Source organism: Photorhabdus laumondii subsp. laumondii (assembly GCF_003343245.1).
In the GTDB taxonomy this organism is placed as follows: domain Bacteria; phylum Pseudomonadota; class Gammaproteobacteria; order Enterobacterales; family Enterobacteriaceae; genus Photorhabdus; species Photorhabdus laumondii.
On sequence record NZ_CP024901.1, the window covers coordinates 2,710,560 to 2,825,902 of the forward strand.

At 43.1% G+C, this 115,343-nt stretch carries 87 protein-coding genes and 3 pseudogenes (2 of these 90 cut by a window edge); 58 read left to right on the forward strand and 32 right to left on the reverse strand.

Annotated features, from left to right (window positions below; all coding sequences use genetic code 11):
• Positions 1 to 299 carry the end of a polyurethane esterase gene (locus PluTT01m_RS11975; RefSeq protein ID WP_011146556.1) on the forward strand. The gene continues 1,555 nt to the left of window position 1, outside the view, so 299 of the gene's 1,854 nt are visible here — the last part of the coding sequence; the start codon falls outside the window, past its left edge; its stop codon occupies positions 297 to 299.
• Positions 300 to 316: 17 nt separating this feature from the next.
• On the opposite strand, the gene PluTT01m_RS11980 is transcribed toward PluTT01m_RS11975, so the two are convergent.
• Together PluTT01m_RS11980 and PluTT01m_RS11985 are read right to left on the reverse strand one after the other, a co-directional pair.
• The gene (locus tag PluTT01m_RS11980; protein ID WP_011146066.1) at positions 317 to 1,342 is read right to left on the reverse strand and encodes an IS630-like element ISPlu3 family transposase; all 1,026 of its coding nucleotides are present in this window, start codon (positions 1,340 to 1,342) and stop codon (positions 317 to 319) included.
• 287 nt (positions 1,343 to 1,629) lie between these two features.
• A complete protein-coding gene (locus PluTT01m_RS11985) occupies positions 1,630 to 2,601 on the reverse strand; it encodes a helix-turn-helix transcriptional regulator (RefSeq protein WP_011146557.1) in 972 nt (323 codons plus the stop codon).
• Positions 2,602 to 2,897: 296 nt separating this feature from the next.
• On the opposite strand from PluTT01m_RS11985, the gene PluTT01m_RS11990 reads away from it, so the two are divergent.
• The 11 genes from PluTT01m_RS11990 (at position 2,898) to PluTT01m_RS12040 (ending at position 35,334) form a co-directional block, all read left to right on the forward strand.
• Positions 2,898 to 4,904: a TonB-dependent receptor gene (locus PluTT01m_RS11990; RefSeq protein WP_011146558.1), complete on the forward strand. Its 2,007-nt coding sequence runs from the start codon at positions 2,898 to 2,900 to the stop codon at positions 4,902 to 4,904.
• On the forward strand, positions 4,901 to 6,145 hold the full coding sequence (locus PluTT01m_RS11995) for an MFS transporter (protein WP_011146559.1): 1,245 nt from the start codon (positions 4,901 to 4,903) through the stop codon (positions 6,143 to 6,145). The genes PluTT01m_RS11990 and PluTT01m_RS11995 overlap by 4 nt, the downstream gene beginning before the upstream one ends.
• The gene (locus PluTT01m_RS12000) at positions 6,138 to 7,937 is read left to right on the forward strand and encodes an ABC transporter ATP-binding protein (RefSeq protein ID WP_041380081.1); all 1,800 of its coding nucleotides are present in this window, start codon (positions 6,138 to 6,140) and stop codon (positions 7,935 to 7,937) included. The genes PluTT01m_RS11995 and PluTT01m_RS12000 overlap by 8 nt, the downstream gene beginning before the upstream one ends.
• Positions 7,840 to 9,684 carry an ABC transporter ATP-binding protein gene (locus PluTT01m_RS12005; RefSeq protein ID WP_228956863.1) on the forward strand — a complete coding sequence of 615 codons (1,845 nt, stop codon included), beginning with the start codon at positions 7,840 to 7,842 and terminating at the stop codon, positions 9,682 to 9,684. Before PluTT01m_RS12000 ends, PluTT01m_RS12005 begins: the two co-directional genes overlap by 98 nt.
• A gap of 42 nt (positions 9,685 to 9,726) precedes the next feature.
• A complete protein-coding gene (locus tag PluTT01m_RS12010; RefSeq protein WP_011146562.1) occupies positions 9,727 to 15,876 on the forward strand; it encodes a non-ribosomal peptide synthetase in 6,150 nt (2,049 codons plus the stop codon).
• Positions 15,876 to 27,602: a hybrid non-ribosomal peptide synthetase/type I polyketide synthase gene (locus PluTT01m_RS12015; RefSeq protein ID WP_011146563.1), complete on the forward strand. Its 11,727-nt coding sequence runs from the start codon at positions 15,876 to 15,878 to the stop codon at positions 27,600 to 27,602. Before PluTT01m_RS12010 ends, PluTT01m_RS12015 begins: the two co-directional genes overlap by 1 nt.
• A complete protein-coding gene (locus tag PluTT01m_RS12020) occupies positions 27,599 to 28,696 on the forward strand; it encodes a Gfo/Idh/MocA family oxidoreductase (protein WP_011146564.1) in 1,098 nt (365 codons plus the stop codon). The genes PluTT01m_RS12015 and PluTT01m_RS12020 overlap by 4 nt, the downstream gene beginning before the upstream one ends.
• 26 nt (positions 28,697 to 28,722) lie before the next feature.
• Positions 28,723 to 29,499, forward strand: coding sequence for a thioesterase II family protein (locus PluTT01m_RS12025; RefSeq protein WP_011146565.1), 777 nt, complete (start codon positions 28,723 to 28,725; stop codon positions 29,497 to 29,499).
• Between the two features lie 35 nt (positions 29,500 to 29,534).
• Positions 29,535 to 32,432: a salicylate synthase gene (locus tag PluTT01m_RS12030; RefSeq protein WP_109791973.1), complete on the forward strand. Its 2,898-nt coding sequence runs from the start codon at positions 29,535 to 29,537 to the stop codon at positions 32,430 to 32,432.
• A gap of 192 nt (positions 32,433 to 32,624) precedes the next feature.
• Positions 32,625 to 33,791, forward strand: a complete 1,167-nt coding sequence (locus PluTT01m_RS12035; protein ID WP_011146567.1) for a cupin domain-containing protein — start codon at positions 32,625 to 32,627, stop codon at positions 33,789 to 33,791.
• Between the two features lie 535 nt (positions 33,792 to 34,326).
• On the forward strand, positions 34,327 to 35,334 hold the full coding sequence (locus PluTT01m_RS12040) for a hypothetical protein (protein WP_011146568.1): 1,008 nt from the start codon (positions 34,327 to 34,329) through the stop codon (positions 35,332 to 35,334).
• Between the two features lie 316 nt (positions 35,335 to 35,650).
• Here PluTT01m_RS12040 and PluTT01m_RS12045 read toward each other — a convergent pair whose 3' ends face one another.
• A complete protein-coding gene (locus PluTT01m_RS12045; protein ID WP_011146569.1) occupies positions 35,651 to 36,694 on the reverse strand; it encodes an acyltransferase in 1,044 nt (347 codons plus the stop codon).
• Between the two features lie 10 nt (positions 36,695 to 36,704).
• Positions 36,705 to 37,361 carry an SGNH/GDSL hydrolase family protein gene (locus PluTT01m_RS12050; RefSeq protein ID WP_011146570.1) on the reverse strand — a complete coding sequence of 219 codons (657 nt, stop codon included), beginning with the start codon at positions 37,359 to 37,361 and terminating at the stop codon, positions 36,705 to 36,707.
• A 1,057-nt stretch (positions 37,362 to 38,418) separates the two neighbouring features.
• On the opposite strand from PluTT01m_RS12050, the gene PluTT01m_RS12055 reads away from it, so the two are divergent.
• The 4 genes from PluTT01m_RS12055 to PluTT01m_RS27900 all read left to right on the forward strand — a co-directional run bounded on the left by PluTT01m_RS12055 (position 38,419) and on the right by PluTT01m_RS27900 (position 40,833).
• Positions 38,419 to 38,673: an antitoxin gene (locus tag PluTT01m_RS12055; protein ID WP_011146571.1), complete on the forward strand. Its 255-nt coding sequence runs from the start codon at positions 38,419 to 38,421 to the stop codon at positions 38,671 to 38,673.
• Positions 38,674 to 39,017: 344 nt separating this feature from the next.
• Positions 39,018 to 39,179: a hypothetical protein gene (locus PluTT01m_RS26905; RefSeq protein WP_157866901.1), complete on the forward strand. Its 162-nt coding sequence runs from the start codon at positions 39,018 to 39,020 to the stop codon at positions 39,177 to 39,179.
• Positions 39,155 to 40,186: a Tc toxin subunit A-related protein gene (locus PluTT01m_RS27895; RefSeq protein WP_125043768.1), complete on the forward strand. Its 1,032-nt coding sequence runs from the start codon at positions 39,155 to 39,157 to the stop codon at positions 40,184 to 40,186. The genes PluTT01m_RS26905 and PluTT01m_RS27895 overlap by 25 nt, the downstream gene beginning before the upstream one ends.
• The gene (locus tag PluTT01m_RS27900; protein ID WP_228957218.1) at positions 40,111 to 40,833 is read left to right on the forward strand and encodes a Tc toxin subunit A-related protein; all 723 of its coding nucleotides are present in this window, start codon (positions 40,111 to 40,113) and stop codon (positions 40,831 to 40,833) included. Before PluTT01m_RS27895 ends, PluTT01m_RS27900 begins: the two co-directional genes overlap by 76 nt.
• Before the next feature lie 261 nt (positions 40,834 to 41,094).
• Here the strand turns inward: PluTT01m_RS27900 and PluTT01m_RS12075 are convergent, their stop codons facing one another.
• Positions 41,095 to 42,858 (reverse strand): acyl-CoA dehydrogenase family protein, encoded by a 1,764-nt coding sequence (locus PluTT01m_RS12075; protein ID WP_011146572.1) that lies wholly within the window; start codon positions 42,856 to 42,858, stop codon positions 41,095 to 41,097.
• Positions 42,859 to 43,382: 524 nt separating this feature from the next.
• Between PluTT01m_RS12075 and PluTT01m_RS12080 the strand changes: the two genes are divergently transcribed.
• The gene (locus PluTT01m_RS12080; protein ID WP_011146573.1) at positions 43,383 to 43,697 is read left to right on the forward strand and encodes a hypothetical protein; all 315 of its coding nucleotides are present in this window, start codon (positions 43,383 to 43,385) and stop codon (positions 43,695 to 43,697) included.
• 160 nt (positions 43,698 to 43,857) lie between these two features.
• Here PluTT01m_RS12080 and PluTT01m_RS12085 read toward each other — a convergent pair whose 3' ends face one another.
• The 5 genes from PluTT01m_RS12085 to PluTT01m_RS12105 form a co-directional block, all read right to left on the reverse strand.
• Complete coding sequence (locus PluTT01m_RS12085; RefSeq protein WP_011146574.1) at positions 43,858 to 44,298, reverse strand: OsmC family protein; 441 nt, start codon at positions 44,296 to 44,298, stop codon at positions 43,858 to 43,860.
• 325 nt (positions 44,299 to 44,623) lie between these two features.
• Positions 44,624 to 45,058: a DUF29 domain-containing protein gene (locus PluTT01m_RS12090; RefSeq protein WP_011146575.1), complete on the reverse strand. Its 435-nt coding sequence runs from the start codon at positions 45,056 to 45,058 to the stop codon at positions 44,624 to 44,626.
• Between the two features lie 113 nt (positions 45,059 to 45,171).
• Positions 45,172 to 46,380, reverse strand: coding sequence for a tyrosine transporter TyrP (gene tyrP / locus PluTT01m_RS12095; protein WP_011146576.1), 1,209 nt, complete (start codon positions 46,378 to 46,380; stop codon positions 45,172 to 45,174).
• 44 nt (positions 46,381 to 46,424) lie between these two features.
• Positions 46,425 to 48,344: a pyridoxal phosphate-dependent decarboxylase family protein gene (locus PluTT01m_RS12100; protein WP_041380082.1), complete on the reverse strand. Its 1,920-nt coding sequence runs from the start codon at positions 48,342 to 48,344 to the stop codon at positions 46,425 to 46,427.
• A gap of 446 nt (positions 48,345 to 48,790) precedes the next feature.
• A complete protein-coding gene (locus PluTT01m_RS12105) occupies positions 48,791 to 49,807 on the reverse strand; it encodes an NAD(P)H-quinone oxidoreductase (RefSeq protein ID WP_011146578.1) in 1,017 nt (338 codons plus the stop codon).
• Between the two features lie 222 nt (positions 49,808 to 50,029).
• Here PluTT01m_RS12105 and PluTT01m_RS12110 point away from each other — a divergent pair, with 222 nt between their 5' ends.
• Entirely contained in the window at positions 50,030 to 50,767 is a 738-nt protein-coding gene (locus tag PluTT01m_RS12110; protein ID WP_011146579.1) for a hypothetical protein, read from the forward strand.
• A gap of 153 nt (positions 50,768 to 50,920) precedes the next feature.
• Here PluTT01m_RS12110 and PluTT01m_RS12115 read toward each other — a convergent pair whose 3' ends face one another.
• The 6 genes from PluTT01m_RS12115 to PluTT01m_RS12140 form a co-directional block, all read right to left on the reverse strand.
• Positions 50,921 to 51,691: an SDR family oxidoreductase gene (locus PluTT01m_RS12115; RefSeq protein WP_011146580.1), complete on the reverse strand. Its 771-nt coding sequence runs from the start codon at positions 51,689 to 51,691 to the stop codon at positions 50,921 to 50,923.
• Between the two features lie 198 nt (positions 51,692 to 51,889).
• The gene (locus tag PluTT01m_RS12120) at positions 51,890 to 53,431 is read right to left on the reverse strand and encodes an NAD(P)/FAD-dependent oxidoreductase (RefSeq protein ID WP_011146581.1); all 1,542 of its coding nucleotides are present in this window, start codon (positions 53,429 to 53,431) and stop codon (positions 51,890 to 51,892) included.
• Positions 53,432 to 53,488: 57 nt separating this feature from the next.
• Positions 53,489 to 53,857, reverse strand: a complete 369-nt coding sequence (locus tag PluTT01m_RS12125) for a DUF805 domain-containing protein (RefSeq protein ID WP_011146582.1) — start codon at positions 53,855 to 53,857, stop codon at positions 53,489 to 53,491.
• Between the two features lie 38 nt (positions 53,858 to 53,895).
• On the reverse strand, positions 53,896 to 55,173 hold the full coding sequence (locus PluTT01m_RS12130; RefSeq protein ID WP_011146583.1) for a 4-aminobutyrate--2-oxoglutarate transaminase: 1,278 nt from the start codon (positions 55,171 to 55,173) through the stop codon (positions 53,896 to 53,898).
• Positions 55,174 to 55,467: 294 nt separating this feature from the next.
• Positions 55,468 to 56,241, reverse strand: coding sequence for a nuclear transport factor 2 family protein (locus PluTT01m_RS12135; RefSeq protein WP_011146584.1), 774 nt, complete (start codon positions 56,239 to 56,241; stop codon positions 55,468 to 55,470).
• A gap of 15 nt (positions 56,242 to 56,256) precedes the next feature.
• Positions 56,257 to 57,687 (reverse strand): gamma-aminobutyraldehyde dehydrogenase, encoded by a 1,431-nt coding sequence (locus tag PluTT01m_RS12140; protein WP_011146585.1) that lies wholly within the window; start codon positions 57,685 to 57,687, stop codon positions 56,257 to 56,259.
• Positions 57,688 to 58,317: 630 nt separating this feature from the next.
• Between PluTT01m_RS12140 and PluTT01m_RS12145 the strand changes: the two genes are divergently transcribed.
• A complete protein-coding gene (locus PluTT01m_RS12145; protein WP_011146586.1) occupies positions 58,318 to 59,928 on the forward strand; it encodes an ABC transporter substrate-binding protein in 1,611 nt (536 codons plus the stop codon).
• 82 nt (positions 59,929 to 60,010) lie between these two features.
• Here PluTT01m_RS12145 and PluTT01m_RS12150 read toward each other — a convergent pair whose 3' ends face one another.
• Positions 60,011 to 60,844 (reverse strand): NmrA family NAD(P)-binding protein, encoded by an 834-nt coding sequence (locus tag PluTT01m_RS12150; RefSeq protein WP_011146587.1) that lies wholly within the window; start codon positions 60,842 to 60,844, stop codon positions 60,011 to 60,013.
• A 192-nt stretch (positions 60,845 to 61,036) separates the two neighbouring features.
• On the opposite strand from PluTT01m_RS12150, the gene PluTT01m_RS12155 reads away from it, so the two are divergent.
• A complete protein-coding gene (locus PluTT01m_RS12155) occupies positions 61,037 to 61,636 on the forward strand; it encodes a lytic polysaccharide monooxygenase (protein WP_011146588.1) in 600 nt (199 codons plus the stop codon).
• A 220-nt stretch (positions 61,637 to 61,856) separates the two neighbouring features.
• On the opposite strand, the gene PluTT01m_RS12160 is transcribed toward PluTT01m_RS12155, so the two are convergent.
• Positions 61,857 to 62,969 (reverse strand): class II histone deacetylase, encoded by a 1,113-nt coding sequence (locus PluTT01m_RS12160; RefSeq protein WP_011146589.1) that lies wholly within the window; start codon positions 62,967 to 62,969, stop codon positions 61,857 to 61,859.
• A gap of 492 nt (positions 62,970 to 63,461) precedes the next feature.
• Entirely contained in the window at positions 63,462 to 63,923 is a 462-nt protein-coding gene (locus PluTT01m_RS12165) for a hypothetical protein (RefSeq protein WP_228956975.1), read from the reverse strand.
• 820 nt (positions 63,924 to 64,743) lie between these two features.
• On the opposite strand from PluTT01m_RS12165, the gene tus reads away from it, so the two are divergent.
• The 3 genes from tus to res all read left to right on the forward strand — a co-directional run bounded on the left by tus (position 64,744) and on the right by res (position 66,656).
• On the forward strand, positions 64,744 to 65,670 hold the full coding sequence (gene tus / locus PluTT01m_RS12170) for a DNA replication terminus site-binding protein (protein ID WP_011146592.1): 927 nt from the start codon (positions 64,744 to 64,746) through the stop codon (positions 65,668 to 65,670).
• Between the two features lie 72 nt (positions 65,671 to 65,742).
• Positions 65,743 to 66,189, forward strand: a complete 447-nt coding sequence (xre, locus tag PluTT01m_RS12175; RefSeq protein WP_011146593.1) for a type II toxin-antitoxin system antitoxin Xre — start codon at positions 65,743 to 65,745, stop codon at positions 66,187 to 66,189.
• Positions 66,186 to 66,656, forward strand: coding sequence for a type II toxin-antitoxin system NAD+ phosphorylase toxin Res (res, locus tag PluTT01m_RS12180; RefSeq protein ID WP_011146594.1), 471 nt, complete (start codon positions 66,186 to 66,188; stop codon positions 66,654 to 66,656). Before xre ends, res begins: the two co-directional genes overlap by 4 nt.
• A gap of 67 nt (positions 66,657 to 66,723) precedes the next feature.
• Here res and fumC read toward each other — a convergent pair whose 3' ends face one another.
• Positions 66,724 to 68,118: a class II fumarate hydratase gene (fumC, locus tag PluTT01m_RS12185; protein ID WP_011146595.1), complete on the reverse strand. Its 1,395-nt coding sequence runs from the start codon at positions 68,116 to 68,118 to the stop codon at positions 66,724 to 66,726.
• 304 nt (positions 68,119 to 68,422) lie between these two features.
• On the opposite strand from fumC, the gene manA reads away from it, so the two are divergent.
• The 5 genes and pseudogenes from manA (at position 68,423) to PluTT01m_RS27540 (ending at position 73,076) form a co-directional block, all read left to right on the forward strand.
• Positions 68,423 to 69,595: a mannose-6-phosphate isomerase gene (manA, locus tag PluTT01m_RS12190; RefSeq protein ID WP_011146596.1), complete on the forward strand. Its 1,173-nt coding sequence runs from the start codon at positions 68,423 to 68,425 to the stop codon at positions 69,593 to 69,595.
• A 139-nt stretch (positions 69,596 to 69,734) separates the two neighbouring features.
• Positions 69,735 to 71,282: a YdgA family protein gene (locus PluTT01m_RS12195; protein WP_011146597.1), complete on the forward strand. Its 1,548-nt coding sequence runs from the start codon at positions 69,735 to 69,737 to the stop codon at positions 71,280 to 71,282.
• Between the two features lie 77 nt (positions 71,283 to 71,359).
• Positions 71,360 to 72,361 (forward strand): adenosine deaminase, encoded by a 1,002-nt coding sequence (gene add / locus PluTT01m_RS12200; RefSeq protein WP_011146598.1) that lies wholly within the window; start codon positions 71,360 to 71,362, stop codon positions 72,359 to 72,361.
• Between the two features lie 169 nt (positions 72,362 to 72,530).
• Positions 72,531 to 72,797: pseudogene (locus PluTT01m_RS27535) on the forward strand (plasmid pRiA4b ORF-3 family protein); the annotation flags it as partial.
• A gap of 54 nt (positions 72,798 to 72,851) precedes the next feature.
• Positions 72,852 to 73,076, forward strand: a complete 225-nt coding sequence (locus tag PluTT01m_RS27540) for a hypothetical protein (RefSeq protein ID WP_041380083.1) — start codon at positions 72,852 to 72,854, stop codon at positions 73,074 to 73,076.
• Here PluTT01m_RS27540 and PluTT01m_RS27545 read toward each other — a convergent pair.
• The 6 genes from PluTT01m_RS27545 to PluTT01m_RS12225 form a co-directional block, all read right to left on the reverse strand.
• On the reverse strand, positions 73,045 to 73,272 hold the full coding sequence (locus tag PluTT01m_RS27545) for a S24/S26 family peptidase (protein WP_011146600.1): 228 nt from the start codon (positions 73,270 to 73,272) through the stop codon (positions 73,045 to 73,047). The genes PluTT01m_RS27540 and PluTT01m_RS27545 overlap by 32 nt on opposite strands.
• A gap of 89 nt (positions 73,273 to 73,361) precedes the next feature.
• The gene (gene pemK-mt / locus PluTT01m_RS12215; protein ID WP_041380084.1) at positions 73,362 to 73,694 is read right to left on the reverse strand and encodes a type II toxin-antitoxin system toxin endoribonuclease PemK-mt; all 333 of its coding nucleotides are present in this window, start codon (positions 73,692 to 73,694) and stop codon (positions 73,362 to 73,364) included.
• Between the two features lies 1 nt (position 73,695).
• Entirely contained in the window at positions 73,696 to 73,953 is a 258-nt protein-coding gene (gene pemI, locus PluTT01m_RS25935) for a type II toxin-antitoxin system antitoxin PemI (RefSeq protein ID WP_011146602.1), read from the reverse strand.
• A gap of 94 nt (positions 73,954 to 74,047) precedes the next feature.
• Positions 74,048 to 74,176 (reverse strand): hypothetical protein, encoded by a 129-nt coding sequence (locus PluTT01m_RS27905; RefSeq protein WP_255562329.1) that lies wholly within the window; start codon positions 74,174 to 74,176, stop codon positions 74,048 to 74,050.
• Positions 74,177 to 74,579: 403 nt separating this feature from the next.
• A complete protein-coding gene (locus tag PluTT01m_RS12220; protein WP_011146604.1) occupies positions 74,580 to 74,957 on the reverse strand; it encodes a type II toxin-antitoxin system VapC family toxin in 378 nt (125 codons plus the stop codon).
• The gene (locus PluTT01m_RS12225) at positions 74,957 to 75,160 is read right to left on the reverse strand and encodes a type II toxin-antitoxin system VapB family antitoxin (RefSeq protein WP_011146605.1); all 204 of its coding nucleotides are present in this window, start codon (positions 75,158 to 75,160) and stop codon (positions 74,957 to 74,959) included. The genes PluTT01m_RS12220 and PluTT01m_RS12225 overlap by 1 nt, the downstream gene beginning before the upstream one ends.
• A 98-nt stretch (positions 75,161 to 75,258) precedes the next feature.
• On the opposite strand from PluTT01m_RS12225, the pseudogene PluTT01m_RS12230 reads away from it, so the two are divergent.
• The 3 genes and pseudogenes from PluTT01m_RS12230 to PluTT01m_RS12240 form a co-directional block, all read left to right on the forward strand.
• Positions 75,259 to 75,419 (forward strand): annotated as a pseudogene (locus PluTT01m_RS12230) (IS5/IS1182 family transposase); the annotation flags it as partial.
• Positions 75,420 to 75,498: 79 nt separating this feature from the next.
• Entirely contained in the window at positions 75,499 to 75,963 is a 465-nt protein-coding gene (locus tag PluTT01m_RS12235; RefSeq protein WP_011146606.1) for an antitoxin PaaA2 family protein, read from the forward strand.
• Between the two features lie 17 nt (positions 75,964 to 75,980).
• Entirely contained in the window at positions 75,981 to 76,280 is a 300-nt protein-coding gene (locus PluTT01m_RS12240; protein WP_011146607.1) for a type II toxin-antitoxin system RelE/ParE family toxin, read from the forward strand.
• A gap of 516 nt (positions 76,281 to 76,796) precedes the next feature.
• Here the strand turns inward: PluTT01m_RS12240 and PluTT01m_RS12245 are convergent.
• The 3 genes from PluTT01m_RS12245 to PluTT01m_RS12255 all read right to left on the reverse strand — a co-directional run bounded on the left by PluTT01m_RS12245 (position 76,797) and on the right by PluTT01m_RS12255 (position 79,731).
• Entirely contained in the window at positions 76,797 to 77,078 is a 282-nt protein-coding gene (locus PluTT01m_RS12245) for a hypothetical protein (RefSeq protein ID WP_011146608.1), read from the reverse strand.
• A gap of 435 nt (positions 77,079 to 77,513) precedes the next feature.
• Positions 77,514 to 78,485 (reverse strand): bile acid:sodium symporter family protein, encoded by a 972-nt coding sequence (locus tag PluTT01m_RS12250; protein WP_011146609.1) that lies wholly within the window; start codon positions 78,483 to 78,485, stop codon positions 77,514 to 77,516.
• A gap of 208 nt (positions 78,486 to 78,693) precedes the next feature.
• Positions 78,694 to 79,731, reverse strand: a complete 1,038-nt coding sequence (locus PluTT01m_RS12255) for an oxidoreductase (protein ID WP_011146610.1) — start codon at positions 79,729 to 79,731, stop codon at positions 78,694 to 78,696.
• Positions 79,732 to 79,914: 183 nt separating this feature from the next.
• On the opposite strand from PluTT01m_RS12255, the gene PluTT01m_RS12260 reads away from it, so the two are divergent.
• From PluTT01m_RS12260 to PluTT01m_RS12395, 27 genes and pseudogenes are all read left to right on the forward strand, one after another.
• Positions 79,915 to 80,355 (forward strand): DUF2569 domain-containing protein, encoded by a 441-nt coding sequence (locus PluTT01m_RS12260; protein WP_011146611.1) that lies wholly within the window; start codon positions 79,915 to 79,917, stop codon positions 80,353 to 80,355.
• Positions 80,356 to 80,481: 126 nt separating this feature from the next.
• Positions 80,482 to 81,063, forward strand: a complete 582-nt coding sequence (gene rsxA / locus PluTT01m_RS12265) for an electron transport complex subunit RsxA (RefSeq protein WP_011146612.1) — start codon at positions 80,482 to 80,484, stop codon at positions 81,061 to 81,063.
• Positions 81,063 to 81,695: an electron transport complex subunit RsxB gene (gene rsxB / locus PluTT01m_RS12270; RefSeq protein WP_011146613.1), complete on the forward strand. Its 633-nt coding sequence runs from the start codon at positions 81,063 to 81,065 to the stop codon at positions 81,693 to 81,695. Before rsxA ends, rsxB begins: the two co-directional genes overlap by 1 nt.
• On the forward strand, positions 81,688 to 84,246 hold the full coding sequence (rsxC, locus tag PluTT01m_RS12275; protein WP_011146614.1) for an electron transport complex subunit RsxC: 2,559 nt from the start codon (positions 81,688 to 81,690) through the stop codon (positions 84,244 to 84,246). Before rsxB ends, rsxC begins: the two co-directional genes overlap by 8 nt.
• Before the next feature lie 12 nt (positions 84,247 to 84,258).
• Complete coding sequence (gene rsxD / locus PluTT01m_RS12280; protein ID WP_011146615.1) at positions 84,259 to 85,338, forward strand: electron transport complex subunit RsxD; 1,080 nt, start codon at positions 84,259 to 84,261, stop codon at positions 85,336 to 85,338.
• A 9-nt stretch (positions 85,339 to 85,347) separates the two neighbouring features.
• The gene (gene rsxG, locus PluTT01m_RS12285) at positions 85,348 to 85,977 is read left to right on the forward strand and encodes an electron transport complex subunit RsxG (RefSeq protein WP_011146616.1); all 630 of its coding nucleotides are present in this window, start codon (positions 85,348 to 85,350) and stop codon (positions 85,975 to 85,977) included.
• Positions 85,974 to 86,672, forward strand: coding sequence for an electron transport complex subunit E (locus tag PluTT01m_RS12290; RefSeq protein ID WP_011146617.1), 699 nt, complete (start codon positions 85,974 to 85,976; stop codon positions 86,670 to 86,672). The genes rsxG and PluTT01m_RS12290 overlap by 4 nt, the downstream gene beginning before the upstream one ends.
• Position 86,673: 1 nt before the next feature.
• Positions 86,674 to 87,312, forward strand: coding sequence for an endonuclease III (gene nth, locus PluTT01m_RS12295; RefSeq protein WP_011146618.1), 639 nt, complete (start codon positions 86,674 to 86,676; stop codon positions 87,310 to 87,312).
• Between the two features lie 139 nt (positions 87,313 to 87,451).
• Positions 87,452 to 89,395 (forward strand): exoribonuclease II, encoded by a 1,944-nt coding sequence (locus PluTT01m_RS12300; protein WP_011146619.1) that lies wholly within the window; start codon positions 87,452 to 87,454, stop codon positions 89,393 to 89,395.
• Between the two features lie 528 nt (positions 89,396 to 89,923).
• Entirely contained in the window at positions 89,924 to 90,373 is a 450-nt protein-coding gene (locus PluTT01m_RS12305) for a phage tail protein (protein WP_011146620.1), read from the forward strand.
• 73 nt (positions 90,374 to 90,446) lie between these two features.
• On the forward strand, positions 90,447 to 91,523 hold the full coding sequence (locus tag PluTT01m_RS12310; protein WP_011146621.1) for a phage tail sheath family protein: 1,077 nt from the start codon (positions 90,447 to 90,449) through the stop codon (positions 91,521 to 91,523).
• A 57-nt stretch (positions 91,524 to 91,580) separates the two neighbouring features.
• Positions 91,581 to 92,873 carry a phage tail sheath family protein gene (locus tag PluTT01m_RS12315; RefSeq protein WP_011146622.1) on the forward strand — a complete coding sequence of 431 codons (1,293 nt, stop codon included), beginning with the start codon at positions 91,581 to 91,583 and terminating at the stop codon, positions 92,871 to 92,873.
• A gap of 54 nt (positions 92,874 to 92,927) precedes the next feature.
• Entirely contained in the window at positions 92,928 to 94,094 is a 1,167-nt protein-coding gene (locus tag PluTT01m_RS12320; protein ID WP_011146623.1) for a phage tail sheath family protein, read from the forward strand.
• Between the two features lie 18 nt (positions 94,095 to 94,112).
• Positions 94,113 to 94,571 (forward strand): phage tail protein, encoded by a 459-nt coding sequence (locus PluTT01m_RS12325; protein ID WP_011146624.1) that lies wholly within the window; start codon positions 94,113 to 94,115, stop codon positions 94,569 to 94,571.
• Positions 94,568 to 94,747: a DUF5908 family protein gene (locus tag PluTT01m_RS12330; RefSeq protein WP_011146625.1), complete on the forward strand. Its 180-nt coding sequence runs from the start codon at positions 94,568 to 94,570 to the stop codon at positions 94,745 to 94,747. Before PluTT01m_RS12325 ends, PluTT01m_RS12330 begins: the two co-directional genes overlap by 4 nt.
• Positions 94,734 to 95,417 carry a CIS tube protein gene (locus PluTT01m_RS12335; RefSeq protein WP_011146626.1) on the forward strand — a complete coding sequence of 228 codons (684 nt, stop codon included), beginning with the start codon at positions 94,734 to 94,736 and terminating at the stop codon, positions 95,415 to 95,417. Before PluTT01m_RS12330 ends, PluTT01m_RS12335 begins: the two co-directional genes overlap by 14 nt.
• The gene (locus PluTT01m_RS12340; protein ID WP_011146627.1) at positions 95,414 to 97,018 is read left to right on the forward strand and encodes a phage baseplate assembly protein V; all 1,605 of its coding nucleotides are present in this window, start codon (positions 95,414 to 95,416) and stop codon (positions 97,016 to 97,018) included. The genes PluTT01m_RS12335 and PluTT01m_RS12340 overlap by 4 nt, the downstream gene beginning before the upstream one ends.
• 12 nt (positions 97,019 to 97,030) lie before the next feature.
• Positions 97,031 to 97,453 carry a GPW/gp25 family protein gene (locus tag PluTT01m_RS12345; protein ID WP_011146628.1) on the forward strand — a complete coding sequence of 141 codons (423 nt, stop codon included), beginning with the start codon at positions 97,031 to 97,033 and terminating at the stop codon, positions 97,451 to 97,453.
• A complete protein-coding gene (locus PluTT01m_RS12350) occupies positions 97,450 to 97,866 on the forward strand; it encodes a hypothetical protein (RefSeq protein ID WP_011146629.1) in 417 nt (138 codons plus the stop codon). The genes PluTT01m_RS12345 and PluTT01m_RS12350 overlap by 4 nt, the downstream gene beginning before the upstream one ends.
• An 83-nt stretch (positions 97,867 to 97,949) precedes the next feature.
• Entirely contained in the window at positions 97,950 to 102,002 is a 4,053-nt protein-coding gene (locus PluTT01m_RS12355; protein ID WP_011146630.1) for a baseplate J/gp47 family protein, read from the forward strand.
• Positions 102,003 to 102,027: 25 nt separating this feature from the next.
• A complete protein-coding gene (locus PluTT01m_RS12360) occupies positions 102,028 to 105,063 on the forward strand; it encodes a baseplate wedge protein (protein WP_011146631.1) in 3,036 nt (1,011 codons plus the stop codon).
• Between the two features lie 42 nt (positions 105,064 to 105,105).
• Entirely contained in the window at positions 105,106 to 106,536 is a 1,431-nt protein-coding gene (locus PluTT01m_RS12365; protein ID WP_011146632.1) for a contractile injection system tape measure protein, read from the forward strand.
• Between the two features lie 9 nt (positions 106,537 to 106,545).
• Positions 106,546 to 108,627, forward strand: a complete 2,082-nt coding sequence (locus tag PluTT01m_RS12370) for an ATP-binding protein (RefSeq protein ID WP_011146633.1) — start codon at positions 106,546 to 106,548, stop codon at positions 108,625 to 108,627.
• 24 nt (positions 108,628 to 108,651) lie between these two features.
• Positions 108,652 to 109,554 (forward strand): Pvc16 family protein, encoded by a 903-nt coding sequence (locus PluTT01m_RS12375; RefSeq protein WP_011146634.1) that lies wholly within the window; start codon positions 108,652 to 108,654, stop codon positions 109,552 to 109,554.
• A gap of 301 nt (positions 109,555 to 109,855) precedes the next feature.
• Entirely contained in the window at positions 109,856 to 111,475 is a 1,620-nt protein-coding gene (locus tag PluTT01m_RS12385; protein WP_109791580.1) for a membrane-targeted effector domain-containing toxin, read from the forward strand.
• A gap of 276 nt (positions 111,476 to 111,751) precedes the next feature.
• A complete protein-coding gene (locus PluTT01m_RS12390) occupies positions 111,752 to 112,723 on the forward strand; it encodes a YopT-type cysteine protease domain-containing protein (protein ID WP_011146636.1) in 972 nt (323 codons plus the stop codon).
• Between the two features lie 140 nt (positions 112,724 to 112,863).
• Positions 112,864 to 113,076 (forward strand): annotated as a pseudogene (locus PluTT01m_RS12395) (Tn3 family transposase); the annotation flags it as partial.
• Between the two features lie 191 nt (positions 113,077 to 113,267).
• On the opposite strand, the gene PluTT01m_RS12400 reads toward PluTT01m_RS12395, so the two are convergent.
• The 3 genes in view from PluTT01m_RS12400 to PluTT01m_RS12410 are tightly spaced (each overlapping or abutting the next) and all read right to left on the reverse strand, a layout consistent with a single transcriptional unit that may run on beyond the window.
• Positions 113,268 to 113,738 carry a nucleoside-diphosphate kinase gene (locus PluTT01m_RS12400; RefSeq protein WP_011146637.1) on the reverse strand — a complete coding sequence of 157 codons (471 nt, stop codon included), beginning with the start codon at positions 113,736 to 113,738 and terminating at the stop codon, positions 113,268 to 113,270.
• Entirely contained in the window at positions 113,732 to 114,817 is a 1,086-nt protein-coding gene (locus tag PluTT01m_RS12405; protein WP_011146638.1) for a DegT/DnrJ/EryC1/StrS family aminotransferase, read from the reverse strand. The genes PluTT01m_RS12400 and PluTT01m_RS12405 overlap by 7 nt, the downstream gene beginning before the upstream one ends.
• Positions 114,814 to 115,343, reverse strand: the 3' portion of a protein-coding gene (locus PluTT01m_RS12410) for a Fe(II)-2OG oxygenase family protein (protein WP_011146639.1). It continues 235 nt past the right edge of the window; the window shows 530 of its 765 coding nt (coding positions 236-765); its start codon lies off the right edge, out of view; the stop codon is at positions 114,814 to 114,816. The genes PluTT01m_RS12405 and PluTT01m_RS12410 overlap by 4 nt, the downstream gene beginning before the upstream one ends.

Here is a 115,343-nt window from a genome sequence, read left to right on the forward strand (position 1 = left end):
TCGGCTTCGGCAACAATAATGTCTTCGTCGGTGGTGAAGGTAATGATGTTCTGAAAAGTCAGGGTAATAACAATACCTTCCTGTTCAGTGGTGATTTTGGACAAGACATCATCTATGGTTACAACAAGACGGATAAACTGGTGTTCTTGGGTACCGAAGGCAGCAGTGATAAAAGTAATTATCTGGATCATGCTTCTATGGTGGATAATGATCTGGTGTTTACCTTCGGGCAAAACTCAGTCACTCTGGTTGGCGTCAGCATGGATAGCTTATCGGTGGATAACATAATATTGGCATAACATATACCCAAGAAACTTCAAGATGCAGTTTTTAGCACCTGAAAATGGTCGTTAATTCTAGACATCAGCGAGTCCGCTATATCCGGTAGCGTTGTGGTGAAAAATTTGAAGACGTTGTCTCGAAATTCATGTTTATCCGCGAAATAACGGTTATTTCGAACCTGTTCATTCATGACCTTCCATAATCGTTCTATCGGGTTTAAATTTGGACTATAGGGAGGAAGGTAATGTAACTCAATATTGCTAACATAAGCCCACTCCTTCACAAGATGAGCTTTGTTGTAACCCGCTCCATCCACAATAAGGTGAATTTTTTGATGATAGTCAGGATAAGACTTTCTTATTTCATTGAAAAAACAGCAAATGTTGTAGTCGTTGATGGTCTGATATTCCTGGAACACCGTACGACCAATGGCATTCAGGTTGAGGGCACCCAATATATTCAGGCGAGTCCGGCTTCCTGTTGTTTTGACGGTTTTTTTCTCGCCTTTTCGCATCCAGCCATAACTGAGTTTGGTGCCTTGAGTCGGGTGAACAGCATCAAGAAAAAGGATGGGTTCGTCTTTCGCTGTGACTTTAAGATTCTCATAATATTCAATAAATTGTCGCTGTTTTTCTGCGTCGAATTTATGAGGGACGCCACAAGGTTTTTTATAAGAAAAACCCTGACGGTGTAGCCATTTATTCATGCCGGGAATGCTAAAGGTAATATTCCAGAGCTGAGCAACATAGGCCACGATTTCATGGGTGTGATGGAAAAGATGTTGAGATAAGTGATTGATTAAAAAATCAGTTTGTTCTCGGGAAAGCAAACTATCAGACCCTCCATTATCAGATTTAAGTTTACCTTGATTAAGGTAATCACTGATATGGCGGTCAACGGTGGTCTGATGGAGTCGCAATGCCTGGGCTATCATCACAGAACTCCACCCTTCAGAAGCCAGAAGGATCGCTTTTATTCTGTCTCGTACCTGACCATCACGAGTGGTGTCGTGAAGACGTTCAAGTTTGATTTTTTGTTCTGATGTAATAAATATTTTCATAGCGAGGATAATGATCTCCATTTCGGATAAAATCAAGCATCTTCAATGATTACGGGTATATATACCCAATGGATTTCAAGATGGATCGCGACGGCAAGGGAGTGAATCCCCGGGAGCATAGCAAACTATGTGACCGGGGTGAGTGAGCGCAGCCAACAAAGAGGCAACTTGAAAGATGACGGGTATAAATCATGCGATACCCCAATTATATGGGGTGGCCATGTCAAAATGGCCATCTTTTTTTAGAGTCAGCTAAATAGTCAACATGGTAAAACAGAGATTTTCATTTATTTTCCGACCATGATATTTTCTGTTAATAAAGTGTGACTAACGGCATATTTCGCCTGCCATGCTTTAGGATTGATCAAATAATGTTGCCGGAAGCGTTTAGAAAAATGGCTTGGACTGGCGTAACCTACTGCGGTAGAAACATCAATAACACTCATGCCTTTTTTCAATAAATCTTCTGCGGTCGTCATGCGGACGTTTTCCAGATATTGATGGAAAGTGCGAAAAACAACCGCACGAAATCCCTCTTTTAATTTCCGTTCATTTAAACCAACCGCTCTTGATAATGATTTTATTGTCCAAGGGTAATGATAATCACTGTTAATTATTTTTATTGCATTATAAACGGCGCGGCGTTGTAACCCGTTGACCATATTATATTGGCAATCATAAACTTGAGACGCCACACAAGCGAGTATTTCTAACGCTTTTGCCTTTAAATAAACCTTTCTTACATTGCCACTTAATTGGCACTCTTCTATTTGGTTCACTATTTGCATAAATGGTGGGTAGATGGGAGATGCCATCATCAATACATCACTGTAACTGGCGTTCTTTTCAAAACCTGCCGCTAATTGAGTAAAAGGTGGCAATTCCTGAGCTGCAATTTCGTTCAATGAAAAACGAATGTCGAGTATATGCCATGATCCGCAGCCAAAGAAGTTCATGCCTCGCGTCATTTTAGGTGAATAGAAAAATATCATCATTCCCGAATGAATATCTAATTCATCACCGTTTTCAATCGCCATTTTTCCTCTCCCGTTTAAAATAAACGCAATTGACACCGTTGGCGGCCCTTCACAATATTCTGTGACATCTTTGTTGAGTTCAAAGCGTAGCCGGTTTATGTGAATGCCGTCAGATAATTCCTCAATCAGTACAGGTGTACTTTTACTATTTTTATCCTCATGTGAATAATTACAATAATCAGCAGTGAAAACTTCTAATTTTTCACTATAGATTGTCTTCATGAGACCCCCTGTAGAATTAGCATTAGATGCTAGTTAAAAATTGTTTCCGTACTTAAAACAGTATTTTTTACATATTAAAGACATTATATTTTTACTGTGTATATATATTCTGATTGTAAATATAACGCAATTTATCATTAATGAGAATCATTATCAATAGTACGTAATGCGCTACTTTTGTCCCTATTCCGTTAGCCCTGATGGAAGACTATCGATAATCTCCCGTTATGTTTTTTGTTTTACCACACCTAATTTTCGTAAAACATGATTTAAACAGTGCATAACGAGTTATTTATATGAGAAAAAAATACGCTAGGGCGTCTGTCTTATGTTGTTTAATTTCGCCTGTGGTATGGGCAGAACATTCGTCTGGCGCGACAGAAGATGCTTTGATTGTAACGGCCAATAAACGAGAAGAAGCGTTAAATAAAGTGGATGGTAGCGTTCTGGTTAAAACAGGCGAGGAACTTGTACAGGCCGGTATCACTCAAGTACAAGATCTTGAGCGCGCTTTCCCTGGTTTACAAATCCGCTCACGAGGTAATAGAACCTATTCAGCAACCACCATTCGCGGTATTAGTTCACCGGATTTCTACTCGCCTTCTGTTCGAATTTATGTCGATGGTGTTCCTCAGGATCACCAATTCCTAACACAAGAATTAATCAACGTGGAACGTGTCGAACTATTACGTGGCCCGCAAGGGACTTTATATGGCGGAAATGCACAAGCGGGTGTTATTAATATCGTCACCCGTTCGCCGCAAGAAGGCCCTTGGCTTAATCTTTCCGGTAATTACTCCAAGTTGAAACAAGGTGGTTCTTTCAGCGGATCAATACCGCTTATTGAAGATCTCCTTTATGGTAGTACCAGCCTGCGTTGGGTAAAAGAGCCTGGGCAAATTGATGCACCAAATCGTGGCGATAAAAATATTGATTCCAGCAAAACCTGGCTCGGTCGAGGGCAACTGACATTTGCGCCAGAAGATTCTTCGTTCAGTGCTGAACTTAGCTTTGCTCATGAAGATCTCGATTCCCATGAAGAACTCTATTTAAACGACGAACAATTTCGTCGGAAAGAATATGATGGCCCTATCCCTGATTTAACCCGGCGGGTTAACAGTTATGCATTCAAGGCTGAATATGATTTCGGCGACAGTGTGTTAACCAGTGTGACTTCTTATCAGGATCGCGATATTTACCGTGATTTCATTGGTGGTAAATGGAAAGAGAAACATCATGCCACTACGCAAGAGCTGCGTTTGAACTCCAATTTCTCAAATGGGATTACCACTGTTCTCGGTGGCTGGTTCTCAGATGAAAAGAATAAACATCATACCAGTGGTTATCCCGGTTACTATGGCGATGCGGCTAACACAATAAAAGGAAAATCGCTGGCACTGTTTGGTGAGGTGAAATTACCCTTTGCTTCTCAGTGGGATTTGACTCTGGGTGGTCGTTTGTCCCATGAAAAATCGCAGATAGACTATGCGGGCCGTTCTGGCATGGCAGCAATCGAAGCTTTTGATAACCAAGTTTCCAGCAAGGAGTTTACACCTAAGACTGCATTGGGTTGGCAATTGACGCCAGATACCCGTTTCTATCTCTCTGCCACTAAAGGGTACAAACCCGGTGGATTCAATAACATTGTCTCCTCCGCCAATGATAGCAAACCCTACAATACTGAAACCTCAGATAATTATGAGCTCGGCTGGCATACCTCGTTCTTTGATAATGCAGTGACATTAGACAGCGCTGTTTACTACATTCGTTCGAAAGATAAACAAATTTATGTTGGTCCGATCGGTGCACAGTTTATACGCAATGTGGGTAAAGCAGAGAGCAAAGGCATTGAGTTGAGTAGCCAGATTAAGCCAATGAAAGGGCTGAAATTTTCTCTTGGAGGAAGCGTAGGCAAATCAAACTTCACTGATGCAACCGATGCAGAGAATGGCATAAATTATGACAATAAACGTCTGCCTTATGCGCCAGATGTCATGCTTAATGCAAGTTTTGACTACTTGATTGATCAAACATTGTTACCCGGTAACCTCTATTTAAATGCCGGTGCCCGCTACTATTCAAAAAGCTACTTTAATGAAGCGAATACTCTTGAACAGGGGGGATACACCCTCTATGACGCATCATTAAGTTTAGAAATGGCACATGGGGTGAATGTAAAACTCTATGGCGAAAATCTGGGCGATAAAAAGTATCGTGTCTCAAGTTTCACCGTGGGGCCAAATACGCTCAGTATGATCAATAAAGGCTTGAATGTTGGGCTGGATGTGAGTATCTCACTATGACGCATAATATCTCCCATCCCCGCCATATATCGTTGCTATTATTGACTTTGGCAGGGGTTTATACCCTCCAAAGTACGATCGGCATGTTAACGTTACAAAGTATGCCAGCGTTTTTGCGTAGCCACGGCGTAACCCCGGATAAAATCGGCTTGCTCTACTTGTTGATGCTGCCTTGGGCATTCAAATTCCTTTGGGCACCTATTATAGAGCGCTATCGTAAATCGGGTTCGGGGGATACAAATCCCCGTCGTATCATGATTTGCGGTAATCTGTTAATTACCTTGCTTTTTTGTGCAATGTCACTGGCAAAACCTGCCGAACATATGCCGCTGATTATCGTCGGTCTATTTCTAATCACCATTTGCCTGACGGTGGTGGATACCACCACCGATGGTCACGCTATTGACCGGTTATCACCAAAACATCGCCCTTGGTGCAATGTTATGCAAGTTGGCGGCGGTTATTTGGGTTCTATCATTGGCAGCGGTCTGTTTCTATACCTGGTTTCACTGTATGGTTGGCACATTGGTGCCGGGGTATTAGCCATCGTGATTCTATTGATGTCACTGCCTGCCCTATTTTTACGCGAAACACAGGTAGAAAAAGCACCAACGGTTTTAAAAGCCCCGGTTGCCCCTTCTCTCAAAAATGCACTCCGTCGGGCACCGGTTAGACAAGCATTGGTTTTGATATTGCTGTGTATGATCGGTACGCGCCTTTCACTTGGTATGCTTTCGCCGTTTTTGATCGATCGCGGTGTGGATTTAACTCAACTTGGTATCATTGCCGCCAGTGGTGGTGCATTAGCTGGATTATCTGGTGTTCTGCTTGGTGGCATCATTGTACGTAAATTCGGTGCTGTCCAGACTTTACTGTCTGTCATACTGCTTGAATCTATCGTATTAGCCGGTATTTTCTGGCTTGCCCGGCAACCAGAAGCGCCGTTATCCCTGCTTTCAGCCGCATATGTTTTCATCACCTTAATCACTGCCGCCAAATTTGTTGCGCTGTATACCCAGATGATGTCGCTCGCCGCGGGTGCTCAGTCCGGTGTGGATTTTGCATTGATGCAATCCGCAGATATGGGTATTGCAATTATCTGTTCAGTGTTGGGTGGATTGATTGTTACTAAAGCAGGCTATTCTGCCCTTTTCGTTCTTGCACTTCTCTTCACTTTCATTGCCTTGTTCTGGATATTGCGTAAGTTCCATAATTTCCACAAGGAGAGCGTGAATGCGTAATCATGATACTTCTGCTCAGAGTTCGCCGGAGCAGCGTGCGGCTGATGCCGGCGTTATTAAAGAGTTATGGTACATGATGCGCCCATACCGCACGTTGAGTTACGTTGCTATTGCACTTGCCATTCTTTCCGCCGGCCTGCAAATATTGCCGGCGGCGGTTGCCGGGCTCATCACCCAATCTATCTATGACGGGCAATATGACACGCTATTGAATTATGGCGTTATGTTATTGGGATTCACGTTTGCCGCTATGTTGACCTTTAGTGGTTCAACGTTTTTTGCTCATTTGGTTGCTGCCGATGTGCAAGCTGATGTTCGCCGCAATATCAGCAGTAAGTTGAAGTCTGTACCTTTGGGCTTTTTCATGCTGACCGACAGCACTGAAATAAAAAAGATGATGCTAGATGACGTCGAACAGCTTGAAGATGGTATTGCTCATATCATTCCAGAGATGTCTGCTACCTTATTTGGTCCATTGATCGCATTGAGTGTCATGTTAGCCATTGATTGGCGGTTAGCCTTGGCGGCCTTCGCGCCGACTTTGGGTGCCTGCTTGTTATTTGTCTATATTCAGATAAAAGTTCAAACGACAACTCAGCGTTTTTATGCAGCCCAAAACCGTATTGCTTCAACAATGGGTGAAGTTATTAATGCGATTCCTGTGGTCAAAACCTATTCAGGCGGCAAGGTTGCGTTGCAACGCGCTGAGAAAGCGTTTACTGCCCTGACTCGGATTATTGACGTTTGGGTTGAGAAAGTGCAGGTCAAATCCAGCCGGTTTTTCGTGTTATCCAGTGCTAACCTGTTGTTTGTCCTCCCTTTGGCGGTCTGGTTATTGAACCGACAAGAGATCACTTTATTCGAATTGACTTTCTTTATTTTGGCGGCAATGGCATTCGGTAATATTGCCTCATCCATGTTCGCTGTGATGACACGTTTGCAACAGCAAGAGGCGTTGATCACACGTTATCGTTGGTTAATGAATCAACCTGAACTAGCGCCTTGCACCCAAAGCCAAACACCCGCCGATCACAGCGTCGCCCTGCACAATGTCAGTTTCTCCTACCAAGATAAGCAGGGGAATGCATTAAATAACATTTCATTTTCTATACCGGCGGGCAGTTCATTAGCTTTAGTCGGTGCCAGTGGTTCGGGTAAATCTACTGTAGCGAGTCTTATCGCACGTCTTTGGGACCCTCAGCATGGTCAGGTGACTATTGGCGGTGTTGATATCCGTAATATGGATGAACCGACGCTACGCAATAACGTCTCTTTTGTTTTCCAGCGGGTGTTTCTGTTCAACGATACGGTGGCTAATAACATACGATTAGCCCGTCCTAATGCCTCACTGGCCGAAGTTGAAACGGCGGCTACCGCAGCGCAAGCTCATCAATTTATTCAGCAATTACCACAAGGCTACGACACCGTACTGAACGGTGGCGTGAGTTTATCGGTAGGTGAAAAACAGCGTATTGCCGTTGCCGCCGCTATTCTGAAAAACGCCCCAATTCTTGTATTGGACGAAGCTACAGCCTATGCCGATCCAGAATGTGAAAAAGAGATGCAACAGGCACTCAATGCCTTATGCCGCAATAAGACTGTGATTGTCATTGCCCATCGTCTACCGACTATCCGTCATCTTGATCGAATAATGGTTTTAGATAAAGGACAGATTATCGAACAAGGAACCCATGATGAACTGGCCGCACAGCAAGGTGCATACGCCAGACAGTGGGCTGCTTGGCGGGGAGAAAAAACCGGGACAGGAGCAAATTATCATGGGGCTATTTAATCGTCTCCAGCAACATCTATCACCAAAACTACAAAGAGTTTGGTTTAAGGGATTGTTATATAAACAGTTTGATACCGTTGCGATTATGGCTCAACTGGCTATTGCTGCCTGGGCTATTACCCATCTAGGGGAAAGTGACAATCCTATGTTGCCGCTTATCACTTTGGGATTACTGGTTATTTTATTGTTGCTGCGATTTACTTTTATGGCTCGCGCATTACGTAAACTCACCATTGCCGCCTATGGTTTAGGCATAGAAATTCGTCGCTCTCTGCTACAACGCCTTGTCAGTATGTCTGTCGCCACTATTCGGGGATTGAGCGCTGGAAAAATAGCGTTGACGTTATCTGAAGATGTGCAATGGCAGGAAAATCAGTCAGCCTATACCACACCGCAAATCGCTTGTCAGGTGATGATGCTGACTCTCATCTACTTAGCTTTATTCTGGTTCGATTGGGTGGTTGCCGGTAGTGCATTATTAGTGCTGATGGTTGGAATGTTCATCTTGGGAGCTATCCGTAAAAAACTGAATGAAATATTGCGCTTGCGTGCCACTATGATGGCTGAGGTATCCGAAGCTATCGTTGAGTACGCCCAAGGTATGTCCTTTATTCGTGCTGCGGCAGCAACCACGACGGTAGAACAGCGTTTTGACCGCGAAATCGACCAATTACGTGTCGCATTCCGCCGCGGGGTATTCAGAAGTATTCCGCTACTGAGCCTGTTTTACATCATCATTGATACCAGCGTGGTCGTTGGCATTCTGGCTGGTGCTCTGCGTTTTAATTCACCAGAAGCATTAACACTTTCAGAAATACTTATCACTATTCTGTTGTTGTTTGCCACGATTACCCCTCTACGTGGGATCATCCCCTTACTCAATATTACGGCCTTAACGCAAGTAGGTGAAACCCATATTGCAGAGATAGAAGCCGTTGCAACGCAAGCTTCCGGGCCACTAGCTGCGCCAGACAAATATGATGTTGAAGTTAATGACATTTCGTTTAGCTATCCAGGTACCAATCAACCCGCTATCCAAAATGTGTCGTTTTATGCGCCGCAAGGCAGTATGACCGCTATTGTCGGACCCAGTGGCAGTGGGAAATCCACACTGGCTTATCTATTACTCTCTTTCTATCAACTGGATAAGGGAGAAATCCGTCTGGGTGGAAATGATATCCATCATTACCAAACCCAAGCATTGTATGACACCGTGACTATGGTATTTCAGGAAACCGCACTATTTCAGGATACCGTCGCTAACAATCTCCGGTTGGGTGATCCCAATGCAACCCAATTAGAACTGGAACAAGCAGCTCGTCTTGCCAATATTCACGATACGATTTTGGCATTACCACAAGGATACGATACTCCGCTAGGCGTGGATGGCGGTACGCTGTCTGGTGGCGAGCGTCAGCGCCTTGCCATTGCCCGTGCCATTTTAAAGCAATCTCCGGTTTTATTCCTTGACGAAGCGACGGCTTCTCTCGATCCCGAAAACGAACAGTTGATACAACAGGCGTTTGATTCTCTTACCCGGAATAAAACAGTTTTTGTTATCGCTCATCGGCTGAGCACGATAACCCGCGCTGACCAGATATTGGTGATGGATCATGGAACCCTTTGTGATAGCGGCACTCATGACGAATTGTTAGCGCGTTGTTCACTTTATCAATCTCTTTGGGAAAACCATCTCGGCTCAGAAGAGCACTGGCATCTATATCCAAATAAGCCAAATAAGGTGTAACCCCCACCGCTTCGTAACCGTTATTATTTATAGGATATCTTCATGCACAAGGATTTTGTCTCTCCAGATTCACTGCGTCAGATCATATCTGGCCTGTTTACTCAAAAAAATACACTGGTGGATGATAACGATGATTTAATTCGCAAAGGGCTGGACTCAATGCAAATGATGGCATTGTTAAACCAGTTGAGGCGTCAGGGATATCGCGTCACCCTTCGTGAACTGTATCAAAAACCCACACTGTATGCCTGGAGCCAGCTTCTGCAACGTCATGCGCCTGTTACTCATACAGCACTTAAGCCTGATGTGGCGCAGCCATTGATTGCGGATGCTCGTCCGTTCCCGTTGACTGCGGTACAACATGCGTATTTTGTTGGGCGTTCGCCAGAACAGACATTGGGAGGAGTCGGTTGCCATTTATATCAAGAATTTGACGGTATCGGGTTGGAGCCTGAACCACTGGAAGCGGCAATTCATAAGTTGATTCAGCGACATCCGATGTTACGAGTGCGGTTTTTGCCCGATGGTCGCCAGCAAGGGATGGCCGATGCTTATTGGAAAAAATTAACGGTTCATGACCTGCGCAGCTTTACAGCAGAAGAACAGCGACAAGCGCTGAATAATATACGTGAACAACTAAGCCATCGGGTATTACAGGTTGAACAAGGGGAAACGTTCGATATTCAGCTAAGTCTGTTTGGAGAGAATCAGCACCGGTTGCACGCTAATATTGATTTGCTGATCATGGATGCCGCCAGTTTTAGCCTGTTCTTTACTGAACTGGCGGCATTAATTGTTAAACGCAACCTGCCGGTTATTCCTTCTGACTACGATTTTTGCCGCTATTTGGTGCAATATCAGGCGCAATTTGCGCAGGCTCGACAAGAAGCAGAGATATTCTGGCGTAACCGGTTAGATACCCTTCCCCCTGCCCCTCAACTCCCTCTGGCTAAGGAACCTTCCCTAATAAAAAACGTCCGCATTCAGCGCAGATGCTTCCGTTTGGCTCCTGAATATTGGCAACGTTTTAAACAACTTGCTCAACAAAATGGTGTTACGCCAACGATGGCATTGGCAACCGCATTTGCCGGTTTATTATGTCGCTGGAATCATGCTCCCCGTCTGTTGTTTAACCTGACGTTGTTTGACAGAGCGCCATTGCACACGGAAGTTGACAACCTGTTGGCCGACTTTACTAATATTTTGCTGTTAGATATTCCCGCTGATAACTTGCCGTTCTGCCAACTGGCTCAAGACGCGCAAGCAACATTTGCTGAAGCTTACGAACACCGCCATTGGTCTGGTGTAGAAGTTTTACGTGAACTTAAAAAACGCGGTAGTCATCCACATGGTGCGCCAATTGTGTTTACCAGCAATTTAGGTCGACCTTTATATGGTGAAAATACCCGTGATGTTCTGGGAAAACCAAGTTGGGGAATATCACAAACCCCTCAGGTATGGCTGGATTTCGTTGCATTTGAACATGAAAACACGCTGAATATTCAGTGGGATAGTAACGATGAACTCTTTCCTGACGGGTTAATGGATACCTTATTTACTGCCTATCAGGGGTTCATTGGAAATTTAACGGAAAACGCTACACAGTGGAGTAAAGAATTACCGGATCTGATGCCTAAATCGCAATACCAACTGCGGTATCAGATCAATAACACAACTGAACCTTTGCCGGATGCTCTTCTGCATGAAGGGGTGTTTTTGCAGGCAGAACGCACACCAAATATTGTTGCTTTGGTGACTAATAATAAGGAAATCAGTTATGGTGAATTAAGTTTGGCCGCTCGCCGGTTAGCAACCGTGTTGCAAAAAATGTCGGTTATACCGGGAGATCGGGTTGCCATTAGCATGGAAAAAAGTGTCGGACAAATTGTTGCGGTATTGGCGATACTTTATATCGGCGGCGTTTATGTACCGGTTCCTGTTGATCAGCCAGTAAACCGACGTCGTGCTATCTGCGAAAGTGCTGGGATTCGCGTCGTTATCATTGATCCTGAACAACACATTGATCTTGAAAAACAAGGTGATGACTGGTCACAAGATGTGCATTGTGTTTCTTGGCATCAGGATGAGCAATGGCCGCCTTTGGCAAACATGGTTAAGCGTGCGGTTACTGATCCGGCTTATATCATCTATACCTCTGGTTCAACCGGTATACCAAAAGGCGTCGTTATCAGCCACCAGAGCGCACTCAATACCTGTTTGGATATCAATCGCCGTCATCAGGTCCAAAGTAGCGACCGGTTATTGGCACTCTCTGCTCTACATTTCGACCTCTCCGTTTATGACATTTTCGGTATTCTCACCGCGGGAGGTGCGCTGGTATTAATTAATGAAGCACAGCGTCGTGACCCATCAACTTGGGAAATGCTGATCGCGCGTCATCATGTGACGTTGTGGAATAGTGTGCCCGCACTGTTCGATATGTTACTGACCTATTGCGAAGGCATGGAGGTCGATGCGCCGAAAGCACTTCGTACTGTGATGTTGTCCGGGGACTGGATCGGTTTGTCACTGCCTGAACGTTACCGCGCCTTCAATCCTGATGGTGTTTTGAGTGCAATGGGCGGTGCTACAGAAGCGGCTATTTGGTCAAACGAATATATCGTCAAAGCAGTTGAAGCACAGTGGCGCTCCATTCCGTATGGCTATCCTTTAGCTAACCAGCGCTACCGTGTCGTGGGTGAAGATGGTCGTGATTGCCCTGATTGGGTTGTCGGTGAGCTTTGGATTGGTGGCTCCGGTGTCGCATTAGGCTACTTTAATGATGAAGAACGTACTTCCGCTCAATTTGTTGTCGATCAAGGGGAACGCTGGTACCGCACCGGTGATCTGGGTTGTTACCATCCTGAAGGTTGGCTTGAATTTCTGGGACGTCGTGATAGTCAGGTAAAAATTGGTGGTTACCGAATTGAGTTGGGGGAAATTGATGCGGCCCTTAATCAAGTCACTGGGATTAGTAAAGGAGTGGCACTCGCCAGTGGCGAAAAAGAGAAGTCGCTAGTGGCGTTCCTTGAATTAGAAGGTGATTCTTTATGCCAACGGATCAATCGTGCACCGCAGTTATCCGCTGGCTATCGTGAGCTGTTCCCCGCAATGCATGCAATAACCGCAGATAGCAGTGAACCTCAAGTTGCCATGTTCCTGCTGGAACATCTATCTCGTCACGGTATTACCTTTACTTCACCGCAGTCACTGACAGATTGCTTGAAACACTATCAGCCCCAAGCGGAGTATCATGACTGGTTTGCCCGTATGTTGGCATATCTTTGCCAATGTAAGGTACTGGTTGAATCTACACCGTATATATATCAGGCCGGATGGTTACCCGCTACATCCAATGATCAGGCGATAGGTATCCCGGAACGTTGGCACACTGTGTTACGCGATGTTCTTACCGGGCAACAGACGGCGGTTGCATTACTTGACGATCCGCAATTCGCACCGGAACAACAATTGTTTGTGTTGCCAGAAACCCAGCAGTGGCTGACCGGGTTGCAACAAGTCATCACCATCCTCTCTCAGAGATTACAACGCCCCGTGACTTTGATGGAGTTTGATGCTCGCAGCGGTCGCTGTGCGCAGTGGTTAGCAGAGCATATTACTGATCAGCATCTCTGTTATCTCGGCTTTGAACGTTCTCAGGCACTGGTCAATCAGGCGCAAACACGGTTAAGCGGTTATGCTCATGCATCAGTACAATATTGGTCTAAAGTGCAAGGTTGGTCTAAACAAGTTCCTGAATCGCTGCAACATCAGGCTGATATTATTCTGCTGAATAATGTATTACACCGGGAAGAAGATCCTGCACGTTGTCTCAAGGAATTGGTACCATTTGCTCAACCCGGCGCGTTGATATTGGCAATGGAGTTGCAACAGGCATCGTCTCTTTCCCTGATTACGACTGAATTGCTTTCACCTCAAGGTATTCAATTACGTTCTGCGTCACAGTGGTTATTGTTATTGCCACAACTATTACCACTACTACCACTACAGGCTGAAACGCCAATTACCATCGGTAACCTTAGTGTGTTATTGATGCAAACAAGTGACAGCGTAACTATTCCTGATCGGGAAAAAATTAAGTCTGTGCTGGCACAACATCTGCCGGGATATATGATCCCACAGCGCTTGCATATTATTCCTCGTCTGCCATTGACACCTAACGGCAAAATTGATCGTAAGGCGCTATCGCAAGAACTACAGTCTGCGATAAAAACAGAGACAGCACCGCGCCAGAATGAAATGGCCTTGTTGAATGCGGTGGAACAAACCGTTGCCGGCATTTGGCAACGCTTGCTCAATACAGAACAACTGGGCTGTGACAGTGACTTTTTCCAACTTGGCGGTGATAGTCTTCTGGCTACGCGTTTGGTTGGTGAACTGACACAACAAGGCTTTAAAGGTGAGCTGGGCCATCTTTTCCGTAACCCACAATTGGCAGCATTTGCGGCTACACTGGTTCCTCTGGCTGAAACTTCATCAACAGAGTGCGCTCTGCCGAAAGAGCAAAATGAGTACCAGCCTTTCCCACTCACGGAAGTTCAGCAGGCTTATTTGGTCGGACGCCATCCGGGTTTCGCTTTAAGTGGTGTTGGCGCGCATTTCTTTATTGAATACCAGATAGAGCAGTTAGATGTTCAACGTTTAAATCGGGTGTTAAATCGTCTGATTCAGCGTCATCCCATGCTCAGAACCGTGGTTGTCAATGGGCAGCAACAGGCATTAGAAAATGTCCCGCTGTTCTCCGTCAAACAACATCAATTCACCAATATTACGCAGGCAGATACATTACGCGAACAGCTTTCGCATCAAGTATTAGATGCCAGTAGCTGGCCAGTGTTCGATTTTCAGCTTGCGCAAGATGATGGGATTGTCTCCCGGCTATTTGTCAGCTTGGATAATCTGCTATTAGACGGGTTGAGCATGCAGATATTGCTGGCCGAGTTAGAACAGCTTTATCTCGACGAGCAGCATGAATTGCCACCATTGAAAGTCACATTCCGGGATTGTGTACTACGCCAGCAACAGGCACCAGCACATCAGCGTTCGCTGCAATATTGGCAGGAGCAAGTGAAAACATTACCACTGGCACCACAATTGCCACTGCGTATTGCCCCGGAAAAGGTTCAATCGCCACGTTTTGTGCGCTATAGCGATCGGCTATCTGCATATGAATGGAGCCAGTTGAAACAACATGCAGCTCCTTATCAAATAACGCCTTCCGCGCTATTAATTGCGGCTTATGCAGCGGTTCTTTCTGCGTTCAGTACTAAACCGGAGTTAACGCTCAACCTTACTCTGTTCGATCGCCCACACTGGCATGAAGATATCAATCACATTTTGGGTGATTTCACTTCTCTGTCATTACTGGCCTGGCACCCGGAGAAAAATTGGTTATCAAGTGCCCGTAGATTGCAACAACAGTTATGGCAGGATCTAGATCACCGTCACATTTCAGCAATTAGAGTGATGCGTGAATTGGTACAGAGCCGTAGCGCCGATGCGGCCATTATGCCGGTCGTTTTCACCAGTGCATTGGGAACACACCAAGGGCAATTCCTTTCGCATTCATCGTGGATGAAACCCGTTTGGGGTATTTCCCAAACGCCACAAATCTGGTTGGATCACCAGGTTTATGAATCTGATAATGAACTTTGTCTAAATTGGGATGCTGTCGAAGAATTGTTTGAACCACATCAGTTGCAAAACATGTTCAATAGCTACATGACGCTATTGCGTGCCCTTGCGGCTCAGCCAGAAAGTTGGCATGCAGCACTGGAACAATTGATGCCACGCCAGCAATCCGTGATGGTTGAAAATACTGCTGTTGCCATTGCGCCATCATTGCGTTCAGAGGGATATGACCCTCAAATATGCAGTAAAATTCAACGTCTGTTCTTGTCCATAACAAATCATCCTATTAACGCACAACAAAACTTTTTTGAGGCAGGAGCCAGCTCGCTACAGCTAATTCAATTGCACAGCAAACTACAACATGCGGGTTTTTATCATCTTGCCGTGACCGATTTATTTGCTTATCCAACACCAGAGACGCTCAGTTTGCGCTGCCGGAAGGATTCCCACGACGGAAATCGCCAGTCGATTACCCCTCGTCAGCGTCAACAACAGAAGCGTCTGCAACAACGGGAAAAACGTCATAAAGGAGCTGCATAATGACTGATTTAACGTCTCATTACGATAATTGCGATCCTGTCGCAGTGATTGGCCTTGCCTGCCGCTTTCCGCAGGCACCAGATAGCGATACTTTCTGGCATAACCTGCAACACGGAGCTGAGTGTACTGTTCCACTCTCCCGTCAAACATTATTAGATGCAGGTATTCCTCTTGAAGTCATTGAGAGTGAAAATTTTGTCAATCGGGCAGCGATATTAGAGAAAGCGGAACAATTTGACGCCTCGCTGTTTGGTTATTCACGGCAGGAAGCGGAGATGCTCGATCCTCAACAGCGTCTTTTTCTCCAGACCGCTTGGCATGCTCTTGAACATGCCGGTTATGCGCCACGTCATGTCCCGTTGAAAACCGGTGTTTTTGGTAGCAGCCGGGTCAGTACTTGGCCTTCATGGTCACAATTTTCCATGACCGATGTTGGCAAAGTTAAAGGGCTTCAAGCGTTAATCAGTAACGATAAAGATTATCTTGCGACACGTACCGCTTATAAATTAAACCTAAAAGGCCCGGCACTGACGGTACAAACAGCGTGTTCAAGTTCACTGGTTGCTGTGCATATGGCTTGTGAAAACCTGCGTGCCGGTGAGTGCGACATGGCGTTGGCTGGTGGTGTGGCAGTTTCTTTCCCGCAAGAAAGTGGTTACTTGTATCAGCCGGGAATGATTTTCTCCCCTGATGGGCATTGCCGCCCTTTTGATAGCCAGGCAAATGGCACCTATGGTGGCAATGGCGTTGGTGTTGTCACGCTAAAACGCCTAAGTGATGCTCTGCGCGATGGCGATCCCATCATGGCTGTGCTACGTGGCAGTGCAATTAATAATGATGGCAATGAGAAAGTTGGCTTTACCGCCCCTTCGGTCAACGGTCAACGCAACGTTATTATCGAAGCACTCCAACTGGCTGATGTCAGCATTGATGATGTTGGCATGATTGAAGCACATGGTACGGGAACGCCTCTTGGCGATCCGATAGAAGTTGACGCGCTACGCAGCATATTTTCTGATCGTAGTGTGGCGTTACCGCCTTGCTATCTTGGCTCAGTGAAAAGCAATATGGGCCATCTTGATACGGCTGCCGGCATTGCTAGCTTGATTAAAGCGGTTTTGTCTGTTTGGCATGGCTATATTCCACCGACGATCAATGTTCAGCAACCCAACCCGGCTTTACGGTTGGAACAAAGTCCATTCAGGCTGGCAACACAAGGGCAACGCTGGACACAAGCATTACGTACCGCAGGCGTCTCTTCGTTTGGGATTGGTGGTACTAACTGTCATGTCGTCGTGCAATCATTGCCGGAAGAATTACGTCGTCACCGTGTCCATCATGCGCAGACTTCGCCTTTATTGCTCTCTGCTGCTTCTGAATTTTCATTACGTCAATTGGCCCAACGTTATGCGGCTGCACTCAATGGTGCACCAGAGCATCATGCAGATCTGGCTTGGACCGCATTACAGGGACGTGATTTTTCATTACCCTGGCGTTTAGCATTGGCGCTAACGCCACAGAGTGCTGAAAATTTATCCGCTTTTGCCAACAAGAAACCAACACAAAATGTTTTCAGTGGGCAAATCAATAGCGAAAGTAAACAACTTTGGCAATTTAGCGGTCAGGGTTGTCAATGGTCTGGCATGGGGAAAGCAATGTATGCCAGCTCTCCTGTTTTTTCCGCTATGTTGGATCGTTGCTGTACAGCCTGTGCATCAGAGTTGGCATTGCCATTAAAAGCAGTCATGTTCGGAGAGCATGATGCTGCATTAGCCACCACCGAATACGCACAACCGGCAATTGTGGCGCATCAAATTGCACTGGCGGCACATTGGCAGGCACTTGGATTAAAGCCTGATTATGTATTGGGGCACTCGGTTGGAGAATTTGCCGCTGCCGTTGTTGCCGGGATTTTCACACCTGAACAGGTGATGCCGCTCGTGGCGGTACGAGGCAAACTGATGCAAAACTGCTCCCAAGGGGGCGCAATGCTGGCGGTTTTTGCCAATGAGGAAGAAGTACTTCCGTTCGTTCATTCGCTGGTATTAGATTTGGCGGTTTGCAATGGCCCACAACACTGGGTTTGGGCCGGTACAGAGACGGAAATTGCGACCTTGGCACAACGCTTGGAACAACAGCAGATTCGTTGCCAACGTCTAAACGTTGCCTGTGCAGCACATTCAGCCATGCTTGATGGTGTACTGGAGGCATTTTCTCTGCGTTGTAGCCAGTTGCAACCTGCATTGGGGGAAATTCCGCTGATTTCTACCCTGACCGCCAATATTGCAACGGCGGCACAATTAGGTTCACCGGACTACTGGCGTAATCATATGCGTCAGACCGTACGCTATTACCCGGCTGTTGAGTTTGCCCGCCAGCAAGGGGTGGCATTATTTATGGAGATGGGGGCTGATGCACAATTAACTGGCATCGGGCGACGGGTCAGTCTGCCACAGGAATCTTGGATTGCTGGCATACAGCGTCAAAACTCTCCAGAGACAGCTCAGCAAACGGCTCTCATGCAACTTTACTGTGCTGGTGTGCATCTTGACTGGCCGCATCTTTTCTCGCTTACTGGGGAAAAATGTCATGCTCCTCTCTATCCATTTGATGAGCAGCATTATCGCTTCCCTGCAACCAAATCTGTGCAGCCCACAACCAATATCAATGCTGGACTTGATGTAAATGCTCTGCTCGATCCTGCCATTGAGCAAAACCCTGATGCTGCAACACTACGTGAGTTGTATACCGATGCATTGGTATATCAATGTCATGGGCGTGATACTGAACAAGGTTTCAGTGCTATCGACACTATTCGGGCTGGTCGTCTGCAACCTCGTTGGTGCCCTTTGTTGGAACAATTGCTAACCTATTGCGTCCAGCAAGGTTATTACCGGGAAGTTTCTGGGCCAACAGCAAGTAAAATGTATTGCCCTGATCGTCCCCTGCCATATGCCAAACGCAGATTATTAGAGTCACGTTTATTCACCGCTTTTCCGGCTTTGATTTATGCGGGTGAGCGTCTATTTGCCCTGTTAAGCGATCGTTGTGATCTGCCGCGTCAGTTTGTATCAACCCAAGCTGCGACCAACTCATGGCTTCCCGCACCACAACCGTGTCCCAACACCCACTATGCCCTACACTGGCGTACAATAAACACAGATAACCCAAGATCTTCAACGGCATATACTCTCCGTTCTTCAACGGTGAATGACGAGATAGTTAATCATTGGCGTCAGGCGGGTATTGATTTACAGCCAGAAAGCGGAAATATCTTATTACTGCTTACCGGCAGTGATGTACTTGAATTATGCGATCAGGTTATTACCGAACTAAAACGTGATGAAGAAATACCATTAACCGTTGTCACCTGTGGCGCTCAACCGGAAACCACCTTATCACCAGAGAATATCAATCCAGCTCAATATGCTGTCTGGGCATTGTTACGTGTCGCAGTTGAAGAATATCCCCATCGTCGTATTCAAGCGATTGATATTGCTGATATCAACGATGCTGACGCTTTGTCATTAGCGCTTGGCTATTTGAGTGAACATAACCGTTGGCTGAGAGTTCGTGGCAATCAAGCCTCGGTGCCGGTTTTACAACGTCAATCCTTACGGCTTTCTCAACAGCCGATGTCGATTCCCCATCAGGGTTGGCATATCGTGACCGGGGGAATGGGAGGGATTGGTCAGATTTCCGTCCGTTGGCTGTTGGCTCAAGGTGCACGTAGAATTGCAGTATTTGCCCGTCGTCAACATGCGGATTGGGGCACTTTTGTTCAAGAGTCATCACTGAATACTGAATGTGAGATACGCTGGATTAAAGTTGATGTTACTGATACGCCAGCTTTGTTAAATGCAGTACAGATGCTGGCACAAGAGGATGGTATCGCCGGGGCAATTCATGCGGCGGGTATCGCTGATCATACCCGGTTGGCAGAACTTGAACCTCAATGTCTGTCACAGATGTTATCGGTAAAAGCCCTGAGTGCATCGGCGTTGCAAACTGCTCTTAAGCAACATAATGCACACTATCTGTTGCTTCATTCTTCTGCCGCATCAATGTTAGGCGCTCAAGGACAAGGTGCTTATGCCGTTGCCAATGCTTACCTGGAATCTTTGGCGCTGACAGCCCCGAATCCGTTGATAGTAAAAGCATTGGTTTGGGGTGTTTGGGGTGGCGTTGGTATGGCCCGCGAGCGGCGATTAGTGGAAAAATTGGCACAAGATGGCATGTTACCGTTCAGCGTCAATGAAGGTATCTGGCATTTTAATCAATCTCTGCGCAGTGCATCTCCTTGTTATCTGGCGATACGGTTGGATGAGCATCACCCTGATATTTCGCGGCGTTTACAGGCTGATACTGACCATAACCACCCAGTGGCACCCCCGGCACCTTCACACTCTGTCGATAACACGTTGTATCAGGACAGTGAAGAACGGCTTAATTGGTTGCGTCAACGTGTCGCTGCATTGCTGCGGTTAGAACAGCCTGAACGTTTGGAATCGCAACAGGACTTACTGCAATTTGGTTTGGATTCCTTGTTGTTTCTGGAGCTAAATGCAGTGATCCACCAGCAATTTGGTTTCAGACTCACTGCCGAATTGGCTTATCAGAATATGAATTTAGAGGGGCTTAATCGGCTTATTGGCGACGCGTTACCTGAACAACAAATAACCGGCTCTCAGCCTGAGATCATTATTGACAGTGCCCAACGTCATGCTCCATTCCCGTTGACGCCCATTCAGCACGCTTACTGGATTGGTCGTACTCAGGCCATTGATTTTGGCGGTGTTGCGTGTCACGTCCTATTTGAATGGGATCTGACACTAGATCGTTTTGATATTCCGCGTTTTGAGAAGGCATGGAATGCTTTAATTCAGCGTCATGGCATGTTGCGCATGGTCGTGGATGAAGACGGGCAACAAAGAATTCTGCCTGAAACCCCTTGGTATGCTTTATCACAAGATGATTTGCGTATGCTGGATGAAACAGCTTGCCAACAGGCACTGGTTCAGCGTCGTCATACGCTTTCTTACCAGGTCCCGCCGGCAGAACAGTGGCCACTGTTTGAAGTTTCTGTTTCTCTGTTACCGAATGCACGTTGTCGCTTACATATGAATCTGGATCTGTTGCAGTTTGACGTACAGAGTTTCCGAATCATGATGGACGACTTGCAACGCGCTTACCACCAGAAGCCACTGATCCCGCAGGTGTTTACTTTCCGTGACTATGTGATGGCGGAACAAGCTCAACGGGCAAGTAAAGAGTGGCAGGCATCATGGGCATATTGGCAGCACCAATTACCTTCGTTGCCTCCGGCACCAAGATTGCCGCTGAATCCACAATTGCCTCAGCGTCGTCAGCCACAATTCACCACTTATGAAGGTCGATTAGCACAATCTGATTGGCAAATGCTTAAACAACGCTGGCAACAATGGGGTGTGACGCCTTCCGCCGGTCTGCTGACGCTGTTTGCTCATACTCTGGAATGGTATAGCCGTCATCCGCTGTTTACTCTCAACCTGACATTCTTTAACCGGCAACCTTTCCATCCAGAGGTTCAAGATCTGATTGGTGATTTTACCTCAGTCATGTTGATGGATTTTGATTTACGTAAGGCAACTTCCCTGCGTGCCAGCATGGAGAAAACACAAGCTTTGCTATGGCAACGGCTGAGCCATAACTATGTCAATGGTGTTGAGGTATTGCGAGAACTTGGCCGCCAACAAAATGGTGAAACTCAAAGCAGACAACCGCTGACGCCGGTGGTTTTCACCAGCATGTTAGGAATGGCGCAAGAAGGCGTCGCCATCAAACAATCGATCACTCAGTTACTGGGAGACCCGGTTTTTGTTCTGAGTCAAACCCCGCAAGTCTGGCTGGATCATCAAGTCATGGAAGTAGATGGCGATCTACTGTTTAACTGGTACTGCATGGATGATGTATTAGCACCGGGGGTTATTGAGGCACTGTTTGCCGCTTATAATGCGCTGTTAGTGCAAATTTGCTGCCAGCCTGACTGCATAGAACAGTATGATCTTCATATCCCCCCTTCCGGTCATACCCGTTATGACTTCTGGCCGCAACAACCTGAATTGCATCAAGCTGAACAATATTTGCGTGCCAAACCTGAAATACGGTTGGCAGAAATTCAGCCACGTCAGGATGACACGCAAGGTTATAACTTCTGGCTGGTGGCAGAGGACAATTTGTCATTATCGCTGCCAGAACCATTAGCGATAAACACCGATAAGTTACCGCTGCCTGAGTTAACTGAACAACAGGCATTTGAGCGCTCTTGGCAGCACATTGAGCAGCAAGCGTTATTTGGCCTGAGTCAGACATTACTGCGCCATAATCTGTTCACTTATCCTCAGCAATGCCACTCTCGCACAGAGATTGAACAACATTTACAACTTGCGCCACAGTATCAGCGTCTTCTTACCCAATGGCTGACGTTATTAAACAACCAAGGATTGATTGAAAAAACTGCTGATGGATACCGTTGTTTGCAACCGCTTAATCGTGTTCCTGCTCCTACGGCAAAACTGGACAATGCTGTGTGGTGTCAAACGATTAGCCGTTATATCGCGACATGTATCGAGCAACATGATGCCCTGCTTGCCGGACGAAGTAATGCGTTGGAACTACTGTTTGCCGATAAACAGATCACTGCCAGCCTCTATAGTGAGAATCCCGCGTTACGATGCCTGAACCAAACGGCCGCTGAAATTGTCCGGCAATTGAGTCAGGTATCTGAGCATTTCACTGTTCTGGAAGTCGGTGCAGGAACCGGTGCAACCTCAGCGAAGGTGCTTGAACACAATGCACAATCGATTGAACGCTATCACTTTACCGATGTTTCGCCGCTATTTCTGGATGATGCCCGCCAGTTGCTTAATCACTATGGCGAAACCGTAAAATTTGCGCTGTTCGATATTAATCAGCGTATTGATTTTAGCCAACATCCTGCATCCGGTTATGACCTGATTATGGCGGTTAATGTGTTGCATGATGCAACTCATCTGCAAAACACCCTACAGCGCCTGTCACGGTTACTGAAAACCGGTGGATGGTTACTGATTATTGAATCAACGAAACGCGAAAGCGCTATGCAACTTGCTAGTGTCGGATTTATTGAAGGTATTAATGCCTGGAGTGATGATCGCGGCGATAGTGCATTGATGGATCTTGCGGACTGGCGTCAGTGCCTGGAGAAATCCGGTTATCGGGTTTCATTGGAATGGCCGGGGCAAGATGGGCCAGAACTGCATCAACAACTGATTCTGGCGCGGGCTGAACGGCAAGCACGGCTCAATGTCAGTGAAATAGCGGCACAATTTTCTACTTTGCCTTACTCATTGCATGTTCAACAGCAAGAACAATTACCGCTGATCGTGGCTGCTAAAGAGAGCGTGGCACAACGATCAACTCCAGAAGCAGTACAACCGGAAACAGAAGATGACCAGCTCCATGATATAGAACAGCAGGTAATCACGCTCTGGTGTTCACTGCTTCCTCAGCCAATACAGCGCCACAGTGACTTTTTCCAAAGTGGCGGTGACAGCTTAATTGCTACCCGGATGGTGGTGCAATTGCGTCGTCAAGGTTACGAACAGGCAAATCTGCAACAGCTTTTTGAACATCCGAAGTTGAGTGAGTTTTGCCGTACTTTGCGGACAATTGAAACAGTTGAAACAACACTCGCTACACAGGCTGTTCCAATTGAGACCAAGCCAGCATCGGAGCAAACGCTGCCACTGACTGCGTTGCAATATGCTTATTGGTTAGGCGAAAGCCAACTGTTTCAGTTTGGTAACGGTATCGCGCATTTCTACGCTGAACTGGCTATCAACGATCTTGATCTGCCTCGCTTCATTACTGCCTGGAACCGTGTGGTGAGTCATCATGCGCAATTACGTGGTTATGTGAAGGATGGGCAATATCATATTCTGCCGGAAGTGCCTTGCTATACCCCGACGGTAATTGACTGTCGTAACATGATGCCTGCTCAACGCGAGACAAAACTCGCGGATGCCCGCGATATCCTGCGCACTAAAGGTGTTCCTAGCGATAACTGGCCGCTGTTTGATTTGACGCTATATCGTACTGATGACCGGACGCACTTATTACATTTGACTATCGATCTACTGGTTGCTGATGGTAAAAGTTTGACATTAATCCTACGCGATTTGCAACGCGGATATCAGGAACCTAACTGGCAGCCAGAACCACCGGCAGCAACTATTAGTGACTATATTCAAGCACTGGAAGATGAGAAAACAGGGGAAGCTTGGCAGCAAAGCCGACAATACTGGCTTAATCGTTTACCCTATCTGCCTGATGCTCCAGAGTTGCCACTAAAAGATCATCAGTCACAAGAACTTAATCAACAATGTCTGACGGGATATATTAGTCCGCAACAATGGCAGCGTTTGCAACAACGCGCAGCAGAATACCGAGCTTCACCATCACAGGTTATGCTGACATTATTCACCCATATTCTGGCGGTATGGAGCAACAGCGAGCATTTCACCATCAATGTTCTGCATGGCAACCGACTGTTAATGCCGCAACATTGCGATACGTTGGTCGGAAATCTGTCCACTACATCATTGTTGGAAGTGGATTTACGCCATATCACTGGATTCAGTGATGCGGTAAGTCAGATACAGAAACAGTGGTTAGCAGATCTGCAACATGCTCTATTTGATGGACAACTGGTACTCAGAGAGAAAAATCAGCACCGTCACAATCTAAACGCCGGTATGCCAATCGTGTTCAACGATACAACCGGCACTGCGGGTCGGGGGCCATCAGGGCTGGGAACGCTGAATCTCTTTGGTGCGCAAACACCGCATGTTTATCTCGACTGTATGCTGATTTCTGGCTCAGAGGGTGGCGTTATCATTCAATGGGCAATTTTGCCGCAACTGTTCCAGCCACAAGTTGCAGAAAATATGTTTGCTCATTATCAGGCTAGCGTCGCCGCCCTGCTTGAACCCGATTATCAATGGAGCGCACCACTGCCAGAGTGGCTCCCGGTAAATGATCGAATTTTGTGCCAAAACAGTAATGCAACAACGCGTGTCTTTCCTTCCCATACGCTTTGTTCGTTAATTGAACAGGCAGTAAATCGCTACCCACAACGTATCGCGGTTGTTGATGCTTATCGTCAAATCGATTACCGCACTTTGTGGTCACAAAGTCTGGCGCTGGCTGCTCATCTACAAACACAAGAACATCAGCATTCGTCACTAATTGGCGTGGTGATGGAAAAAGGTTGGGAACAGATTGTTGCGGTTATGGCGATTTTATTGGCGGGACGGGCTTATTTGCCTATTGATGCCAGCTACCCGCAACAGCGCATCCATCAGCTATTGGCATCAGGGGAAGTTGATACTGTATTAACTCAACCTAAGTTTGCTCAACAAATGAGTTGGCCTGATAGTGTACAGGTTATCTCGCTGGATGAACTATTACTTAACCGCTTGCCGAAAAATACCGGTGGACAACGCTTGTCTGCCCATCCTGAGGATTTGGCTTATGTGATTTTCACATCAGGTTCTACCGGCAAACCGAAAGGCGTGATGATAGATCATCAAGGTGCGGTTAATACCATTCTTGATATTAACCAACGCATTGCTCTCAATGAACACGATAGCGTACTGGCGATATCAGAATTGACATTCGATCTTTCAGTTTATGATCTGTTTGGTACTTTAAGTTGTGGAGCAAAACTGGTGATTCCTTCTCCCGGTGACAGCCGACACCCCGACAAGTTATTGACGTGGTTACAACAAGAATCCGTCACAGTTTGGAACTCTGTTCCAGCATTTGTACAACTGCTTGAGGAATACGCCAGAGATTACCCACATTCCCTGAATAGCCTGCGTTGGGTATTGATGAGTGGTGATTGGATACCGACCAGTTTACCGGAAAGATTATCTGCTCTTCACCCTGCGTTGAATCTTCTCAGTTTGGGCGGTGCAACCGAAGCATCAATTTGGTCTATTGCCTATCCTATTGCTCAGGTTGATCCAAACTGGCGCAGCATTCCATACGGAAAACCACTGGCTAATCAGACTTTCTATGTGCTCAATGCAACGCTTTCGCCCTGCCCGGTTTGGGTAACGGGGGAACTCTATATTGGTGGACAAGGGTTAGCTTTAGGCTACTGGGCTGATTTGGAAAAAACTGCCCAAGCCTTTATTACCCATCCTCAAACCGGTGAACGGTTATACCGCACCGGTGACTTAGGTCGCTGGCGGCCAGACGGTAATATTGAGTTTCTGGGGCGCAATGATCACCAGATTAAAATTCGGGGCTACCGGATTGAGCTAGGTGAGATCGAACACCGCTTATGCGAGCACCCGGATATACAACAAGCATTAGCGTTTGCACATACTACGTCAACCGGTGCATTGCAACTTGTCGCGGGTTTGCGTTTGTCTGATGAAACCCCGCTATCTACAGAACTTTTACCGGTTCTGCCTCATTGGTTGCAACAGACCTTGCCTGTTTGGATGTGCCCACAGCGATTTATCATTCTTGATGCGATCCCTGTATCCGACAACGGCAAAATTGACAGACGCGCATTAGCTACCTTGGTTGAGGTGGCAGCACAGGAAGTCAATCTTGCATCGTCGGTTGCTCTCAGTGTGACAGCACAAGCTGTGTTGAACCTTTGGCAATCAGTATTGGAACAACAAGCTATCGGTGTGCATGAAAGTTTCTTTACGCTAGGTGGAGATTCTCTGGCGGCGGTACGGTTAATGGTGAAAATCAATCAGACGTTTAACCGTCAATATCCGCTCAGTCTGCTACAAACTTACGATACCGTACACTCTTTGGCTGAATTTATTGAACATCAGCCAGAAAGCCTTTGCCAAGGGGTGATATTGAACAAGGGAAGCGTTGAGCAACCTGCCCTGTTTATCGTCCATCCTATTGGCGGGCATTTGTTAGGGTATCGTCATTTAGCGGCCAGTTTCGGTGACCAACGTATGATTGGGTTGGCATTTTCGCCAGATAATTTAACTCCAGATACCCCTTCCGTGGCGGCGTTGGCGGCTGACTATATCAGTCAAATCCGCGCCTTCCAGCCACAAGGGCCTTATGCTTTGGCAGGATGGTCTTTCGGTGGATTGGTGGCTTATGAAATGGCTCATCAATTACGAGCGATGGGTGAACGCATTTCTCAATGCATCCTAATTGATAGCTTTGCGCCAAATGTGCGGGCCGATTTGACGCTGAATGAAACATTTTGTCATCGTCATTTCCTGCTCGATTTGCAGGGGCAATTCCCCGGTCTCACTCTGGATGATCATGTTATCGCTGCCGATACGGAGACCTTCCTTAATACGTTGCACGCTGCTTTGCCACAATCTGCACAGATTGATAGCTCGCTGACCGCACTTTATGACGTGTGGCACCATAACTTAAATGCGTTGCTTGATTACTGTCCACCGCAGACTTCACAGCCTTTCTGGCTTATTCGGGCAGCACAGGCACTACCTGATTTTATGGATTATCTCGATCCAACCACCATCGCCTCAATCGATCTTGGCTGGCAGGCTTTTGGGCCAGTCCATGTGACACAACTTGCGGGTGATCATTACACCTTGTTCCAACATCAACATGTTGGCTCACTGGTTACCTGTATGAAAGATATCTTGAATTCAGTATCAACCACTAATCTTGTTAAGGAGAACATATGATAAAGCCACGGCGGGTTCTGATTGTCGGTTCGAAATTTGGCGAATTATATCTTAATGCGTTCTTACAACCTCAGTCTGGTCTGGAATTAGCCGGTATTTTGGCACAGGGTAGCGCTCGTTCGCAGCAACTTGCCTGTGATTTTAATGTGCCCCTATTCCGCTCACTGGATGAACTACCAGATGATATTGATATTGCCTGCGTGGTAATACGGGCGGAGGTTATTGGCGGCAAAGGCGATCAGCTCACTCAGGCACTTTTGGCGCGTGGAATTTCTGTCATTCAGGAACATCCCCTTGATGCCGAAGCTATCAAAAAACATCAATTAACCGCCAACAAACATGATGCAATGTTTTGGGTAAATAGCTTTTATAGCCAATGTCATGCTGGAAGAAGTTGGTTACATGCGGCGCGGCAAATCACTCACTTATCACAGCAACGTCCGGTAAGTGGTTATTTGACAACCAGTCGCCAATTGCTATTTTCTGCGCTCGATCTGTTGTTACAGGCATGTCATTGTCCGGAACAGATGGAGATAGTTTATGTCGGTCAGCGAAGCGGTGCATTTCATTGCTTTGAACTTAGCTTCGAAGGGACAACCGTAACATTAAACGTGCAATCCTATCTGGACCCAAGAGATCCCGATATGCACAATCTGGTGATGCATAAAATGACGCTGATCTGGCCTGTCGGTTATCTTACGCAGGAAGCCAGTTACGGGCCGGTTATCTGGACACCCGTCCTTCATGCACCTGATCATCTGAATAACGAACAAAGCCTCTACCTGAATGCCAGTCAGCCGGATGATAACTATCTGTACCAAGCGACATCACAAATTCTTTGTCCGGCAACCAAAAACTGGATGACAGCATTTGAATGTGATGGGGCTAAAGGTGTGGCATTTTTGCTCAATACCTTAGGTTCTGTATTGAACGGTGCCCTTTGCCCACCGGCTTTTGCTTACGATTACCAACTGCGGCTAGCAGGTTTATGGCAACAAATTTTGCGCATTATGGGAGAGCCTGTTACTCAGGATTTATCGCCCCCTGTTTGGATTGAGCCAGCAAAATTGATGTTAACTAAGGAAGAATGTTGATGACGTGGGCACTCCCTACACACCCGATGATTCGTCCTTGCTTGACGACTCACGGCAAACCCAAATACACGCTGTTAATCTGCCCCTTTGCTGGGGGCAGTACCAGTGCATTCCGCCACTGGTCCACACTAGAAAATTCAGATATAGCGGTTTCACTCGTGATTTACCCCGGACGAGACAGCCGTATGACAGAAAAGGCGGCCACCAGTATTGTGCCATTGGCGCAATCACTTTCTGACCTGATGGTGTCATTCACCCCCGCACAGAGAGAGAACCTGATACTTGTCGGTCACAGTATGGGGGCCCAAGTTGCTTTTGAAACTTGCCAACGCCTTGAGCAACAAAATTGTTCACCCAAGGCACTGGTGCTTTCGGGGTGCCATGCACCTCATCTTCAATCCCGCCGCCAACTTAGCGGATTACCTGATCATGAATTTATTGAACAATTGATTGATATCGGCGGTTGTAGCCCGATTTTGCGAGAAGATCCTGGCTTGCTTGCGCTGTTCTTACCGATGCTACGGGCTGATTTTCTTGCTACGGAACATTATCACCGGTTTATTCAGACTGACGCGGTAAAACTGCAAACACCAACATTGCTGCTTTATGGCAGTGAAGATAAAGAGGCTTCTGCGATAGAAGTTCAGCAGTGGCAGCAATGGCTTGCAGACGGAGAACAACACCGTTCATATCGCCACAAGGAGATTGTAGGCGACCATTTTTATATTACTCAAGAACCTGAGAATTTTATTCGTCACATTACACAATTTATACAATATGTCTATTTACAGGAGTTCGCATAATGGCACCTTTTTCTATTCCTGGGAAAACACTTACTATGACGCCAGACTACCTTTGGAATGGCAAAACGCTGGACCAACAACTTGCCGGATGGTCTGGTATTTGGGGCGATAAAACAGCGCTGATCTATCAAGAACAACAACTAACTTACCGTGAATTGCACCAATCCGCAGAGAGATTGGCCAGCGGATTATTTCGTCGAGGGATCCGTCGTGGGGATAACGTTATGGTACAACTGCCTAACCGTATCTCCTTTGTCGTTACCTGTTTTGCCCTGTTTAGGCTCGGTGCTCATCCGGTGTTATTAATGCCGACACAGCGGGCACATGATGTTCATGCTCTTTGCCAGATTGCACGTCCGGTTGCTTACATTATCCCTGATTGCTTCCATGATTTTGACTACCGCGAAATGGCACGAGAAATTGCGGCATTTTGCCCCGATCTAAAACACATTATTGTTGATGGAGAAGCGGAAGAATTTACCGCATTGGCATCCATTGATGATAAACCAGTAAATATTCCCGCTCCAAGTTATGGTGATATTGCCGTATTGCTGCTTTCGGGCGGAACAACCGGTACGCCGAAACTCATTCCCCGTACTCACGATGCTTATACCTATGATTTTGTGCTCTCCGCCCGTTTGTGCGCAGTAAATACGGAAAGTGTTTATTTGGCCGTACTGCCTGTGGCACATAACTTCACGTTAGGCAGCCCCGGTATTTTGGGTATCCTTTCCCAGGGTGGAAGTGTCCTTCTGAGTGATACCGCCAGTTTTGATGAGGCCATGCCGCTAATCGAGCAACACAAAGTGACCCATTTAGCATTAGTACCGGCTCTGGCTCGGCTCTGGGAACAGGCTCGCGACTGGGAACAAAGCGATCTTTCATCCCTGCGCTGTTTGCAAGTAGGTGGTGGCAGGTTGACACCAGAACTGGCGGGACAAGTAATAGCACGCCTTGGGCCTTTGCAGCAGGTGTTTGGTACAGCGGAAGGATTACTCTGTTATACCCGATTGGATGATCCCCACGAGGTCATCATTAATACCCAAGGACGTCCGTTATCAGAAGAAGATGAGATCAAAATTGTTGATGCCAATTTACAACCTGTAGTACCCGGTGAGGTAGGAGAGCTTATTACACGTGGCCCTTACACTATTACGGGATATTACCGTGCAGAGCAGCATAATACCGTAGCTTTCACCACCGATGGGTTCTATCGTACTGGCGATCTGGTTCGTATGACCTCAGATGGCAACCTGATCGTTGAGGGCAGAATTAAAGAGCAGATTAACCGCAGTGGTGAGAAAATTTCAACCCAAGAAGTTGAGACCTTGCTGCTGCAACACCCTGATATTGATGATGCCGTTGTCATTTCAGTGCCTGATGAATTGCTGGGTGAACGAACCTGCGCCTGTTTACCTAACAACGGCAATCAACCAGAACCGGTGCAGATAGCGGCATTTCTACAACAGAAAGGGGTTCAGCGTCATAAAATTCCTGACCAATGGTTGTTTGTCCCATATTGGCCACTTACTACCGTGGGAAAAATTGATAAACGCCGCTTGGTACAGATGGCACAAGCAGAACATGGCCGCCCAATGCAGCAATATCATGAACAAACAGTTGTTATTACCAGCACTCCGTTAGATTTGATCACACATTTGCTTTCAGAAGGCGAAGCACAACCTTATATGCTCTATGAAGTGAAAGGTGAATGGTCACTGGGGATAGGCTGTGCAGCGACCATCAGTGCGGATGCATCGGGACAATTGATTGATTCACAAGGTAATCGCCATCCATACGATATCAGCACGTTGAGCCAAAAACTTGAACAAGCGCTTAATGCCCTTCCCATTCAGGATTGGCGGGCCTATGGAAGAACGTTATTTGAATTCTCCCATATGACATATGGGTTGCCATTAGCACAACAGAACGAAGCGTTGATAAAAATCACTATTCCACAGCATGAATTACGCATAACTCCAGGACAGGTTCTGATACGAACGCTCGAAGAGAGTCAACTCACCATATTGAGGGAAAAAATTAGCCAGGTTGATCAATTAGGAACACCTGTTTTCCCGTGGACAAAAGATAGGGAAATTATCAGTACATCAGACGCGGCGAAACGTTATCAGGATAACGTCGCCAATGCGGTTAAGGACATTGCCTCGGGCCACTATCAAAAAGTGATCCTGTCACGTCGAGTTGAACTTGGCTCGGATATTGACATGCCACACAGCTACTGGTTAGGCCGCCAAGCTAACACACCTGCCCGCTCTTTCTTCTTACGTGATGAAGATTTCTCTGTTTATGGTTTTAGCCCGGAAACCGTAGTTGAAGCGGATGGTTCAGGTTGGGTTAGCACGCAACCATTGGCTGGAACCAGAGCATTGACACATGACAAAGATCAGGATCAACGATTGAGAGCAGATTTGCTTTCTGACCCGAAGGAGATCTCTGAACATGCTGTTTCGGCTAAATTGGCATTAGAGGAACTGGCACCGATTTGTCAGGCTGACACACTTTGTGTATCAGAGTTTATGGCGATTCGTGAACGAGGTTCAGTACAACATTTGGCATCACGGGTAAAAGGATTACTACAAACAGACAAAAATCGTTGGGATGCGTTCATCGCCCTATTCCCGGCTGTAACCGCTTCGGGGATACCGAAAAAAACCTCTTTACAGGCAATTTCACGTTATGAAGGTGAACCACGCCGGCTTTATAGTGGTTGTGTCATGTTATTAGATAGCTCAGGTAAACTGGATGCTGCGCTGGTATTACGTTCTCTCTATCAGCATCAAGGTCGCTGTTGGCTCCAGGCTGGCGCAGGATTGGTCAGAGATTCAAAACCAGAAAGAGAGTGGCAGGAAACTTGTGAAAAACTTGACTGCATTATGAAATACGTTCGCCCTTGCTCTGGTAAAAAAGAGTAAATGAAGTAATAACTTTTCCGGGAAAACCAGAGTTGTCTCTGGTTTTCCCTAGACGACTAATTTTCTACTATGCTTAATCAGTCACCTCTAATTTTTCCTTCCGTGACAACCAGTAACTTAAAAAAATCAAACAAATAGATATCAGCTTGCAACTATTCTTGCTGGTACCCATTTTAATTGGAGGCAATAAATATGTTCTCTCGTCGTGATATCTTGAAGGCATCCGCAATTGGCGCGGCGGCCGCTAGCATGGGCGGTATGATTAAAACGGCTGTTGCTGATGAACAGCACAATACGGCTGCCGCGGGTAATAGTAAACCGTCCACAGATGCTAAAAGTTTGTATAAATATAAATTCACCGATAGTAAAAAACGGGTATTAGAAAATGGATGGGCACGGGAAGCTACGGTGGAACAATTCCCGATATCTGAAGGGATTGCGGGTGTTGACATGATGCTTGAACCGGGTGGCGTGCGTGAACTCCATTGGCATGCTGTTGCCGCTGAATGGGCATATATGCTTGAAGGGCATGCACGTATTACCATTATTGATCCGGAGGGCAGAAGTGAAGTAGCTGATTTTGGTCCCGGTGATGTATGGTATTTTCCCAAAGGTCATGGTCATTCCATTCAGGCGCTTGAAGATGGTGCGCATTTTATTCTGACTTTTGATAACGGACACTTCTCAGAATTTGGCACTTTTAGCATCACTGATTGGATAACGCATATGCCGAAAGAGGTGCTTGAGAAAAGTGTCAACATGCCAGCATCTGTTTTTTCTAAAATCAAACAGGGTGAAGCTTACATTGTCGGTGGCGCTATCCCGCCAAAACTTCCCCTACCCGCCGATGACGGCGGATTAAACGATGCCCCACTCACCCACCGTTATGAACTCTTGAAGAACAAACCCTTCTTCGAGAACGACGCAGGGAGTGTTTATCGAGCATCATCGAAGGAATTCCCCATTTCTACAACGATCACTGGCCTCATCGAGACCATCAAACCTGGCGCTATACGTGAACTACATTGGCACCCTAATGCCAACGAGTGGCAATACTACATTTCAGGCAAAGGACGTATGACCGTGTTTAGTTCCCACGGACACGCCCAAACCGCAAAATATGGGCCGACCGACGTTGGTTATGTGCCACTGGGATTTGGTCACTATATCGAAAATATTGGTAATGATGATCTTCAAGTACTGATTGTGCTAGATAACGGTATCTACCAAGATATTTCACTTTCTGATTGGTTAGCTAAAACGCCGTCTTATCTGCTTGCGGATAACTTCAACAATAATCCCTCCGATTGGGTGGACCGTCCTAAGGATAAATTAGTTATATCGCGCCGTAGGAGTTGAGATATTACACCGTGGTGTATTGAATCTATATGACCTTGTATATCAAAAATAGCCTCGTTTACACGGGGCTTTATTAGTAAAAAAACGTTCAATGAAAATTATTTATTAGGTGAGTTTTTTATTAACAAGGATCGAAAATTGCCTATTTCCTGCCATACGCAATGATTATCTTACATTTACATAACCCGCCATGACTATATTAAAAATATTTTGTTAACATAAAATTATCCTATTCTTAAAGTCCGTATTGGTTCAATTTATTTTTAGTGTCCTCTGTTTTTATTTAACTCATTTCATTATTTATTTAACTAATATTAACCTAATGATTTAAATGAAAAAAAATCAACGAGAAATGGAAAAAGAAAAGCTTGCTAATAATTCTTGCGTAAGTTAATTTTACATTGAAATTAACGCTTAAAAAGCCAGGGAAAACTCTATATTTAAAGTTGAAATTTATATTAGTAGCGACAAATTGCGGAGTTTTCTGCCAGAAATTTCATAGCTCAAATAAACATTAACATAATGGAGAAATATAATGGTTATACAATTAACACCTGATGATAGAAGTGGATATCCACCCGTTGAAAAGCAAATAGCAGGAGATATAGTACGTATACTAAACTTTAAGCAAACAGATGAGGGTCATACAGCATCATATGGAATTGAATATCGAGCTAAGAAAATAATATTAGCTTACGCTTTGGCTGTAAGTGGTATTCATAATGTATCTAAACTTCCTGATGACTATTATAAGAATAAAGAGACTGCTGAGAGAATTTATCAAGAATATATGTCTAATCTTTCATCTGCACTATTAGGTGAAAATGGTGATCAAATTTCTAAAGATATGGCAAATGGTTTTTATAAGAATGAACTGGATTTTGAAGGTCAATATCCTCAAAACATTTGGAATGTTCCTGAGCTTGAAAATAAACCATTGAGTGCTTATTCAGATGACGATAAATTATTAGCACTATATTTTTTCTCTGTACAGGAAATTCCACTGGAGGAAAATCAACAATCAAATGCCGCAAGATTTTTTAAATTAATTGATTTCTTACTTACCTTATCTGCTGTAACTTCATTGGGAAGGAGGATTTTTTCAAAAAACTTTTACAATGGATTAGAGTCTAAATCATTAGAGAATTATATTGAGAGAAAAAAGTTTCCTAAACCTTTCTTTCGACCACCGCAGAGATTACCTGATGGCAGAATAGGTTATTTGGCTGGACCAACAGAAGCGCCTAAATGGAGAGTGAGTTTTAAAGAACTTAAAAATAACAAATCTAGGAATGGATTTTCTAATATGGAAGGGGCTGCAAAACAAAAGTATAGTTCATTTATAAAAGAGGTACAAAAGGGTAACGCTCCACAGACAGCAGCAAAAAGTATTGGTACAGCAAGCGGCAGTAACCTGGAAAAATTGCCGAATAATTTATATAGTGTGAGGCTAAGCCAAAAAGACAGGGTAACCTTCACTCAAAATGATACTGACAATACAATGACGGTTCATAGTGTTGGAACTCATTATAAAAATATATGATGAGTGATCTCTGACTTCGATTGACAGAGCATTTTTAAGCTCTCATTTTCTCAACGGGAGTCTCATAAGGCGTTTTACCTTTCAAACCACTGTTGTGGTCTGTGATAATTGTAAAACGCCTTCCTTTAGCCAATACACTTTACTACCAAGAAAATATATACCCTATGGATTTCAAGATGGATCGCGGCGGCAAGGGAGAGAATCCCCGGGAGCATAGATAACTATGTGACCGGGGTGAGTGAGTGCAGCCAACAAAGAAGTAACTTGAAAGATGACGGGTATAGCTGGAAGAAGCCGGCTCTCCCTGTTAATAACGTTAGATGGTTATAATTTTTGATGTTATTTTTGATTTCCGCAGCAAAACACATAATATATATGACAGGATAAAAGCCAGCAAAGAATAGGCTATTATGTAAATATATACATTTATGTAATTAAATTTTGTTAATAAGAAATTATGGACGAATTCGTTATGTATTTCAATAACAAAAATATTGTGAACAAGATATATTCCTAGTATATTCTTGCTAATGTCATCTATTAAGAATGGTATTTCTCTGATATTCAAGTTAACCAAGAATAAAAACAGGCACACCGAAGAAGCTTGGAGGAATACATTATAAAACTTCCCATAAAAGAAGGCTATCCCCATCTTGGATGAAATGATTGATAAAGATATCAATGATATAAGAAAAAATACCATAAGTATTATATGTTTACAGGAAAAAGCCTTTATTTTAGGTTTCGTTAACCCTATATATCCGCCTATCAAGAAACTAATCAAACCCTCAGATTGGAAAGGAAGCAAAATATTGAATGGGATTAGGGAAAAAGAGAATTTGTAATCTGTTAGTGCATTCAGCAATGTAAGATTAGAAATTATAAGCATTATGATGAGTATTTTCTTAATCCCCTTTGCATTTGCTTCGTTAAATGTGTTACGCATTAGTGGTGTTAATATATATAGAGAGACAATTGCAAATATAAACCATAAATGGGTAGCATCTGATGTAGTTCCGCTAACATTAACATAATTTAAAAAGTTAACAGTAGGCACTGTTGTAAATTTACTGATAAAATATGTGTCATACAGATAATAAAAGATAAGCCAAAACAACAATACAGTTAATATCCCTTTGGATTTATTAATGATGTAATCCACCTGATTTTCATGCTTGTTGTTTAGTAAGAAATAGCCACTGCACATAAAAAACAACGAGACCCCCAACTGACCGGCCTGCCTAAGAAAATACAAAACCACGTCATTATCATTGCGCAACAAGAAAAATAAAGTAACGTGAGAAATTACAACGAAAAATATAGAAACGATCTTTAATAAATCTATGGTTAATATTCTCATTTTTTGTCTCTTAAATAGATAAAATGAAGTTTGAAATTTTTGGGGCAATCCTGGTCATACCTATTTTTGATGGATGCAAACCATCGGACACTGTGCCCAAGCTATTGCTGGTCATAATATCGATATTTCCTTCATTGAATCCAGATTGTTTTAATAAATCCAGATATGGGATGGAATATTTTTCGCAAATTTCCCGACAAACGCTGCAATAGTCAGACAAGTAGTACCCTTTGGCGTTTTTACTGTTCATGCCTCTTTGTACTGATATTGGTGTTGTTATAATAAACCCTATTCTCGCTAATGGGTATTTTTTTGTAATTCCAGCCATCAATAACTTCATACCGCCAATAAATGTCAAGGAGGTGTTGTCTTTATAATCACCTATTTCCACCCCTCCATAGGAGCCAAAGTTAAATCCAAAATCATTTACCCCTCCCCATATTGTAATAATATCTGGATTGTTTTCCATTTTTTCATATCTTAAACAAATGGCTGAATTGTCATTTTCATCTTTTTGGGCTAGGCATGTTCCCCCTATTCCGTAGTTTTTCCATTCTTTTAGACCTAAATTTTCGGTCACTATTGGTTGATACCACCCTCTTTCAGTTATACTGTCACCGAGGGTAAACCAACACCTTCCCTTCAAATGCGATTGAATATAAGACATTTACTTTTATCCTTCTAAAAATAAAATGTAGACCGACTGGCTGTCTATCAGACAAGCGAAACGGAAGAAAGCGTGTTTAACTTTGAAATAACCGATTTGCAGGACACAGTAAATTTGGGAATATAAACTCGGCCGGGTTGTATTAGGCTCCAATTCGCTTGCTGACAGCGACAGAAATTCCAACTTTTGGTCTGTATGATGAGTCATCATCCTGATCCCATGCAAATTATGTCCGTATGAAGATCGCTGACCGGACAGTGAAAATGAATTTCGTCACTGCGGTTGGATCTCGGATAAAGTTGTCTCATATAAATAGTACGATATCAACCCCTTTTACGACCCTTTAATCGCACAACATTTATGACAGAAATATGGATTGGTTATCATAAGCAAGTTATCTATCAAGTACTAAAAAATGCTGATAGCAATAATTAGTTTGCTAAAGAAGTGGCTGATAAATTAGCTGAAGAGAAAAATGGATCTGAAACATAATATTGAGTTACTGACTATTACCCATTATCGGCCCATGAATACTTACTGCCTATCCCAATAGAGCTATTTTATTTGCCCTTCTTTGCCATAAAGAGCGAACCTGGGCAGTGCTCAAAATCCTCACGTACTACGTGTACGCTCCGGTTTTTCCGCGCTGTCCGTGTTCACTGTTCATTGATAAGAATGGTCTGCAACAATTACGCCTATTGAGATAGGCTCTTATACGTTAAAGTGGCTTCTTTAGCTGCTTTACCACATAAATGCCCCAAGGTTTTATGCTCTCGGCTCCTTGCCTACAGTGACGCCGGATAGATTTAAGCAAGCCAAAAATTCATCAAAAATGAGTGTTGTAAAAACGAGGGCGGCCATAGATTTTTATACTCTAGAAAACAAAGTGAGCAATATTTTGATCATTTTGAATACGATATAAACCACCAAGAAAACAGTGTGAACGTGCTTCAAATAAGCATCTGATGAAACTCCGCTGAGATGGCCTTATAAATAGCTATAAGACATCATATGTGCTAATGTGGGTTTGTGGGTGAATTCATAAGGAGAATAAACTATGAGCCGTTTAACTATTGATATAACCGATCAACAACACAAAAGTTTGAAAGCGCTGGCAGCCTTGCATGGCAAGACAATCAAGCAATATACACTCGAACGTTTGTTCCCTGACATGACCGATAGTGATCAGGCATGGCAAGAATTGAAGGTCTTGTTAAATACGCGGATCAGTGAAGGGATGGAAGGCAAGGTATCCAAAAAAAGCATCGACGAAATTCTTAATGAAGAACTTGCCAAGAACGGACGCGATTAATGGACTATATACTAAACAGAAGCCTCTGAAGCCGATTTGCGCACAATTATTAGTTATACACGTAAGCAATGGGGGGATGCTCAGGTACACCATTACATCACTACCCTGAAACAAGGTATTGGACGTCTCGCTTGCGGCAATCTTTCAAGGATATGAGCGAATTCTTTCCAGCATTGCGCATGGCGCGTTGTGAACATCACTATGTATTTTGTTTGCCACGCAAAGATGCTCCTGCGTTAATAGTGGCAATTTTTCATGAGAGGATGGACTTATTGGCACGCCTTGCTGACCGACTAAAGTTGTGAAAAGAGAAATAGGAGACCATAAAAATCTGTGGGGCACTTATGCAGCAGCTGCCTCTGTCAAATAGTGCTCCATTAGGTACAGGCTCTCAATCTACCCCTGTCGATTTCCAAGGTGCTAATGGACAGTATTTCTGGGAATTATTCTTTCATCTGCCTTTCCTGGTATCTTACCGGCTTTGCGAAGAACGGCGTTATTACTAATCCAGCGACATTCGGGTAATATCGCCGGTACATCTAATAGTTCGCTACAGCAAGTTCCGCCCTATCGTTTCCCGATCATGTTAAAACGTGCCAGTAAAGCCGTGAAACAGTTAATTCAACTAGGAGATAGACTGTTCAGGGCGACAGAAAATGAGATTAACGCTGAACAACAGGTGTTACAACAATCGCAAGTCATTAAGTTATCTGCTTTTGCTATAGAGTTGCAACAACAAGCTATTGAAATTGCTCAGGCTAGTAAAGCTGCTTTAGAAGCAAGTAAAAATATGGCGCAACAACGGTATGAGCATTACTACGGTTTATATGAAGAGAATCTTTCTGGCTTGGAAATATCAGCTATAGCTCTCAAGACTACATCGGAAATCACAAGAATGGCAGCCGTTCCCTTCCATATCATGAGTGCCGCGGTGGAAACTTTACCCAATATTTTTGGTCTGGCGGTAGGAGGAGGTAACTACGCAGCTCCTTTGGTAAGAACAGCACTAGTTGCTGAAATCACCGGACTGACATTAGGCATGACAGCGGATCGGCTTCAAGATGGAGCAAACTATCAGCAGCGGCGTCAGGATTGGGAAATTGAGTGGAAACAAGCACAAAGTGAAATCAATATCATTGACAAGCAGTTAAAAGAGCAGGAGTTACTGATTCAAAGCGCTCAAATCTCATTACGAGAAGCTCAGGCACAGCGAAATGCGGCTGTTGAGTTGTATGAATTTATAACGACAGGTTTTCTGGTTGTACCGACATATCAATGGCTGATGAATCGACTTTCTATATTATATGCTCCTGCCTATGATGCTGTTTTATCACTGTGCTTAATGGTTGAAGCTGGCTGGCGTTATGAAGTTGGTGATTATCAACAACAAGGTTTTTTATCAAGGCCGATGCTTGGAATAATTCCTATCGGGGCTTTCTGGCGGGCGAATCATTACAATTGGATCTACAGCAAATGGAAGCGGCTTGGTTACAGCGTCACGAACGCTGTTTAAATATCAAAAAAACCTTCTCTCTTCTTAGTACTGTGTCTTCTATCAAAGAGATAACTGATCAAATTGACAAAAAACAGGAGATAAATTTCACTCTGGACGCACGGGCCTTTGATAAAAACTATCCCGGACATTATTTGCGTCAGATAAAACGGGTTTCTGTGTCATTATCGCTGGAAAACGCGGGTTCCGAGCCAATAGCTACCCCGGAAATTTGCGCGATTTTGACACAAACAAGCAGTTCAACGTTAGTTGATACTGATATTAACGGAGTTAATTGGCTCTATGATCCGACGAGAAAAGCAGGCAACAATAGAAATATCAAAACCAATTTACGCGCACAGCAACAAATTGCCCTCTCTTCAATACATGAAGATGATGGTGGAGTAGCAACAGAGAATTGGTTATGTACCTTGATGTTTGATGATGATCGTTATCTGCCATTTGAAGGAACTGGTGCTATTTCAACCTGGAACCTGAAATTCCCTGATAAGCAAGTTATCGATCAGGTGCTAAAAAACATTAATGGCGGTTGGAAATTAAAAGATATTCTTATTCATTTGCATTATACCGCACGAGATGGCGGTAATCAGTTTTCTAAACAAGTGGCTGATAAATTAGCTGAGGAGAAAAATGGATCTGAAACATAATATTGAGTTACTGACTACCTGAATTTAGCAATAAAAGCCTCTATACCCGTTATCTTTCAAGTTGCCTCTTTGTTGCTGCACTCACTCACCCCGGTCACATAGTTACCTATGCTCCCGGGGATTCGCTCCCTTGCCGTCGCGATCCATCTTGAAATCCATTGGGCATATAGCCATTGGGTATATAGTAAGATAGAGGCTTTTTTAATTAATTTTAACTTTAGGTAGTACCCCGCATTTTGACCTGCTTTCCCATACCTGGGGTTAATTGTTTTTTAACTGATGGTGATTATTTGCATACCAGGAAATATAATCATCACTGGATATCGGCGTTTCGATTCCAGCCTTATCTACGCCAAAACTGGGAATATAATCATTTATTCTGTCTGCATGCTGGCGTATATACTCAATGCGTCTCTCATCTATTTTTTTAGATTCTTGTAAATTGATCACTTCACTTCTCAGGAGATTGCTCATGTTACGATGAATCCAGTCGAGAAGATAACCTTCGATGATCATACAAAGATCATCATCATTATTATCATGGTATGCATCAATAGTTGTCGTCACCACGGATAAAACGGCATATGTTTGGCTTAGTTCTAGAAAATCCCCACTATGCTTATTAAGAATATCTAAGTTTATCTTTTTATTGTTACTCGCTATTAATCCATTTAACTTTTTATATAAAAAGTTCATATAGTCATGCAAAATGGGAAATAGGTTATGTTGGAAAGATGCTTTGTTTATTTCTTTCATCTTATTGAGAATGATCATCCCTCCGGCTTTTAGTGATAATACAAGGTTATCACCTTCCGAAGTAATCGTACCAAAATTAGATATCAAATAAGGGGATATCTTGTTAACCGTAAATAACCCCTGTGCGCCGCAACGCTCACGACAATTAATTAATATTTCTTGTGTACGCCATGTGCACAGGGACTTGGTAGTAATGATTTCAATAAGTAGTTCATCTGAAAACTTAAAGTTTTTAATTGATTCTGATAATATAGTTGAAACTTTTCTTGTTAGCTCTCTTAAGTATAACGTATGAGTGATGGTGCTCAGGGTATCCCAGGCGATACCTTCTTTGAAATGAGAATAATTAATTATTGGCATAGCACCTGAATAGCCGAATGTTTGTCGTTTATTTCCATATGTGCTAGTTATATGAAGAACTGATTTGGCCGCTGTCACTGAGATCATTGCCATGCATAACTTCCCTGAATGTATTCTATTTGTAATTAACGAGAATCTTTCTCTTAATTCTTTAATATGCAATGATACTTTACCCTCCCTGGTCAGGGTTATCATATTACCCGCAAGGAGTCCTTCAAAGGGAATTTCGACATTATCAAATGAAGTTATTGCATTATCTAAATAAAACCCGGGCTTATCGCCAAGTGGGGTAATTTTAACGCCGGGCGTTAATTTTCCATTTACAGACAGAGGAAGAAGAAATGGGAAAATACCATATTTTTTTCCTGATACATTTAACTGAGCTAAAATTACAGCCACTTTGGGTAATTCACAAGGCATGGTATTAGGCATAAATTTATATGCATTTGGGCTAGGTGAATTTAGCATGAATACGCCTTTTTCCGGCAGATAATTAGCCTGTGTTTCGATTGCGATTAGATCATTCCCGTGAGCTAGCTCAGTCGCCAGATATACTCCAATGGCACGACCTGAACAAAGTTTTTGGTAAAGATCTTCCACATATGGAGTTTGCACGCCTAAGTTAGCGACAGTGCCGATGGCTAAATTATAATGAATTGATAGCATAGAAACTACAGCGCAATCATGTGGAGCTACAAGTTCATGAAGCGCAACTAATTCATTAAATGGTTTCGTGCGAATATTATTATTTTGAATATATTCAAGAAGTTCTATGAATTTTTTTACTGACGACTGATAATTGACACAATTGCTTTTAAGTACCGCTAAAAGGTTATCAGATACTCCCTCATTTCCTATACCTAAATAAGACTTTAATGTTGATTCTGAATTGTACAATGATTTATCCATATCGATGGAGCCTTTTACTAGATTAATAATATGTATATTAACTATTTAATATAGTGTAATGGGATACGCCAGAAATATATATACTTCTACGTTAAAAAATTTATTAATAGAAGTGATTTGTTAAAAATTTTTTTTCTTAGTGTCGAGTAGATAAAACGATATTAAAAGATATTTATCAAGTAAATAATTTATCGCCGTTATTTTATTTGAATAGATGATTAATCATTTCATCTTCATCGTCAAAATTATCTTGATATAAATAGTTTGTTATGAGAATGGATTTTTGTTGTTTTAATATAATTAATTGGTGAATTGATTATGAACCATTATAGGTAGAGGTTTTTATTATTTTAAACAATGTTGATGTTATTTATATCAATTAATTAATTTTAATGAAAAAACTTCCGGCATTATTTATCATGCTAGGAACCTATTATATTAATATGAAGTTGATGCAAAGATTATTTGCATAATTTACACTTCAAATGCGTCAAATTTTCTTTATTATTAACTAGGAGTAGAATATGAAAAAATTGATATCTATGCTATTTATTTTCATTGGTATGATTAGCATCCCTGCATTTTCTGCGGAAACCAATAGTGGCATTGTCAAAGTCGCAGAAATTAAAGCGGATTGGGACAATCCTGCACATTATCTTTATACATTCAGTGGAGGATTAGCCGGTAACTGTGGAAAACCAGGTTATATTTGGTCAGGTTCAAGCGCTGATAACATTAACAAGCTATTAAGCCAAGCTTATGCACAGGGTTTAAATATTAAAGTTGGCATAGAAAATGCGAGTTGTAATATAACTACCGTTTACATTATTAAACAATAGTCATTGTTTCTTATTCTGTTATCAATGGGATAAAGAAAGCGATAGATAAACATTGATTTACCTAACTTTATAACGAAGCCCTCTACTAAAAAGTAGAGGGCTTTTTAAATTAACTTAAAAAATTTTTCCTTTTCGGAATTATTTCAACTCAGTATTTATCTTATTCACAATATATTTCAGTGACAAAACTTGGTGCATTCTCAATAGTGTCGTGAACTGGGCAGGTTTTATTAATAAAGTCGACAAAGGCATGAATTTCTTCTTCACTATTATCAGCTTTAATATGAAATTTTGTCACAATTTTGGAGAAACCTAATTTCGCTTGTTTATTTCTACCAGTGAAACCATCAGTATCAAGCTCGCCTTCCAGATCAACGTGAATATCAATTAAGTTAATTTTGTGCAGTTTAGCAAAAGCCTTTGCTACGATACATTTGCAGGCCCCGAGAGAACAGAGTAAAGCTTCAACGGGATTCATCCCCTGATTAGTACCACCTAAATTACGCGGTTCATCCAAATAAAAGGAGAAATCTCTTGATGTACATTCAACTTTCAATCCAGCTACAGATTTTACTGTGGCAGTAAATAACTCTTTCGCCATGATCCAACTCCTTATAATTAATGTTAGTTTTTCACAGGGGAAAATAGAGATATACCCGTCATCTTTCAAATTGCCTATTTGTTGGCTGCACTCACTCACCCCGGTCACATCGTTATCTATGCTCCCGGGGATTCGCTCCCTTGCCGTCGCGATGCATCTTGAAATCCATTGGGTATAGTTATTATAACTTTTAATTTTTCTCCATTTTGTTTTTAAAGTGCTTATCTTTTAATTGTTCTTTCTTGCTCTTCCTCTTGAGAAACCCATGCCGGATGTGGAATGTGAGCTGTTAAAACTTTAGTTTGATTATTCATATAGATTTTTGCTAATCAGGATAAAATTCAGGGGACAGTATCTGGGACATACCCCAAATGCATACGTCGGGAAACACGTCTAACCCGGTTTCGTTCATTGCTGAGGCAACGGCTTTAGACCAAACAACATCAACCCAGTCTGAATCATTTAACTTTGTCTTTAAGCTAGGAGATTCTTTTAAACCATAAAGAATCTCTTTTCTTTGCGCTTTAATGGTTCTTTCCCAACTTGTTCCTCTATGGCTTGGCTGGTATTTCCATTTTAATAAGTGAGCAATTAATACTGCCATGCGGCTAGCCAACTCACGCTGTTCACTCTTGCCCACGTCTTCGATCTCTTCAGCAATATTGGCTATATCAATCTCAGAGAATTTACCGGCACGTAATAACGCTGCCTGTTCATTTGCCCAAGCGACCACATCAGTTTCGTAACGGGTATGATTCATAATTGCCTCCGCTAATAGGTCTATTATGCTAGCAGTCTGTCAGAGAATACGCTTTAGGTCAAAAAAGAACTTATTTGGATCAAAAAAATAACCTGTCTTCGATAACCCTGTATTCACCCTACTTCCGGCAACATTCCACTGACTATGCCAATTTGGATTGCTATTACTGCAATACCGCAGGCAAACACCAGTAATAGTACAGGCTTACCACCAGGTACCCGATATCGACGTTCATTTTGCTGGCGGGATTTATATGCCAGGAGGCTAGGCAATACTAACGCCAAAATTGATAGCGCGACCGCGGCATATCCTAACGCCATTACAAATCCTTTTGGGTAAAATAGCGCGAAAATCAATGGCGGAACGAAAGTTAACAAACCAGTTTGCATACGCCCGGCTACGCTATTTTTGCGTTTAAATAGATCACCCAGAAAATCAAACAGGCCAAGTGTGACACCGAGGAATGAGGTTGCGAGCGCCAGGTTGGCAAACATTTGTACTGCAAGCTCAGTTTTCGGTGAAGCAACAACTTCGCGAATGCTGTGTAATAAGCCATTCAACCCTGCGTTTTCAGCTAAAATATTGACGAATGTGCTGGAATTAATACTTCCGAGTGTCGCCAATTGCCAGAGAATATAAGCAATTAGCGGAATTGCGCTGCCGATGATAAACACCCAGCGGAGTCGACGGATATCGCCATCCATATATTTCACAATACTGGGAACACTACCGTGAAAACCAAACGAGGTGAATATCACCGGAATTGAAGATAGTATTAATCCTTGTTCTAATGGCATGGTCAGTAAGTTAATATGCTGAACATGCGGCATCATCATCCCCAACATTAATACCAAGAAAATAATTTTTGCACCAAAAATAACTCGGTTAACCATATCTACTGAACGGGTACCAATGCAAACAACTCCCCCACCAATCACGGTAAACAGGATAACACCGACTGAGGCAGGAAGAGATAGATTCAGCCATTTGTTGAGGCTGACTGTCAGTAATTCCCCTGCGCCACTAATGTAGGCTGATGTTAATGCATACATTAGAAACATCATGCTGAAACCGGCTAATATTTTGCCGCTGCTGCCAAGATAACGTTGAGCAAGTGTCCCTAACCCCGTATCAGGGGATTCATATTGGTAAGTTTCAACCAGCAATAATGCGGTGTAACTCATCAAAACCCACAAGCTAACCAACATGATCAAACTTACACCAAATCCTACACCGGCGGTGGCTAATGGCATGGCTAGCATACCAGCACCGATGGTTGTTCCGGCGATAATAAAAGTACTGCCAAAAGTACGGTTCTTCACGTTTTTTCCCTTCGAATCAACAGCAAATATTTAATAATAGAAAATCAGGCCACTTTCTTTTTTTCTTCTTCATCAATAAATTGAGTCAGTTTGTGAATAAAAATTTTCTGGAGCCTTTCCCAATACTCGTCAAAATCGTCAGCATTACGTAAACAATGAGTCATCACAGCAGCCCGTAAGACATATAAACGGTGGACTTTCTGCCATTCTTTTTGGTCAAAACCGCAACTTGCAACATAATGCCAGGGAGTATCACCATACTCTTCATAACCAAGGGAGGTGGAAGAAGTCAAAAAATCATTGGTATAAGTACGTCCAGAGGCATATGAACAAAGTTCGTACATCCGTTTATTAAGACGATTATGATGTATTAAGTCATCATTTCCTTGCTCTTTAAAAGTAAAATTGACCATATGGAAATCAGGATTCGGCATGGCATGAATTTCAAACCGGCGTTTATCAACAACCAATGGTTCTGTGGTTAAAAGTTTTTTAACCATCCAATTGGCCGTCACAATACCGGCAGCAATGACTTTTCCGTAGCCACTGATATTCAGTGGAACCAATCGATGCGCAGCCCAAATTGCGGCGGCGATAGCTCCGGCTTTAGATCCCTCCATAATAGAAGCACCGAGCACGACACGCCGATTAACAGCTTGATCCTGTTGCGTATCAACATCTTCAAAAACATAAGCTGCACGGTAGGAAATTAGGTCAACAGTACGTTTATCTTTCATACATACCGCACCGGCGGCATATTGAATAAATCCAACTTTGTGAGGATCTACAGTGATTGAATCAGCCTGACACATGGCCCGGAAACTTTGGTAAATTTCAGGTTTAGGCCAAATAATATCTTCCGGAATGATTGCCAATTCACGATAACGACGGATAAGTTCATCATATTCCATAAACTCTCCCTGCTCGTTAAGGAACATTGCGCTGGCATAACCGGCATAAGCAGCATCAATATGCACATAAAATGAGACGCCATAACGCTCTTCACACTCTTTACGCAATGCAATAACTTCATCAACTCGATCAATGGCACCCACTTCCGTAGTTCCAACTACGGTTACCATCGCTAGAATAGGTTCTCCCTGCTCTATCAGACTGAATGTAATTTCGCGCATTTTTTCAACATCGGTACGATAATTTGCATCGACCGGCAATGGCACAATATGCTGTTGACCAATCCCTAGAACATCCATTGCTTTCATCCATGAATAATGTTTCGATTGTGGTACCAAGACCTTGCCGAACATTCCCTGTTTTATCCCAACACCCCGGCAAGAAAGTTCACGAACTTCTTCGAAAATGCCACGCTTCTTTAATTCATCCGTTAAATCCAGAATGTCTGATGACGACATATTCAACAGTTGTTGTTCTGATTTATTTGCAACCAAATCACGAGATTGCGGGTGTTGTGCAATGGCAAGAGGCATGGTTTTTAAATTACGCGCAACCCATAGCCCTTCATAATTAGCGACAGTTCCTCCCGATGTGATATGTCCCCAGGCTCGGCGAGGGTCATAACCAAACATCCGGCATAAATCTAGCCCTGCTTCAATTTCTAGCTCTGTTGTTGTCGGTGATGACTCGTGGGCACAATTGTTCGGGTTGTACATCATAGCCATGACATAAGCGAGATTGGAGACCATCAAGGTATCGGCATTCATATGTCCCATATAACGAGGAGAAAACCAGGGAACAGAGGTGTTTTTCAGTTTGGCAGATAGCTGGTTCAGAATACCCTCTGTCCGATAAAGGGTTTCTCTATAATCAGGTGCGTAACGATCAACTGAAGTTACCAAGGCGGGGTCTTCAGGATGAAAATCAGAACGCCAGTGCATGTGCTCACTTACGGCATATTCCATCATTTCTCTAAAAAAAACCGTATTTTCTGATTTAGGGCCTAAAAACAACGCATCAATGTTTAAGTGCGAAGTAAACTGCTTGGTCATAATCACATACCCTTTTCCAACTAACAAAAACGGCTGTCAGCAACAGAGAGATTTTTAAATTCTTTATTTATTAATGAAATCACTATTATCCTCTGATAGGCAGACAGAAAATTGTATGCCACCTAACTTACTCATAGCTGGTCATACCTCATTATTCTAAACATTAAGAAAAATCTATCAGGTGTAATAGATTAATCATTAACATATCTATAAACGATCATTTGTTAATAGATATAGACTATATTTGTTAAAATATTAACAATGACGTTAAATATAAATTCTGATTTTGTGCGCGAGGACAAAGAACGAATAAAAACCAATCAAAAAATAGAGCGTTATTTGTCATTAACCTTATTAACTATAATGGTTTATTCTAACGCGAAGAGGTTAGTAGATAGAATGCAGGGCTACAAGTTAAAATAGCCCTGATTTAAGCAGAAGTACTATTAAGGTGATACATTTACCAGCATAACCTTGCCGATAACATCACCGGCTTCCATCATTCGATGTGCATCAGCCGCATCTTTCAGATCAAATACCTTACAAATTAATGGAGTGACTTTTCCTGATTTCAGTAGTGGCCAGACCTGTTTTTCTAACTCTTTGGCTATCTCTGCTTTTTCTTCTACACTGCGAGAACGTAATGTAGAACCTGTGTGAGTCAGACGTTTTAGCATTAAGGGCATCAGATTAAGATTTTCAGGGTTTCCTTTCATCATACCAATCTGAATAATTCTCCCGAATTTAGCAGCAACCTTATAGTTTTTATTAACATAATCACCACCGATTAAATCAACAACCATATCAACCCCATGATTACCCGTGATTTTCAATACCCGATCAACGAAATCTTCTTTATGGTAATTAATAACAAAGTCAGCACCTAAACTGTGTGCAACTTTGGCTTTCTCATCAGAGCCGACGGTAGTAATAACTTTGGCACCAAAGGCTTTTGCTAACATAATAGTGACACTGCCTATTCCAGAAGTACCACCGTGAATCAGCAAATTTTCTCCTGGTTTCAACTGACCAGTCTGAAAAACATTTGCCCAGACGGTAAAAAAGTTTTCTGGCAATGCGGCTGCCTGAACAAAATCCAAGCCATAGATGGGTAAGGCAACGGAGTCATGTACCAGACAATACTCGGCATAACCGCCTCCGGCAACAAGGGCACAAACTTTATCGCCAAGGTTCCAGCGTTCACAACCTTCACCTTTGGCAACCACTTCTCCTGCAATTTCTAACCCCGGCAATGGAGATGCATCAGGTGGTGGTGGGTAAGAACCCATTCTCTGAAATATATCAGGCCGATTCACACCCGCCGCCGCCACTTTTACTAACAAGTAACCTTTTCCTGGCCGCGGCAACGGAACCTGAACCAAATGCAATTTCTCCGGGCCTCCGGGCTTAATGATACTGATAGCTAACATATATTGGGGCAATGAATTAATTTGGCTGTGCATATATACCTCTTATTTTTTCGATGATCCTTTTTATGAATTTAGTTTAAGTTTAGATGATAATATTATTTATTCTGATTTGTGGAAAGAGTGCTGAGAAATAATGCTTGCACTAAGGAGCTCGGCTGAGGTTTTTCCACAAACGATTAAGACCATAGGTGCCAAAATCTTACCATTTCATGTATGCTCATTTTTAAAAATGACAAAAATAATTGAGGTAACTCTATGGGGACAACGACGAAAGAGCTCAATGCTCTGGCAGTAAAACTGAAAAGTGGATTTGATCAGCCTGAACTGGTCAGAGCACGTATCATCAATCTTGCTGATCATTTTATTAATGTGCTTAAAAACAAAGATTCAGAGAGTATTTCTCAGTTGTTGACTTTACCTGATGATGAATTTTGGTCAGAAGTCAAAGGACGAGCTAACTATATTGAAATAGTGGCAAATATCACACAGGAAAAGAAAGAACACGAGGAATTTATCGAAACTAGAAACGCTTTTCTTGCCCATCTTGGGGAATACGGTGGTGTTTATAAGTCCAGTAAGGTTGCTGATATATTAGGAGTGACCCGCCCGACAGTAAATAAGTATGGTGAAAATCATAAACTCATTGTATTAAATTGGGGAATAGAGAATTTATATCCTGTATTTCAGTTTTCGGTAAATAAAAAAACTAGCAATAAGGGATATTTAACAGGTGTTCCAGAAATGCTGGCTAATCTAGGTCCAGTCAGTGGCGTAAAAAAGTGCGGTTTTTTCCTCCGTAAAATCAAGACATTTAATCTTGGTATCGAGTTGGCTGAATCCACGACGGTACTGGATATCCTCAGAAATGGTGCCTCCAATGATGAAATTGCTCAATTGATAAAACTGGCGCAAATGTTCAGTTCTGCTGATTCTATACCCTATGGATTTCAAGAGGGATCGCGACGGCAAGGGAGCGAATCCCCGGGAGCATAGGTAACTATGTGACCGGGATGAGTGAGTGCAGCCAACAAAGAGGCAACTTGAAAGATGACGGGTATATATAAAGAAGTCCAGCATATAATTGAGAAACAGCCATTTTACCCTACTCTCCTTTGGAATATACCAACTGCGCAAAAATGCGTGTTCTCACAGTACTACCGTTTGTCCGCCGTCGACTAGCAGTGATACGCCAGTTATAAACGACGCGAGATCTGATCCTAACCACACAACTGCATTTCCTACCTCTTCCGGTTCTCCCAATCGACGAAGGGGCATCCTCTCCCGTAACCCATCAAACATTTTCGCGACTTCCGGCGAGGAAAGAGGAAGTGCTGTATTGATCAGCCCTGGGCATACTGCATTAACACGAATACCTGACGGCCCAAAAGCATCGGCCAATGCGGCCACCATCATATTCACGCCAGCTTTGCTTGTGGAATAGGCGGTTGTAAGTTGTCCTGTCCTAATGGACCCCATACTTGACGTTGCTACAATACTTCCGCGTTTGCCCAGTTTTATCATCTGTTCAGCAGCAGCCTGGGCGCCAAATAAAACACCATCAAGGTTGACCGTAAGCAGTTTGTGAAAATCGTCCGCATTAATCTGTGGGCCATCGGTAGCTAATGCAATTCCTGCATTGCAAGCCATCAAATCAACACCGCCGAATGGTGTAGCGATATCGACTAATGCATCCATCTCGCTTCGCGAGGTGACATCACACCGGTGGAATATGGCTTGTGTACCAAGCGCACGGAGACGCTGGAACACTGGCGTTCCTCCCTCTCGGGGTTGATCCGTGATATCGCCGATAATTACGGTTGCTGCGCCATGACGCGCAGCGGCTAAAGCAATACCTGCTCCGATGCCACTCGCGCCGCCAGTGACAATCACAACCTTACCTTCTAGCATACGATCCATTTGATATTCCTCATTGTGTAGTGCTATGTATAGTGCTATGTGTAGTGCTATGTGTAGTGCTATTACAGGCGCAATTTGAGAGTTCTATTGACTCTAGATCATGCGGTGGCGGTATCAATAATTGCTTAGTGAAACACAGAATACTTATAGAGAGTTACTCCAGAAGTGCTCACATAAGACATATTAGTGAGGTAATGCTCAGAACGAAACTATGTCTGCCGGATTAAGCGTGCTGATCACTCCCAGAATACCCTTAGCCAACGGAATGGCTACCGGAGAGAGATAGGAACCCAGCGGGATACTCGCGTGGTCAATGGAGGTAAGCATGGTAAAGTCGTCGTTGCGTCTGGTCAGATCGTCGCTGATAGCTTTGCCAATGCGTACCGTTTGCACCACGCCATGACCACTCCAGCCATGTACCATATACACGGGTACTCTGTCGTTGCTCTTGCGAGCATCGGTGGCACCGTTCAGGGTCAGATCGCTGATCCCGCCCCAGGAATATTCCAGTTCAGCTTTTTCCAACTGCGGGAACACGGTTCTGATACGCCCAAGCAGATAGTTGTTCACATCACGTGGTGACCAGGAATTGCCAGTCCCCTGTCCACCGAACAGTAGGCGGTTGTTGCGCACCGCACGATAGTAGTCAACCTGTAACTGTGTATCGTAGACCGGCAGATTTGACGGGATCAATTCTTTGACATCCACTGGCAACGGCGGCGTTACCGCCACGTAGGAGAAAAAAGGCACCGTGGTGGAAGGGCCGGAGATAAACTCACCCGTGGAGCCATGCACACCCAACACCACGGCTTTACTTGCCCTGATAGTCCCCCGCTCAGTTTCTACGACTGTGCCACCAGTATCCTGCTTGATGCCCTTCACTTTTGTGCTGTCATAGATTCGCCCACCCAGTCTGGCGAAACCATAAGCCAGACCACGCAACAGTGCCAGAGGCTGGACCTGCCCACCGATACTGTCGATATTTGCTCCGTGGTAGATGCCCGAACGCACATACTCTTCCTGCAATTCGTGCGGCCCGATAACCTTCATCGCCGTATCTCCCAGTTGACGCCGGGCATCGGCATTAGCCACCAGCGGCCCCATGTGGCCTGCGTGCACTGCAACAGTGATATGACCATATTTGCGGTCACATTCGAAACGATAACGCTCACGGAGTTCATCCAAGAGATTCATCGCTTCAACAGAGGCAAAACGCCATAAGCGTTTAGCCTCATCGAATGAAAGTTTTTCCAGTATGGTCTTAGCTTCCCAGCGTGCGAGCCCAGGGGTTATCTGTCCCCCGTTGCGGCCAGAAGCTCCTGAACCAATGTTATCCTTTTCAACCAGAATCACGTCCACTCCCGCTTCAGCAAGATGCAATGCCGTGGAAGCACCCAGCAACCCTCCGCCGATAACCACAACTTCGCAGTTCTGGTCTCCGGGTAGGTTTCCCAAAGCGGGCCAGTCAGCTAAAGAAGCTTCATAATAGTTGGCTGGCATGACGCCAGCAGCAGCGTCTTTATGCCAGCTCCAGATGCGCGGATCCAGTCCCAACCGGCTGGCTCTATGCTGTGCATCCTCCAATAGTGTTGGCCGGAGCTTATCAATAGTGTTAGCCGGAGCATCGGCCGCGGTTAAGGTCCGGGCGAGCAGGGATAAATTGGGAAGTGCGGATGAAAGCACTCCTGCCCCCGCGAGCGTCGCGACGGTAGAGATAAAGGCTCTTCTATTCATTGTCATTTCAACACTCCTGTCATGATCTTGAAATCACCTGCTGGCCGAGTCCGGAGAGTTTTGCTATGGGTGAGTCCGGCTATCTGAGCTGTATTTATTGTTGCCAGAGCTCCCTTTCAGACCGGCGAGAATCAGCAGGATAATAGTGCCGATAAACGGTATGAGATGTAGCAGTAACCACCAAGCGCTACAGTTGATGTCGTGCAGGCGGCGAGCATTCACTGCTAGCGCGGGCAAAAACGTGAGCAGCAGATAGATAGCGCTGAACCAGCCCATATAAATTTCAGGATTGGCAACAGCAAAGTAGTTTTCAAGGAAAGAGATAATAAATACAGCCAAGATTTGGAACAGAAAAAAATACCAGAACTCCTTACGCCGGGCCCGCCCCCTGAAATATGCATAGTTCTTTAATACATTTAAATACCAGTGCATTGTTATCCCCTCTTGTGAGGTAACCGATTATATCTACTCTACTGTTTAGTCAGATCGAGCAGCACAGATTCCAGAATGTTGAGCGCTTCATTAAAAACGTCATTTTGTATGGTCAGCGGCGGAAGGAAACGGATCACGTTACCGTGTACACCGCACATCAACAGGATCAGACCACACTCCAGCGCTTTCTGGCGTACCGCGTTGGTAAAGTTGGCATCGGGTTCCTGACTGTCCGCATGGTTAAACTCCACCGCAATCATCAGCCCGAGCCCTCGCACGTCGGCAATCTGCGGGACATGCGGTCGCAGTTCATGCAGACGCTGTTTTAGTTGCTCTCCCAGCTGTGTCGCTCGCACATTCAGCTTTTCTTCTTCGATCACATCCAGCACCGCATGGGCGGCTGCAATCGCCACCGGGTTACCACCATAAGTTCCCCCCAGACCGCCGGGCACTACAGCGTCCATCAACTCTGCACGTCCCGTTACCGCTGCCAGCGGCAAACCGCCCGCCAGACTTTTCGCCATAGTGGTCAGATCGGCAACAACCTCATGATGCTCCATAGCAAACAGTTTGCCCGTACGTGCGAAACCGGTCTGGATCTCATCGGCGATAAGTACAATGCCGTGGCAATCGGCGATCTCACGCAGCGCTTTGAGCAGCTCGGGAGGAGCAGGATAGAAACCGCCTTCGCCCTGTATCGGTTCGATGATGATGGCAGCAACGCGCGTGGGCTCAATGTCGGCTTTAAAGAGATTTTCCAGCGCATTCAGCGTTTGTTCCACACTAATGCCATGCAGCCCGACCGGAAACGGAACACGGTAAACGTCGCTAACCAGCGGGCCGAACCCCATTTTGTACGGTGCAACTTTGCCGGTTAATGACATACCGAGGAAGGTACGGCCATGGAAAGCACCGCTGAAAGCTACCACGCCACTGCGCCCGGTAGCGGCACGCGCGATCTTTACAGCATTTTCCACCGCCTCGGCCCCGGTAGTGACAAAGACGGTTTTCTTCGCGAAATTACCGGGCACCAAGCGGTTTAGACGTTCGGCCAACGCCACATAATTTTCGTAGGGCACCACCTGATGGCAGGTGTGGGTGAACTGTTCCATCTGTTCTCTGGCTGCCGCGATGACGCGCGGATGGCAGTGGCCGGTATTCACCACGGCGATACCGGCGGCAAAATCGATATAACGTTGCCCATGAACGTCCCAAATTTCAGCGTTTTCCGCACGCTCCGCATAGACTTGTGTGGTCACGCCCACGCCTCTTGCAATAGCCGCGCTGCGTCTTTTGGCTAGCATAGATTCAGTCATAAATGAAAACTCCTAACTCCTCAGCAATCTGAAATAAGCGAGCTTCAACAGACAGACGCCCGATGTAAATAGCTATCCAAAGCGGGTAGAAGTAACCGATCCAGCGTCGAAACTAGCATATCCGCCGCCGCACCGACAAAATCCCCAACGATGAGTACCGAGTGGGCATTGTAATTATGTAGGCTCCGTTGCAGACATAATCCACAGAGGGACCGTCGATGAGCGCATATCTGCCTGTGTATGGGCATCCGGTAGCGGCGCGACCACAAGCTTCGCGCCGGGTATCGATCAACGCTAAAAAATACCGTGGCGATGCAGCGCTTTCGCATCCTCCGGTACCGGGGTGATAGCATCCCAAAGTTCAGCCACTTTGCCGTCCTCAATGCGCCATAGCTCGAAGTAACTATGACGCGCTCCGGCAATACTCCCTTCCGAATGAGTCAGAACAAACTGCCCATCGGCTACCGTACGGTGAATTTTAGTGTAATGCAGCCCCTGCCCTTCATCTCTGAGTTGCTCAAGAAACGAGATAACTGCCGCCGTACCATCGGGAATATCGGGGCTGTGCTGGCGAAACAATTCACCATTAGTGTAGTTTCCAAACTCTTCGTAGTGACCCTCGATCAGGGTACGTGTAAAAAAGTTGACCACCAGTTCGCGATTCTTCTCTCGGTCATGGTCATCGCCTGCTTCAGTCGGGCCGTCTAACTGAGTCCGGCCACTGACGTTGGGTGCAGCCTGCGGCACCAGGCCGTCCCAGTGCTCTACGATTAAGCCGTCGGCAACCCGGTACAGATCGAAACCGACCAACGGCCAGTCGTCTAATCCCGTAAAACGACCGTGGATGGCGACCAGATCACCATCCTGCAATACACGATACGTTTCGTGGTGCAGTTTAGGATGTGTCCAGACCAGCTCACGCAATCCGGCAAGACCCTCTTTAACCAACGGGGAATGTTCGATGAAATGCGGCGCAAAATAACGATCAAGTGCCCCTACATCACGGTCAGTAAACAGTTCGTGGTGCGCACGCGACACCAAGTCGCGTGGAGATCTATTCTGAATCATTACGGATGTCCTGTGTCAGTCGTTGGAACTCATCACGTGTTTGATACGCGTATATTCATCGAAGCCATAAGCCGACAGATCTTTACCATATCCTGAGCTCTTGAAGCCGCCGTGCGGCGCTTCTGCCGTAAGCGGAATATGGGTGTTAATCCAGACGGTACCAAAATCGAGTTCACGTGACAGGCGCAACGCGCGGCCATGATCGCGGGTCCAGACACTGGAGGCTAGTCCGTATTTCACGTCGTTAGCTTTCTCTATGGCATCCTGTTCATCGCGGAACTTCTGCACCGTGATAACCGGGCCGAAAATCTCGGTCTGGATTGCTTCGTCGTGCTGTTCCAGACCGGTAATTACCGTAGGTTCAAAGTAATAACCCGAGCGCTCAGCCTGACGGCCCCCGGTTTCAATACAGGCATGCGCGGGCAAACGTGCAATGAACCCTTTGACCTGCTCCAGCTGACGAGCATTATTGAGCGGCCCATATAGCGCCTCTTCATCTTCCGGGTAGCCAAAGCGGGTAGCTTTAGCTGCCGCCACCAGTTTAGCGACGAAGGTATCGTAAACAGATTCATGCACCAACACACGCGAGGCTGCCGTACAATCCTGACCCGCATTGAAATACCCTGCGGTAGCAATGGTCTCCACCGCTTTGTCCATATCTGCATCGGCGAAAACAACCACTGGCGCTTTGCCACCTAGCTCCAAATGTGCTCTGGTGAGATTAGCTGCCGCCGAAGAGGCAACCTGCAAACCTGCGCGCACGGAACCCGTGATGGAAACCATAGCTGGCGTTTTGTGTGAAACGACCAGCGCCCCCGCGCTGGCATTACCCAACACCACGTTGAATGCACCTGTCGGGAAGAACGGAGCGGCCAGTTCAGCCAGCAACAGAGTACTTTCCGGCGTGGTATCGCTCGGTTTGAGTACCACGGTATTACCCGCGGCTAACGCAGGCGCTATCTTCCATACTGCCATCATCAGCGGGTAGTTCCACGGCGTAACTTGCCCCACCACGCCGAGTGGTTCGCGCCGAATACTGGTCGTCATATCAGGAAGATATTCAGCCGTCGCTTTGCCTTCCAGAAAACGGGCGGCACCCGCGAAGAAACGAATATGATCCACTGACGCCGCAACTTCCTCAGAGGCAATCAGATGCTTGAGCTGCCCGGTATTGCGGCTTTGCGCTTCGATCAGACGTTCAGAGTTTTTTTCTACCGCATCGGCTAATGCCAGCAACGCTTGCTGACGTGCTGACGGTGTGCTGCGCCCCCAGATCTTGAATGCCTCTTTAGCCGATGCATAAGCTTCATTAACATCCGCTATAGTCGCGTTAGGAGAACGCGCATAGGTTTCACCCGTGACCGGGCTTATTAGGTCAAAATATTCGGAACTTTTAGATTCAACATACTGACTATTAATGAAATGCCTGAGCGTTGGTACCGGCATGGTTACCTCCTGATGGATTGGATAACATAAAATATAACCTATAACTTAGTATGTTCAATTGTTATGTAGATGTTAATTTTTCAACTAAAAAACAAAAATAAAAGAGTAATTAAAGACATAGATGTAACTTTCGACACTCCTGTTCAGGAAAATATACCGGCCGATCTGTGAGCAGGATCGAGGATTTTTTTTACTGGAAGAAAAGATTCGGGGGTTATTCCTCGGCAGGATTATTTACAATCGAGCTAATATCAAAGATTGCCCAATTTGCAACATCAATATTAAAAAGCGAAGTCTTATTGGAGAAATTACGATGGAAAAGACAATAAAAAATATATCTTTATTCGCAGGAATTATATTTAGAGGCTTGACATTATCTCATGCAGCAATTATTCCACTTGGTACTGTAAGCTCATGATTGATGAAGTAGCACTAAGTATTTTATGCTAATACTTAATTATAGTTATACCTCTTACATTCAAAATAGGGTATTCAATAGAATCACTTAATATCTTAAATAATCATAAACATTCTGAGGTTTGGTTTGCAAGATTAAATAAAAACCTTAATTATCAAATAATTGATTTCCCTGAAATAGCTACCCCAAAATGAGATCCTCTTGGAGAACAAATGATGAATAAAACATTAAGGAATATATCCTTATTCACAGGTATTATATTTTTCAATCTGGCATTATCTCATGCCGCAATTATTCCAGCAGGTACATTATTGTCAGTTAATCAAGATATCGTTCGCAATAATGGTTCGGAACCTGTGTCTCTTGATGTTCATAAAGTTGAAAATGATGTTGAGTTTAATATTGTTCATGATTTTTTTAGTGGATTAATCAGAGCTGGCAGTGATGGAAAAATCATCCCTGATTTAGCGGTCAGTTGGGAAACCAAAAATAATAAAGTGTGGTTATTTCATCTAAGAAAAGGAATAAGGTGGTCTGATGGCTCCCCTATTACTGCTCATGATGTGGTTTTTAGCTGGCGACGTTTAGTTGATCCCAAAATTGCGTCTCCGTATGGCAGTTATCTTGGAAACATGCACGTAGTCAATGCCAAAGATATTGTTGCTGGTAAGAAAAAAACTGATGAATTAGGTGTAAAAGCACTGGATAATTTGACTTTGGAAGTGACGTTAGAACAACCCGTATCCTATTTTTTACCGATGTTGGCCTACCCTGTTATGGTGCCTATTAGCCAAAAAGCGGTTGAAAAGTATGGCGAAAAATGGACTCATCCCGATGTATTTGTCAGTAGTGGGCCATTTAAGTTGTCCGAATGGGTTGTCAATGAGAAAGTTGTGGGTGTCAGGAATTCACAATATTGGGATAGTGCTCATACTGTTATCAATAAAGTCACTTACCTTCCAATAGCATCAGAAACGGCAGATATTAATCGTTATCTAGCCGGAGAAATTGATATCACCAAGAATATCCCGTCGATTTTATTTAAATCCTTAAAGGCAAAATTAGGTAATCAAGTTCATATCACACCAGCATTAGGTGTTTATTATTATGATCTTAATAATCAAAAAGCACCTTTTAATGATTTCAGAGTCAGACAGGCATTAAATTTGGCTTTAGATAAAGAGATTATAGCGAATAAAGTTTTGGGGCAAGGCCAAGAACCTGCTTATAATCATACCCCACCAAATACTGGAGGAGTGAATTTAGGGCAACCTGATTATGCATCATGGACACAACAAGCAAGAATTGAGAAAGCTAGGAAATTATTAAATGAAGCGGGTTATAATAGAGATAATCCATTGAAATTTAAACTTCTTTATAATACATCAGAAGAGCATAAACGAATTGCTATTGCGGCGACTTCAATGTGGAAAAAAAGTCTGGATGTAGATATTACTTTGCAGAACCAAGAACGAAAAGCTATGTTAGATGTTATTCATCAAGGTAATTTTGAGATGGTGAGATATGCACGGATCGCTGATTACGATAATCCTGCCTCGTTTTTAAATAATTTTGTTACTGATAGTTCTAATAATACATTCTTATATAGCAATCATGCTTATGATAATTTGATAAATAAAGCTAAAGCAACAAATGATCGAAAATATTTTCAGCAAGCAGAAGACATTTTGGCAAAAGATGTACCAGCAATTCCCGTTTATTACTATATCGGTGTTAGATTAGTCAAACCTTATATTGGTGGGTATTATATGAGTCCATTGGGTTTCGTATCGACAAAAGATCTTTATGTTATTAAACATTAATAACATATTATTGTAGCATTTAAGTAGATATTACGGTTTTGAGCAGATTGGTTGTTTTAAACCGTAATATATTGGTTAATTATTATCTCCAGCGAGGACATTCCCGCTGAATAAAGATATCCAGTGAACAAGGATTTACACCTGTTAATGCTTTGACGCCATCTGTAATGCGGTCTTCAGTACCTGATGCAATGTCACTATCCATTGCTGAAAGGATTTTTGAGTAGGTTTCATCCAGTCCATTTTGTTGTAGCCGACTGGCCAATTCGTTGGTCGTTAGATTTCGGTGACTAATTTCGCGGCCTAAGGCTTTACTCAGTGCAGAAGCAATATCGCCATAACTCAGTGTTTCGGGCCCTGTAAGGATGAAATCTTTATTTATGGTTAGATTTGATGTTAACGCAGAAACAGCTGCCTGAGCAATATCAAGAGCGTCAATGAACCCCACTTTGCCATCGCCCGTTGCAGAGTAGATAGCATTTTCTTCATTTATTGTTACCAAATGCCGTTGTTCATAGAAGTTCTGCATAAACCAGGTAGGACGTAACACTGTCCATTCTGGCGCATTAGCTTCCAGCCAGGCGTGAATTTTTCCCATCATTGGTGCACCAGAGGCCAGTGACGATGCACTGAGCAACACAAAACGTTGAACCCCTTTTTCTAGCGCTATTTCAAGCAATGGTGGTACTACTGAGCCATGATCACTGGTGTTCGTTGGTGCCACAATATATAGTGACCTGATGCCAGAAAATGCGGCTTCAGCCAGATCAGGGCGCATCCAGTCAAAGGCAATTTCATTACTTGATTCAGGGGTGCGGGTACCGATCCGATGCGTGATCCCATTTTGGGTCAGTAACTCACTAATCAACCTTCCGGTTTTTCCCTTACCACCTGTGACCAAAATATTACTCTGCATGATAATCTCCTTTTATATTACAAAAAATAGTAACAGGCATATTTTAAACAAAATTTCAATAACTTAATATAATTAAATTGTTAATCAATTTATGAAATGGATAATCATATTATATTTATCTAGAATTGATAGTTAAGTCCTGGGGCTTTATTTGTCGTAGATAAATTATCCTGCAAAGTGGAGGACGCTATTATGTATAAACATAAAGTGAAAGTGATGGCTTTAGCCGCTACGATAATTACAGCTTTATCTAATGGTACATGGGCTCATGGTTATATTGATAGCCCAGGAAGTCGTGCATTCCTTTGTTCCGCACAAGGAAATGAACAAAATATGGATTGTGGGTTGGTTAAGTATGAGCCTCAATCTCTTGAAGCTAAGAAAGGCTTTCCACAAGCTGGCCCGGAAGATGGTCATATTGCCAGCGCTGGCATTGGTCATTTTGGCGCATTGGATGCTCAAACCGAAGATCGTTGGAAAAAAATCCCTATTACTGCCGGTGAGATTGAGTTCCAGTGGGAAATTATGATTCAACACAAAACCTCAAGTTGGGAATATTTTATTACCAAACTTGGTTGGGATCCCAATAAACCTTTAACCAGAGAGCAATTTAATAGTACACCTTTCTGCTTTGAGGATTATCAGGAAAAAATGCCGAGCAGCAGAGTTATTAATAAATGTACCTTACCAGAGGGTTATCAAGGCTATCACGTTATACTGGGTGTTTGGACAATCTCAGATACCCTAAATGCATTTTACCAAGTAATTGACACAACAATTAGCCCTGCTTGATATTTGGTACATCTTATATACCCAATGGGACGGGTATAACATAACTATTATCGGGAACAGCCTCATGCTGTTCCTGTTTATCGGACTTTTTTTCCATTTATTGAACTCAGTTATTTTCTATAAATTTTATTGACGTGTCGTTGATATGTTATGAAGGTGAGACTTTAATAGGTTTGCTTCCAAACTATGTGGAGCATGGAGCAAACCTATGCAACAAAGCTTAAAGACCGAATTTTTCTTTAAGTTTATCAAGCTGCTGTTGTTGAAATAGCTCAAACTCAGCTCTTGGCTGCTGCAAGCGTATAGAATCTAACATTGGATCTTTGACTTCTGTACGAATGCCGCTCATCTGTTCAAGTACAGCTAATCCACAGAATGGGACATAAGATTCCGCATACCCGCCTTCATGAACAACGACTAGTTTTCCGTCGCATAAACTATCTGCTGCTTGTTGCACTAGCTGGGTCATCTCCCGAAAACTTTCACTATGGAGCTGCATCCTTGCCAAAGGGTCCATCGCATTCGCATCATAGCCACAGGCGACAATAATCAGTTCTGGTTTAAAGCGTTCAAGCGCAGGAAGTACTATCTGTGTCATTGCATAGATATAGCTATTATGTCCGGCTCCAGCAAGTAATGGGATATTCAGGTTATAACCGGTTCCTTCACCTTCCCCGATATCATCTTCACCGCTGTATCCTGGAGGGAAACAACCATCCTGATGTATCGAGATAGTCAAAACATCAGAACGATCCCAATAAATATGTTGAGTACCATTACCGTGATGAACATCCCAATCAATGACCGCAACTCGTTTTAAATCAAAACGTGCTTTTGCCTGTTCAATTGCCAATGGGATATTTGCTAGAAAACAAAATCCCATAGGTTTATCAGGCAAACAGTGATGACCCGGTGGTCGAGAAAGGCTGTAAGCATTATCAAGCTCACCACTAAGCACTGCTTCCACCGCCGCACAAGCAAGGCTGGCTGAAAGCTTAGCAATTTCATAGCTTCCCGGTCCTAGAGAGGCTTCTATACCAAGCATTCCTCCACCGTTATCACTGACTCGCTTAAACTGCTTCAAGTACTCTTCAGGATGAATTTTACGTAGTGTTTGCTCATCAATAGGCGATGCCGAAGAAAGGTGTAAAGAGTGGCTCAAGCCTGATACATCCATCAAATTTTTTAACCGCCGTTTTGTTTCCGGCGATTCAGCATGTGCAGTTCCAGAAGAAGGCTGAACCCAACCACCGACAGGTAGAGTCATTACATGCATGCCAGTACTATGCCAAAAACAATGTTCATCAAAGAAAAACCCCGTTTTTCGTTTCATCACCCCTTCCTTATATAATATTAAATTTATTTACACATTATTAACATAATCAGAATACCAAAAAACCGGGTAAATACGAGCACGAGCCAGACTGTTTTTAATTACGAACCGTTACAACTAGAAATTTCCGGCTCCTAGATGATCCCTCTCAACTCTAACAATCCGGTGCAATCGTCTTCGGAAAATAACATCACGGATGCCCACAACTTTCATATCTTCTGTTTTGTGACAGTAACGACAAGTTAATCAACTTTAGGCAGTTAACAGAAAATGCGATACGACCGGTTCAGCCATTGGCCCAGAGCAAAATCGGAGTCTGTGAAACTTGGATTGGTGGAAAGAAAACGCAGCCACATTCGTAATTACGTACAAAGAAACAAAAAACTGGTTATTTTCACTAATCCGGATCTTGGTAACCCGGTTCCCCGGGTTGCCACAGTGCCGGAAATAAATATTAAAACAACGCCAGTAGTTAAGTGTTGGATTTAGAGATCAGAACCACTCGGTGAAGCCCCACGTCGTGGTAAAGTCTCTAAATATCTTTAGCTGTATGTGGCCCTGAATTCCAACGAATGCAAGATGGTCATCCTTTCTCATGCACCACTCGAATCCTCCAGCCGGACGCTCAACAACAACCATATCTTCCCATTTTTGTTGGTACTGAGCTTTACAGATAAGTATTTCGTGAGCGTTGTAGCCAAGGTAAGCCCCGCGATCACTTACAGGGGATGCCCGGCAAATAAAGCCAAGGTAGCCTCTCCCCTTTCCATCCCCGACGCACTCAAATTTTTGGTATGGTACAGTGCTTTCCCATATTGCCAATGACACGCTCCCCGGCGCTGCATGAAATATACTAGCTACCGTTACAGCAGTCGCGTAATCACCTGCTGGATACGGATGAATAATATAAGATTTTCCTGGGATCGGAGTATCGCTGCCTGTGAGTATTCCCATAATCATTCTTCGTTAGTTTATGTGGTATTCATTGTATTCACATTCATTTAGGTAGACGTTTTAATTATTGTGCCTTTAATGAAGCACAATAATAAATGACATCTACAATCCAACCATGAATTTCGACTCAAGGATATTATAACTTTTATTGTTTATTTTAATATTCAAGGAGTTTGTGTGGCGTATGGCACAAAGGCGACAGTAAAAATCTGTCTTCATAAAAGGTAATTTCAACGATTTTTCTTTTTGGGTAGGATAAGCATATTTATATAAATAATATTCCCAAATAGCGCTACATCTTATACTACTCATAATTCTATGTATAACAATGGGTTGAAGAAGGTCATGTGTAGCAGAATTATGAAACGTTATTTATTTCTTCATCTTTTTCAATTTGAGAGGTAACCGTCTTCTGGTATTTAATTCACAATAACGGATTTGAGATTATTCAATTCGGTTTAATACAGCAATGAGATTTATCCTTGTTGGTAATACTTCAGCTATTCCCGCTATGGCTAACATTTCTTTTCTTATCAAATTATAGGTGAATCAAAATCTCCCATAGCTTCTGAGCTGTTGCCTTTTTAATTCACTAAAACCTATCTCTATTTCCCGATGTTTCCAGTAAAATTTTAACAGTTTTTCACAAGGATAACGAACGGAGCCTATTAGGGAAGTCAAAAAACCTTTTAATTTTCCCTTTGGCGTGTTCAAGCTTACCATGTGTACCTGTTTTGCTTTTGAATACAACGTTTGAGTTTGATGTTTTCACTTTTTGTTTTATAATAAAAAGTATGTTGTAACTAATTGTGTTATTCAAATGAGTAAATATTTATCAATTGACGATTTGAATAGTTGTTTTCAACAACAAGAGAGTAAGTTGAAGCAACTGTATGAACAATTAAATAGCTATTCTTTGTTGGCCGCTCATGTGTTTATTTTGCCTGATGTAGAAAAAGGCTGTGAACATGAGCCAGTAACAGAAATCATTGTGAATGAAATGACGGGTAATGACGCACGAAATATAGGATTAAGTCATTACCAGAAGCTATTTATATATCACAATAACCAAAATATCAGCAGTAAAGCTGCCGTTCGTCTTCCCGGTGTATTATGTTTTTCTGTGAACCAACAACAATATCGTTCTGCTTTACTTTTGATTGAGGAAATTAATAAGTTGAAAGCAGAGCTTGAACATATCGTAACGGTGCAATCAGGGGTGGATAAAGAGCAGCGGTTTGAGTTTGTTCACAGTCAGTTACATGGTTTGATAACTTTAAACGCTTACAGAACCATCACTCCCCTTCTCAATCCCGATTCAGTTCGTTTTGGTTGGGCAAATAAAAATATCATCAATAAAGTCACAAAAGATCAAATTCTGCAACGTTTGGAGAAAAGCTATAACTCTGGACGTGCAGTTTCCCCCTATTCTCGTGAACAATGGGCAGCATTGGTCGCAAAAGAAATTATCGATATAAAAAAATTACCGGACGATGTGGTGTTAAAAATCAAACGCCCAGTGAAAGTGCAGCCCATTGCACGAGTCTGGTATGCGGAACAACAAAAACAGGTGCAATATGCTTGTCCCCTGCCAATAATTGCATTTTATGTTAACTATGGCGATAACCAACCAAAGATAGGTAGACTTGCTAACTATGATGCCAATGCCATAGTGCATCGCTATAAACCCAAAGCTAAACCACTAGAATTGATTATTCCAAGGCTACATTTATATCGTGAGATTTAGTGCATGTTGCTTATTTGACCAAGTTTGGTCAACTGTCTATTATAATAGTGACAAATGATAAAAGAGGTGCTTATGCGAGTTTTTACACCAAGCCACAAAGTCCAGAGTAACCCACTTTGGCGAACAGTTGGTTTCCCATCAAGCAGTGGGCCACATTTGAATGCAATATTAAATGAAGGGTTACCAGTCACTATAGTTGATAAAATACAAAACTGGTCAACGTTCGGTAAAGGGGATATTTTGCGGATTGCAGGTATCCAAATACGCAGTTATTCAAGACGCTGTTCAGGTAAAGGTAAATTTACTGCTGATGAAAGTCAGCGCATTGCTCGGTTTGTACGTGTCATGGACCATGCTGTAGATTTATTTAATGGTGACAAAGATAAAGCAGCTCAATGGATGAAGCGACCTATCCGGGGTTTAGGATACGTAACGCCTGAATCAATGCTCGATACAGAAAGTGGAGCGCTAGATGTCATGAATCTCATCGGCAGGATTGAACACGGAATTGTATCGTGATCTTATACCGACTTACCCGTTCAAAATATGTCGAATCAGCATGGAGTGGTACAGGAGCAAAGTTATATGGTGGCCGTTGGCACAATATAGGAAGACCCGCAGTTTATGTAGCCACTTCAGTTTCTCTTGCTGTGCTAGAAGTACTTGTTCATGTCGGAGATGATGAACTTCTCACTGATTTTGCTTTGTTAAGTATCGACATCCCTGAAAACCAAATTGATATTTTAGACATTGATACATTACCTTCTGATTGGAATGCTCCCGTACCTTCTACTTGCACAATGGAAATAGGCAGTGAATGGTTCGAGGTTAGTCATTCTATTGGCCTGGTAGTTCCCTCTGCCATTGTCCCCTACGAAAATAACGTCATTTTGAATCCTATGGCGAAAGATTTTCATAAATATATAAACACGGTTAAACGCTTGGATTTTGGCATTGATTCCCGTTTAGTAAAGGCAAAAAAATAATTTAAAGATCGTGAAACAAAAAACCGGAGCACTCGTCTCCGGTCAATTTTTCATGGCTAAGCAACAACTACTTCAAGCTGCCAACCATATCTTCTGGACGAACCCACTCATCAAACTCAGCTTCTGTCAGATAACCCAGTTTCATCGCCGATTGTTTTAATGTCAGCCCTTCTTTATGGGCTTTCTTAGCAATTTCTGCAGCTTTGTCATAACCAATATGTGTATTCAGCGCCGTTACTAACATCAGAGATTCATTCAGCAACTGAGTAATGCGATCACGGTTGGGTTCGATACCGACTGCACAATGTTCATTGAAGCTACGCATACCATCAGCCAACAAGCGAACAGATTGCAGGAAGTTATTAATCACCATTGGGCGAAACACATTTAGCTCAAAGTTGCCTGATGCCCCACCAATATTAATAGCAACATCATTGCCCATCACCTGTGCACAAAGCATCGTCACTGCTTCACACTGAGTTGGGTTAACTTTACCTGGCATGATTGAGCTACCCGGTTCATTTTCAGGAATTGAAATTTCACCGATACCACAGCGAGGGCCGGAAGCCAACCAACGAACATCGTTTGCAATTTTCATTATGGATGCAGCCAGACCTTTTAATGCCCCATGAGAATGAACCAGAGCATCACAAGTCGCCAGGGCTTCAAATTTATTTGGGGCAGTAACAAACGAATGGTTGGTCAGTTCAGCCAATTTCTTAGCAACACGAACAGCATATTCAGGATGAGTATTTAAACCGGTGCCAACCGCAGTTCCCCCTAGTGCCAATTCACAAACATGGGGAATACTGTCTTCAATGTGTTTCAGGTTATGCGTTAACATTGCCGCCCAGCCAGAAATTTCCTGACCAAGGGTCAATGGCGTCGCATCTTGCAAGTGTGTACGGCCAATTTTAACGATATCCTTATAAGCTTCAGCTTTATCAGCCAATGTTTTTTGTAATATTTTCAGCTCAGGAATAAGATGCTCACTCAGCGCAATAACCGCAGCAACATGCATTGCTGTTGGGAAAACATCGTTAGAACTCTGACTTTTATTGACATCATCGTTAGGATGGATAAGGCGTTCACTCCCCCTCACCCCGCCAAGGATCTCGCTACCACGGTTCGCCAACACTTCGTTCATGTTCATGTTACTTTGTGTTCCTGAACCGGTCTGCCAGATAGCAAGAGGAAATTCTGTCGGATGTTTACCTTCCAGCACCTCTTTCGCAGCAGCAATAATTGCTTCACCACGTTCTTGCGGCAGAAGACCCAAATCCATATTGACACTGGCCGCAGCCTGTTTAGTCAATGCCAGAGCATGAATTAATGCAACCGGCATTTTCTCCTGCGAAATGCGAAAATGCTCAAGTGAACGTTGAGTTTGCGCTCCCCACAATTGGTCAGCAGGTACTTCGATGGGCCCCATTGAGTCTTTTTCAATGCGAGTGGCTGCCATTACTATCTCTCCTTAACACACAGAATAATCGAATATGCATATACCCGTCATCTTTCAAGTTGCCTCTTTGTTGGCTGCACTCGCTCACCCCCGTCACATAGTTACCTATGCTCCCGGGGATTCGCTCCCTTGCCGTCGCGAAGCATCTTAAAATCCATAGGGTATAATCAGTCTTTGCAGATAAACTGATTAGCATTCTGTTATCATGCCACATATTAGTTCCTGATTATGCCAACCAAGTCGTATTTATCGTATTGTGGTAGAAAGGAAATAGATTGATTTTTTTAAAAAGAGAGTAACGGCCATGTTGAAGATGATAAATCAGATCCAGCACTATTCATGGGGAAGCAAAACCGCCCTGATGGATATTTATGGTGTTGAAAATCCAGATAATCTGCCAATGGCTGAATTATGGATGGGCACCCATCCTAAAAGCAGTTCACTTGTAGCCAACCCAGAAACGGGAAAACCCATTGCCTTAAATGAATTAATAGCCAGTGATCCGGAAAAATATCTGGGGAAAAAAGTTTCAGATAGCTTTCACCGTTTGCCTTTCCTATTTAAGGTATTGTGTGCGGCTCAACCTCTCTCAATTCAGGTTCATCCTGATAAAAAATCCGCAGAAGAGGGGTTTGCCAAAGAGAATATCGCCGGTATTCCGTTGGATTCCCCGGAAAGAAATTACAAAGATGATAACCATAAGCCCGAATTGGTTTATGCCCTTACCCCTTTCCGGGCAATGAATGGGTTCCGTCCATTAAACGAAATCGCACAATTACTGAAATTTATTACTGCGGCCCATCCCAAAATTCCGTTCTTTATTCAGACACCAAATGAACAGAATCTTGCCTGCTTATTTTCCCAATTACTGAATATGAGTGGTAAACAAAAGCAGCTAGCTCTTGGCGTATTGAAATCAGCATTGAATAGTCGGCTCGGAGAACCTTGGGATTCCATCAAAAAAATGACGGCATTTTACCCTGACGACAATGGTCTATTTATTCCACTTTTACTTAATGTCATCGAACTTGAACCCGGTCAAGCCATGTTTCTATGCGCCCGTACGCCTCATGCTTATCTGGAAGGCGTTGCTCTTGAAGTGATGGCAAATTCAGATAATGTCCTACGAGCGGGCTTAACCAACAAATATATTGATATTCCTGAGCTAATGGCAAACCTTGACTTTGTTTCAAAACCAACAAACACCTTATTTATGCTACCAAGGCAGGAAAAAATCGCTAAAAATTTCCCTATTCCAGTGGATGATTTTGCATTTTCTATTTATTCTCTATCGGAACAGTCAATTACGCTTGATAACAATTCAGCATCGATTGTTTTTTGTGTTGAAGGTCAAACAGTTATACAATCTGGCGAACACCAATTGAGAATTTTCCCAGGTGAGTCAGTATTCATATCTGCTGCCGAAAAGGCTGTGATAATTCACGGTGATGGTTTTACCGCCCGGGTTTTTAATTAATAATACCAACCTGGGCCTAAAACTTATTCACAGGCGCTGTTAAGCACTACTTACACTCCAAGCTGTGTTAACGGCCATTTTTATATCGAGAGAATGCATATTACCTGCAAAATATGCATTAAAAGGACGGATTTGCATTATGAAAAAATCGTTAGTGGCAGTAGGCATTATTGTTGCCTTGGGAGCAGCCTGGACTGGAGCTTCATGGTATACAGGTAAACAGATTGAACAACGTATAGATCAATCTATTTCCCACGCCAATGCTGAGATGAAAAAAGCCTTCCCTGAAACAGGTCTGATGCTACAGAGTAAAGATTTCCGCCGTGGCGTGTTCAGTTCTGATGTCCGTCTTGTTCTGACAGTTAAAGACGGCGTTAAAAACGCAGAAATCAAACCCGGTGAAGAAATTTCAATTAAATCTGTGATTGATCACGGCCCTTTCCCACTTGCACAAGTGAAAAAATTAACCTTAATTCCGAGTATGGCTTCCGTTCATTCCGAACTGGAAAATAATGAATCTTTAAAACCCCTGTTTGAAATCACTAAAGGAAAATCGCTGTTCACTTCTGATTCCCGTGTCAGTTATAGTGGTTCTGTTATTTCTGATGTTGATATCATTCCTGTCGATTTTGAAAAAAATGGTGCTAAATTCAATTTTTCCGGTGCCAAACTGACTTCCGATCTCAGCCGTGATCTGAAAAAGATATCACTGGCAATCAAGAGCGACCAGTTAACCATCAATAAAAATGACGAAAATTTCCTTGTCAAAGGTATTGATTTAAACCTAGACAATAAAAAAGGCAAATTTGATATCTATATTGGCGATCAAAGCATCAAAATTCAGCAAATCAGCCTAAAAGGCATCGGCAATGAAGATATGATGCTTTCCGGCGTTAAAATAGATTCAAATATCGGTGAAGATGAAACTAATCTGAAAGGAAAAATCACTTATAGTTTGGATGGCCTTAAACTGAAAAATATTGATTTTGGTTCTGGTCAGTTTGCAATTACTGCCGATCGTCTGGATGGTGAAGCCATGCGTAAGTTTACTCAAGCTTACAATGATGCCACAGCCAAATCACTCTCTTCTGATGATATCTCTTCCGATGCAGCAGATACAGCTATTATTGATGCGGTATTGTCTAACCTGCCTATTTTGCTGAAAAACAATCCACAATTTGGTATTGATCCATTGACCTGGAAGAATACCAAAGGTGAAAGTACCATTAATTACCAAGTGAGTTTGAAGGACTTACCAAAAGATAAAAGTAGCTTGTCTTCAATGAAAACAGAGGAAGCTATTCGCACCTTAATTCAGAACATGTCTCTGAATGTCACATTACCAAGACCTATGATGATTGAGTTTTCCACTCAGTCAATGATAATGAATGGCATGGATAAAGCAAAGGCTGAACATAATGCTGAGCAACAGATAAAACAGTTTGAACAACTAGGACAACTGTTTAAAATTGCCACGGTTGATAAAGATGCTATCAGCATTAAGTTTAACTATGCAGACGGTAATGTAGAAATGAATGGTAAGAAAATGCCCTTACATCAATTCATGTCTGAATACAATTTATCCGACCCTTCTGATGATGAAGCACCAGAACAAATAGTGCCAGAAGGCGACACCCACGACAGTGGAAAAGTGAAAGCAGAAGGTACTGTGCAACCTGCGCAATAAAACGCGCCGATAAACGTTTTGTTAAATTGCCAGTCAACGCATGTGACTGGCATTTTTATATAAAAAAGGACCTGAACGTGATTGACATAAAACTCCCACTGACAGATTTACACCGCCATCTCGATGGAAATATCCGGCCGGAGACTATCTTAGATCTTGCCAACCAGCATAATATTCAGCTTCCAGCAAATGATCTGGAATCACTACTCCCCCACGTACAAATTATTGAAAATGAACCGAGCTTAGTCAGTTTTTTACAAAAACTTGATTGGGGAGTGGCAGTACTAGCTGATTTGGACGCTTGTCGTCGTATTGCTATTGAAAATGTTGAAGATGCCATCAATACTGGGCTCGACTATGCTGAATTACGTTTTTCCCCTTATTACATGGCGATGAACCACAAATTGCCGGTTGAAGGGGTCGTTGAGGCAATTATTGATGGTATCCGTTCTGCCCGTCAAAATAACGATATCGACATCCGTCTTATTGGAATTTTAAGCAGAACTTTTGGTGAACAAGCCTGTACTCAGGAATTAACTAGCCTGCTAGCTCACCAGCAACATATTACTGCATTGGATCTCGCGGGTGACGAGTTAGGTTTTCCCGGCCATCTTTTCCAATCTCATTTTACCAAAGCCCGTGATGCTGGATGGCATATAACTATCCATGCCGGCGAAGCCGCTGGCGCTGAAAGTATTTGGCAAGCCATTAGGGAATTAGGAGCCACGCGTATTGGTCATGGGGTAAAAGCCATTACTGATCCCGTATTGATGGATTATTTGGTTGAAAACCGTATTGGTATTGAAACCTGTTTAACCTCAAACCTTCAAACCAGCACCGTCAATTCTTTATTGGACCATCCACTCAAACAATTCCTGGAAAAAGATATTCTTGCTTCCATTAATACCGATGATCCAGCCGTTGAAGGCATCGACATCCGCCATGAATATGAAATTGCCGCCCCTGCCGCGGGTTTATCTATTGCTCAAATTCGTCAGGCTCAGATAAATGGGCTGGAAACTGCTTTTATCAGTGATACAGAAAAACAGGCATTACGCATGAAAGCAGCAAATCGTTAAACATAAATAGCTCAGGAATGGAATCTCCCATTCCTGATTATCGAGACCATAAAAATCTGTGGTGCACGGTGTTAAATCAACGATAGAATGAGCAAAGGAACATCATTCTATCAGACACCTCCCCATGAAATCTTATATTGTGAAAGTAGCCCTCCGAGGTATCAGCCCAATGGTCTGGTACCGATTCAGATTGTCAGGCGAGACTTCTTTAGCGGCTTTGCACTATATCATTCAGATCGTGCAGGGATGGCAGGATGATCATCTGCATCAATTCCGTATTTAGGGCAAAAATTACGGCATTTCCTACTCCGGCGGGATCGGATTTCCTGATAACCCCTACAAAATTACGCTGGGTGACTTTGAATTTGATGCCGGTGACCGTTTTACCTACGAGTACAACTTTTTCGAGCACTGGCTTCACGATATCCGTATTGAAACGATTCTCGAAAATTCTCACCTGAAGTCTCCTTTTTGTCTGGCCGGAAACAGAATGCCCGGCGCGACGTTAGCCGATGAAACTGATAAGACACTGGCATTGCTTGACGCGATTATTCATGCTGATGATACGACCACGGTCGGAGAGATCCGTCCATTGGTTGAGGCGCTTGATGCCGTCAGATTCAACCGGCCCAAGGTTAATAGCCAATTAAGTCGGCTCAACCTTGATTCACCGGAACTGGAACCTATTGTGATCGGGCTGTGGCCGATAGGATGATCGGTATCCATAAAGGTATACCTTTTGCTCTTAACGCGTCTATTTGAGGCAATTTACTGATTTCCGCAGGCTGGTTGAGTTCATTAGCTTCATAGCCGGCTGCCGGGCTTGGGAAACCGGCCGCAACGGACTCGGCAAAGAAAGGTAATGAGTCGCCTTCATCAGAAGGCAGGGGATAAACTAACGCCAGCGCCATAAAATTAGCCTCCTAACATTGTTTATACATACAGTATATTGCAGCTATTCAGGAACAGGCAATGCCGGCAACATATTCACGTTATTGATTCAACTAAGAATTACGGTCAGTCGGGCCAGAACGTCATCCATGATTTTTGCAGGCACACGCTCAAGCCGCTTTCCGCCCCGTGCGCCCATGTCAATTGTGCGCGGCTGATCGCAGCGCACAACGCCGGTTGTACGTGTACCGGCACCGTCCAGCGATACTGCAAAACCAGCGGTACGGACAAAATTACCACCGCTGGTAACGGGTACCACTACAGGCAGGCGGGTCACGCGGTTAAAGGCCGCTGGCGTGACAATCAGCACCGGCAGCGTTCCCTGCTGCTCATGGCCTGCGGTAGGGTCGAGTGAGACAAGCCAGATTTCCCCTCTCTCCATATCAGATTGCCTCCCGGCCTGCAGCTGGCGCGTCCAGCCATTCACGATCTTCTGCACTGATTTCGGCATCCGGATCGCACTGTGCCAGCAGTTCAGCAAGCGAATATTGTGGGCGCTTGTGCGGCTCCACTATCAGCCGACCATTATCAATGACCATGCCGACTTCATTATCTGATCCCAGAGACAGTGCGTTCAGCAGCGCCGGCGGAACGGTCAGCATAACGGAACCGCCGACTCTCTTCAGACGAGTGGTATGCATATTTCACCTCCATAAAAGTTATATATAAATATAACATCCAACAGGGAAATAAACCAGGCGGCAACACTAAAAAGTTAAATAAATATATAACTTTTTATCCCAGAAGCGTAGCAGGCCCACTGCTGGCAGCAGTGCTACCCCGCGCCAGTAGACTAGGAAAATACACAGCAGGAACACCAGAACAGCGCCATGACTGACGAACATAGCTGTGTGATTTCATCATTTCCCATCATTTGAAGCATAATCAGATGGTCTAAGCCTTTGAAGAAATCTTATCAGCGATTTCCTTTGTAGAGCATAAAAATCTATGGTCTCAAAGGCCGAGCCTTTGCACGGCACACAAAATATCCCACGAAGACTATTTTTTGTACAAACTGACATCTACAGTGCGCAATGCGCGGTATTTCCCAGCTCCTAGCTGTAGTGACGCGCAATGATGATTGCCCCGATGCGCAATAAATGCCCTTTTCTGAACCACATTGCGTGAGAATGAAAAGCCGTTCCAAATCACTTTATCTGAGAATCAAACCACATTACTGATTTGCCCGCCCACCCTTCCTGAGAATGAGAAAACCACCAGAAAACCGGCCGGTTTTCTGGTGGTTTCCAGAGCGGTTTAAATTCTGTCAATGAATCGGCTGATAACTCGCATTAAGACGTTTAGCCAACTTCTCAAGTCGTTTATCCAGCGTCCAAAGCCTTGCCCCTGGTGTTATCAAGGTTGATGCCAGCAATGTAATATCAACCAGACCACATCCGAGGCCGTACAACTTTTCGTTTTCAATGAATGCCATTACCTCGATGATAGTGGCCTGATGACTCTGTGGTAACAGCCCCAGATCTCCAAGCGTTCGCAGTCTTGGTGCCAGAGGAGTACCACAGGCTATTTCAGCCAGTATCATCGGATGAATCAGAACCAGATCCCGGCTTAACAACTGGATCAATCCGTCATTCCTGTTTTTGAAATGGTCAATCCAGACGGACGTATCTACTAAAATAGTCATTATGCGGATGGCTCCTCCCGGCGACGGGGAACTATCTGCATATCAGGTGATGTGCTGCCGAGCGAAGCCAGTCTTTTTGCTGCCTGCACCCGAACAAACGTTTTCACCGCTTCACGGAAAATATCAGCCTTATCCATGCCAGGATCGGCCATTTCTAGTGCCTGTGCATACAACGCATCATCAATCGTGACAGTAGTTCGCATAATATAACCTCCTTGATTCACATATTGATGATAATATACATCAAAAATAGAATCAAAACAGTTTGTAAGAAAAGAATAATGGCATGGGACAACCTTGCAATCCGCACAAATCAAAGAGTGAACAACGTGCTGTGCCCCCCGGCACCTATTTTGACGCACTGCATAAAGCCGTCAATGAAGACCGGGCAGCAGTCGGAAAAAAAGCCTGAAGCCAGCTCTTAAAGAACGGCCGAGAAAGACGAAGGTCAGTACCACCGATTTGTCTAGGTGCTTGCGCGTTTCCTAGAAAATATGCACAATCAACCCTGTTACTTTCATCACCCTATAAGGAGTTAATCATGCAAAGCATGACCATTGAGCAGCTACGCGCCGCAAGCGATGCCGGCGGCGTGGAAGGTGTGACCCTGAAAGGGCAAGGCGGAACCTTCCTTGTGCAGATCGCAACCCGCAGCGGTGCCGCCGCTGTGCTGGCGAAGGCCCGCAGCCAAGAGCCGCGCCGTTTCGGCAACCCCATTGCCGCCCTGAACGTGTTGCGCGGCGTAGGCATCACCATCGGCCAGTTCGACGCCAGTGAGTGGAACCCGGACGAGAAAGAAGAAACCGCCGGCAATCGTGGCCGGGCCGAGGCAATGCGCAAGGCCCACCAAGCCGCCGCCTACTCGGAGTGGCTGGCCGCCGAGATTCAGGATGCTATCGACGACCCGCGCCCGAATCTTTCACACGATGAGGTTATGGCCGAGATGGACGCCGATATTGCCGCCTTGGCCGCCGAACACAAGCCCGCCAAAAGGAAGCGCGCTTGAGCGCGGCTGGCTGATTTATGGCGAAGGCAAAGACCCCTTACCGCATCGAGTGGCGACCGAAGGCCCGCGAGGATTTGCGCGCCATTGTTCGATACATAGGCAAAGACAACCCGACCAGGGCGGGCAGCTTCGGTCAGGAGCTACGCGACAAGACCTTGCCGCTTGCGCAGCACCCGGAGCTTGGCCGCACCGGGCGGCCCGGCCTGCCGGATTATGTGCGCGAGCTGGTCGCGCATCGGAACTACATTATTTTTTATCGCGTGCTGGACGAGGCGCGCACCGTCGAAATTTTGCGAGTGAAACACGCGGCGCAGTAAACGCCGTGACATGGTGAGAGAGAGTTATAAAACTAGTTTTATTCACGTTACATTAGATGTTTTTTAATTTTATCAATACATGAACGACTATCGCTCACAATAACGATCTTAGATACAAACTCTGGATGAATGTCAAAGAAGTTATCTAAACGATTATCGAACTGTTTAGCAAAACGTAATAGCTCTAGAGTGTTATAAAATGTCTCTTTAGGTCGTGTTCTTGCTAACTTTGATAATAAAAATCGTTTGACTATACGTATAGCGCAAATCCAGTACGGAACTTTAAAAGTACAATCCCATTAGTCACAATCAATTTTAGTTAGGCTAATGATTTGCTTACAACTTACTAGCACAACTCATACCCAATGTTTCGCGTGAAGATTCTATTCCTGATTGTGGTTATATATTTGGAATATAATATCCAGTTAAATTGAATACTAAGCTGAATGTAAAAGACCACCTCCCTAGGAGATGATTTTAGGATGACAATAAAAATGATAAGTTTTTTCTCATGATTCAATTTAAAGGATATATCCAACGACCATTATCCTGAACATTTTTACCGTAACCAGTAGCATCTTTATCATAAATAACAATGTTGCTATTTGCTAAGACAAAATATGACTTTTGGTCCTCATTCTCACGTATTATTGACATTACAAAACCACGACCATCAGTGCGATTCCAACTCGCTGTATCTCCCGGATTAATATCCCAATAACCTGTATTACCATCTTTCCCCCACTTATTAATTGAAACTTTAGTCACCTTATTTGAAGAATTTTTAACAATAATCATATCATCACCTTGAGTAATATTAACGTAGATTTATCTAGGTCTAATTTAACAATGTTCCAATATATACCACAACAAATTAAGTATAGATTTAAAAAATCCATCATAACGACTATTTTAGTGATCTTAATCAAAGATTTAGACTTCTAAAGAAAACTATTTAAAATATAAAATTGTATTCATTGGGGAAATATAAAATTCAAATAGAAGTTTACGATTTAAATTTCGTAGTCAAATATTACATTGTTGTAAATATCATTAATATATATACCCTATGGATTTCAAGATGCATCGCGGCGGCAAGGGAGCGAATCCCCGGGAGCATAGATAACTATGTGATCGGGGTGAGTGAGTGCAGCCAACAAAGAAGCAACTTGAAAGATGACGGGTATAAACATATATTTACAACAATTCCCTATCATAGATTTATACCTATTTCTATTTTAACCTTTTGGCATAACGTTGCGCCAATACTGCACACACCATCAACTGAATTTGATGAAAAATCATCAACGGCAACAACATTACGCCAACCGTCGCCGCAGGGAATAAAACATTTGCCATTGGCACACCATTAGCCAGACTCTTCTTCGAACCACAAAAAACAATCGTAATTTCGTCTTCTTTATTAAAACCCAACCAACGAGCAATATAAGTATTAATAACCAACACAACCGCCAATAAAACACAGCAAACCACCCCAATCGTCAGGAGTGAATAACCATCAATCTTATGCCAAATACCTTCTACCACCGCCTCACTAAAAGCCACATAAACCACCAAAAGAATCGATGACCGGTCAGTCATATTAAGCAGTTTTTTATGTTTCTCTACCCAACGGGCAATCAATGGCCGCGATAGATGTCCGATAATAAAGGGAACCATCAATTGCAGAATTATGGCTTTTATGGCTTCCAGAGTATCAGCGCTGCCTTCACCTTGTGTATGGATCATCAACCCGACTAATATTGGCGATAAAAATACGCCCAGAATACTGGACGCCGAAGCACTGCAAATAGCAGCGGCAACATTGCCACCAGCAACTGAGGTAAAAGCAATAGCTGACTGAACCGTTGCCGGTAATGCACAAAGATAGAGAAATCCCCAATAAACTGTTGATGTCATGATTTCCGGTACGAGCAAATTCAACCCTAATCCAATAATCGGGAATAAAACAAAGGTACTGAGAAAGACCACCAGATGAAGCCGCCAATGTGCCATGCCGGCAATAATGGCTTGACGAGATAATTTAGCACCATGCATAAAGAATAACAGCGCAATAGCCGCTGTGGTTAATCGTTGAAACCAGACTTTAATTTCCCCCTCACAAGGAAAGAATGTCGCAATAACAACTACCGTCACTAATATCATCAAAAAAGAATCTATTTTTAATTTTTGCCACCAAGTCATTGATCATTTTCCTTGCTATTTCAAATAATAGGCCCGGCAAGCCAGGCTAAGTAGTAAATAAAAAGTCTCAACAAAATATATACCCTATGGATTTCAAGATGCATCGCGACGGCAAGGAAGTGAATCCCCGGGAGCATAGATAACGATGTGACCGGGGTGAGCGAGTGCAGCCAACAAAGAAGCAACTTGAAAGATGACGGGTATAGGCTTAAATTGCCACTGTACGTTGTTGTTCTGCCGACTGAATACCAGCCTCAATTAATTTCATAATTTGAATGGCTTCATTTGCCGTAACTGGATTAGGTTTACCGAGCATAATTGCATCACGGATAGCCGCATAATAAGCAGAATAATTACCAGGCAGAGTCGGCACGTGTTTAGTCACTAATTCCTCTCCATGTGACAGCGTCACAATACCATCACGAATATCATATCCCCAATCAGCATGTGGCGGCCTTTCCCCCGCTTTCAATCGCTCTTCCTGAGGATCAAGACCATATTTTACGTAACTACCTGCCATACCATGCAAGGTATAAACAGCAGATTCAGCCGCTGCCAGTGTTGTTGCATGAAGAACTACTTTGATATCTGGATAATTTAGCAGTACATGGAAATAATCTACCGCTTCCGCTTGTGGACGGATCATTCCCAAATCAGCGGTAATAGATTGCGGTTTACCAAACAGTTGAATCGCCTGATCAAGTAAGTGAGGGCCTAAATCATACCAAATACCACTTCCTTGCCCCGCCGCTTCACGCCATCTTTGACGGATAATCGGGCGATAACGATCAAAATGAGATGCAAAATATTTTAATTTACCTAGACGATTCTCTTTAATTAACGATTTTATCGTTAGAAAACCAGAATCCCAACGCCGGTTATGAAATACAGAAAGTAATAAATCCGCCTTCTCTGCCTGCTGTTTTAAAGATTCAGCTTGTTCAACTGTGATAGTAAATGGTTTATCCACCACCACATGCTTACCCGCTGCCAATGCCTTCTGTGCCAGAGGATAATGCGTATCATTAGGTGTCGGAATAACGATTAAATCAATGTCAGGATCATTAAAAAGATCCTCAGGGCGGGATACCACCGGGATATTTGGCCAATCTGATTTCACTTTCTCAGCATCACTACTGGAAATAGCGGCCAATTTAACACCAGCAGTGCCAGCAATTAATGGTGCATGGAACGTTTTACTCGCATAACCATACCCCACCAACCCAACCTTTAACAGCTCACGCATAACAGCCTCTCAAACTCATTAATAATATGCAGCAATTCAGCATCCGTAAAAAATATCATCGGTGATGACCATTTCGCAAATTATCTCTGAATCTACCCTTGAAGATTTTTCAATCAATCTATTTCCTAACCCATCCGAATCGCCTATTATTCTTTTTTCATATAGCTTCAAATGGAATGATTTATGTATCAAACCAATGATTATCACCGAATTAATGGTTGGGTTCTGGCTCCGGCAGCTTATCTGATTATGACCTTTCTCAGTGCCAGTGTAATGCTCGCTCTATATATTATGACATTTTTCAGTCAAAACAATATGTTGAGCGCAGGGAATAATCACTTTACTTTAATGTGGTTTCTTTCTGTCGCCATTACTGCGGTAATGTGGTGTTTCACCCTATGGGTATTGAAACTGCTTTTCATTCGATCAAAAAAATTTCCCCACATTTTTATTATTTGGCTTATTGTTACCGTATTAATTGCATTGAAAACTTTCGCTTTCTCCCCTATTCCCGATCAAATGGCTTTGCGTGCATTAGCATGGCCACTATTGGCAGCCGCTATTTTTGTCCCCTACATTAAACGCTCTCATCGAGTCAAAATGACTTTCACACAAGATCGATAACCTCAACTTTCTTTGGTTGTTATCATTAACAATAGATTGCCCTGGTAAAACGAGGGCATACTGATAATTTAATAAAAAGTAAACAATTTAATAAAAAGTAAACAAACTCATTTTCAGGCACAGCTAATGACTGACTATTTTCTTTTATTTGTCGGAACCGTATTGGTTAACAATTTCGTCTTGGTGAAATTCCTCGGCTTATGCCCTTTCATGGGCGTATCTAAAAAGCTGGAAACTGCCATCGGGATGGGATTTGCGACAACATTTGTTATGACACTAGCCTCTGTATGTTCATGGCTGGTGAATACTTTTATTCTATTACCACTGGACTTAATCTATTTGCGTACTCTGAGCTTTATTCTTGTCATTGCGGTCGTAGTGCAATTCACAGAGCTTGTTGTACGCAAAACCAGCCCGACGTTATACCGGTTATTAGGTATTTTCTTGCCGTTGATTACGACGAACTGTGCTGTACTGGGTGTGGCGCTGCTGAATATCAATCAATCACACGATTTTTTACAATCCGCTATCTATGGTTTCGGTGCTGCCGCCGGTTTCTCTCTCGTTATGGTACTGTTTGCCGCTATTCGCGAACGTCTGGCTGTTGCTGATGTACCCGCCCCTTTCAAGGGGTCATCTATTGGTCTTATTACTGCGGGTTTAATGTCCTTGGCTTTTATGGGCTTTAGTGGTTTGGTGAAATTCTGATGACATCGTTATGGATTGCTATTGGTGCACTCAGTGCACTAGGGTTAATTTTTGGGTTAATCCTAGGGTTTGCTGCCCGCCGGTTTCAGGTGGAAGAGGACCCCATTGTTGAAAACATTGATGATATTCTGCCGCAAAGCCAGTGTGGACAATGCGGTTACCCAGGCTGTCGCCCTTATGCTGAAGCCGTAGCGAACAATGGCGAGATGATTAACAAATGTGCACCGGGTGGTGAGCAAGTCATGCTGAAAATTTCAGAGCTGCTCGGTATCGATCCGCAACCATTGGATGGTGATGCAAACCTACAAAACCCTGCACGCAAAGTCGCCTTTATTGATGAAGAGAATTGCATTGGTTGCACTAAATGTATCCAAGCATGTCCTGTAGACGCTATCGTCGGTGCTACCCGCGCCATGCATACCATTGTTGAAGATTTATGTACTGGTTGTGACCTGTGCGTTGCTCCTTGTCCAACCGACTGTATTACGATGATCCCTGTAGCAACAACCACTTCCAACTGGAAATGGGATTTAAAAACCATTCCAGTTAGAAATATTCCTGTTCAGCCATCTCACGCCATTTCCATTAAAAGTATCCCGATCAAAAATATTGAGGCTGAACACCATGTTTAATTTATTCAATTTGCTCAATAAAAATAAAATCTGGGATTTCGCCGGCGGTATTCATCCACCTGAAATGAAGCTGCAATCCAGCCAAAGCCCTTTACGCATTACGCCACTACCGGAAGAGTTAATCATCCCATTGCAACAACATTTGGGGACGGAAGGCGAGTTGCTGGTCAAAGTGGGTGATGAAGTGCTTAAAGGCCAGCCCTTAACATTTGGCACGGGTCGTACCGTACCGGTTCATGCATCAACTTCCGGAACCATCATTGCCATTGAACCATGTATTACCGCGCACCCATCCGGGTTGAAAGAGTTATGCGTTCGTTTGCGCCCTGATGGGAAAGATCAATGGGGTGAACGCATTCAAACACCTGATTATCAATCACTGGATGCAGATACGATTCTTAACCGAATCCATCAGGCCGGTATCGCAGGTTTAGGTGGAGCTGGCTTTCCTACCGCAGCCAAACTACAAAGCGGCCGTCATGGTCTTAAGACACTGATCATTAATGCCGCAGAATGTGAACCTTATATCACCGCTGATGACCGCCTGATGCAGGAGCATGCCAACGAACTTATTGAGGGCATTCGTATTCTGGAACATCTGCTTAAACCGGAGCAGATCCTGATTGGTATTGAAGATAATAAACCAGCAGCCATAAAAAAACTCAAAACCGTTCTAAAGGGCGATAAATCGATTATCGTCCGAGTTATCCCAACCAAATATCCTTCCGGCGGTGCCAAACAACTGACTAAGATACTGACCGGTAAAGAAGTCCCCTCCGGTGGCCGTTCCTCTACTATCGGTGTACTGATGCAGAACGTGGGGACAGTGGTTGCAATCAAACGGGCCATTATTGATGGAGAACCTTTAATTGAGCGCGTCGTCACAATTACCGGCGAAGCAGTCACCTCGCCGGGTAACTTTTGGGCGCGGCTTGGTACTCCGGTACAATTTCTTCTCCAGTTAGCCGGTTTTGCACCACAATCAGAACAGATGGTCATTATGGGTGGTCCCTTAATGGGATTCACGCTGCCTGACCTCAACGTGCCCATCGTTAAGATCAGTAACTGTATTCTGGCACCATCCCATCAGGAAATGGATTCAAATACAACGGAAGAGGCTTGTATCCGTTGTGGATTATGTGTGGAAGCCTGCCCTGCCCGTTTATTGCCGCAGCAGCTCTATTGGTTCAGTCGTGGGCAAGAGCACGAAAAAGCCAGAGATCACAATCTGTTCGACTGTATTGAATGCGGTGCCTGTGCCTATGTCTGCCCAAGCAATATTCCTCTGGTGCAATATTATCGCCAAGAGAAAGCCGAAATTCGGGCCTTGGATCAGGAAAACCGCCGTTCAACCGAAGCCAAAATTCGTTTCGAAGCTAAGCAGGCCCGTATGGAACGAGAAAAACTGGCCCGAGATGAACGACACAAAAAATCGGCCGTTCAAGTTGATAATAAAGATAAGAGCGCTGTGCAAGATGCGCTTTCCCGCGTGAAGGAAAAACAGGCTAACGCGGGTAAAGTTGTTGCTATAGAACCGGGGCAACTACCTGATAATGCCGCAGTAATAGCGGCTCGTCAGGCAAGAAAAGAGCAGCTTCGCGCTCGTCAGGCGGAAAAACAGGCGGTGGAAAATATGAGTATTACTCCATCTGAACCAACAAGTGCAGAAGATCCACGCAAAGCCGCATTAGCAGCAGCAATTGCCAGAGCTAAAGCGAAGAAAGCAGCTCAAAATCAGTCAGAAACACCATCACCGGAAGCGAGAGAACCAGAAACTACTACTAGTGAAAAACAAGATCTTCATAAAGATGCCGTCGCTGCCGCTATTGCCCGTGTCAAAGCCAAAAAAGCGCAGACTCAACCATTAACTGAAACTCAGGCAGAAACACCGCCAGCGGAAGAAACTGATCCACGTAAAGCTGCCGTCGCGGCTGCTATTGCCCGTGTTAAAGCCAAAAAAGCCCAAACACAGCCATTAACTGAAACTCAGGCAGAAACACCGCCAGCGGAAGAAACTGATCCACGTAAAGCTGCTGTCGCGGCTGCCATTGCCCGTGTTAAAGCCAAAAAAGCCCAAACACAGCCATTAACTGAAACTCAGGCAGAAACACCGCCAGCGGAAGAAACCGATCCGCGTAAAGCTGCTGTCGCGGCTGCCATTGCCCGTGTCAAAGCCAAGAAAGCTCAGACTCAACAATTAACTGAAACTCAGGCAGAAACACCGCCAGCGGAAGAAACCGATCCGCGTAAAGCTGCTGTCGCGGCTGCCATTGCCCGTGTCAAAGCCAAGAAAGCTCAGACTCAACAATTAACTGAAACTCAGGCAGAAACACCGCCAGCGGAAGAAACTGATCCACGTAAAGCTGCCGTCGCAGCTGCTATTGCCCGTGTCAAAGCCAAAAAAGCCCAAACAGAGCAATTAGCTGAAACCCAGGTAGAAACACCGCCAGCGGAAGAAACCGATCCGCGTAAAGCTGCTGTCGCTGCCGCTATTGCTAGGGTTAAGGCCAAAAAAGACGCTCAGGAACAACAGAAAATTTCAATAGAATAGTGATTGTTATAAATGAAATTCAGACCCGTTCAGACTGACAATAAAAAACTAAAAGTCGCAAGTTCGCCTTTTACACACAATCAGCAAAGTACCAGCCGCATTATGCTGTGGGTTGTGCTGGCAGCAATCCCCGGTATTGCGGTACAAACTTACTTCTTTAGTTACGGTACCTTGTTCCAGCTCCTGCTTGCAGTGATTACCGCCTTGCTTGCAGAATCATTTGCCCTATCTCTGCGTAAACAGGCAATTATGCCTCGTTTGCAGGATAATTCTGCATTACTGACAGGTTTACTTTTAGGGATCAGCCTTCCACCGCTGGCTCCTTGGTGGCTGATTGTATTGGGAACTGCTTTTGCGGTGATTATTGCCAAACATTTATATGGTGGCCTTGGTCAAAACCCATTCAATCCGGCAATGGTCGGTTATGTCGTACTGCTAATATCATTCCCAGTGCAAATGACCGGCTGGTTGCCGCCGATGGATTTACTGGCAACACAAATCACTCCGCTAGACAGTCTGATGGTGATCTTCACCGGTCAGACTCCCGATGGAACAACATTGCAGCAATTGCAACAAGGTTTCGATGGGATCAGCCAAGCTACACCGCTGGATAGTTTCAAAACCGGTTTATTGACTCACCATATTGATGACGTTCTTCACCAACCTATATTACAAGGATCTCTGGCTGGCATCGGCTGGCAATGGGTCAACATTGCTTATCTTGTTGGTGGGCTGATTCTACTGAACAGAAAAGTGATAACCTGGCAAATTCCTGTGGCATTTATCCTGGTATTAGGTTTATGTGCACTCACTAGCTGGTTGATTGATCCATCCCGTTATTCGCCGCCATTATTACAACTGTTTTCCGGTGCAACCATGCTAGGCGCATTCTTTATTGCAACCGATCCCGTCAGTGCTTCCACAACACCCAAAGGTCGTTTGGTTTTTGGTGCCATGATTGGCCTGTTAGTCTGGGTTATCCGTGTTTATGGTGGTTACCCTGATGCCATAGCATTTGCGGTCTTATTGGCGAATATCACCGTGCCACTCATTGACCATTACACCCAACCCCGCGTTTACGGGCATAAATAAGGAGCCGTTATGTTAGAAACCATGCGACGTCACGGCATCACACTCGCCATTTTTGCGGCACTTACCACCGGGCTAACGGCTGTCGTGAATTCACTCACCAAAAGTACTATTGCAGAACAAGCCGCCCTACAGCACAAGTCGCTGCTTGATCAGGTTATTCCGCCTGCCCTGTACGACAATGATATACAAAACGAATGTTATCTAGTTAATGCGAATGCTCTGGGCAATAACTTGCCTCATCGTCTCTATCTGGCCCGTAAAAATGGTCACCCCGTGGCGGCAGCGCTAGAAAGTACTGCACCGGATGGTTATTCCGGTGCTATCCAATTACTGGTTGGCGCAGATTTCTCAGGAAAAGTGCTTGGTGTACGGGTTACAGAACATCATGAAACCCCAGGGCTAGGGGATAAAATTGAAACCCGGATTTCAAACTGGATTAATGTATTTTCAGGGAAAACCATCACATCAAATCATGACCAGCACTGGGCAGTGAAAAAAGATGGCGGTGAGTTTGATCAATTTACCGGTGCCACTATTACCCCACGCGCCGTGGTAAACTCAGTCAAACGGACTGCACTTTATTTACAGACCATACCTGAACATCTCTCTTCTCTAGAATCCTGTGGAGAAAAATCATGAGTGAAACCAAAAATTTATTTATCCAAGGGCTATGGAAAAACAATTCCGCTTTAGTACAACTGCTAGGATTGTGCCCCCTGTTAGCCGTCTCTTCCACTGCAACCAATGCGCTCGGCTTAGGGCTGGCAACGACACTGGTTCTAGTCTGTACCAACATTGCGGTTTCCAGCTTGCGTCGTTGGGTACCCAATGAGATCCGTATTCCCATTTATGTTATGATAATCGCTTCGGTTGTCAGTACTGTCCAGATGTTGATTAACGCCTACGCTTTTGGTCTGTATGAATCATTGGGGATTTTCATTCCACTGATTGTGACTAACTGTATTGTTATCGGCCGTGCTGAAGCCTATGCCGCGAAAAATCCGATCATGCCCTCTGCGATTGATGGCTTAGCAATGGGATTAGGAGCCACTTTTGCTCTGTTTGTTCTTGGTGCTATTAGAGAAATTCTCGGCAATGGAACCCTATTTGATGGCGCTGATTTACTGCTGGGCAATTGGGCTAAGGTATTACGAATAGAAATCGTTCATATGGATTCCCCTTTCCTATTAGCCATCTTACCACCCGGCGCTTTTATCGGTTTGGGATTAATGCTGGCAGTGAAATATCTTATTGATGAAAAAATGAAAACGAGAGCAATAAAAGAAAAAAGCCGTGCAATAACAATGTCACCAGAATCGGAGAGTTCTATTTGATATGAACAAGCAGAAACGTATCGAAATTTTAACGCGTTTACGGGATAACAACCCAAAGCCAACCACTGAATTAGTTTTCACAACACCATTTGAGTTACTTATTTCAGTACTGCTTTCAGCGCAAGCAACAGATGTCAGTGTTAATAAAGCCACTGCGAAACTCTATCCAGTAGCAAATACGCCTCAGGCAATTCTAAATCTGGGGGTAGATGGGCTGAAAGAGTATATAAAAACTATCGGTCTGTATAACACCAAAGCGGAAAATACCATTAAAACCTGCCAGATATTACTGGAAAAACATGCTGGCGAAGTTCCCGAAGATCGTGCTGCATTGGAGGCATTGCCAGGTGTTGGCCGCAAGACCGCCAATGTGGTGTTAAATACCGCTTTCGGCTGGCCGACTATTGCAGTCGATACCCATATTTTTCGTGTTTGTAATCGTACTCAATTCGCGCCCGGTAAAAATGTCAATGAAGTCGAAAATAAATTACTGCAAGTTGTCCCGGCCGAATTTAAAGTTGATTGTCATCATTGGCTTATTTTGCACGGTCGTTATACCTGCATAGCCCGTAAACCTCGTTGTGGTTCCTGTATTATTGAAGATCTATGTGAATTTAAAGAAAAAATTTACCCTGAGTAACTATTGTAATTTTCATTGCAATTCCCGTACTGTTTTACGCTATTTTGCAGATGTTGCTTGCTCGACACCATCAATTCGCGTAAAACTGTTATTCCAAAAAACTATCTGATAATAACCCTCAACTTTCTCCGCGGATATTATGTTTCAAAACAACCCGCTGCTTGCACAGCTAAAACAGCAACTTCATTCCCAAACACTTCGAGTAGAAGGTTTGGTCAAAGGTACCGAAAAAGGATTCGGATTCTTAGAAGTCGATGGGCAAAAAAGTTATTTCATTCCTCCCCCACACATGAAAAAAGTTATGCATGGCGATCGAGTGACTGCCGCTATTCATACTGATAAAGAAAGAGAGATCGCCGAGCCAGAAACATTGATTGAACCATTTCTAAATCGCTTCGTCGGTCGTATCCAGAAAAAAGAAAATGACAACCGTTTATGGATCACTCCTGATCACCCACTGCTAAAAGATGCTATCCCTTGCCGGCCGACCAATCAGGTCACTCATCCATTTCAGCATGGTGATTGGGCCGTCGCTGAAATGCGTCATCATCCATTGAAAGGCAGCCGGGGTTTTCATGCAGAAATTACCGGCTATATCACTGAAAGCGACAATCACTACGCCCCTTGGTGGGTAACACTCACGCGCCATAATCTGGAACGTGATGCTCCCGCGATGACTGCCGATTGCCAGATGAACGATGGCGATCTTGAGCGTATTGACTTAACGTCGCTGGATTTTGTCACTATTGACAGTGCAACCACAGAAGATATGGACGATGCTTTGCATATTGCTAAGCAAGATGACGGTAGCCTGAAACTCAGTATCGCCATTGCTGATCCAACCGCTTATATTGCGGCTGGCAGCGAGCTGGATCAAATCGCCCATCAACGTGCTTTCACTAACTACCTGCCGGGTTTTAATATCCCCATGTTGCCACGCGACCTGTCAGAGAATTTATGCTCTCTGCGTCCTAACGCCCGCCGGCCGGCATTAGTTTGTCAGGTTTCTATTCTGGAAGATGGTCAACTAGGTGATGATATTGCGTTTTTCTCTACCTGGGTTGAATCAAAAGCTAAATTGGTTTACGACGAAGTTTCTGACTGGCTGGAAAAAACCGGGACTTGGGAACCCGCTTCCGAAGCGATTAAGACTCAAATCACGCTTTTGAAGGAAATGAGTGATCGCCGTAACCAATGGCGCCACCAAAATGCGCTTATTTTCAAAGATCGTCCTGATTATCGCTTCATCCTCGATGAGAATGGTTACGTACTGGATATCGTGGTAGAACAACGCCGTACAGCCAACCGTATTGTTGAAGAAGCCATGATCACTTCTAACCTGTGCGCCGCAAAAATCCTGCGCGATAAGTTAGGCTTTGGTATTTACAATGTCCATATGGGTTTTGAGCCACTGCAAATCGAACAAGTGGTTGAATTACTGCAAGAAAATGATATTGATGCCAAAACAGAAGAATTATTGACTCTGGATGGCTTTTGTAAATTACGCCGTGAATTGGATAAAAAACCAACACAATTCCTTGATAGTCGCATTCGTCGTTTCCAGACTTTCGCAGAAATTAAACCTGAACCCGGTCCTCATTTTGGTCTCGGTTTTGATGCTTACGCCACCTGGACATCACCGATCCGTAAATACAGCGACATGATTAACCATCGTTTACTGAAAGCGATTATTCAAAAAACCGATGTAGAACAGCCCTCAGAAGAAACCTGTTTACAACTGGCTGAACGTCGCAGACTGAATCGTATGGCCGAACGTGATGTGGGGGATTGGCTATATGCCCGGTTCCTGCAACCACACGCAGGAACCGAACAACGATTTACCGCAGAAATCATTGATATCACCCGTGGTGGTTTACGTGTCCGACTGGCCGATAACGGTGCAGTGGCCTTTATACCAGCACCCTTCCTGCATGCCGTGCGTGATGAACTGCAATGTAGCCAAGAGACCGGTACTGTGATTATCAAAGGTGAAGTCGCTTACCAATTGAACGATATTATTGATGTTCGTATTGATGAAGTCAGAATGGAAACGCGTAATATTGTCGCCCGCCCTACGGCCTGATTTCCCTTAATCGAACCTTTTCTGCGTCAAACTACAGCTTAATCGCTGTAGTTTGTTTTAAAAAGGACGAAACCTGTCAATAGATTGAACGCCAAGAATTTGATTCAGATTGATAACCTAATTGCCCATACCTCATTATTAAAATACAATAATCTGACAAATTAAATCCGATAAAAAAAGCATACATAACCTTCTGTTAATAAAACTCTTTTCTGAAACGCATCATCATTTATATATCAAAATTTATAACACACTATTTATTCATCCTTTCATAGAAAAATATAACAATGTGATTATGAAATGATTTATATTTAAATAATTTCATTGATTGATAATTTTAAATATTAATAATTGATGTTTGAAAATAACGTGAGTTAACTATAATCCAAAGTGATCATCATGTGATCTTAAATTCACCGAGTAACATTCCTATATAAACAGGTTAGTGCGGTAGCTATTGTCTATCGCTAAATGCCAAGAGAAATAAAGCGATAACCGCACTGACCTACCAACCTAAGGAAATAAACTATGTCCGTAACTACAGAACAAATTGCTGTTGATTATCCAATACCAACTTATCGATTCGTTGTCTCCGTTGGTGATGAACAAATCCCTTTCAACAACGTTTCAGGGCTAGATATCACTTATGATGTAATAGAATATAAAGATGGTACCGGTAATCACTATAAAATGCCGGGCCAACGTCAGTTGATCAATATTACGCTGCGTAAAGGGGTATTCCCTGGGGATACTAAACTTTTTGACTGGCTTAATTCCATTCAGCTTAATCAGGTTGAGAAAAAAGATGTTTCAATTAGCCTGACCAATGAAGCCGGCACCGAAATTTTAATGAGCTGGAGCGTGGCAAATGCGTTCCCAACGTCATTAACCTCCCCTTCTTTTGATGCCACCAGCAATGATATCGCAGTTCAAGAGATAAAACTCACTGCGGATAGAGTAATGATTCAGGCCGCCTAAAACGCCAGAATAACGGCTGAATTCATCATTCTACCATTCATGCAAAATATCGCTCAATAATTGGAGGCAATATATGCCAATAACACCAACCCATCCCGGCGTTTATATTGAAGAGGACGCCTCACTATCACTCTCCGTTCGTTCCAGTGTAACGGCAGTGCCTGTTTTTGCGGTTGCAAATAGCAATTCATTATTATCAAAACATCCTTTTATCCGAATTAATAGTTGGTTGGAATATTTGACACTAAAAAGCGGGCAATTTAATTCTAACGACAAACTTGATATTTCACTGCGTGCCTATTTTATTAACGGCGGTGGATATGGCTATCTTGTCAAAACCAACGACTTAGCAAACCAAATTCCAAAACTGGATGATGTCACCTTACTGGTTGCTGCCGGAGAAGATATCAAAAATGCGGTAAGTACACTTTGCCAATCGGGCAAAGGATTATTCGCCATTCTGGATGGTCCAACCACAGAGTTAAATTCTAATGGCTCATCCCAAAATGATTATGAGCTAAGCCCTTTTGCCGCCGTTTATTACCCTTGGCTGACCGCTGAATGGGGAGAAAATAAAGCCAGCGTTGATATTCCACCTAGCGCCGTGATGGCCGGTATTTATTCCAGTGTCGATAACAGCCGAGGTGTCTGGAAAGCACCGGCAAATGTTGTATTACAAAGCGGGGTGAAACCGAAATTTAAAGTCACTGATGATTTGCAAGGTACCTATAACACCGGTAAAGCCATCAATATGATCCGTGAATTTCCAAATACCGGTGTCACCGTCTGGGGCGCTCGCACACTTGATGATAGTGATAACTGGCGTTATATCCCGGTTCGCCGCCTATTTAATAGTGCAGAGCGAGATATTAAAAATGCCATGAGTTTCGCGGTATTCGAACCTAACAGTCAACCCACTTGGAAAGCGGTACATCGTGCGATCGATAACTATCTTTATGCCCTCTGGCAACAAGGGGGATTAGCCGGTAACAAAGCGGAACAGGCTTACTTTGTTCAAATCGGTAAAGGGATAACCATGACCGATGACGATATCAAACAGGGCAGAATGATTGTCAAAGTCGGTATGGCCGCGGTTCGTCCTGCTGAATTTATTATTCTGCAATTTACCCAAAATGTTGCCCAATCTTAATGGGGCGAATAATCGATTCAAGATCACCACATACTTATCCTATTTAAGGAAAACCCCATGACTTCCGCAACCTATGCCACACCGGGCGTTTATATTGAAGAGGACGCTTCACTATCGCTATCAATTAGCAATAGTCCAACCGCCATTCCCGTCTTTATTGGTAAATTTTTTGACAAAGACGGGAATCAACCTGCAAAGGGAAGCTGTATTAGAATCACCAGTTGGTTGGATTTTATCTCACAATTTTCACTTTCACCGGCCGTATCAGTAAAGGCTACAAATGTGGGTGGAAATGCCGCAAAAACCTATACCTACGCCGCTACCGTCACAGCCACTTCTCTCAGTGCCTTTGCTGTACAGCACTATTTTAGTCATGGTGGTGGAGTCTGTTATCTGTTGCCATTGATAACGACAGATGAATCAGAATTAGCAAAGCTGCCAGACCTGATTGAAAAACAACAAGAGATCACCTTATTGGTCTGCCCTGAAACAGATGTAACACTAAAACAAAAGGTCTACGGTGCAGTAAACTCCTTATTACAGCAAAAAGTAGGTTACTTCCTACTCGCTGATAGTACAGATGGGGAAAATAAACCCACTACTCAACCGGATAAAACCGCTGTCTATTACCCTAATCTAGAGACCTCTTTTACTTATAGCCAACCAGCAGATGCTGATATTATGCTAGATGGCTATGGCGGTGTTGAAACTCTAGCCAAGCTGAAAACGGCTTCTCTAGGGGAATACACTAAAGCTAAAAAAGCCGTCGATGACAAATTAAAGTCCACTAAAATTACCTTACCCCCAAGCGCCGCTGTTGCGGGTATTTATGCGGCGACCGATGCCAGTCGTGGCGTCTGGAAAGCCCCCGCTAATGTGGCATTGAATAATGCCAAACCATCCGAGCCGATCACAGATGATAAGCAAGGTACCATGAATGAAGCCGGTATTAATGCCATCCGTGCTTTTAGCGGCAAAGGTACGCTAATTTGGGGGGCCCGTACGTTAGATAAAACAGACAACTGGCGCTACATTCCAGTACGACGTTTATTTAATGCAGCGGAACGAGACATCAAGCGGGCAATGCGATTTGCCGTCTTTGAGCCTAACAGCCAACCCACCTGGAAACGAGTACAAGCAGCCATTGACAACTACCTCTATCAACTTTGGCAACAAGGTGCCCTAGCGGGAAATAAACCGCAGGAAGCCTACTTTGTCCAGATCGGTAAAGGTATCACCATGTCCGACACTGACATTCAGCAAGGCAAAATGATCGTCAAAGTGGGTATGGCCGCAGTGCGTCCGGCTGAATTTATTATCCTTCAATTTTCACAATACGTAGCACAGTAACCTTATTAAGGCGCGGTTTAACACCGCGTCTATTCAATCATTGAGGAGATGATAATGACAACAGAGACAAAACAGCCGGGCGTCACGATAACGGAAAGCCGTATATCCCTGCCACCAAACAATGAATTTATCGGTGTCCCCGTTTTCATTGGTTATACCCAAGAAAACCCAAGCAATAAAACCGCTGTCAAACTAAACAGCCTGACCGAATTTACCCAAGCATTTGGTGAATCAGGATTAATGTACTACTCCGTGCGTCACTTCTTTGAAAACGGCGGACAACAAGCCTATGCACTGTCATTGGGTGATTATCAATCATCAACCCATTTCCAACTATTGATCACCACCCTACAACAAGCATGGGTAAAACAAGCCATTGCCGCAGAAAGTGAAATCACATTGATTGTTGTGCCTGACACTACCCGTTTTAATGATCCCGACACTCAAAAAAGCCTTTGGCAACAAGCATGGCAATCAATACTTGAACTTTGTAAAAGTCGGCGCGGAATCATGGGGTTACTGGATGCCCCGGACGATCCAACACTAGCTGCTGATTGTCTGGCTGATTTTTCCTCAAGTGATCGCCAATGGGGGGCCGTATACTGGCCAAAACTGAAAAGTACCTATCAGGAAGAAGATAAACATATCGTACTTTCACCTACTGCTGCGATCGCCGCCGTCATTCAACGCAATGACCATCAAAAAGGGGTGTGGACTGCTCCCGCCAATGTTGCTTTAGCCAAAGTGATCAGCCCGGTACGCTCTTACATTGAAGCAGGTGTCCTCCTTAATCTTAATCAAAAAGGCACTTCGTTGAATCTGGTTCGCAGCTTCCCCGGCAAAGGTATTAAAATCTGGGGCTGCCGCACGCTGGACAACACGCCGGGTTCCCCCTGGCGCTATATCCAAATTCGCCGTCTGGTTTCCTATATCGAAACTCATATAACCCAACTCGGTCGAGCCTTTGTCTTTGAATCCAACAACGCCATCACCTGGATGAAATTTAAAGGTCAGGCCCACAACTGGTTACGTCAATTATGGCTAAAAGGTGGATTACGAGGCACTCAGGAAGATCAAGCATTTGAGGTGTTACTGGGTGTTAATGAATCAATGAGTGAAACCGATATCTTGGCCGGAAAGATGATCATGAAAATCAGGCTGGCCCTGTTAATTCCGGCGGAATTTATTGAGCTGAGTCTGACGTTTGATATCCGTAACTAATCCAAACAGGGGAAAAACATGCACAACTTATACACCCCATCAGTATCGCACCGTTTTATCGCCAGTTTTCTGTTTAACAGCATTCCCAGCCCACTTGATATCGCCTTTCAGCGCATATCGGGCCTGAGCCGAGAACTACAAACCACCCAACACAGCCAAGGTGGAGAAAACGCCAGAAATATTTGGCTAGCCGAGAAGATCCAACATGGCAGCCTGATGCTAGAGCGTGGTGTCATGATCATCACCCCGCTCACCTTGATATTTGATCGTGTTCTGCGTGGTGAGAAAGCGATGTATGCCGATGTCGTTATCATGCTACTGAATGAACATTCATTGCCCGTAGCAAGCTGGACAGTCAGTAACGCGCTACCCGTTCGCTGGTCCACCAGCGACTTCGATGCTAATAGCAACACCGTACTGGTGAACTCTCTGGAATTACGTTATCAGGATATGCGCTGGTTAGGAGTAAAAGCATGACGGTAGAAATTAAAGAACTGATTATTCAGACAAAAGTCATCGATCCGACGAGTGATCAACTCTCCCCTCGAACATTAGCTCAGGAAAAACTGGATAACGCCCGTTTAATTGAGATGGTGAAACGGGAGGTATTAGAAGCATTACGTGAAACAGGAGGTGCTTATGAGTTTAATTGAACGTGGTTTATCCAGACTCACCCTTTCCGCCTTCAAAGACCGGGAAGGAAAAGTTTCCGTGGGGAGCTTACAGGCGATGTATAACCCCGATACCATTCAGCTTGATTACCAAACCCGTTACCAACAGGATGAAAGTGTTAATCGTGCCAGCCAAAGCAGCCGTTATGTGCTATCTCAGCCCGCCGGATTATCCTTAGTCCTGCTGTTTGATGCATCAATGCCCGGCAATAACACACCAATAGAAACACAGCTTGCAACGCTGAAATCCCTGTGTGCGGTTGATGCCAGCACCAAAGTACCTCACTTTCTTAAAATCAAATGGGGCAAAATGCGTTGGGAAAACAAGGGTTATTTTGCCTGCCGGGCCAGTAGCCTTGCCATCAGCTACACCTTATTTGACCGAGACGCCACCCCATTACGGGCCAGTGCGACCTTATCTCTGGTGGCAGACGAAAGCTTTGTTATTCAGGCTACCGAGCGACAGTTAAAATCGCCTCCGGCCACTGCGGTTAGCGTGACTGACATGCTTTCCTTACCCTTAATCGCCTTAGGTGCTGGCGCTTCGCTGGCCGGGGGTATCGACTATCTCTCGTTGGCATGGCAAAACGGTCTGGATAATCTTGATGACTTTACCCCCGGACAGACCCTACAAGCTCGGGGGGATACATGAAAATACCCACAGTAACCCTCAAAATAGGTGGTAAGACACTCAACCAATTCACCGTAATCAGCTTGACAACCAACCATCACATCAATGGTATCCCTTCGGCCAACATCACTCTGGGTATCGCCGGTGATGCCAACCCTATTTTTGACACCAAGACACAGGCTGAATTGGCAAGCTGCCGCCCGAACCATGAAGTTATCGTACAAATGCAAAAAACCGTGTTATTTAAGGGGATCATCGTTCGGCAGACACTGGGGCTTAAAGGTCAGGACAGCATCATTACCCTGACAGCAAAACATCACCTGCAAAAATTAACCCATAGCTTTCACTCACAGCTATTCAATAAACAGAGTGATGAAGCAATTATCAAAAAACTCTTCAATCAGAATGGCATCCAAACGACGATAAAGCAGGCACCACAACTCAAAACCGTTCATGAACAAATGGTGCAATTTCGTTGTAATGACTGGGCATTTCTAAAAAGCCGATTGACCGCCACTAACACCTGGCTGTTGCCCGGCAATGAATCGGTTACCTTGATAACACCCAAGGCCCTGAATAAATCAACGGTACATACCCTTCATCGACATACCAATAATGCTCAAGATATCGTGCTATTTGAAGCGGATCTCCAGTGGAATAACCAATACAGCCCTAAAACGGTGAGTATCCGTGCCTGGGATATTACTCAACAAAAGCTTTCTCAAGCAATCAATAGCCAAAACAGTAAGCTTGGCAGTCATAAATTGGCCGTGGACAGCATCGCCGCACCGGCCGATAAAGAGTGGCAATGGGCTTACAGCTATCCATTGGATAATGAACAAGCCAAACATCTTGCTCAAGGCATTATGGATAACTTACGCAGTCATAATATATCCGGTAGTTTTGAAATCGAAGGTAATCACCGTTATCAACCGGGGGATATTCTGGCATTAAATGGCTTTGGTCAAGGAATGGATGGTCAAGGGATTATCACCGGCATAAATCAGATAATTAATCAGAAGCAAGGCTGGCGCACTCGATTAACTTTAGGCATGCGGCCAGATATCGAACCTCCGGTGCCACAAGTGAAAGAGTTACATATCGGTATCGTGGAAAAATACCAGCAAGATAGCCAATCGCTAGGCCGTATTCCGGTCAAAATACCGGCATTAAACCTCACTCAAGGTGTCCTTTTTGCCCGGCTAGGTAAACCTTATGCCAGTCATGAAAGTGGATTTTGCTTTTATCCAGAACCGGGAGATGAAGTAATTATCGGATTCTTTGAATGTGATCCCCGTTTTCCGGTGATATTAGGTTCCATGCACAATCCGAAAAATAAACCACCGTTAGAACCCAGTGAAAAAAATCCGGTGAAAACCTTAGTGATTAAGCAAGGAGATAAACAACAGGCATTAATATTCGATAACAAAGAAAACACCGTGGCACTTAATAGCGGAGAAAATAAAGTTTCTCTGCAACAGGATAAAGATATTACGCTCAATGCAACGAAAAATCTCATCACCCAAGCCCAAGAAATTAATATACAAGCGGAAAAATCTCTGTCGGCCACGGGAAAATCTGGCGTCGATATTAAAGGCGCGAAAATTAACTTAACACAGTAATGAGGTATTGAAATGACAAACAAAATATTAGCCGATATTTATGGTCGCGGCTGGAAATTTCCGCCACAGTTTTCTCTTGAGACTGGCGTAGAAATGGCCAAAGGAGCCGAAAATGTTCGCCAAAGTATGAAAATCCTTTTTTTAACTGAACCCGGTGAGCGGATTATGCGTGAAGATTATGGCTGTGGTCTGAATGATTATATGTTTGAAAATATCAGTGATGAATTGTTATCGGAGATTCAAACCCGCATTGAAGAACGCGTATTACGCTATGAACCCCGCGCAGAAATCATCGATATTCAGGTAACCCAAAAAACAAATTCACCGAATACCTTACATATTCAAGTGACTTATGCTTTAAGAGGCAGCGCAATCACTCAACAACTTGAAAGCATTCTCGAAATCAACGAAGGTCAGGCAAAGGTGAGTCTATGAGCAAACAACTCATCGTCGATGGTGATAGTCTGCTATTTGAGCCATTATTTGGTAACCGGCAGGTCACCATTTTGGGACCGGCAATTATTAAAGGCAGCGGACACGCGCAAATCCAGGGCAAAAAGATCGCCATTGTGGGCGATGAAAAAAAGGTACAACTTCAAGCGCAATACATTACTTCCAGCCATCCAACACCCGGTATGGGTATAGTCACCATTGCCCAATTGGATACCAGCCAGCAAGTAAACTTTTGCTGTAGCCCTGACTCAGTGATTATTGTCGGGCAACAATTTACTGCTCGTTTTACCCCGACACAACCAGCGATTAATCCGTCAGGCGTACCGGATATAACAACACCCAGTATGGGAAAAGGCCGTTTTATTGCCAGCCAATATGCTGTCAGTGCCGGATAAATAACGCCTTAAAATTCATTATTAAATAACCATCCTATTGTACAAAGCTATCAGCAATATATTCAAATAACAGGTGGTATAATATGGGACTTACCGAATTAAAAAATAAACTCGCCGCTATCGTACCAGAGACAGACTTTAAACTTGATGAAAGAAGTACACTGGATATTTTAAACTGGCTTAAAGAATATGCGGCAAAAATCCCTTTTGATCAAGATAGAAATAAATTCTGGGACAGTTTCTACTTTATTCAGGAAAATACTCCTGAAAAATTAGCGGATATTTACCAAAACATTAATAAAGCGGATGGACATTTACCGGCTCATCAAGCTTTTATATTAGCTTTTTTAAAACTGTTAGAAACAACCAAAGTTTTATTTAATACTTTTCCGGCACGACATCGTGATCTTTATTATCGGGAATTATTAGGTTTAAAACCCAGAAATGCCCAAGCGGATAACGTTGCTTTAGGCATTACCTTAAATCCAGATAATGCAGAATATCTTATCCCTAAAGGAACCCTGTTTGATGCCGGGCAAGATAGCGCTGGAAACCCATTACAATATGCATCAGATGCTGATTTACTGGCGAATCAGGGAAAACTCACCGATCTACGTTGGTATCGGAAAGATAACGATAGCTGGAAATCAGCAATACTATTAAGCGACTCAGATAATATTGAATTACCTGAAAACGGTATTCGACTTTTTAGCCCAACTCCTAATGATGTTCCAGTTTTGTCCGGTTATTTAATTACTTCGTCTTTATTTGCTATGTCGAAAGGAGTACGTAGTATTAGAGTAACTCTAGCAAATGAGTGGATGGGTAATCCTAACAACATTACTGCTCAGATCAGTTCTGGAAAACATTGGCTTTCACTATTAGTAGAAAAAGCAGGGAGCAATCTTAAACTCATATTAAGCTTATCAGCCAACGATGAGTCCATCAGTCCCCCTGACGCCTTAGATAATATGGAGTTTAATGTACCGGTATTAAAGCTGGGCACCGTTCAGGGGCCTATACTACCCAAGATTACGGATATTGAAATTAGCATTAGCGGCAACAGTAATGTACGTTATTCCTCTGATGGTAGTATTGAAAAAACAGGTGCCACTAGTTTTCCCTTTGGTCAATCACCGTTGCCAGGCTCCGGTTTCAATCTGATTGCTCCTGAATGGTATGGCACTGAAAATGCAACAGTGACAATTACCCCTCAATGGGTGGGATTGCCAATAACAGGCTTTAAAAATTGGTATAAAGGATATAATCCTGAACCCGAAAATAATGCATTCAAAGTAACGGGGTATTTAGTCACACCTCAGGAAAAAAACAAACTAAAAGAGGCTAGTACTCAAAAAGAAATTGAGGCTCAACCATTATTTGATGGAACGAATAAACCACAAGGAAAAAGCCTGAGTTTTCCTTTGCCAGCAATGAATTATCCTATTGCAGACAGTCAATCGCCAAATGACTGGCCAGCGTTTATTCGTATAGAATTAGCTGAACAGGATTTTATGCATTCTCAGTATTGGCAAAATCCTACGGATAAAAATCAACCCTATACTCCTCAGATCAGTTCATTGAAAATTGAATTCAGTGCAGAAATCAAAACTGGACAATATTCCGTTTATCCCCTAACTCCTTTTGGTTGGGACAAAGCAAACGCAGAAACACTCCCATTAATCAGTAACACATTTTACTTAGGTTTTACTGATGTATTACCGGGGCAAACTTTATCTCTGTACTGGCAGTTAGACGGTATTAAAGAACGCTTGTTATCCTGGTTCTATCTCAATCAAGAAAATACCTGGAGTCCATTAGATAATTTAGTGCACGACCAAACCCGCAACCTATTTAACCGCGGAGGATTGAGTACTTTATTACCCCATGATGCTTCAAACCAAGCATCTCAAATGCCAAAGGGACGGCACTGGTTGAAAGCACAAATTTTACAGACAAGTCAAGCAATACTGACCGACCTGTATTGGAATCGGAAAGATAACGATGGCTGGAAATCTGCAACACCTCTTCGCCTTTCAAATAACATGAAATTACCAACAAACGGTATTCAGATTTTTAGTCCAACATCTAATGATATCCCGGTGCTATCCGGCTATCTAATTACTTGGCCTTTATTCACATTCCTAAAAAAAGGGCTCAACATTACATTAATTTTGGGAAGTAAATGGGAAGGTAATTCTGAGAACATAGCCGCTAAAATAAGTTCAGGGAATCACTGGTTAACACTGTCAGTCGAATATCTCAGTGACACTGATAGTATTAAGTTGCAATTACCAGACGATGATAACAATGATCCCATCAGCCCCCCTGATGCTTTGGATAATATGACGTTCGATACGCCATTGTTAAAACTGACAACCACTCAAGATTTCACTTTACCCTGGATTTATAAGATATGTATTAACAGCAACATCGTGCTCTCTGCTTCCGACAATTCAGAAGCAAAAATCACTCGTTTCCCTTTTGGTCAATCGCCATCACTGGACTCCAGTTTTAGTCCGAAGGTAGTGCTCCCTGAATGGGTTAATTCCGAATATGTATCAAACACAACATTCACTATTACCCCTCAATGGGTCAACTTACCCACAGAGAACTTTTCATCGTGGTATAAAGGATATGCTAATAAACCTACCAATAATAATGTATTTAAAGTGGAAGGCTATCTTGTCACTCCCTATAGAGAAGAGAAAAAACTTGATGAAATTCTGTCATTATTTGATGGCGAAAATGCACCACAAGGAAAAAGCCTGACTTTTACCTTACCTGATAAGTATTACTTCTATTCAAACAACCATGAGACAATGAGTATAAAAATAAAACTCGCTGAGCAAGACTTTATGCACGCTCAATACCAGCAACGTCCTACAGGTAAAAAACAACCCTACACCCCACAACTCAGTGAATTACAGGTGGAATTCAGTGCGACAGCTTTCCATCAACAATTCTCCATTTATCCTCTCACGCCTTTTGGCAAAGACCAAGCCGGAGAAAATATAACAGCATTAACTCACGATACATTCTATTTAGGTTTTACCGATATAGCACCGGGACAAACTTTCTCTCTCTATTGGCAACTAAAGGGCCTGAAAGATCTCTCTTTGTCTTGGTTTTATCTGAGTCAAAAAAATACCTGGAAATTATTAAATAGATCAACTTACAACCAAACAGATAATCTATTTGAATCAGAAGATCAAAGTATCCTATTACCCCAGGATGCTTCAAACCAAACCTCTCAAATGCCATCAGGGCGATATTGGCTGAAAGCACAAATAGAACAGGAGAAAAAACAGGTAAAAATAGTCCCTCCAGATTATCCAAGAATTAAAGGATTGTTGTATAACGCCACAACAGCCACGTTAATCAACACAGTGACCGTCGAACAAGATTACTTTATCCGCGGATTAGCCGCCAACAGCATTAAACAGCCGGTGAACTCATCCGTTGCAATCAGTGAAGTGGCGCAACCTTGGGCATCTTGGAATAGTCGTCCAAAAGAAGACGAGCAAACCTTCCTGAAACGGGTTCCCGCCCGGCTGTCCCATCGTAACCGAGCATTAAATTGGGGCGATATTGTCACCTTACTAAAAGAGCGGTTTATCAGCATATTTGATGTCAAATATCCTTCTACCAATGAATTAACCAAAATACCCGCGCCAGAAAAGCGCAAATTAATCGTCATCCCTGATAATCGCTACAAAGATAATGGTGATTCACTCCGCCCAGAATTGAACCAAGCCCGATTAACTGAAATGGTCGAATGGTTAGATCGATTAAGCAGCCCCTGGACAACCATTGAAATTAATAATCCCACATACGTTGATGTCCCGATTAGCTATGAATTGATATTTGCTTCAGGAGTTAATCCCGATTACGGCCGCCATCAATTACAACAGGAGCTGAGTCGAATCTACATGCCGTGGGGAGAAAATACGGCTATTGGCGTAACACCAGGTAATCGCATTGACTATTACCAGTTATTAGCCACGATTCAACAATCACCTTGGGTTGAACGGGTCACTAGTTTGACTTTAAAAAAAGGCAGTCCATCCACTGATGTCATAGGTAAAAGTGTAGAAGCCGACGATGACGAAGTATTGATTTTAGTCTGGAAATAAAAACCCTAAACGAAGGAGTTCACAAATGAATAATCGAAATATGCTATTTCCCATTGTTAAAGATGATATTGCCTTTGAGACTTTACTTGCCCAGGCAAAAACCGTTATTGAGCAACAATCCGGCCAATGTTGGAACGATATGGGGGAAAATGATCCGGGTATCACCTTATTAGAAGCTTGTTGTTATGGCGCATCTGATTTAGCTTACCGCCATTCATTACCACTGAAAGATCTTCTTACTCCTACACAAGAGGAACAAACATCCAGAGACGGTATTTTCCCTAAAGAGTTTGGCCCACAACAAATATTAACTTGTGGCCCCATCACTGAAGAAGATTATCGCCGAGCTTTATTGGATTTGCATAGCAACGACAAAAATGATGGCTATTTTTTCTTTAATGATGCCCAGCTTATTCGTGAGCCTGAGAATCAACGCTATACATACTGGTATAACCAACAAGAACGGCAATACAGTTTCATTATTAAAAACCGATATAACAATTCAACACAGTTAAAATTAACACTGAGGGGAAACTATTGGCTTTATTTGCTCCCTAGCCGGGAAACTGAAAAAATTCAAGATAATAAAATTCAAGCTCAAAAAAAGTTGGAAAATTTTCTGAGGGACAATCGCAATTTGGGAGAGTCAGTCAGTAAAATTATTTGGCTGGAACCCATCGATCTACCATTGAAGATTGATATTCAACTTGATGATGACGTTAAAGATATCACTGATATATTCGCTAAAGTTTATACAACGGCAGAACAAATGGTTCTTGAAAAACCGTTACGTTATACCACCCAAGCGATGAAAGAAATGGGTTACAGTAATGAAGAAATTTTTAATGGCCCCTATTTACGTCATGGTTGGATCCCCCAATTGCCTTCAATTAAAGATTACACCAAATCTAAAGAACTAAATTTAAGTCCCTTAGTTAACCAATTACTGAGAATCAAAGGAGTCAAGAAAGTTACCCGATTCACGTTAGATGGGCATAATGAAAGAATTGCTAAACTACCAAATGATAATTGGTCCTGGACAATCGTTCATGGGTACTATCCCAGACTATGGGGCAACGATCCCTTACAATCGATCACCTCACCAAATAGCCCACTCACCATTACAGCCAAAGGTGGCGTTAAAATTATTGTTTCCAAACAAGATGTAGAGGAAAAGCTCATTGTAGAGCCACTGATTGAGACACAACCTGAATTACTGGATTGGGGTAAATATCGTAAGATCCTGGATTACTATCCAATAAGAAATAAATTACCCGCTTGCTATGGATTACAAACTAATACCCAACAGCAAATACAATTACATCAGTTTATGTTACCTTTTGAACAAACTCTCGCTAATAACTGTGCCGATCTCGCCTTATTACCAAAACTATTGGCTTTTAAACAACGAGGAGATACTGTACATGGTGCTCAATGGCCTTTTAAAGAAAATACTGTCGCTCAAAATGTTCATCAAAACATAAAACCTCATTTAATTAATCAAATGAATAATGAAGCTAAAATCAATAATAATGATAAAAACTATACTAAAGAGTTGGTAATACTAGATTATCTATTGCGATATTTTGGTGCGCAATGTGCAACCCCTCTTCTATCACAAGACTCAAATTCTCAGGAAGATTTTCTATCTACTCAGCGCGAATATCTTTCTCAACAACCTAGTTTAGCCTATCAACGTAATAATATTCGTATTGATAAAGTGTCAGCACTGCAAAAACGCATTGCTGCCCGATTGGGTCTGGGAGGAGAGTGTTTCAAAGAAACACCAGAACTGGATAAACTCCCTTTTTATTTAATTGAACATCGTCAACTCTTACCAATAAAACCTAATGAAAAATTCAATAATGACCAAACACCTGATAATCTAGAAATTAAAAATGATCAAGTCATGATTACACAAACTGATACAGCAGGCCATTTAATGCAAGGTCAAGTTATTAATCTGGAATTTAGAGAAGGCTACAATATATCCAAATTTCTGAACCTAATGATCACTGAAGTGACAGGAGATACATTCACTATTAATACCAATAACAATAATGATCTAAGAAACAATCTGGACAAATTGCAAAACGCATTTAAGCAGCGCAATAGCCTGCACTGGTGCAATAGCGCCGTGTGGATAGAAGATATGGATTATCAACTCGTTTATGACAGTGAAAAGAGTCAAGAAGAAACCGAAAATAGACGATGGATTACCCTTAATGATCAAAACTCCTTCCCTGCCATGATCGAAAACAATGATGAAATCACAATAAGAACCAAGTCCGATTATGAACTTACAACCCAAATTGTACAACTTGATAGTGCTAATAACCGGATATTACTTAGAAAAGATATAAATTCAAAAAATAAATTTCCACCAAGAGAATATATATCACACTATTGCTTGTCCTACACAAGATATGACTACATATACGGAGAGGAACGCACATGTAAATTAATTTCTACCGATACAACCTCAAATGAAAATGAACTCTGGATTACTATCAGAAAACAACCCGATGATACTCCTTACAATAGTTTTCCTTTTGATATATTCGAAGCGGATGATGAAATAACACTAAAATTTGACCCTGATTATGAACTTAAAACGCAGGTAAAAGAATTTGATCGCATAGAGAAACGAATATTAGTTGAAAAAAACATAGATCAAATAAATGATTTTCCATTGGAAAACAATGAGTCGCACTCTTACTGGTACTTCTCAGGAAAAAGATATATCCAATCTGACCATTTTTCATTTGTAGTCAGCATAGTACTGAATCGAGAACGCATTAGGAGCGGTACTACTGATTTTTACAAATTAGAATCTTGGGTGAAAACTGAAATTTTAGCTGAATTACCTACTCATATCTCACTCGTTATTCATTGGCTATCATCGGAAGAATTCAAAAAATTTGCCAGTACTTATAAACTTTGGCAAAATAATGGTGCTCCTTTAGGCGATCACGCATATAAAATTCTAGAAACATTAACACTAGGAAAGAAACCTTCTGCTTCAATAGAAGCATACAGTGAAGAAATAATAGCTTCATAAGGATTATGATATGATGCCTAATATTACAAAGAGAATATTAATATGGTTTCAGAACCAAATCTATTAAATCGAATTATTATTACTATCACAGCTAATAACACGCAGGTAGCTAAAAAAGTATTACATGGCTCCCTGCTTAATCAATCCAATATAAATAAATTAATCAACTCCCATTTCAACCAATATATCATTAACAAAAATATCTATTTAGAAACACTCACTCTGAACCTTGGTGAAATAAATTTACAAGATTTTAATTCACTGTTTCCTATTCGACTTAATGCTAGATTAAGTCAAGCATTAAACCAATATCAGGTAAATAATCAGACTGATATTGAGAAATTTATTCATTACTTACAGCAAAAAAATTCCATACCAAATAAAATAGAGGATATTAAGAATAGTGAAATTACTGATATCAACATTAAACAATTAATTAATCAATTACCCCATATACAAAAAAACTGGACACTCTTATTAGCAAAAAGCTGTTTATCTGAGCATAGTTTAAAAAAACTTCTAGCTATCAGAGATCCCTCTTTGTTAATTGTCATTAATCACAAGTTATCGGAAAACATAATCACACCGCAGCATCAGGAGGAACCCGTTTCCTCCTGGCAATTAATACTGAATGCTTTGAGATATATACAACAACATAATGCACAAGAAATACCTGACCCCGACGCAAAAATTATCTCACGTATCACGACTGAACTTAATAACGGAGCGATTAATATAGCATCTATTATTACGCTATTTCACCAGACTGCAACCCGTAATTCTCCATTAAATAATTGGTTAAAACCACTCTGGCAAACAGCACCCGTTTCACAATACTGTAAAAAATATCTATCGGTTGAAGAATACCAATATCTGTCAGAATACTTTATTCCTAAACACGGGGATAAAAATAAATCGAGTAAAAAACCATCCGTGTCTTCTGAACCCGTTTTATCGCCTGAATACTCTCCTTCACGTCAGGTAAATAATGCTGGAATATTAGTTTTATGGCCGATATTACCGGCTCTGTTTAATCAACTCGGTCTACTTGAAAAGCAAGAATTTATCCATCGTCAAGCTCAATTCAGTGCCGTTGTCTTCCTTGATTATCTCATTTGGGGAACTGAAAAGGCACCAATAGAACACAAGGGATTAAATCCTATTTTATGTGGACTCATGGCTGATGAGAATATTGAGTCAGCACCCATTGAACCAGAAAAACAGTTGGCAACAGAACAATGGCTAGATACGGTTATCACTCAACTTCCTGCCTGGAAAAAATTAAGCCGCAATGATGCCCGCCAGTTATTTTTACAACGGCCAGGAAAATTACGAATAGATAAACAGGAAATCAGCATCACAATTCAACAACAACCGTTTGATGCACTATTAACTGACTGGCCATGGCCATTAAATATCGCCAAACTACCTTGGCTGGATCGTCCTTTATTAATCAACTGGCAAAACATTTAAAAGGTTTATATGAACTTTCCTCTGAAAAATAACCACTGTATGGCAGTAGAATCAGATTGGATTTATCCCCATTTGGAGCGTATTGATCTGCTATTACAGCGCTACTATTATCAAAAGAGAGATTGGTACGACTCCTTACCGGAGAGTTTTTTACTGACCGAAGATGAAATAGAACAACGTTTAGTAAAACCATTAGGCATGCCTCATTGGTTAAAACAGAGTGATATTATTGATTATAAGGACATAGAGAATAAACCCATCACCGGTAGATTATCATTATTAATAGAACGTTTTGAACTGACTGAATTTGAGCGTGATACCTTATTATTAGGTTTATTACCCCATTTTGACAGTCGTTATCATGCACTATTTGCTTTTCTGCACGGTAACAGTAAAAAACAGTGGCCGAGTTTTGCTTTGGCAATTGAATTATTTAGCCAACGCCAAAATGATTGGCAATTACTGCAAAATAGCTTTCTACCGCAAACACCATTAATCAATCACCATCTATTACGGCTTAATAACCATGAGGAACCCATTTGGTTACAAACGCAATTTTTAACGCACAGTGCTGTCTGGCATTTTTTATCCGACCAACGGGTTATTTTACCTCCCCTGATAACCTGTGCTTATTGGCACTCTTCTACCTCACAGACTTGGTATCCGCAAACCCTTTATCATTCACTTAACAAGATATTATTAAATGAAATAGATGAAATATGCCCACTGGTGATCCTCAAAGGAAAACAGGACAGCGCCAGAGAATTAGCGGTCAGTAATATTATGGCATTGCATAATATCAGTACCTTAATTGTCGATTTAGCTCATCTACCAGACGAAGAGAATACCAACACTAAACCTTGTTTGTTAACAGACGCAATACGGGAAGCCCGGCTACATGATGCCTGCTTATTAATCCGCAATTTTTCTTTACTTGCAGAGGAAAAGCAAATATGGCTAAGCAAATTATCCACCCTGCTGAATCAATCCAAATTACGTGTAGTTTGTCTGGTAGAACCGGGAGATTCATTCGTATGGATTCAACACTTACCAATGGTACAAATTGAGATGCCAGTAGCCACACTGGCAGAGAAAAAAGCGATACTGACAGAAAATCTGCCAAATAATGCTGATCGGGAAATTAATCTTACTCAGTTATGCCAACGTTTTTCATTTACACCGGAAACATTACCATTAATTCTTAAAGAAGCCTGCCAATATCAAATACTCCGGCAACCGGAAGACCAATTGAAGGAGATCGATTTGCGTAAGGCATTAAATTTCCGCGCTCAACAAAATTTCGGTAAATTAGCTCAACGGATAACACCCAAGCGCAGTTTTAATGATTTGGTCGTTTCAGAGGGATTAACTCAACAACTGAGAGAAATTATTGCCACTATTAATTACCGAAACCAAGTATTAAACACGGGTTTTCAAGAGAAAATAGGTTATGGTACCGGTATTAGCGCCCTATTTTACGGCGAGTCAGGTACCGGAAAAACCATGGCCGCAGAAGTGATTGCCGGATATCTTGGCGTTGATCTGATTAAAGTCGATCTCTCTACCGTGGTGAATAAATACATTGGTGAAACAGAAAAAAATATCTCCCGAATTTTCGATCTGGCCGAAGCCGATTCCGGCGTGCTGTTTTTCGATGAAGCCGACGCCTTATTTGGTAAACGCAGTGAAACCAAAGATGCTCAAGACAGACATGCCAATATTGAAGTTTCTTATTTGTTACAACGATTGGAAGATTATCCCGGATTAGTGATTTTAGCCACCAATAATCGTAGCCATTTAGACAGTGCTTTTAATCGCCGTTTTACCTTTATTACCCATTTTACTTATCCCGATGAAATATTACGTAAACAGATGTGGCAAGCAATTTGGCCTAAGCAATTGAATTTATCAGATGAGCTTAATTTTGACCATTTGTCTAAACAGACAGATCTGACAGGTGCAAATATCCGTAATATTGCTTTATTATCATCAATATTAGCCGCAAATGATAATAGTGAAAAAATTGACAATAAACACATAGAACGGGCAATTATTCTCGAATTGAATAAAACTGGCCGATTGTTTTTTTAAACGTTTAATAAGATTGGAGTCGATATGACAAATATAATTGATCCTAATAATGCAATTATTGCAGTTAATACCGCATTGCATGAAATTTTATCTCAACATCTAAACACCTCTAACCAAATGATTGATATCCGTTTTGATCTGCCAGAAATTAACTCAACTCCGGCTAAACCTACCGTCAGTGTATTTCTTTATGATATACATGAAGATCTACAATTACGTTCTGCGGAGCCAAAGAGTTATAACCCTATTACTAGCTCATTATTGTCTGGGTGGGTAAATATTAATTATAACTATTTAATTACTTACTGGCATTCAAACCAACCATCAGGAGACGGTTCCAATCCTGACAGTCAGCCCAATAATCAAGCTGCACGCGTCATGACAGCTATTTTAAATGCACTGGTTAACAACCGACAATTACCTAAAATTCCTGGCGCATATACCAGAGTCATTCCACCACAAGAAAATCTAAATAGCTTAGGTAACTTTTGGCAAGCACTCGGCAATCGCCCTCGCCTTTCTTTATTATATTCAATTACCGCACCAGTAAAACTACAAAATATTAAAGATATCATAAAACCCGTTAGCCAAATCTCCACTTCTGTGGATCAAAAATCAAATCTGGATAATTCGCAAATAGACCAAGCCTTATTTAACAAATTGTGCTCCAATTTAGGTGGCACAGAAGATGTCCGCCTTGCCCTTGCGAAAATGAATCTGGCAACCAAGCCGACTAAGGAAAATAATGAAAAACAAAATAATCAAAACGTCATACTTGAAGTTTCTGGTATTATCCATTTGGATTATTTACCTAGAGTAAAAGGTATTCTTACAACATGGAAAAATAGTCATCGCGCCGTTGTCAGAATAAATGACATTGGTATTATTGTTTCAGAAGATAAATATGATCAATTAATAGGAATTTAAAACCTTTAATTTATAAAAAAACACATTACAACACCAATTGAAAATTTTTTATAAAATAACTTTACTTATATATTAAAATATACTTAACTTTATTTTTAAAAAATAAAATGACAATAGTTAATCCATATAGTATTTATCTCAAACATATACCCAATGGATTTCAAGATGCATCGCGGCGGCAAGGGAGCGAATCCCCGGGAGCATAGATAACTATGTGACCGGGGTGAGTGAGTGCAGCCAACAAAGAAGCAACTTGAAAGATGACGGGTATATCTCTTCCCGGAAATTAACAGGTGATAATATGGTATATGAATACGATAAAACCATCGAAAGAAGAAGAAATCCGTCGATACAATTGAATAATAATGAAAAATCATCTGAACAGGCATTAGAATTGTCTCAAAATAATCCATTACTCCACGATCTCATCACCAGCAATAATTTACGTAAAGAGGCTGCGGTTTTTGCCAAACGGATTGGTCCCTCCTATCAGGAAATTCTGGATGAACTTGAGCATCTCCATCACCTAAGTGGGAATGAGCAATTGGCGGCAGGTTTCGAATTGCATCGACGCATTACCCATTACCTAGAGGAACATCCTGATTCTAAACGTAATACTGCCCTGAGAAGGACACAAACGCAGTTTGGGGATCTGATGTTTACCGGTACTTTGCAGAAAATACGCCACTCGTTGTTGGAAATGGCGGAAACTCGCCCTGAAATGGCATCGCATATCTACCAGATTGCTCGTGAAGAGGTCAAAGGCAATACCCCCGGGCTAACCGATCTGATGGTACGCTGGGTAAAAGAAGATCCCTATCTTGCTGCTAAAACCGGCTATCAAGGAAAAATTCCCAACGATCTACCTTTTGAACCTAAGTTTCACGTGGAGCTAGGTGCTCAATTTGATGACTTTAAAAAGTGGTTGGACACCGCCCAGAGTAAGGAATTGCTGACTCATACCCGGCTTGATGAACAGAATAAACAGGTCCATCTTGGCTACAGCTATAATGAGCTGTTAGATATGACTGGCGTTGAAAGCGTGCAAATGGCGGTCTATTTCCTTAAAGAAGCTGCCAAACAAGCCGAACCGGGTTCTACTAAATCGCAAGAGGACATTTTGCTCCACCGGTTTGCTAATCCTACCTATCTGGCCCAACTGGAACACAGTAGATTGGCACAAATAGAAGCAATATATCACAGCTCTCATGACACTGATGTGACTGCCTGGGATCAGCAATTTGCCTCAGATGCGCTGACGCAATTTAATCATCAACTGAATAACACCGTGGATCTGAACAGCCAGTTATCTCTTTTACTTAAAGATCGTCAAGGGCTACTGATCGGTGAAAGTCATGGCTCAGATCTGAACGGATTGCGTTTTGTCGAAGAGCAGATGGAAGTATTAAAAGCGCATGGCGTGACAGTCATTGGGCTGGAACACTTACGCTCAGATTTAGCTCAACCGTTGATAGATAAATTCCTGGCAAGTGGAAATGAACCCATGCCTGCTGAACTGGCCGCACTGCTTAAGACTAAACATTTATCTGCGAATTTGTTTGAACAAGCCAGAAGCAAGCAGATGAAAATCATTGCACTAGATAACAACAGCACAACTCGCCCTACCGTGGAAGGAACACAACATGGCCTGATGTATCGTGCAGGGGCAGCTAATAACGTGGCGGTTGAACGTTTACGGCAATTGCCTGCGGGAGAGAAGTTCGTTGCCATTTATGGTAATGCTCATTTGCAATCCCATGAAGGTATTGATCACTTTTTACCCGGCATTACCCATCGTCTTGGTTTACCGGCTCTCAAGGTAGATGAAAATAATCGTTTTACCGCTCAGGTCGATAATATCAACCAACGCAAACGTTATGATGATGTGGTTGAATTACCCCGTATTCAATTAACATCTTAGCTACAGTACAATTATCAATATAACAGACCACAAGATAAACACTTCTCACTAAAAACTCATAGGTGATAATTATGGTGTACGAATACGATAAACATGACAGTGACGCCAATATATCGCCAGAATCATTTATTTTTCCAAAACGCAAAAAACCGAGAAATATAAGATCTCTCACTGAAAGTTGATAAAAAACAAGCTAAACCAAGCCTTAAAAACTATTTTTTTGAAATATCAGAACTAATATTCAACAATTAGAAGATTAATTTAGAGGTAATATATATGGAACATGAATACAGTGAAAAAGAAAAACCCCAAAAATGCCCAATACAATTAAGGGATTCTATCGAACATGATAAGGAGGATATAAATACCACGACTCCATTGGAACTTAATTCTCAATACACTAACAGAAAAAGAGCAGGGTTACGGGAACGTTTCTCGACCACTTTGCAACGCAACCTGCCAGGCCATTCTATGCTCGATCGGGAGCTAACCACCGATGGCATGAAAAACCAAGAAAGTCGATTCTCCCCTGCCATGATAATGGACAGAATGATGCATTTCGGGGTCAGAACCAGATTAGGTAAAGTCCGAAATTCGGCGAGTAAACACGGGGGGCAAGTCACCTTCAAATTTGCCCAAACCAAAGGGACCTTCCTAGACCAAATCATGAAACACAAAGACACCTCAGGCGGTGTCTGCGAGTCTATATCTGCTCATTGGATAAGCGCCCATGCCAAGGGTGAAAGCATCTTTGACCAACTCTATGTCGGGGGACAAAAGGGAAAATTTCATATCGACTCACTAGTTTCCATTAAGCAGTTACAGATGGACAGTTATCTAGATGATGAACAAAGTACCATGACAGAGTACTGGCTTGGTACGCAAGGCATTCAGCCAATCATGCAAAAAAACGACGTGGACGAACACTCATCCAAGGTAGTCGGTCAAACCGGTAACAAAGGTACAACAGACCTATTACGCGCTATTCTGGATACGGGTGATAAAGGCTCAGGCTACAAGAAAATTAGTTTTCTCGGAAAAATGGCTGGACATACTGTAGCGGCCTATGTGGATGATCAGAAAGGTGTCATCTTCTTTGATCCCAACTTCGGCGAATTCAGCTTCCCAAGCATAACTTCGTTTTCTCGCTGGTTCACTGACGATTTCTGGCCAAAATCTTGGTACAACCTGGAAATCGGTCTGGGACAACAATTTGAAGTCTTCAACTACGAGCTTAAAAAATCCTAACCTACAACGTGCACTTAACTAATAGAAACCCTGTTCTCCAAATCCCACTTTCATCTCTTTAGGGCAATCACCAAACTGAAATCCGTTATAAAACTGCCAGGCACTCAGGTAAAGAGTAAGGCAAAACCGGGTTATCGGGTCGGGCAAGCGGACTCAATTTAGTGACAGCGGCAATCGTACGATGGAATACGCTGTATTTAGAACGTGCAATACAGTCGCTGCATGCGGCTGGCAATGTGATTGATGAACAATTATTGCAATATCTGTCACCATTGGGTTGGGAACATATCAATCTAACCGGCGACTATGTGTGGCGGCAGAATAAAAAAAGGATCTTACCCAGCTCCGTCTGAGTTTGTAGCGACCATAATAACAGGATTAAACAACAGTAACATGACGGTTATTACTAAAGAAATTTAGCATTAGTTATCGAGGTCAGGCCAAGATGTACCTACCAACTTTATTCTAACAGAACTGATAATGTTGGTAGGATAACTTCATTTGAGCTCTCACTTCACTGAACTAAGGGGCAGAACCAGCTATTTTAGACGTTAGGCTCCCAATACTCTTTAGCCATAAAAGCTTCATTATTATGTCTATACTCGCAAACTTCATCAAAGAAATAGGCAATTTGCTTCATCGCTTCGTTGGAATCAGCTGCTCTATGGATTACATCTGCACCTGTCCAGACACTATATTTTTGTCTTATTGAACGTGTAGTGTCTTCTTCTGGGTTTGAGTAAGCTCCGGCGAAGTTAAATATACTTCCTAAAGCATTATGTCCACTCAGAACCAGCAAAGTTGATGGAGCTGACTGCATTACCGTTTTGAACTGCTTATGAAAGGGTTTACCCAAAATTTTGGGATATAAGAAGTAGAAGTCTTCGTCATTTAGCACCAAAGAACGGATATTATGTATTTTGAATCCTTTTTCTTCGAACTCAGTGATAATTTTCCCTACAAGCCCTCGATGAACAGCATCCGGCTTGATTAAAATAAGGCTTTTTTCTAGCATGAAACCTTCTCCAGAATTTCAATTATATAGTCGATTCCTTCCTGAGAAAGATCTGGATGGGTAGGAATGGTTATCAGATTTTTGAGGACAGTATCTCCTTTCTCAATACTGCCATCATAAAATTTATTGAGGATACCAAACTTATACTTAGCCTCCCCATATTTTAGAAAGTCCGTTTCAAATCCCATATCTTTTAGTACCTCATGAACATTGCCAAGGTCTCTATGATCTTTATCTTTAAGTACTAGGTTGTAGTAGTTAGGTTGTCCTAGGCAATCAATTTCTTCAAATCTCGTGCTCACTATGCCCTCCTTGATTTTCTCGGCATTTTCTCTACGAATAGTAAGTTCATCATACACTCGTGTACATCTTGAGATACCTAAAGCCGCTTGGAGTGAACCTAGCTTGAAATTCAAGCCAAATGACAAGCCATTAAGGTTCCCAAGGTTGACTATTTCTCGCAAACGCTTAGTTCTTTGAGGAGACGAAGGAATGATAAAGCCACCTTCTCCGGTAGAAAGGATTTTCTTATCATGAAGCGAGAAGCAACCATAATCAGAGAAAGTTCCAACCAGACGACCAGTCTTAAATGTACTGAAGTGAGCTTGCGCAGCGTCATCAATAACAATGATACCTCGACTGTTACAAACTTCAGCAATCTCATCATAATTGACTGGATATCCCCATAGAGGGACAGCTATTATAGCCTTAGTTTTATCATTTATTTTACTTAGTAAATCGTCAATCGATAGTTCAGTTGTATGTGACGTTTTGGTATCAATAAATACAGGCTTAGCTCCAACTGATAGGATCGGGAACGTTGTAGGTATCGTCGTATAACACGGAACTAAAACTTCATCATCAGCACAAATGTCTTCAGCCATTAGGCTAGCAATAAGTGCGCTCGTTCCACTAGAACAACACACTACATCATCAACTTCGAACAACTCTGCTATTTTTTTCTCAAATTGCTCAACAGTATCACTTTTCCCTGAAAGCTTACCGAGATCCAATACTTTTTCCAGCTCAATCAGATCGTTGCTATGAGGTTTCTTTTTATAACTGTCATTAATTTTCATGGTAATACAATCCCCTTAATATCCGTTTTAACCACTAGGTCCTCTTTTTCATAGAGGTAATATCGATGCAACTTTCTACTAAAGCTTTCCTCAGAAATAAACTCTCGACCATGAATGCACCTTCTGTTGTTTACGATGAGTAACTGGTCGGTTTTCAGCGCAATCTTCAGGCACAAGCGTTGATATAATGAAGAAAGCTTTATCGCACATTTTTTTGCTTTCTCTGTTTTATAAGTCTTTATTGAGTTAGAGAATCGAACTTGAAAAAAACCATCAGAAAAATGAAGGATAGGCTTCCAAGAACTATCTAACTCGTTGGACTCCATAACAAATGATTTTTGCCACTCAAATACATAATTTGGTGAACTAAGCTCGCAAATTTCATCATCATTCATGTGATATAAGATTTCTTCGATATGACAGACTGTGGTTCCCACATCACTGCCACAAATAGAAAGAAGTGCTACATAGTTTGGGATTATCGACAGACCTCTAACTTTCTTCCACTCGGTATCGAATGGAAGAA

Coding starts and splice junctions, on each gene's coding strand:
- PluTT01m_RS11980 (WP_011146066.1), bottom strand. CDS start 1,342: ATGAAAATATTTATTACATCAGAACAAAAAATCAAACTTGAACGTCTT.
- PluTT01m_RS11985 (WP_011146557.1), bottom strand. CDS start 2,601: ATGAAGACAATCTATAGTGAAAAATTAGAAGTTTTCACTGCTGATTAT.
- PluTT01m_RS11990 (WP_011146558.1), top strand. CDS start 2,898: ATGAGAAAAAAATACGCTAGGGCGTCTGTCTTATGTTGTTTAATTTCG.
- PluTT01m_RS11995 (WP_011146559.1), top strand. CDS start 4,901: ATGACGCATAATATCTCCCATCCCCGCCATATATCGTTGCTATTATTG.
- PluTT01m_RS12000 (WP_041380081.1), top strand. CDS start 6,138: ATGCGTAATCATGATACTTCTGCTCAGAGTTCGCCGGAGCAGCGTGCG.
- PluTT01m_RS12005 (WP_228956863.1), top strand. CDS start 7,840: ATGAACTGGCCGCACAGCAAGGTGCATACGCCAGACAGTGGGCTGCTT.
- PluTT01m_RS12010 (WP_011146562.1), top strand. CDS start 9,727: ATGCACAAGGATTTTGTCTCTCCAGATTCACTGCGTCAGATCATATCT.
- PluTT01m_RS12015 (WP_011146563.1), top strand. CDS start 15,876: ATGACTGATTTAACGTCTCATTACGATAATTGCGATCCTGTCGCAGTG.
- PluTT01m_RS12020 (WP_011146564.1), top strand. CDS start 27,599: ATGATAAAGCCACGGCGGGTTCTGATTGTCGGTTCGAAATTTGGCGAA.
- PluTT01m_RS12025 (WP_011146565.1), top strand. CDS start 28,723: ATGATTCGTCCTTGCTTGACGACTCACGGCAAACCCAAATACACGCTG.
- PluTT01m_RS12030 (WP_109791973.1), top strand. CDS start 29,535: ATGACGCCAGACTACCTTTGGAATGGCAAAACGCTGGACCAACAACTT.
- PluTT01m_RS12035 (WP_011146567.1), top strand. CDS start 32,625: ATGTTCTCTCGTCGTGATATCTTGAAGGCATCCGCAATTGGCGCGGCG.
- PluTT01m_RS12040 (WP_011146568.1), top strand. CDS start 34,327: ATGGTTATACAATTAACACCTGATGATAGAAGTGGATATCCACCCGTT.
- PluTT01m_RS12045 (WP_011146569.1), bottom strand. CDS start 36,694: ATGAGAATATTAACCATAGATTTATTAAAGATCGTTTCTATATTTTTC.
- PluTT01m_RS12050 (WP_011146570.1), bottom strand. CDS start 37,361: ATGTCTTATATTCAATCGCATTTGAAGGGAAGGTGTTGGTTTACCCTC.
- PluTT01m_RS12055 (WP_011146571.1), top strand. CDS start 38,419: ATGAGCCGTTTAACTATTGATATAACCGATCAACAACACAAAAGTTTG.
- PluTT01m_RS26905 (WP_157866901.1), top strand. CDS start 39,018: ATGCAGCAGCTGCCTCTGTCAAATAGTGCTCCATTAGGTACAGGCTCT.
- PluTT01m_RS12075 (WP_011146572.1), bottom strand. CDS start 42,858: ATGGATAAATCATTGTACAATTCAGAATCAACATTAAAGTCTTATTTA.
- PluTT01m_RS12080 (WP_011146573.1), top strand. CDS start 43,383: ATGAAAAAATTGATATCTATGCTATTTATTTTCATTGGTATGATTAGC.
- PluTT01m_RS12085 (WP_011146574.1), bottom strand. CDS start 44,298: ATGGCGAAAGAGTTATTTACTGCCACAGTAAAATCTGTAGCTGGATTG.
- PluTT01m_RS12090 (WP_011146575.1), bottom strand. CDS start 45,058: ATGAATCATACCCGTTACGAAACTGATGTGGTCGCTTGGGCAAATGAA.
- PluTT01m_RS12100 (WP_041380082.1), bottom strand. CDS start 48,344: ATGACCAAGCAGTTTACTTCGCACTTAAACATTGATGCGTTGTTTTTA.
- PluTT01m_RS12105 (WP_011146578.1), bottom strand. CDS start 49,807: ATGCACAGCCAAATTAATTCATTGCCCCAATATATGTTAGCTATCAGT.
- PluTT01m_RS12110 (WP_011146579.1), top strand. CDS start 50,030: ATGGGGACAACGACGAAAGAGCTCAATGCTCTGGCAGTAAAACTGAAA.
- PluTT01m_RS12115 (WP_011146580.1), bottom strand. CDS start 51,691: ATGGATCGTATGCTAGAAGGTAAGGTTGTGATTGTCACTGGCGGCGCG.
- PluTT01m_RS12120 (WP_011146581.1), bottom strand. CDS start 53,431: ATGACAATGAATAGAAGAGCCTTTATCTCTACCGTCGCGACGCTCGCG.
- PluTT01m_RS12125 (WP_011146582.1), bottom strand. CDS start 53,857: ATGCACTGGTATTTAAATGTATTAAAGAACTATGCATATTTCAGGGGG.
- PluTT01m_RS12130 (WP_011146583.1), bottom strand. CDS start 55,173: ATGACTGAATCTATGCTAGCCAAAAGACGCAGCGCGGCTATTGCAAGA.
- PluTT01m_RS12135 (WP_011146584.1), bottom strand. CDS start 56,241: ATGATTCAGAATAGATCTCCACGCGACTTGGTGTCGCGTGCGCACCAC.
- PluTT01m_RS12140 (WP_011146585.1), bottom strand. CDS start 57,687: ATGCCGGTACCAACGCTCAGGCATTTCATTAATAGTCAGTATGTTGAA.
- PluTT01m_RS12145 (WP_011146586.1), top strand. CDS start 58,318: ATGATGAATAAAACATTAAGGAATATATCCTTATTCACAGGTATTATA.
- PluTT01m_RS12150 (WP_011146587.1), bottom strand. CDS start 60,844: ATGCAGAGTAATATTTTGGTCACAGGTGGTAAGGGAAAAACCGGAAGG.
- PluTT01m_RS12155 (WP_011146588.1), top strand. CDS start 61,037: ATGTATAAACATAAAGTGAAAGTGATGGCTTTAGCCGCTACGATAATT.
- PluTT01m_RS12160 (WP_011146589.1), bottom strand. CDS start 62,969: ATGAAACGAAAAACGGGGTTTTTCTTTGATGAACATTGTTTTTGGCAT.
- PluTT01m_RS12165 (WP_228956975.1), bottom strand. CDS start 63,923: ATGGGAATACTCACAGGCAGCGATACTCCGATCCCAGGAAAATCTTAT.
- tus (WP_011146592.1), top strand. CDS start 64,744: ATGAGTAAATATTTATCAATTGACGATTTGAATAGTTGTTTTCAACAA.
- xre (WP_011146593.1), top strand. CDS start 65,743: ATGCGAGTTTTTACACCAAGCCACAAAGTCCAGAGTAACCCACTTTGG.
- fumC (WP_011146595.1), bottom strand. CDS start 68,118: ATGGCAGCCACTCGCATTGAAAAAGACTCAATGGGGCCCATCGAAGTA.
- manA (WP_011146596.1), top strand. CDS start 68,423: ATGTTGAAGATGATAAATCAGATCCAGCACTATTCATGGGGAAGCAAA.
- PluTT01m_RS12195 (WP_011146597.1), top strand. CDS start 69,735: ATGAAAAAATCGTTAGTGGCAGTAGGCATTATTGTTGCCTTGGGAGCA.
- PluTT01m_RS27540 (WP_041380083.1), top strand. CDS start 72,852: ATGCCCGGCGCGACGTTAGCCGATGAAACTGATAAGACACTGGCATTG.
- PluTT01m_RS27545 (WP_011146600.1), bottom strand. CDS start 73,272: ATGGCGCTGGCGTTAGTTTATCCCCTGCCTTCTGATGAAGGCGACTCA.
- pemK-mt (WP_041380084.1), bottom strand. CDS start 73,694: ATGGAGAGAGGGGAAATCTGGCTTGTCTCACTCGACCCTACCGCAGGC.
- pemI (WP_011146602.1), bottom strand. CDS start 73,953: ATGCATACCACTCGTCTGAAGAGAGTCGGCGGTTCCGTTATGCTGACC.
- PluTT01m_RS27905 (WP_255562329.1), bottom strand. CDS start 74,176: ATGATGAAATCACACAGCTATGTTCGTCAGTCATGGCGCTGTTCTGGT.
- PluTT01m_RS12220 (WP_011146604.1), bottom strand. CDS start 74,957: ATGACTATTTTAGTAGATACGTCCGTCTGGATTGACCATTTCAAAAAC.
- PluTT01m_RS12225 (WP_011146605.1), bottom strand. CDS start 75,160: ATGCGAACTACTGTCACGATTGATGATGCGTTGTATGCACAGGCACTA.
- PluTT01m_RS12235 (WP_011146606.1), top strand. CDS start 75,499: ATGCAAAGCATGACCATTGAGCAGCTACGCGCCGCAAGCGATGCCGGC.
- PluTT01m_RS12240 (WP_011146607.1), top strand. CDS start 75,981: ATGGCGAAGGCAAAGACCCCTTACCGCATCGAGTGGCGACCGAAGGCC.
- PluTT01m_RS12245 (WP_011146608.1), bottom strand. CDS start 77,078: ATGATTATTGTTAAAAATTCTTCAAATAAGGTGACTAAAGTTTCAATT.
- PluTT01m_RS12250 (WP_011146609.1), bottom strand. CDS start 78,485: ATGACTTGGTGGCAAAAATTAAAAATAGATTCTTTTTTGATGATATTA.
- PluTT01m_RS12255 (WP_011146610.1), bottom strand. CDS start 79,731: ATGCGTGAGCTGTTAAAGGTTGGGTTGGTGGGGTATGGTTATGCGAGT.
- PluTT01m_RS12260 (WP_011146611.1), top strand. CDS start 79,915: ATGTATCAAACCAATGATTATCACCGAATTAATGGTTGGGTTCTGGCT.
- rsxA (WP_011146612.1), top strand. CDS start 80,482: ATGACTGACTATTTTCTTTTATTTGTCGGAACCGTATTGGTTAACAAT.
- rsxB (WP_011146613.1), top strand. CDS start 81,063: ATGACATCGTTATGGATTGCTATTGGTGCACTCAGTGCACTAGGGTTA.
- rsxC (WP_011146614.1), top strand. CDS start 81,688: ATGTTTAATTTATTCAATTTGCTCAATAAAAATAAAATCTGGGATTTC.
- rsxD (WP_011146615.1), top strand. CDS start 84,259: ATGAAATTCAGACCCGTTCAGACTGACAATAAAAAACTAAAAGTCGCA.
- rsxG (WP_011146616.1), top strand. CDS start 85,348: ATGTTAGAAACCATGCGACGTCACGGCATCACACTCGCCATTTTTGCG.
- PluTT01m_RS12290 (WP_011146617.1), top strand. CDS start 85,974: ATGAGTGAAACCAAAAATTTATTTATCCAAGGGCTATGGAAAAACAAT.
- nth (WP_011146618.1), top strand. CDS start 86,674: ATGAACAAGCAGAAACGTATCGAAATTTTAACGCGTTTACGGGATAAC.
- PluTT01m_RS12300 (WP_011146619.1), top strand. CDS start 87,452: ATGTTTCAAAACAACCCGCTGCTTGCACAGCTAAAACAGCAACTTCAT.
- PluTT01m_RS12305 (WP_011146620.1), top strand. CDS start 89,924: ATGTCCGTAACTACAGAACAAATTGCTGTTGATTATCCAATACCAACT.
- PluTT01m_RS12310 (WP_011146621.1), top strand. CDS start 90,447: ATGCCAATAACACCAACCCATCCCGGCGTTTATATTGAAGAGGACGCC.
- PluTT01m_RS12315 (WP_011146622.1), top strand. CDS start 91,581: ATGACTTCCGCAACCTATGCCACACCGGGCGTTTATATTGAAGAGGAC.
- PluTT01m_RS12320 (WP_011146623.1), top strand. CDS start 92,928: ATGACAACAGAGACAAAACAGCCGGGCGTCACGATAACGGAAAGCCGT.
- PluTT01m_RS12325 (WP_011146624.1), top strand. CDS start 94,113: ATGCACAACTTATACACCCCATCAGTATCGCACCGTTTTATCGCCAGT.
- PluTT01m_RS12330 (WP_011146625.1), top strand. CDS start 94,568: ATGACGGTAGAAATTAAAGAACTGATTATTCAGACAAAAGTCATCGAT.
- PluTT01m_RS12335 (WP_011146626.1), top strand. CDS start 94,734: ATGAGTTTAATTGAACGTGGTTTATCCAGACTCACCCTTTCCGCCTTC.
- PluTT01m_RS12340 (WP_011146627.1), top strand. CDS start 95,414: ATGAAAATACCCACAGTAACCCTCAAAATAGGTGGTAAGACACTCAAC.
- PluTT01m_RS12345 (WP_011146628.1), top strand. CDS start 97,031: ATGACAAACAAAATATTAGCCGATATTTATGGTCGCGGCTGGAAATTT.
- PluTT01m_RS12350 (WP_011146629.1), top strand. CDS start 97,450: ATGAGCAAACAACTCATCGTCGATGGTGATAGTCTGCTATTTGAGCCA.
- PluTT01m_RS12355 (WP_011146630.1), top strand. CDS start 97,950: ATGGGACTTACCGAATTAAAAAATAAACTCGCCGCTATCGTACCAGAG.
- PluTT01m_RS12360 (WP_011146631.1), top strand. CDS start 102,028: ATGAATAATCGAAATATGCTATTTCCCATTGTTAAAGATGATATTGCC.
- PluTT01m_RS12365 (WP_011146632.1), top strand. CDS start 105,106: ATGGTTTCAGAACCAAATCTATTAAATCGAATTATTATTACTATCACA.
- PluTT01m_RS12370 (WP_011146633.1), top strand. CDS start 106,546: ATGAACTTTCCTCTGAAAAATAACCACTGTATGGCAGTAGAATCAGAT.
- PluTT01m_RS12375 (WP_011146634.1), top strand. CDS start 108,652: ATGACAAATATAATTGATCCTAATAATGCAATTATTGCAGTTAATACC.
- PluTT01m_RS12385 (WP_109791580.1), top strand. CDS start 109,856: ATGGTATATGAATACGATAAAACCATCGAAAGAAGAAGAAATCCGTCG.
- PluTT01m_RS12390 (WP_011146636.1), top strand. CDS start 111,752: ATGGAACATGAATACAGTGAAAAAGAAAAACCCCAAAAATGCCCAATA.
- PluTT01m_RS12400 (WP_011146637.1), bottom strand. CDS start 113,738: ATGCTAGAAAAAAGCCTTATTTTAATCAAGCCGGATGCTGTTCATCGA.
- PluTT01m_RS12405 (WP_011146638.1), bottom strand. CDS start 114,817: ATGAAAATTAATGACAGTTATAAAAAGAAACCTCATAGCAACGATCTG.